Source organism: Amycolatopsis sp. A133 (genome assembly GCF_031082405.1).
GTDB lineage: Bacteria > Actinomycetota > Actinomycetes > Mycobacteriales > Pseudonocardiaceae > Amycolatopsis.
Window position 1 is genome coordinate 114,110 of the sequence record NZ_JAVHJU010000051.1, and the last position, 113,345, is coordinate 227,454.

At 71.1% G+C, this 113,345-nt stretch carries 113 protein-coding genes, 2 tRNA genes and 3 pseudogenes (2 of these 118 running past the window's edge); 60 read left to right on the forward strand and 58 right to left on the reverse strand.

Going from position 1 to position 113,345, the window contains the following annotated elements; all coding sequences use genetic code 11:
• Nucleotides 1-367, reverse strand: the 5' portion of a protein-coding gene (locus Q5425_RS30650) for a TetR family transcriptional regulator (protein ID WP_308675818.1). The gene continues 221 nt to the left of window position 1, outside the view; only the first 367 of its 588 coding nucleotides appear in the window; the start codon lies at nt 365-367; its stop codon lies beyond the left edge, outside the window.
• A gap of 125 nt (nt 368-492) precedes the next feature.
• Here Q5425_RS30650 and Q5425_RS30655 point away from each other — a divergent pair, with 125 nt between their 5' ends.
• The 3 genes and pseudogenes from Q5425_RS30655 to Q5425_RS30665 all read left to right on the forward strand — a co-directional run bounded on the left by Q5425_RS30655 (nt 493) and on the right by Q5425_RS30665 (nt 2,237).
• Nucleotides 493-948 (forward strand): GreA/GreB family elongation factor, encoded by a 456-nt coding sequence (locus Q5425_RS30655; protein WP_308675819.1) that lies wholly within the window; start codon nt 493-495, stop codon nt 946-948.
• A 341-nt stretch (nt 949-1,289) separates the two neighbouring features.
• Nucleotides 1,290-1,487 (forward strand): annotated as a pseudogene (locus Q5425_RS30660) (cold-shock protein); the annotation flags it as partial.
• Nucleotides 1,488-1,517: 30 nt separating this feature from the next.
• The gene (locus Q5425_RS30665) at nt 1,518-2,237 is read left to right on the forward strand and encodes a cold shock domain-containing protein (RefSeq protein WP_308675954.1); all 720 of its coding nucleotides are present in this window, start codon (nt 1,518-1,520) and stop codon (nt 2,235-2,237) included.
• A 276-nt stretch (nt 2,238-2,513) separates the two neighbouring features.
• Here the strand turns inward: Q5425_RS30665 and Q5425_RS30670 are convergent.
• Together Q5425_RS30670 and Q5425_RS30675 are read right to left on the reverse strand one after the other, a co-directional pair.
• Nucleotides 2,514-3,091: pseudogene (locus tag Q5425_RS30670) on the reverse strand (transposase); the annotation flags it as partial.
• A gap of 134 nt (nt 3,092-3,225) precedes the next feature.
• A tRNA-Thr gene (locus Q5425_RS30675) sits at nt 3,226-3,299 on the reverse strand.
• A gap of 133 nt (nt 3,300-3,432) precedes the next feature.
• On the opposite strand from Q5425_RS30675, the gene Q5425_RS30680 reads away from it, so the two are divergent.
• A complete protein-coding gene (locus Q5425_RS30680; protein ID WP_308675820.1) occupies nt 3,433-5,100 on the forward strand; it encodes a hypothetical protein in 1,668 nt (555 codons plus the stop codon).
• Nucleotides 5,101-5,153: 53 nt separating this feature from the next.
• Here the strand turns inward: Q5425_RS30680 and Q5425_RS30685 are convergent, their stop codons facing one another.
• The 9 genes from Q5425_RS30685 to topA all read right to left on the reverse strand — a co-directional run bounded on the left by Q5425_RS30685 (nt 5,154) and on the right by topA (nt 15,071).
• Entirely contained in the window at nt 5,154-6,359 is a 1,206-nt protein-coding gene (locus tag Q5425_RS30685; protein WP_308675821.1) for a DNA polymerase III subunit delta', read from the reverse strand.
• Nucleotides 6,356-8,470 (reverse strand): dTMP kinase, encoded by a 2,115-nt coding sequence (locus Q5425_RS30690; RefSeq protein ID WP_308675822.1) that lies wholly within the window; start codon nt 8,468-8,470, stop codon nt 6,356-6,358. The genes Q5425_RS30685 and Q5425_RS30690 overlap by 4 nt, the downstream gene beginning before the upstream one ends.
• A 148-nt stretch (nt 8,471-8,618) precedes the next feature.
• On the reverse strand, nt 8,619-9,227 hold the full coding sequence (locus tag Q5425_RS30695) for a hypothetical protein (RefSeq protein ID WP_308675823.1): 609 nt from the start codon (nt 9,225-9,227) through the stop codon (nt 8,619-8,621).
• A 193-nt stretch (nt 9,228-9,420) separates the two neighbouring features.
• Complete coding sequence (locus Q5425_RS30700; RefSeq protein ID WP_308675824.1) at nt 9,421-9,588, reverse strand: hypothetical protein; 168 nt, start codon at nt 9,586-9,588, stop codon at nt 9,421-9,423.
• 17 nt (nt 9,589-9,605) lie between these two features.
• Complete coding sequence (locus Q5425_RS30705) at nt 9,606-10,397, reverse strand: hypothetical protein (RefSeq protein WP_308675825.1); 792 nt, start codon at nt 10,395-10,397, stop codon at nt 9,606-9,608.
• Entirely contained in the window at nt 10,390-10,551 is a 162-nt protein-coding gene (locus tag Q5425_RS30710; protein ID WP_308675826.1) for a hypothetical protein, read from the reverse strand. The genes Q5425_RS30705 and Q5425_RS30710 overlap by 8 nt, the downstream gene beginning before the upstream one ends.
• 34 nt (nt 10,552-10,585) lie before the next feature.
• On the reverse strand, nt 10,586-11,383 hold the full coding sequence (locus Q5425_RS30715; protein WP_308675827.1) for an ESX secretion-associated protein EspG: 798 nt from the start codon (nt 11,381-11,383) through the stop codon (nt 10,586-10,588).
• An 86-nt stretch (nt 11,384-11,469) separates the two neighbouring features.
• Nucleotides 11,470-12,078 (reverse strand): hypothetical protein, encoded by a 609-nt coding sequence (locus tag Q5425_RS30720; RefSeq protein ID WP_308675828.1) that lies wholly within the window; start codon nt 12,076-12,078, stop codon nt 11,470-11,472.
• 116 nt (nt 12,079-12,194) lie between these two features.
• On the reverse strand, nt 12,195-15,071 hold the full coding sequence (gene topA, locus Q5425_RS30725; protein ID WP_308675829.1) for a type I DNA topoisomerase: 2,877 nt from the start codon (nt 15,069-15,071) through the stop codon (nt 12,195-12,197).
• Nucleotides 15,072-15,367: 296 nt separating this feature from the next.
• Between topA and Q5425_RS30730 the strand changes: the two genes are divergently transcribed.
• Complete coding sequence (locus Q5425_RS30730) at nt 15,368-16,174, forward strand: serine protease (protein ID WP_308675830.1); 807 nt, start codon at nt 15,368-15,370, stop codon at nt 16,172-16,174.
• 18 nt (nt 16,175-16,192) lie between these two features.
• Here the strand turns inward: Q5425_RS30730 and Q5425_RS30735 are convergent, their stop codons facing one another.
• From Q5425_RS30735 to Q5425_RS30745, 3 genes are all read right to left on the reverse strand, one after another.
• Nucleotides 16,193-16,843, reverse strand: a complete 651-nt coding sequence (locus tag Q5425_RS30735; RefSeq protein WP_308675831.1) for a hypothetical protein — start codon at nt 16,841-16,843, stop codon at nt 16,193-16,195.
• Between the two features lie 51 nt (nt 16,844-16,894).
• A complete protein-coding gene (locus Q5425_RS30740; RefSeq protein ID WP_308675832.1) occupies nt 16,895-17,485 on the reverse strand; it encodes a hypothetical protein in 591 nt (196 codons plus the stop codon).
• 156 nt (nt 17,486-17,641) lie between these two features.
• A complete protein-coding gene (locus tag Q5425_RS30745; protein ID WP_308675833.1) occupies nt 17,642-19,936 on the reverse strand; it encodes a sodium-translocating pyrophosphatase in 2,295 nt (764 codons plus the stop codon).
• A 349-nt stretch (nt 19,937-20,285) separates the two neighbouring features.
• Here Q5425_RS30745 and Q5425_RS30750 point away from each other — a divergent pair, with 349 nt between their 5' ends.
• Entirely contained in the window at nt 20,286-22,766 is a 2,481-nt protein-coding gene (locus tag Q5425_RS30750) for a DEAD/DEAH box helicase (RefSeq protein WP_308675955.1), read from the forward strand.
• Between the two features lie 86 nt (nt 22,767-22,852).
• On the opposite strand, the gene Q5425_RS30755 is transcribed toward Q5425_RS30750, so the two are convergent.
• From Q5425_RS30755 to ssd, 8 genes are all read right to left on the reverse strand, one after another.
• Nucleotides 22,853-23,470, reverse strand: a complete 618-nt coding sequence (locus tag Q5425_RS30755) for a bifunctional DNA primase/polymerase (RefSeq protein ID WP_308675834.1) — start codon at nt 23,468-23,470, stop codon at nt 22,853-22,855.
• A 477-nt stretch (nt 23,471-23,947) separates the two neighbouring features.
• Nucleotides 23,948-24,313 (reverse strand): Rv3654c family TadE-like protein, encoded by a 366-nt coding sequence (locus Q5425_RS30760; protein ID WP_308675835.1) that lies wholly within the window; start codon nt 24,311-24,313, stop codon nt 23,948-23,950.
• Nucleotides 24,300-24,659: a TadE family type IV pilus minor pilin gene (locus tag Q5425_RS30765; RefSeq protein WP_308675836.1), complete on the reverse strand. Its 360-nt coding sequence runs from the start codon at nt 24,657-24,659 to the stop codon at nt 24,300-24,302. Before Q5425_RS30765 ends, Q5425_RS30760 begins: the two co-directional genes overlap by 14 nt.
• Entirely contained in the window at nt 24,656-24,832 is a 177-nt protein-coding gene (locus Q5425_RS30770) for a DUF4244 domain-containing protein (RefSeq protein ID WP_308675837.1), read from the reverse strand. Before Q5425_RS30770 ends, Q5425_RS30765 begins: the two co-directional genes overlap by 4 nt.
• Before the next feature lie 28 nt (nt 24,833-24,860).
• Nucleotides 24,861-25,577, reverse strand: coding sequence for a type II secretion system F family protein (locus Q5425_RS30775; protein WP_308675838.1), 717 nt, complete (start codon nt 25,575-25,577; stop codon nt 24,861-24,863).
• Nucleotides 25,574-26,332, reverse strand: a complete 759-nt coding sequence (locus Q5425_RS30780) for a type II secretion system protein (protein WP_308675839.1) — start codon at nt 26,330-26,332, stop codon at nt 25,574-25,576. The genes Q5425_RS30775 and Q5425_RS30780 overlap by 4 nt, the downstream gene beginning before the upstream one ends.
• 25 nt (nt 26,333-26,357) lie before the next feature.
• On the reverse strand, nt 26,358-27,506 hold the full coding sequence (locus Q5425_RS30785) for a TadA family conjugal transfer-associated ATPase (protein WP_308675840.1): 1,149 nt from the start codon (nt 27,504-27,506) through the stop codon (nt 26,358-26,360).
• 298 nt (nt 27,507-27,804) lie between these two features.
• Nucleotides 27,805-28,872 (reverse strand): septum site-determining protein Ssd, encoded by a 1,068-nt coding sequence (gene ssd / locus Q5425_RS30790; protein WP_308675841.1) that lies wholly within the window; start codon nt 28,870-28,872, stop codon nt 27,805-27,807.
• 623 nt (nt 28,873-29,495) lie between these two features.
• Between ssd and Q5425_RS30795 the strand changes: the two genes are divergently transcribed.
• From Q5425_RS30795 to Q5425_RS30825, 7 genes are all read left to right on the forward strand, one after another.
• The gene (locus Q5425_RS30795; protein ID WP_308675842.1) at nt 29,496-30,326 is read left to right on the forward strand and encodes an HAD family hydrolase; all 831 of its coding nucleotides are present in this window, start codon (nt 29,496-29,498) and stop codon (nt 30,324-30,326) included.
• 794 nt (nt 30,327-31,120) lie between these two features.
• Entirely contained in the window at nt 31,121-32,860 is a 1,740-nt protein-coding gene (locus tag Q5425_RS30800; RefSeq protein WP_308675956.1) for a glycoside hydrolase family 3 protein, read from the forward strand.
• Nucleotides 32,857-34,119, forward strand: coding sequence for a DUF1343 domain-containing protein (locus Q5425_RS30805; protein WP_308675843.1), 1,263 nt, complete (start codon nt 32,857-32,859; stop codon nt 34,117-34,119). The genes Q5425_RS30800 and Q5425_RS30805 overlap by 4 nt, the downstream gene beginning before the upstream one ends.
• Before the next feature lie 47 nt (nt 34,120-34,166).
• Nucleotides 34,167-35,897 (forward strand): serine hydrolase domain-containing protein, encoded by a 1,731-nt coding sequence (locus Q5425_RS30810; protein ID WP_308675957.1) that lies wholly within the window; start codon nt 34,167-34,169, stop codon nt 35,895-35,897.
• Nucleotides 35,898-36,135: 238 nt separating this feature from the next.
• Nucleotides 36,136-37,110, forward strand: a complete 975-nt coding sequence (locus tag Q5425_RS30815) for a MurR/RpiR family transcriptional regulator (RefSeq protein ID WP_308675844.1) — start codon at nt 36,136-36,138, stop codon at nt 37,108-37,110.
• 23 nt (nt 37,111-37,133) lie between these two features.
• Nucleotides 37,134-38,063: an N-acetylmuramic acid 6-phosphate etherase gene (locus tag Q5425_RS30820; RefSeq protein WP_308675845.1), complete on the forward strand. Its 930-nt coding sequence runs from the start codon at nt 37,134-37,136 to the stop codon at nt 38,061-38,063.
• Between the two features lie 53 nt (nt 38,064-38,116).
• Entirely contained in the window at nt 38,117-39,208 is a 1,092-nt protein-coding gene (locus Q5425_RS30825) for a HoxN/HupN/NixA family nickel/cobalt transporter (RefSeq protein ID WP_308675958.1), read from the forward strand.
• Nucleotides 39,209-39,230: 22 nt separating this feature from the next.
• On the opposite strand, the gene Q5425_RS30830 is transcribed toward Q5425_RS30825, so the two are convergent.
• The 3 genes from Q5425_RS30830 to Q5425_RS30840 form a co-directional block, all read right to left on the reverse strand.
• On the reverse strand, nt 39,231-39,761 hold the full coding sequence (locus Q5425_RS30830) for a hypothetical protein (protein WP_308675846.1): 531 nt from the start codon (nt 39,759-39,761) through the stop codon (nt 39,231-39,233).
• A gap of 82 nt (nt 39,762-39,843) precedes the next feature.
• Nucleotides 39,844-40,566 (reverse strand): oxidoreductase, encoded by a 723-nt coding sequence (locus tag Q5425_RS30835; protein WP_308675847.1) that lies wholly within the window; start codon nt 40,564-40,566, stop codon nt 39,844-39,846.
• Nucleotides 40,563-41,060, reverse strand: a complete 498-nt coding sequence (locus Q5425_RS30840; protein ID WP_308675848.1) for a phosphoribosyltransferase — start codon at nt 41,058-41,060, stop codon at nt 40,563-40,565. The genes Q5425_RS30835 and Q5425_RS30840 overlap by 4 nt, the downstream gene beginning before the upstream one ends.
• Nucleotides 41,061-41,172: 112 nt before the next feature.
• Between Q5425_RS30840 and Q5425_RS30845 the strand changes: the two genes are divergently transcribed.
• The 3 genes from Q5425_RS30845 (at nt 41,173) to Q5425_RS30855 (ending at nt 44,470) form a co-directional block, all read left to right on the forward strand.
• Complete coding sequence (locus Q5425_RS30845; protein ID WP_308675849.1) at nt 41,173-41,775, forward strand: GNAT family protein; 603 nt, start codon at nt 41,173-41,175, stop codon at nt 41,773-41,775.
• 100 nt (nt 41,776-41,875) lie between these two features.
• A complete protein-coding gene (gene acs / locus Q5425_RS30850; RefSeq protein ID WP_308675850.1) occupies nt 41,876-43,858 on the forward strand; it encodes an acetate--CoA ligase in 1,983 nt (660 codons plus the stop codon).
• Nucleotides 43,859-43,999: 141 nt separating this feature from the next.
• A complete protein-coding gene (locus tag Q5425_RS30855) occupies nt 44,000-44,470 on the forward strand; it encodes a DUF6319 family protein (RefSeq protein ID WP_308675851.1) in 471 nt (156 codons plus the stop codon).
• Between the two features lie 189 nt (nt 44,471-44,659).
• Here Q5425_RS30855 and Q5425_RS30860 read toward each other — a convergent pair whose 3' ends face one another.
• The gene (locus Q5425_RS30860) at nt 44,660-45,013 is read right to left on the reverse strand and encodes a cupin domain-containing protein (protein ID WP_308675959.1); all 354 of its coding nucleotides are present in this window, start codon (nt 45,011-45,013) and stop codon (nt 44,660-44,662) included.
• Nucleotides 45,014-45,133: 120 nt separating this feature from the next.
• Between Q5425_RS30860 and Q5425_RS30865 the strand changes: the two genes are divergently transcribed.
• Complete coding sequence (locus Q5425_RS30865) at nt 45,134-45,862, forward strand: VIT family protein (RefSeq protein WP_308675852.1); 729 nt, start codon at nt 45,134-45,136, stop codon at nt 45,860-45,862.
• Here Q5425_RS30865 and Q5425_RS30870 read toward each other — a convergent pair.
• Entirely contained in the window at nt 45,859-47,316 is a 1,458-nt protein-coding gene (locus Q5425_RS30870; protein ID WP_308675853.1) for a peptide MFS transporter, read from the reverse strand. The genes Q5425_RS30865 and Q5425_RS30870 overlap by 4 nt on opposite strands.
• Nucleotides 47,317-47,505: 189 nt before the next feature.
• Between Q5425_RS30870 and nhaA the strand changes: the two genes are divergently transcribed.
• From nhaA to Q5425_RS30885, 3 genes are read left to right on the forward strand one after another with little or no spacing between them, the layout of a single operon-like run.
• Nucleotides 47,506-48,693 carry a Na+/H+ antiporter NhaA gene (nhaA, locus tag Q5425_RS30875; protein ID WP_308675854.1) on the forward strand — a complete coding sequence of 396 codons (1,188 nt, stop codon included), beginning with the start codon at nt 47,506-47,508 and terminating at the stop codon, nt 48,691-48,693.
• A gap of 42 nt (nt 48,694-48,735) precedes the next feature.
• A complete protein-coding gene (locus Q5425_RS30880) occupies nt 48,736-49,227 on the forward strand; it encodes a phage holin family protein (RefSeq protein WP_308675855.1) in 492 nt (163 codons plus the stop codon).
• A 5-nt stretch (nt 49,228-49,232) separates the two neighbouring features.
• Complete coding sequence (locus Q5425_RS30885; RefSeq protein WP_308675856.1) at nt 49,233-50,159, forward strand: alpha/beta hydrolase; 927 nt, start codon at nt 49,233-49,235, stop codon at nt 50,157-50,159.
• Here Q5425_RS30885 and Q5425_RS30890 read toward each other — a convergent pair.
• Nucleotides 50,146-51,234 (reverse strand): FAD-dependent monooxygenase, encoded by a 1,089-nt coding sequence (locus tag Q5425_RS30890; protein ID WP_308675857.1) that lies wholly within the window; start codon nt 51,232-51,234, stop codon nt 50,146-50,148. The two genes, Q5425_RS30885 and Q5425_RS30890, sit on opposite strands and share 14 nt — an antisense overlap.
• A gap of 109 nt (nt 51,235-51,343) precedes the next feature.
• On the opposite strand from Q5425_RS30890, the gene Q5425_RS30895 reads away from it, so the two are divergent.
• Nucleotides 51,344-52,225 carry a GntR family transcriptional regulator gene (locus Q5425_RS30895; protein ID WP_308675858.1) on the forward strand — a complete coding sequence of 294 codons (882 nt, stop codon included), beginning with the start codon at nt 51,344-51,346 and terminating at the stop codon, nt 52,223-52,225.
• On the opposite strand, the gene Q5425_RS30900 is transcribed toward Q5425_RS30895, so the two are convergent.
• Genes Q5425_RS30900 through nth form a run of 4 tightly spaced genes read right to left on the reverse strand, consistent with a single transcriptional unit; the run spans nt 52,222 to nt 55,382 of the window.
• Nucleotides 52,222-53,406, reverse strand: coding sequence for a MarP family serine protease (locus Q5425_RS30900; protein ID WP_308675859.1), 1,185 nt, complete (start codon nt 53,404-53,406; stop codon nt 52,222-52,224). The two genes, Q5425_RS30895 and Q5425_RS30900, sit on opposite strands and share 4 nt — an antisense overlap.
• Before the next feature lie 4 nt (nt 53,407-53,410).
• A complete protein-coding gene (locus Q5425_RS30905) occupies nt 53,411-54,106 on the reverse strand; it encodes a CoA pyrophosphatase (protein WP_308675860.1) in 696 nt (231 codons plus the stop codon).
• Nucleotides 54,103-54,702, reverse strand: a complete 600-nt coding sequence (locus Q5425_RS30910; RefSeq protein ID WP_308675861.1) for a TlpA disulfide reductase family protein — start codon at nt 54,700-54,702, stop codon at nt 54,103-54,105. Before Q5425_RS30910 ends, Q5425_RS30905 begins: the two co-directional genes overlap by 4 nt.
• Nucleotides 54,699-55,382: an endonuclease III gene (gene nth, locus Q5425_RS30915; RefSeq protein ID WP_308675862.1), complete on the reverse strand. Its 684-nt coding sequence runs from the start codon at nt 55,380-55,382 to the stop codon at nt 54,699-54,701. Before nth ends, Q5425_RS30910 begins: the two co-directional genes overlap by 4 nt.
• 226 nt (nt 55,383-55,608) lie before the next feature.
• Here nth and Q5425_RS30920 point away from each other — a divergent pair, with 226 nt between their 5' ends.
• From Q5425_RS30920 to Q5425_RS30935, 4 genes are all read left to right on the forward strand, one after another.
• Nucleotides 55,609-55,860 carry a hypothetical protein gene (locus Q5425_RS30920; protein WP_013230551.1) on the forward strand — a complete coding sequence of 84 codons (252 nt, stop codon included), beginning with the start codon at nt 55,609-55,611 and terminating at the stop codon, nt 55,858-55,860.
• Between the two features lie 149 nt (nt 55,861-56,009).
• Nucleotides 56,010-56,684, forward strand: coding sequence for a Crp/Fnr family transcriptional regulator (locus Q5425_RS30925; RefSeq protein WP_003081747.1), 675 nt, complete (start codon nt 56,010-56,012; stop codon nt 56,682-56,684).
• 420 nt (nt 56,685-57,104) lie between these two features.
• Complete coding sequence (locus tag Q5425_RS30930; RefSeq protein WP_308675863.1) at nt 57,105-58,358, forward strand: MFS transporter; 1,254 nt, start codon at nt 57,105-57,107, stop codon at nt 58,356-58,358.
• 40 nt (nt 58,359-58,398) lie between these two features.
• Nucleotides 58,399-59,460: a DNA polymerase III subunit beta gene (locus Q5425_RS30935; RefSeq protein WP_308675864.1), complete on the forward strand. Its 1,062-nt coding sequence runs from the start codon at nt 58,399-58,401 to the stop codon at nt 59,458-59,460.
• Here the strand turns inward: Q5425_RS30935 and Q5425_RS30940 are convergent.
• From Q5425_RS30940 to Q5425_RS30950, 3 genes and pseudogenes are all read right to left on the reverse strand, one after another.
• Nucleotides 59,450-60,361, reverse strand: a complete 912-nt coding sequence (locus tag Q5425_RS30940; RefSeq protein WP_308675865.1) for a hypothetical protein — start codon at nt 60,359-60,361, stop codon at nt 59,450-59,452. The two genes, Q5425_RS30935 and Q5425_RS30940, sit on opposite strands and share 11 nt — an antisense overlap.
• An 82-nt stretch (nt 60,362-60,443) precedes the next feature.
• Entirely contained in the window at nt 60,444-61,190 is a 747-nt protein-coding gene (locus Q5425_RS30945) for an Lrp/AsnC ligand binding domain-containing protein (protein ID WP_308675960.1), read from the reverse strand.
• Between the two features lie 119 nt (nt 61,191-61,309).
• Nucleotides 61,310-61,408, reverse strand: a pseudogene (locus Q5425_RS30950) (AsnC family transcriptional regulator); the annotation flags it as partial.
• An 83-nt stretch (nt 61,409-61,491) separates the two neighbouring features.
• On the opposite strand from Q5425_RS30950, the gene Q5425_RS30955 reads away from it, so the two are divergent.
• Both Q5425_RS30955 and Q5425_RS30960 read left to right on the forward strand, forming a co-directional pair.
• On the forward strand, nt 61,492-62,313 hold the full coding sequence (locus tag Q5425_RS30955; protein WP_308675866.1) for a VOC family protein: 822 nt from the start codon (nt 61,492-61,494) through the stop codon (nt 62,311-62,313).
• Complete coding sequence (locus Q5425_RS30960; protein WP_308675867.1) at nt 62,310-63,458, forward strand: carboxylesterase family protein; 1,149 nt, start codon at nt 62,310-62,312, stop codon at nt 63,456-63,458. Before Q5425_RS30955 ends, Q5425_RS30960 begins: the two co-directional genes overlap by 4 nt.
• On the opposite strand, the gene Q5425_RS30965 is transcribed toward Q5425_RS30960, so the two are convergent.
• The 7 genes from Q5425_RS30965 to Q5425_RS30995 all read right to left on the reverse strand — a co-directional run bounded on the left by Q5425_RS30965 (nt 63,436) and on the right by Q5425_RS30995 (nt 67,807).
• Entirely contained in the window at nt 63,436-63,690 is a 255-nt protein-coding gene (locus Q5425_RS30965; protein WP_308675868.1) for a glutaredoxin domain-containing protein, read from the reverse strand. The genes Q5425_RS30960 and Q5425_RS30965 overlap by 23 nt on opposite strands.
• Entirely contained in the window at nt 63,687-64,454 is a 768-nt protein-coding gene (locus Q5425_RS30970) for an MBL fold metallo-hydrolase (protein WP_308675869.1), read from the reverse strand. The genes Q5425_RS30965 and Q5425_RS30970 overlap by 4 nt, the downstream gene beginning before the upstream one ends.
• Entirely contained in the window at nt 64,451-65,269 is an 819-nt protein-coding gene (locus tag Q5425_RS30975; RefSeq protein ID WP_308675870.1) for an NUDIX domain-containing protein, read from the reverse strand. Before Q5425_RS30975 ends, Q5425_RS30970 begins: the two co-directional genes overlap by 4 nt.
• A gap of 107 nt (nt 65,270-65,376) precedes the next feature.
• Nucleotides 65,377-66,522 (reverse strand): hypothetical protein, encoded by a 1,146-nt coding sequence (locus Q5425_RS30980; protein ID WP_308675871.1) that lies wholly within the window; start codon nt 66,520-66,522, stop codon nt 65,377-65,379.
• Between the two features lie 36 nt (nt 66,523-66,558).
• On the reverse strand, nt 66,559-67,185 hold the full coding sequence (locus Q5425_RS30985) for a hypothetical protein (protein WP_308675872.1): 627 nt from the start codon (nt 67,183-67,185) through the stop codon (nt 66,559-66,561).
• Nucleotides 67,185-67,640 carry a RidA family protein gene (locus Q5425_RS30990; RefSeq protein ID WP_086840822.1) on the reverse strand — a complete coding sequence of 152 codons (456 nt, stop codon included), beginning with the start codon at nt 67,638-67,640 and terminating at the stop codon, nt 67,185-67,187. Before Q5425_RS30990 ends, Q5425_RS30985 begins: the two co-directional genes overlap by 1 nt.
• A 5-nt stretch (nt 67,641-67,645) precedes the next feature.
• On the reverse strand, nt 67,646-67,807 hold the full coding sequence (locus Q5425_RS30995) for a DUF4177 domain-containing protein (protein WP_003068074.1): 162 nt from the start codon (nt 67,805-67,807) through the stop codon (nt 67,646-67,648).
• 115 nt (nt 67,808-67,922) lie between these two features.
• On the opposite strand from Q5425_RS30995, the gene Q5425_RS31000 reads away from it, so the two are divergent.
• Genes Q5425_RS31000 through Q5425_RS31010 form a run of 3 tightly spaced genes read left to right on the forward strand, consistent with a single transcriptional unit; the run spans nt 67,923 to nt 70,318 of the window.
• Entirely contained in the window at nt 67,923-68,171 is a 249-nt protein-coding gene (locus Q5425_RS31000; protein ID WP_308675873.1) for a hypothetical protein, read from the forward strand.
• Between the two features lie 21 nt (nt 68,172-68,192).
• A complete protein-coding gene (locus tag Q5425_RS31005) occupies nt 68,193-69,200 on the forward strand; it encodes an ArsA-related P-loop ATPase (RefSeq protein WP_308675874.1) in 1,008 nt (335 codons plus the stop codon).
• On the forward strand, nt 69,197-70,318 hold the full coding sequence (locus tag Q5425_RS31010) for an ArsA family ATPase (RefSeq protein ID WP_308675875.1): 1,122 nt from the start codon (nt 69,197-69,199) through the stop codon (nt 70,316-70,318). Before Q5425_RS31005 ends, Q5425_RS31010 begins: the two co-directional genes overlap by 4 nt.
• A 148-nt stretch (nt 70,319-70,466) precedes the next feature.
• Here Q5425_RS31010 and Q5425_RS31015 read toward each other — a convergent pair whose 3' ends face one another.
• On the reverse strand, nt 70,467-70,763 hold the full coding sequence (locus tag Q5425_RS31015) for a WhiB family transcriptional regulator (RefSeq protein ID WP_308675876.1): 297 nt from the start codon (nt 70,761-70,763) through the stop codon (nt 70,467-70,469).
• Between the two features lie 344 nt (nt 70,764-71,107).
• Here Q5425_RS31015 and Q5425_RS31020 point away from each other — a divergent pair, with 344 nt between their 5' ends.
• Nucleotides 71,108-73,285: a transglycosylase domain-containing protein gene (locus Q5425_RS31020; RefSeq protein WP_308675877.1), complete on the forward strand. Its 2,178-nt coding sequence runs from the start codon at nt 71,108-71,110 to the stop codon at nt 73,283-73,285.
• A 32-nt stretch (nt 73,286-73,317) separates the two neighbouring features.
• Here Q5425_RS31020 and Q5425_RS31025 read toward each other — a convergent pair whose 3' ends face one another.
• From Q5425_RS31025 to Q5425_RS31035, 3 genes are all read right to left on the reverse strand, one after another.
• A complete protein-coding gene (locus Q5425_RS31025; RefSeq protein WP_308675878.1) occupies nt 73,318-73,728 on the reverse strand; it encodes a hypothetical protein in 411 nt (136 codons plus the stop codon).
• A 4-nt stretch (nt 73,729-73,732) separates the two neighbouring features.
• Entirely contained in the window at nt 73,733-77,671 is a 3,939-nt protein-coding gene (locus Q5425_RS31030; RefSeq protein WP_308675879.1) for a hypothetical protein, read from the reverse strand.
• 221 nt (nt 77,672-77,892) lie between these two features.
• Nucleotides 77,893-79,626 carry a serine/threonine-protein kinase gene (locus Q5425_RS31035; RefSeq protein ID WP_308675880.1) on the reverse strand — a complete coding sequence of 578 codons (1,734 nt, stop codon included), beginning with the start codon at nt 79,624-79,626 and terminating at the stop codon, nt 77,893-77,895.
• Nucleotides 79,627-79,747: 121 nt separating this feature from the next.
• Between Q5425_RS31035 and Q5425_RS31040 the strand changes: the two genes are divergently transcribed.
• Nucleotides 79,748-80,728, forward strand: coding sequence for a metallophosphoesterase (locus Q5425_RS31040; RefSeq protein WP_308675881.1), 981 nt, complete (start codon nt 79,748-79,750; stop codon nt 80,726-80,728).
• Between the two features lie 29 nt (nt 80,729-80,757).
• A tRNA-Pro gene (locus Q5425_RS31045) sits at nt 80,758-80,831 on the forward strand.
• Nucleotides 80,832-80,872: 41 nt separating this feature from the next.
• Here Q5425_RS31045 and Q5425_RS31050 read toward each other — a convergent pair.
• Nucleotides 80,873-81,640 (reverse strand): methyltransferase domain-containing protein, encoded by a 768-nt coding sequence (locus Q5425_RS31050; protein ID WP_308675882.1) that lies wholly within the window; start codon nt 81,638-81,640, stop codon nt 80,873-80,875.
• A 39-nt stretch (nt 81,641-81,679) separates the two neighbouring features.
• On the opposite strand from Q5425_RS31050, the gene Q5425_RS31055 reads away from it, so the two are divergent.
• Nucleotides 81,680-83,530, forward strand: coding sequence for a prolyl oligopeptidase family serine peptidase (locus Q5425_RS31055; RefSeq protein WP_308675883.1), 1,851 nt, complete (start codon nt 81,680-81,682; stop codon nt 83,528-83,530).
• 100 nt (nt 83,531-83,630) lie between these two features.
• On the opposite strand, the gene Q5425_RS31060 is transcribed toward Q5425_RS31055, so the two are convergent.
• The 6 genes from Q5425_RS31060 to Q5425_RS31085 all read right to left on the reverse strand — a co-directional run bounded on the left by Q5425_RS31060 (nt 83,631) and on the right by Q5425_RS31085 (nt 87,608).
• On the reverse strand, nt 83,631-83,816 hold the full coding sequence (locus Q5425_RS31060) for a tautomerase family protein (protein ID WP_013230573.1): 186 nt from the start codon (nt 83,814-83,816) through the stop codon (nt 83,631-83,633).
• 33 nt (nt 83,817-83,849) lie between these two features.
• Entirely contained in the window at nt 83,850-84,476 is a 627-nt protein-coding gene (locus Q5425_RS31065) for a TIGR03085 family metal-binding protein (RefSeq protein ID WP_308675884.1), read from the reverse strand.
• 47 nt (nt 84,477-84,523) lie between these two features.
• Nucleotides 84,524-85,912 carry a glutamate decarboxylase gene (locus tag Q5425_RS31070; protein WP_308675885.1) on the reverse strand — a complete coding sequence of 463 codons (1,389 nt, stop codon included), beginning with the start codon at nt 85,910-85,912 and terminating at the stop codon, nt 84,524-84,526.
• Nucleotides 85,913-85,985: 73 nt separating this feature from the next.
• Nucleotides 85,986-86,462, reverse strand: a complete 477-nt coding sequence (locus Q5425_RS31075) for a DNA starvation/stationary phase protection protein (RefSeq protein WP_308675886.1) — start codon at nt 86,460-86,462, stop codon at nt 85,986-85,988.
• A 38-nt stretch (nt 86,463-86,500) separates the two neighbouring features.
• The gene (locus tag Q5425_RS31080; RefSeq protein WP_308675887.1) at nt 86,501-86,923 is read right to left on the reverse strand and encodes an organic hydroperoxide resistance protein; all 423 of its coding nucleotides are present in this window, start codon (nt 86,921-86,923) and stop codon (nt 86,501-86,503) included.
• 136 nt (nt 86,924-87,059) lie between these two features.
• Entirely contained in the window at nt 87,060-87,608 is a 549-nt protein-coding gene (locus Q5425_RS31085) for an NADPH-dependent FMN reductase (RefSeq protein WP_396135276.1), read from the reverse strand.
• A gap of 151 nt (nt 87,609-87,759) precedes the next feature.
• On the opposite strand from Q5425_RS31085, the gene Q5425_RS31090 reads away from it, so the two are divergent.
• Complete coding sequence (locus Q5425_RS31090) at nt 87,760-88,812, forward strand: alpha/beta hydrolase (protein ID WP_308675889.1); 1,053 nt, start codon at nt 87,760-87,762, stop codon at nt 88,810-88,812.
• A 21-nt stretch (nt 88,813-88,833) separates the two neighbouring features.
• Here the strand turns inward: Q5425_RS31090 and Q5425_RS31095 are convergent, their stop codons facing one another.
• Together Q5425_RS31095 and Q5425_RS31100 are read right to left on the reverse strand one after the other, a co-directional pair.
• Nucleotides 88,834-89,433 (reverse strand): TetR family transcriptional regulator, encoded by a 600-nt coding sequence (locus Q5425_RS31095; RefSeq protein WP_308675890.1) that lies wholly within the window; start codon nt 89,431-89,433, stop codon nt 88,834-88,836.
• Nucleotides 89,414-90,931, reverse strand: coding sequence for a DHA2 family efflux MFS transporter permease subunit (locus Q5425_RS31100; protein ID WP_308675891.1), 1,518 nt, complete (start codon nt 90,929-90,931; stop codon nt 89,414-89,416). Before Q5425_RS31100 ends, Q5425_RS31095 begins: the two co-directional genes overlap by 20 nt.
• A 194-nt stretch (nt 90,932-91,125) precedes the next feature.
• Here Q5425_RS31100 and Q5425_RS31105 point away from each other — a divergent pair, with 194 nt between their 5' ends.
• The 20 genes from Q5425_RS31105 (at nt 91,126) to Q5425_RS31200 (ending at nt 107,688) form a co-directional block, all read left to right on the forward strand.
• Complete coding sequence (locus Q5425_RS31105) at nt 91,126-92,265, forward strand: MFS transporter (protein WP_308675961.1); 1,140 nt, start codon at nt 91,126-91,128, stop codon at nt 92,263-92,265.
• A gap of 190 nt (nt 92,266-92,455) precedes the next feature.
• Nucleotides 92,456-93,481: a heat-inducible transcriptional repressor HrcA gene (gene hrcA / locus Q5425_RS31110; protein ID WP_308675892.1), complete on the forward strand. Its 1,026-nt coding sequence runs from the start codon at nt 92,456-92,458 to the stop codon at nt 93,479-93,481.
• A gap of 31 nt (nt 93,482-93,512) precedes the next feature.
• A complete protein-coding gene (dnaJ, locus tag Q5425_RS31115; protein WP_308675893.1) occupies nt 93,513-94,679 on the forward strand; it encodes a molecular chaperone DnaJ in 1,167 nt (388 codons plus the stop codon).
• Nucleotides 94,680-94,681: 2 nt separating this feature from the next.
• Nucleotides 94,682-95,434, forward strand: coding sequence for a 16S rRNA (uracil(1498)-N(3))-methyltransferase (locus Q5425_RS31120; protein ID WP_308675894.1), 753 nt, complete (start codon nt 94,682-94,684; stop codon nt 95,432-95,434).
• A gap of 412 nt (nt 95,435-95,846) precedes the next feature.
• Nucleotides 95,847-96,215, forward strand: coding sequence for a histidine triad nucleotide-binding protein (locus tag Q5425_RS31125; protein WP_308675895.1), 369 nt, complete (start codon nt 95,847-95,849; stop codon nt 96,213-96,215).
• An 86-nt stretch (nt 96,216-96,301) separates the two neighbouring features.
• A complete protein-coding gene (locus tag Q5425_RS31130) occupies nt 96,302-97,369 on the forward strand; it encodes a PhoH family protein (RefSeq protein WP_308675896.1) in 1,068 nt (355 codons plus the stop codon).
• Nucleotides 97,366-97,929, forward strand: a complete 564-nt coding sequence (ybeY, locus tag Q5425_RS31135; RefSeq protein WP_308675897.1) for an rRNA maturation RNase YbeY — start codon at nt 97,366-97,368, stop codon at nt 97,927-97,929. Before Q5425_RS31130 ends, ybeY begins: the two co-directional genes overlap by 4 nt.
• Before the next feature lie 9 nt (nt 97,930-97,938).
• Nucleotides 97,939-99,282, forward strand: coding sequence for a hemolysin family protein (locus tag Q5425_RS31140; RefSeq protein ID WP_308675898.1), 1,344 nt, complete (start codon nt 97,939-97,941; stop codon nt 99,280-99,282).
• Nucleotides 99,275-99,613 (forward strand): cytidine deaminase, encoded by a 339-nt coding sequence (locus tag Q5425_RS31145; RefSeq protein ID WP_308675899.1) that lies wholly within the window; start codon nt 99,275-99,277, stop codon nt 99,611-99,613. The genes Q5425_RS31140 and Q5425_RS31145 overlap by 8 nt, the downstream gene beginning before the upstream one ends.
• Nucleotides 99,610-100,506, forward strand: coding sequence for a GTPase Era (era, locus tag Q5425_RS31150; protein WP_308675900.1), 897 nt, complete (start codon nt 99,610-99,612; stop codon nt 100,504-100,506). The genes Q5425_RS31145 and era overlap by 4 nt, the downstream gene beginning before the upstream one ends.
• A gap of 188 nt (nt 100,507-100,694) precedes the next feature.
• Nucleotides 100,695-101,063: a CD225/dispanin family protein gene (locus Q5425_RS31155; RefSeq protein ID WP_308675901.1), complete on the forward strand. Its 369-nt coding sequence runs from the start codon at nt 100,695-100,697 to the stop codon at nt 101,061-101,063.
• Nucleotides 101,064-101,089: 26 nt separating this feature from the next.
• Complete coding sequence (locus Q5425_RS31160; protein ID WP_308675902.1) at nt 101,090-101,437, forward strand: CD225/dispanin family protein; 348 nt, start codon at nt 101,090-101,092, stop codon at nt 101,435-101,437.
• Nucleotides 101,434-101,889, forward strand: coding sequence for a DUF2752 domain-containing protein (locus Q5425_RS31165; RefSeq protein ID WP_308675903.1), 456 nt, complete (start codon nt 101,434-101,436; stop codon nt 101,887-101,889). The genes Q5425_RS31160 and Q5425_RS31165 overlap by 4 nt, the downstream gene beginning before the upstream one ends.
• A 184-nt stretch (nt 101,890-102,073) precedes the next feature.
• A complete protein-coding gene (locus Q5425_RS31170; RefSeq protein WP_308675904.1) occupies nt 102,074-103,162 on the forward strand; it encodes an RDD family protein in 1,089 nt (362 codons plus the stop codon).
• A gap of 66 nt (nt 103,163-103,228) precedes the next feature.
• Nucleotides 103,229-103,690: a CD225/dispanin family protein gene (locus Q5425_RS31175; RefSeq protein ID WP_308675905.1), complete on the forward strand. Its 462-nt coding sequence runs from the start codon at nt 103,229-103,231 to the stop codon at nt 103,688-103,690.
• 45 nt (nt 103,691-103,735) lie between these two features.
• Nucleotides 103,736-104,542 (forward strand): DNA repair protein RecO, encoded by an 807-nt coding sequence (recO, locus tag Q5425_RS31180; protein ID WP_308675906.1) that lies wholly within the window; start codon nt 103,736-103,738, stop codon nt 104,540-104,542.
• 59 nt (nt 104,543-104,601) lie between these two features.
• A complete protein-coding gene (locus tag Q5425_RS31185; RefSeq protein ID WP_308675907.1) occupies nt 104,602-105,417 on the forward strand; it encodes an isoprenyl transferase in 816 nt (271 codons plus the stop codon).
• Nucleotides 105,414-105,839, forward strand: coding sequence for a hypothetical protein (locus Q5425_RS31190; RefSeq protein ID WP_308675908.1), 426 nt, complete (start codon nt 105,414-105,416; stop codon nt 105,837-105,839). Before Q5425_RS31185 ends, Q5425_RS31190 begins: the two co-directional genes overlap by 4 nt.
• 125 nt (nt 105,840-105,964) lie before the next feature.
• The gene (locus Q5425_RS31195) at nt 105,965-106,972 is read left to right on the forward strand and encodes a permease (RefSeq protein WP_396135277.1); all 1,008 of its coding nucleotides are present in this window, start codon (nt 105,965-105,967) and stop codon (nt 106,970-106,972) included.
• Nucleotides 106,969-107,688, forward strand: a complete 720-nt coding sequence (locus Q5425_RS31200) for a TIGR03943 family putative permease subunit (RefSeq protein ID WP_308675910.1) — start codon at nt 106,969-106,971, stop codon at nt 107,686-107,688. Before Q5425_RS31195 ends, Q5425_RS31200 begins: the two co-directional genes overlap by 4 nt.
• Before the next feature lie 200 nt (nt 107,689-107,888).
• Here the strand turns inward: Q5425_RS31200 and Q5425_RS31205 are convergent, their stop codons facing one another.
• Together Q5425_RS31205 and Q5425_RS31210 are read right to left on the reverse strand one after the other, a co-directional pair.
• Nucleotides 107,889-108,302: a Fur family transcriptional regulator gene (locus Q5425_RS31205; RefSeq protein WP_160703288.1), complete on the reverse strand. Its 414-nt coding sequence runs from the start codon at nt 108,300-108,302 to the stop codon at nt 107,889-107,891.
• A complete protein-coding gene (locus tag Q5425_RS31210) occupies nt 108,302-108,667 on the reverse strand; it encodes a metalloregulator ArsR/SmtB family transcription factor (protein WP_308675911.1) in 366 nt (121 codons plus the stop codon). Before Q5425_RS31210 ends, Q5425_RS31205 begins: the two co-directional genes overlap by 1 nt.
• A 274-nt stretch (nt 108,668-108,941) precedes the next feature.
• Between Q5425_RS31210 and Q5425_RS31215 the strand changes: the two genes are divergently transcribed.
• From Q5425_RS31215 to Q5425_RS31235, 5 genes are all read left to right on the forward strand, one after another.
• A complete protein-coding gene (locus Q5425_RS31215) occupies nt 108,942-110,030 on the forward strand; it encodes a hypothetical protein (RefSeq protein ID WP_308675912.1) in 1,089 nt (362 codons plus the stop codon).
• Entirely contained in the window at nt 110,031-110,672 is a 642-nt protein-coding gene (locus Q5425_RS31220; RefSeq protein ID WP_308675913.1) for a class F sortase, read from the forward strand.
• Between the two features lie 80 nt (nt 110,673-110,752).
• Entirely contained in the window at nt 110,753-111,406 is a 654-nt protein-coding gene (locus tag Q5425_RS31225) for a class F sortase (RefSeq protein WP_308675962.1), read from the forward strand.
• 89 nt (nt 111,407-111,495) lie between these two features.
• Nucleotides 111,496-112,884, forward strand: coding sequence for a glycine--tRNA ligase (locus Q5425_RS31230; protein ID WP_308675914.1), 1,389 nt, complete (start codon nt 111,496-111,498; stop codon nt 112,882-112,884).
• Between the two features lie 94 nt (nt 112,885-112,978).
• A protein-coding gene (locus Q5425_RS31235) for an ABC transporter ATP-binding protein (RefSeq protein WP_308675915.1) crosses the window boundary here: on the forward strand, nt 112,979-113,345 show its 5' portion. It continues 566 nt past the right edge of the window; 367 of the gene's 933 nt are visible here — the first part of the coding sequence; its start codon is at nt 112,979-112,981; the stop codon falls past the right edge of the window.

Here is a 113,345-nt window from a genome sequence, read left to right on the forward strand (position 1 = left end):
CGGCGGCGATCCAGTACTCGAACCAGAGGAGCGCGGCGTTCGGGTTCGCGGCGAAGACGCTCAGGTACTCCTCGAGGACGGCGAAGAGCCGCTCACGGGGTTCGTCGTGCTTCGCGGCGACCTCGCGCAGGCCCGCGGCGAACGCGGTGATGTGCGCGGCCATGGCCCGGTCGATGAGGACGTCGATGTCGGCGAAGTAGTAGTGGATCGCGCTCTTGGTGAGCGGCCCGGCCTCGGCGATGGCCCGGACGGTGCACCCCGCCAGCCCGTCGCGGGCGAGCACGACCCGGGCGGCTTCGACGATCTGTTCCTGCTTGGCCAGCTGGTTCGGCGAGAGCCGCTCGCTGCGGCCGGGGACTGCGCTCACGGTGATTCTCGTTACCCTCTTCCTGGACGCCCGACCCGAAATCCTATGGGCAGACGTCCTGTCGGCGGCTTTCGGGTGAAAAACCGGATTGGCCACCCCGCTCCGCGCAGCGGACAATGCCCGGCATGGTGATCTCAGGGGACAAGGGGCTCAGCCCGGCTGCGCGCAGCCAGCTGGAGAAGGAAATCGCGAACCTGCGCACGCAGCGGGAAGCCCTCGCGCCGCAACCCGGCGAGCAGGAACGCACCGGCGACGCGGCGGACCAGGCGGACGTGATCGACCGAGCGGAGTCCGCCGCCCGCCTCGACCGCCAGATCGCCGAACTGGCGGCCAAGATGGAACACGGCGGCTACGGCAACAGCCAGCTCCCGGACGGCACGGTGGTCTCCCTCCGCTTCCCCGACGGAGACGAAGAGACGTTCCAGGTGGTAACGGTCCCGGGCGAAGACGCGGACGCGATCACCTCGGACAGCCCCTTGGGCTTGGCCCTGGTCGGAGCCAAGGCCGGCGACGAGATCACCTACCGAACCCCCCGAGGCGACGCCAAGGCCACCGTGGTGAAGGTGACCCCGCCAAAGTAACCCCTTGCCCACCCGAAGGGCCTCCGGCTTGCGGCCGGAGGCCCTTTGCTGTGTCGACTTTGCCCCGGACGGGTGGACCTCGAGGGTGAGTTCGAGGCCCAACCCAGCGACGACGGCGACCGTGGTGAACCGGATCTTCCCCGCGAAGGGTGAACCTCCGGAAGTTTCTTCTCCCACCGACTAGGCGTCTTGGACCTGGTCTCAAAACTCGGCGTGTCGCTAGGTGAACCCACGGCCCGCCCGTGGCTCCGCACCGCCCGCCTGTGGACCCGGCCCGACGGACCGGAGGTCTGTCAGAGAGACTGGGGGCCATTGCCCGCCCTCTCGACCTGGAGCCTTTGATGCCGCAAGGGACCGTCCGTTGGTTCGACGCCGAACGGGGTTTCGGCTTCCTCGCGCCCGAGGACGGCTCGCCGGACGTGTTTGTGCACGCCTCCGAGATCGTCGGGGACGGCGGCGCCAAAGTGCTCCGCGAGGGTCAGGCCGTCGTGTTCGAGGTCGGCGAGAACGACCGCGGGCCCGAGGCGCTGCGCGTTCGCGTCACCGCCGATGCGGCCACCGGCAGCGCCGTGGGCCTGCTCGGCACCATCAACTGGTACGAGCCGGGCAAGGGGTACGGCTTCGCGTCGCCGGACGGCGGCGGCGCCGACATCTTCGTGCACAGCTCCGCCATCGTGACCGGCGGCGTGGTCACCGAGGGGCAGCGGGTGGCCTTCCTGATCGTCGAAGGCGAGCGCGGCCCGCAGGCCGGGCACGTGATCCCGCTGGGAGCAGGGGCCGGCTCACCCGCTGCGGCTGGTATCGCGGACGGTGCCGACGGCACGGTGGCCTGGTACGACGAGGACAAGGGCTTCGGCTTCATCAACCCCGACTCCGGCGCCGGGGACGTCTTCGTTCACGCCCGGGCCCTGGCCGAGGGGCTGACGTGGCTCGCGGAGGGCGACCGCGTCGCCTACGAGGTGGCTAGTGGAGACAAGGGCCCGCAGGCCCGCGACGTGCACCTGGTCCGGGGCGCCGAGCCCCAGACGGCGCCGCAGCGGTCGGCACCTGCCGCGGCCGCAGGGCCGGCGGCGCGGGACGTGCCCGTACGAGGCGGCGAGGGCGTCGTCGCGCGCTACGACGGCGACCGCGGCTTCGGCTTCATCACCCCGGACGCAGGCGGCGACGATCTCTTCGCCCACGCGTCCGTGATCATGGGGTCGGAGCCGCTGCAGAAGGGTGACCGGGTCCGGTACGCGGTGCGTCAGAGCGACCGGGGCCCGCAGGCCGACCGCGTCGAACGCCTCTGAAGAGGCGGCCCCACCGATGGCTGATCACTTCCCGACGAGAGTGCTCGTTCATCCCCGTCGATGGGTGCCGTCAGCAACGCGGCTGCAGCCTCCTCCAGGAGATCGATCTCCCTCGTGGTGACGGGGGCCCCGTGCCGACCCGAGGACCTGCTCCGCGCTCAGAAGCTCACCAGTCACCCCCACCCGACGACACAGAGCTACCGATGTATCCCAAACGAGTGAATGGATGCGTTGGACCTGGTCGCAGAGCTCGATCTTGATGAGCCGGCGGACGTTGATCACGGTGCAGGCCAGCGTGAGTAGCGCCAGCGTGGTGCGTTCGGTCCGGTCGTAGCGCAGCCCGAGGCGGTTGAACCGCAGCAGCCAGGAGATGGTGCGTTCGACGACCCAGCGGAACCGGCCGAGGCGGGACTTGCTCTCAATCCCGCGCCGGGCGATACGGACCTTGATACCGCGGCGGGTCAGGTAGCGTCAGTGGGGCTGCGGCCGGGTCAGCTCGCCCCCCTTTTCGACCGCACCGACACCGCGTCGATGCAGCCTCTGGTCCAGTCGAGCTCGTCGATGTTGGACAGCTCGTCGAGCACGAGCTGGTGCAGCCGGGCCCACACGCCGGCGTCCTGCCACTCACGTAACCGCCGCCACGCGGTGTGCCCGGAACCGCATCCGAGCTGCTCGGGCAGGTCTCGCCAGCGGCAGCCGGTGTCGAGCACGAACAAGATCCCCTCTAGCGCGACACGGTCATCGATCCGGGGCCGCCCACCCGGACCGCGCGGCGCTGGCCGGGACGGGATCAGGGGTTCGATCAGCTCCCAGAGCCGGTCTTCGACCCGCCGCTGCTGCGTCGTCTTCGCCACGACTGCCCACGATCGACGACCAGGACCGGCCGGTTACGCAGTGACACACCCTTAAGTTTTGAGACCAGGTGTTAGTCACCCACCAAACGAGTCAGGCCCCACCCGAAGACTCTCGGATGGGGCCTGACCTGCGGAGCCGCCTAGGGGAATCGAACCCCTGACCTATTCATTACGAGTGAATCGCTCTGGCCGACTGAGCTAAGGCGGCGTGTCTTCGGCTTGCGCCGGCGACGTCGTCAAGTGTAGCGGAGGCTGTCGACGTCACTTTTCGGGGGGACCGTCGTTAGGGCCCTATGACGTCGGTCTCCCACCACCGTCGACCTATCTGGAGGCTCTGGCACATGCGGCGAAGACTGCCCCGTTCGGTGGCCCTGCCGGCGGCCGCGGCGTTGGTCCTGTTCAGCGCGGCTCCGGCGTACGCCGATACGACCTATCCGACTACGCCGATCCCGCAGCCGGCGAATCCGGGGCAGGCGCCGATCTCGGCGCCGATCGGGCCGCAGCCGCTGGGGCACGCCGTTGGGGATGCCGGGACTGCGCTCGGGATCATCCGGCTGCTGCCCAATGCCGTGCCGACCAGCACGATCCTGCCGGGGTTCGGGCAGACGCTGCCGAAGCAGTCCGCGCTCGAGGCCGGGATGGGGCTGTCGAGCGCGTCGGCGAACTCGGATGCCTACCTCAGCTATGAGAAGGCAGTTGCGCAGGCGTCGCCGTTCGGGGTGTCCGTGGGCGGGAACGCGCCGCAGACTCCGGGGAGCGTCGTGCAGACCGCGCTGCCGGACAACCCGCAGCCGATCAGCGGCGGGCTCAACGCACCGTCGAACCCGCTGCTCAACGTGGGTCTGCTCAACGGGAGCGCGCACGCGAGGTGGAGCCAGACGCTCGGCCCGTGCGTCGACACCATCGCCGATGCCAGCACCTCCGTGGCCAGCCTGTCGCTGCTGAACGTCGTGCCGTCGATGCCGAACCTCGGCCTGGACGCGCTGAAGCCGAAGCTCGACCCGGGCTCGCTGGCGAGCGGGTTCGACCTCACCAAGGGCCTGCAGAGCCTCGGTGGCCTGCTGCAGGGCGGCGGGCAGACCGCCGCGGACGGCAACGGATCGCTGCTGAGCCTGCCGAACACGCTGTCGTCGCGGTCGCAGGTGAAGCTGGTCGACATCCCCGGTTCGAAGAACAAGGCCGTGCAGTCGACGTCGACGCTGCAGGCCGCGGACATCGAGATCCTCAAGGGCACGCCGCTCGCGTTGAGCGTCAAGGTGGCCAGCCAGCCGACGCTCAAGGTGACCTCCACCGGCGACGCGAAGACGTCCAAGGTCGAGTACACCGCGCCCGTGCTGACCATCGCGGCGGGCGGCAAGACGCTGTACACGCTCGACGCCGCGCACCCGACCAAGGACATCCCGATCGGGCTGCCCCTGAAGGGGCTGAGCGACCAGTTCGGGCAGCTCAATGACATCCCGGTGGTCGGCGGGCTCGTCTCGACGCTCACCAAGGGCGTCCAGCAGGTCGGGACCACCGCGGGCACCGTGCTCGACCTCGGGGTGCTGCGGCTGAGCATCGCCGGGCTCGACCAGAAGTCGGCGAACATGACCACGCCGTTCAAGGGCTACCAGCTGGGCGCGTCGGCGCGGATGTTCGACCTGCAGCTGCTGCCGACGACGAAGCTCAAGAGCCTGCTGCCGGACGACCAGGCGAAGAACCTGCCGTCGTCGCTGGCCCAGCTGTCCCTCGGCGAGCAGATCGCCCGGGCGTACGCGCCGACCGGCGGCGTGGTCTGCGGGACCGCGGCGACGCCGCCGCCCGCGGGTGGCGAGGCGCCGAAGGGACCGGTGAAGAACCTCGCCTACACCGGTGGCGCCTACGACACGGTGCCGCTGTTCTGGACGGGCACCGCGATGCTGCTGCTCGGTGTGGTCATGGTGGCCGCGATGCCGGGCGGAAGGCGGCGTCCGCTGGCCGTGGCCGTCGAGGAGAAGCCGTTCAAGCCGTCACCCCGGCCGCGCGAGTGACCCGAGGGGTGTGAAGGACCCCGCCGGGAGCTTCTCGGCGGGGTCCTTCGCGTTCAGCCCTGGCGAAGCGTCGTGACCATCGCCTCGACGGCGATGCGCGGCTTCACGTTCAGATCGATCGCCTCACGGCACTCCAGCACCGCTTCGAGGCGGCGCAGCGTCGACTCCGGCGTCCAGGACGACGCCGCTTCGCGGATCTGGTCGGCGTGGTCCGGGTGGTTGAGCGTCGCGCCGGAGCGGGTCGCCGTCACCAGGACGTCGCGGTAGAAGCCCATGAGGTCGACCAGCGCCAGGTCGAGCGTGTCGCGCTGGGTGCGGGTCGCGCGGGACTTCTGCTTCTTCTCGAGCTGCTTGACCGCGGCTTCGGCGGCTCGTTTGGCCCCGGCGACGCCCTTGCCGATGCCGTCGCCGCCCATCGCGGTCCGCAGCTCGTTGCGCTCGTCTTCGTCGCGGCCTTTGCTGGCTTCGCCCGCGTCCGCCTCGGCCGCGCTGATCAGCTGGTCGGCGCAGGTGAAGATGTCGCTCATCCGGCGCAGGCCGAGCGGGATCCGCAGCACGGTGGCCCGGCGCTGCCGGGCGGCCTCGTCGGTGGCGAGCCGGCGCGCGCGGCCGACGTGGCCACCGCAAACCGAAGCGGCCCACTGCGCGCGTTCGGCGTCGACGCCGTCGCGGCGCATCAGCACGTCGGCGATCGCCTCCGGCGGCGGCGTCCGGAGCGTCACCAGCCGGCAGCGCGAACGGATCGTCACCGAGACGTCTTCGGGGTGGTCCGAGGGCGCGCAGAGCAGGAACACCGTGCGGTCCGGCGGTTCTTCCACGGCCTTCAGCAGGGCGTTCGACGCGCCTTCGGTGAGCCTGTCCGCGTCCTCGATGATCACGACCTGCCAGTTGCCGGTCGTCGGGCGGCGCGCGGCGGCCTGCACCAGCGCCCGCATCTCGGCGACCGAGATCGACAGGCCTTCGGGCACCACGAGGCGGACGTCGGCGTGGGTGCCCGCCATCGTCGTGTGGCAGCCAGGACAGGCGTCGCAGCCGGTGCCGGTGCTGCACTGCAGGGCCGCGGCGAAGGTCCGGGCGGCCACCGAACGGCCGGAGCCGGGTGGGCCGGTCAGCAGCCAGGCGTGCGTCATCGCGCCGGGCGGCGCGGGTTCGCCGGCGACGATCTTGGCGGCGGCCGCAGCGGCCGAGCTCAGCGTCTCGACCGCGGGCTCCTGGCCGACCAGCTGGTTCCAGACGCCGATGCGTTCGGTCGTCGTCACTTCGCCTCCACGCGAGGCTCTTCCGGGGTCTCGAGGGTCAGGGTTTCCAGCGGGAGCGTCACCGGCTTCTCCGACGTCGGCGCCAGCGCGGCCAGCCGTCCGACGAACACGGCGCGCAGCGCGGTGCGGATGCGCTCGGCGACCTCGGTGTCCGTGCCGTCGGCGTCGATCACGACGTACCGGTCCGGGTCGGCCGCGGCCATCTCGGTGAGCAGGTGCTGGACGCGCCACTGGTCGTTCATCGAGGCCGTCTTGTCGCGCGGTGCCCCGTTCGGCGCGGCGTCCAGCAGGATCGTCAGGTCGGGACGCAGGCGGCCGGTCGCCCAGTCGGCGAGGCCTTCGAGCTCGTCACTGTCGAGCCCGGCGACGGCGGACAGGTGCGCCAGCGGCGAGTCGACGAACCGCTCCATCACGACCACCGAACCGGCGTCCAGCGCCGGCTGGACGTGCCGCTCCACGATGTCGGCCCGCACCGCGGCGGCGGCCAGGGCCTGGGCCCGCGCCCCGGTGAGCGAGGCGCCGGAGACCAGCGCGGCGAGCCGCTGGTCGTCGAGCGCCGGATCGGCCGCGACGACCACCGGCCGGGTGCCGCCGCGCATCCAGTCGGCGAGGTTGACGGCCTGGATCGCGGTGTTGATCGCGGTGGTGCCCTCGACGGCGACGAGGAAGCCGTTGACGCGCCGCGGCGTGCGGCGCAGCGCGTTGCGCAGGTCGGCGAGGATCGGCTCGGTGCGCTTGTCGTCCATCTGCCGGTAGGCGAAGAGCCCGGCGACCAGTGCGATCACGGCACCGGCGAACATGATCGGCCGGGTGCCGTCGACCGAGACCTTGCCACCCCAGACGTTGAAGGTGCGCGTCCCCAGGACACCGACCAGCACCGGGACGGTGACCGTGGTGCCGAACAGCACGAGCTTCATCATCAGCTGGTAGATCGCGTTGATCCGGCCGCGGATGGCGTCCTCGACCCGCGAGCCGATGATCGTGACACCGGTGAGGAACGCTGTCCCCGCCCAGAAGCCGACCAGGACGACGGTGATGAGCGAAACCGACAGGTGGGGCGACAGCGCCACCAACGCGAGCGAGAGCCCGGCCGCGATGATGGAGACGCCGAACAGCCGGTCGTGCGGGAGCCGCCGGGAGAGCTTGGGCGCGAACGCCATCCCGGCGGCGAGGCCGACGAAGACGGCCAGCACGAGGAGGCTGAACGCCGAGTCACCGGCCCCGAGGCTGGAGGAGTACGGCTTGGCCGAGCCGATCACGGCGCCGCCGGCGGCGAACGCGCCGAACGCCCCGACCAGCAGCCCGCGCACGAGCGGCGTGGTGCGGATGAACCGGAAGCCGTCGGCGATCATCGTGCCGATGCCGAGCTTTTCCTCGTCGGCCTGCTTGACCTTCTGCTCCGGCAGCGCGTGGACGTTGCGCAGCGAAAGCTCGGGAATCCGGGTGGCGATGAGGATCGCGCTGGCCAGGTAGAGCAAGGCGGTGATGACGACGACCAGCTTCGCGATGCGGAGGCTGGTGTCTTCGCCGGGGACGTGGAGGAAGTTCGTGTTGATGCCGGTGAGGATCGCGTTCGCGCCGGCCGCGGTGACGACGGCGAGGCCGTAGGTCATCACCATGCCGAGCTGGTTGGCCGTCTCGACCTGGTCGGGCCGGCGGAGCAGGTTCGGGACCGCCGCCTCTTTCGAGGGGATCCACATGCTCGCCGCGCTGCCGACGAGGAAGTTGCCGGCGAGCAGCCACCACGGCGCGCTGACGAAGGCGATGGACAGCAGGAAACCGCAGCGCAGCAGGTCGGAGACGACCATGACCTTGCGGCGGTCGAACCGGTCCGCGAGCAGCCCGCCCACGGGCGCGAACAACAGTCCCGGCGCCAGGCCGGTGAGCACCACGCCGACGAACGCGAAGTTCTGCGCGAAGTAGTTGTCCGTCAGCTTCGTGGCCAGGCCGGTGAGGGCGAGGATGTTCAGCCAGTCGGCCACGCTGCACAGGTACGTGACGCCCCAGAGCCGCCGGAAAGGTTTGATCGCCAGTACCCGCCGGACCCGGTTGATCGTGGACGCCTCGGCGCCCGACGACGCACCCGGACCGGCCCCGGGTACCGATCGCACGCCCTCGCTGATACGCCCACCCCACTAGTCACCGCGGTGCCGGACGCCCTCGGGAGGGACCCGACCGTGCAGCCAGGGTAGCCCGATCGGAGCCTGGCGCGCGGCACGCCCCCGTGGTGCGAGGCGGGTGGTGAACAGCGAACGGACGCTAGTCGAACAGTGCGGCCACGCTGCTGACCAGGCTGGACACCATCTCGATGGCGACAAAACCGAAGACGATCAGCAGCGCCACGGCGAGCATGACCCCCGCCGCACTCGACGACGGCCGGTTGAACGCCGGCATCGACATCGCCGGCATCCTCGGCAGCCGCCGCCGCTTGACGGGCACGAGATCGACGTCGTCGACGTCGTCTTCGGCGGGCGGAACCGGCCGGAGGGGCCGCATCAGCTGCGGTGGCCGGGTCGGCCAGGTGCGCCGCCGGTTCCGCTGCCGGGGCAGCAGGCCCAGCGGCTGGTCTCCACCCAGGGTGCCCGCCGGCGGGATCGGACCCGGCGCTTTCACACCGGATACCTGGTCCTCGCGGAGCGTCTCCTCGACCATCCGGCGCACGACTTCTTCGTCGGGCTGCACCGGCCCGGCCACCGGCACGGCGGCGAGCTCGTGGCCATTCGGGACCGCGGTGCGCGGCTCGGGCGCCGCGGTGACCAGCCCGGAGACGGGATCCGCGAACATCTCGGCGGGTACTTCGGACAGCGTGCCGTCGCGCTGAGTGAGCTCGGGGCCATTGAAGAAGGGAGCCTCACCGTTCGCGCTCATGGTGACCACCTCACTACTGAATGTCCTCGCCTTTCCAGGGTAGCGACACAGGCGGATAACGCATCCGCCCAATGGCTCTGTCTCCAGTGGAGGATCGGTCACGCAGCGCAAGCGCGCACCCGAACCCCCTGCAGTGTCCAGCCCGCGGGTGGCGGGGTCGACCGCTGATGGTGACAGATCGTGGTGAAACCGGTCACATGGTCGGCTGGGGCACGGTGGCCGGGGGCTGGCCCGGGGTGGCCAGTTTGGCGGTGCGGGCTTGGGGCGCGGATGGGGTGAGCTGGAGGGCCGTGGACGGCTTGGACGGCTTGGTCTTCAAGCCGATCCGGCCGTGCCGCCGGGGTGCACCCAGCCAAGCCACGCGGGCCCTTCTCCCGCTCAGGGCACCTCCTCCTGTCCGAGGTCGATCATCTTCCGGCACCAGTCGCGGAGCATGCCGCGGCTGAAGGGGCTCAGCACCAGCTGGCGGCGGCCTTCGCCTCGGTCGAGCGCCGCCAGGGCGAAGCGGCCCAGGTCCGTGTCGACCAAGACGAAACCGTGGTCCGGGAACTCCGCGCACAGGCCGCCGAAGGCGAGCATGTCCAGGACCGCCGTGCCGGATCTCGGGCGGGCCAGTAGCTCGCGCATTGCGCCCACGTCGTCGTCCTGGCCGTCGTGGACCAGGCCGTCGTCGTCCACCGAGACCCAGATCGCACGGGCCGAATCGCCGTACGGGACCTCGGGGAGCTCGGCCACCAGCATTTCCGGCAGCTCCTCGAAGTCCGCCAGGTGGATCGCCGTGCGGCCGGGCAGCGAGCCCATCATGAACGCCCGCTCGCCGTCGGCGTAGCAGCGGATGTCCGCCACCTCCGGTCCTCCGTCGAACACGCCGCACAGCGCCGCCCGGACCGAACCGCGCAGCATCAGCGACACCACCTCGAAGCCGACCTCGTTGAGCTCGCCGTTCTCGCCGAACGGCGTGCCGTCGATCCAGGCCGCCCACGCCACGTGCCGCTCGACCTCCTCCACCAGGTCCGCCGGGTCGTCCGAGACCGGGCCGTGGACCAGGATCTCGTGGTCGCTGACGTCCGGGTTGTACAGCCGGTCGACCGGCTCGCGGTCCGGCATCGCCGCCAGCACCGGACCCGCGGCCAGTTCGAGCAGCTCCCGGGCCGCCGTGCGCTCAGCCATGGCGTCGCCTCTCGCTCGGACCGGACTCGTCACCCGGGCCGGCCACGGCAGCCGACGGTCGCGGCTCCGGGACGCCGCTGTTCAGCTCCGCCGCCGCGAGGATCGCCTCGCGCACCGTCAGGTCCTTCGAAGCCGCCGCGACCACCCTGTCCACCCCCTCGCCTGTTGTTGTCCGCACCGCCGCTTGCTCAGGCATGCGTCTGCACCGCCTCGACGATCCACTGCTCGGCCGTGCTCCGCGACGCCGGACCCCACGTGACCGTCCAGCGCCCGCTCCGGGCCACCGCGGCGCTGAACTGGTACCGGCCGAGGTCGTTGTCCACCAGCCCGAACGCACCGTGCGGGTACTCGGCCAGGATCGCGTTGCGCACCGCGAGGTCGACCAGCACCGTGCCCAGCCGCGGCCGTGCGGCGCACTCCCGGATCAGCTCGACCGCCCGCTCGCACCGGCGGGGGATCAGCCCGCGCTCGTCGGTCTCGATGCGCAGGTGCTCCCCCGGCCCCGGCGGCCGGTCGGGCAGCCCGTCGAACACCCAGCCCGGCAGCTCGCTGAGGAAGCCCGACCGCAGCCGCGCGCGGTTGCCCAGCTTGTGCAGGACCGTGGTGTAGTCCTCGTCGCCGAAGAACCGGACCTCCCACGGCTTGGCCCGGGCCGGGAAGACTCCGGTGACCACGCCGCGGATGAATCCACCGCGCAGCGCCCGGTACAGCCCGACGGCTTCCGCGGTGACCTCGCCACCCGGCGCCAGGCCGATCGCCGCCATGCCGGCGACGAACCGCGTGTACTGCTCCACCTCGTCCGCGAGGCTCCGCTCGACCGGCGGCGAGGAGCGACGACCCGGCAGCGGTCCGGTGTCCGCCAGCACCGGCGGGATCTCGAACTCGGGGTCGTAGAACTCCATCACCGAGGGCCGCTCCGGCACCTCGGCCGACAGCGGGGCGATGACCTCGTCGATGACGTCGAAGACGGCGACTGAGTTGCTCACCCTTAGATTCAACACCCTGGCACCGACAATTTCTCGCACATGTGTTCGAGCGGGTGAGATCGGGCGTCGAGCGGTCGCCGAGCGGCTCACGCATGCTCCGGCACCCGCCCCTCGACGAACTCCGCGAGCCGCTCCACGCTGCCGGGCAGCCACCAGAGCCGGCGGTGGCCGCCCCGGCGTCTGCCCAGCGCCGCCAGGTGACGCCCACGGTCGTCGTCGACGAACGCCAGCATCTCCCACGGCTGCCTCGAGCCGTCACGCACGATGTCGATCTGGACGGTGCCGAGCCGGGGCCGCCGCAGGTCGTCCAGCACGTCGAGGACGAGACACTCCTGCTCGGGCTCGAACACGCCGTGCTCGTCGGCGTCGAGGTACAGCCCCTCGCCCGGCGCCGGCGGAAGCGGAGCCAGGCGGCCGAACGCCGGACGGAGCAGCTCCGCGACCGAGCCCGGCGAAGGCCCGGACAGGCGCAGGCCGTCCCCGGCGATGCCGAACCTCGTCCGGTCGTCGAAGAACGCCGACGTCCACGGCTCGCCCGCCATCGCGACGGCCACGCCGCAGAGGCCGCCGCTCCCGATGAAGCCGGGCAGCGAATCCATCAGGTCCATGGCGGTGGCACTGCCGGCGGCCGCCGCCCGGACCGGCTTCAGGATCTTCGTGGTCACCGCGTGCACGGTGCGTGGTGTTTTGGTCACGCATCCATGGAACCCGGGACCACCGACAATTTCCCGAACATTCGTTCGAGGTGTCACCTGAAAGTGTGACGTCGGAGGCCTCCCCACCAGCAGGCGGGGAGGCCTTCGACGGGAACCTACTTGGCCTTCGTCGCGGTCGAGCCGGAGCGCTTGGTCGTGGTCGACTTCGCGGCGGCCGCCTTCTTGGTCGTGCCCGCCTTGACCGTCTTGGCCGTCGTCGAAGCCGGCTTGCGCGCCGGCGCCTTCCGCTTCGGCGCCGGGCCCTTGGCCCGCTTCTCCGCCAGCAGCTCGGCCGCCCGCTCCGTGGTCAGCGACTCGATTTCGTCGCCCTTCCGCAGGGTCGCGTTGTACTCGCCGTCGGTGACGTACGGGCCGAACCGGCCGTCCTTGACCACCATCGGCTTCTTCGACACCGGGTCCTCGCCGAGCTCCTTGAGCGGCGGCTTCGCCGTGGCGGACCGGCCGCGTTGCTTCGGCTCCGAGTAGATCTTCAGCGCTTCTTCGAGGGTGATCGAGAAGAGCTGATCCTCGGTCGAGAGCGAACGCGAGTCCGTGCCCTTCTTGAGGTACGGCCCGTAGCGCCCGTTCTGCGCCGTGATCTCGTCCCCGGACTCCGGGTCCTTGCCGACCACTCGCGGCAGCGAAAGCAGCTTCAGCGCGTCTTCCAGCGTGATGGTCTCGATGTCCATCGACTTGAACAGCGAGCCCGTACGCGGCTTCGGCGCCTTCGCCTTCGCGGACTTCTTCTGCGCGGCCGTGGCGTCCTCGGGGATCTCGATCTCGGGCAGCACCTCGGTCACGTACGGCCCGAAGCGGCCTTCCTTCGCCACGATTTCGTGCCCGCTCACCGGGTCGGTGCCCAGCGTGCGGCCCTCCTGCGGGGTCGCGAACAGCTTCTCCGCGATCTCTCGCGTGAGCTCGTCCGGCGGCAGGTCCTCCGGCAGGTTCGCGCGCTGCGAGTTCCCGTCGACCTCGCGCTCCAGGTACGGCCCGTAGCGGCCGACGCGGACCACAACGGTGTGCCCGTTCTCGTCGCTGAACAGCGGGATCGAGTTGATCTCCCGCGCGTCGATGTCCTCGACGCTGCCCTCGACCAGCTTCTTCAGCCCGCCCAGGCGGCCGATCGAGCCGTCGACGCCCATGTCGCCGCCGAAGTAGAACTTCGACAGCCACTGCGCGCGCTGCTCGTCGCCGGCCGCGATGCGGTCGAGCTCGTCTTCCATGCCGGCGGTGAAGTCGTAGTCGACCAGCCGCTCGAAGTGCCGTTCCATCAGGCCGATCACGGCGAACGCGACCCACGACGGAACGAGCGCGGAGCCCTTCTTCCAGACGTAGCCGCGGTCCTGGATCGTCTTGATGATCGACGCGTACGTCGACGGGCGGCCGATGCCCAGCTCTTCCAGCTTGCTGACCAGGCTCGGCTCGGAGTACCGGGCCGGCGGCGACGTCGTGTGGCCGTCCGGGCTCAGCTCGGCCGCCGTCAGCGCCTGGTCCTTCTCCAGCACCGGCAGGCGGCTCTGCTTGTCGTCGGCCTCGCCACCGGTCTCGGTGTCGACCGCCTCGACGTACGCCTTCAGGAAGCCCGCGAAGGTGATCGTGCGGCCCGAAGCGGCGAAGGTGCACTCCTCGCCCGAGGTCGCGTTGCCGACGATGCGCACGGACATCGTGGTGCCCTTGGCGTCCGCCATCTGCGACGCGATCGTGCGCTGCCAGATCATCTCGTAGAGGCGGAACTCGTCGGTGTCCAGCTCGCCCGCGACCTGGCCCGGCGTGCGGAAGACCTCACCCGACGGCCGGATCGCCTCGTGGGCCTCCTGCGCGTTCTTCACCTTGCGCGTGTACTGGCGCGGCGACGGCGAGACGTACTCCTTGCCGTACAGCTGCGTGGCCTGGCTGCGCGCGGCCGAGATCGCCGACTCCGACAGCGTCGTGGAGTCGGTACGCATATAAGTGATGTAACCGTTTTCGTACAGCTTCTGCGCGATCCGCATGGTGCGCTCCGAGGTGAACCGCATCTTGCGGCCCGCCTCCTGCTGCAGCGTCGAGGTCATGAAGGGCGCGTACGGCTTGCGCGTGTACGGCTTCTCTTCGACGCTCGCGACCTTGAAGTCACGCTGCTTGAGCCCCTCGGCGAGGCGCCGCGCGTCGGCTTCCGCCAGCACGCGGATCTCGTGGTTCGAGGACTTGAGCTGCCCGTCCGAACCGAAGTCGCGGCCCGTGGCGAGGCGAGCGCCGTCCACGGCCACCAGGCGAGCCGAGAAGGTGCGCGGCGACGCCTCTTCGCCCGCGTCCATCGTGGCGGAAACGTCCCAGTAGGACGCCGACGTGAAGCGCATCCGCTCGCGTTCGCGCTCGACGACGATCCGGGTCGCCACCGACTGCACGCGGCCCGCCGAAAGTTTCGGCATGACCTTCTTCCACAGCACCGGCGAGACCTCGTAGCCGTAGAGGCGGTCGAGGATGCGGCGGGTCTCCTGGGCGTCGACGAGGTCGGCGTCCAGCTCACGGGTCGAGTCGGCGGCCGCGCGGATGGCCTGCTCGGTGACCTCGTGGAAGACCATCCGGCGGACCGGGACCTTCGGCTTCAGCGTCTCGAGGAGGTGCCACGCGATGGCCTCGCCCTCGCGGTCGGGGTCCGTCGCGAGGTAGAGCTCGTCGACGTCCTTCAGCAGGCTCTTGAGCTCGGTGACCTTCGACTTTTTGTCCGGGGTGACCACGTAGAGGGCCTTGAAGCCGTTGTCGACGTCGACCCCGAGCCGCGCCCACGCCTCGCCCTTGTACTGGGCGGGCACGTCGGCGGCACCACGCGGCAGGTCGCGGATGTGCCCGACGGAGGACTCGACGACATAACCGCCGCCCAGGTAGGGGGCGATCTTGCGGGCCTTGGTCGGCGACTCGACGATCACCAGCCGCCGGTGCCCGGCGCCCTTGTCCGCCGAGTCTCCGGTCTTCTTGGTCCGTGCTCCTGCCACGCTGTCCTGCTCTCCGCTCATCTCGTCCCACCGCCGCGGGACTGCACCACGTCCCTGCCAGGGCCCGTGTCTCGACCTGCCAGTGTGCACGCTGTTCCCCGCCGGACGGCGCGGAGGTGGCCCAACACGCCGCCGGTCCTGTGCCCAGCGCATCGCCGCTGACCTCGACGATGTTTCCCCAACGTACCTGCCAAGTGATTTCGGCCACGTCCCGCGCAGCCTAGCGGGTGACCGTCCGGATACCCTCCGTTCGACGGTGGTGGGCGCGGGGAGGTGACCGCTTCACTGGTTTCCCCGTCCAGCCGAAAGGACCCGCCATGACCCGACGCCTGCTCGGCGCCCTGTTCACCGCCGCGACCGCCACAGTATTACTGGGGGTCACACCGGCGAACGCGGCCGCGGCGAACTTCGCCGGCACCGTGGCCCTGTCCAACTGCTCGGGGTCGGTGGTCAAGCCCGCCGCGACGCCCGACACCGCACCGGCGCTCGTCATGTCCAACGGGCACTGCCTCGAGACCGGTTTCCCGGCGCCGGGCCAGGTGATCACCAACCGCGCGTCCAGCCGGACGTTCACGCTGCTCACCGCCAGCGGCAGCAACAAGGCCACGCTCCGGGCCAAGAAGATCGTCTACGGCACGATGACCGACACCGACGTGTCGCTCTACCAGCTCACCACCACCTACGCGCAGATCAAGGCGAACTACGGGATCGCGCCGCTGGAGCTGTCCAACGCCCACCCGTCGGCCGGGGCGGCGATCGACGTCGTTTCGGGTTACTGGAAGCGCATCTACTCCTGCAACATCGACGGCTTCGTCTACCGGCTGAAGGAGGGCAGCTGGACCTGGAAGGACTCGATCCGCTACACCTCCGCCTGCCAGACCATCGGCGGCACTTCCGGCTCGCCGATCATCTCCGGCGGCAAGGTCGTCGGCGTGAACAACACCGGCAACGAGGACGGCGAACGCTGCACGGACAACAACCCGTGCGAGGTCGACCAGGCCGGCAACGTCACGGTGCGCTACAAGACGAACTACGGCCAGGAGACCTACGGCATCCCGGCCTGCCTCACCGCGGCCAACGAAATCGCGCTAACCCAGGCCGGCTGCACGCTGCCCCGGCCCTGACGCGGCTCCCGCACCCGGTCAAGCCGTGCTCGTCACGGCCTCCGGGTGCGGGACCGGTTGCGGCGCCGCGCCCGGCCACGCCGCTTCGGCGCCGGGTGGCGGCTCCCCGATCAGCTCCAGCAGCGCCTCCAACCGGCGTTTCCCGGTCACCCTGACGGCCGGGACCTCGGCCTTCGGGCCGGTCAGCTTCGCCGCGACGCCCAACGGCGTCAGCGCTTCGACCAGCCGCTCGTGCATGCCCGGCGCGAGCGGATCGACGCCGAGCAGGTAGCCCTGCGTGCCGGGACGGCCGCCGGCCAGCGCCCACATCCGCAGCATCGCCCCGCTCAGCCGGAACCCGTCCGGCAGCGCCTTGCCCGAGTCGTCCTCGACCGGGCCCGCGCAGCCCTCACGCAGCCACCGCACCGCCAGCGGGAGCAGGTCGACCCGGAACGACGTGCGCACCTGCGGACGGCCGCAGTCGGCCTTCGACACCTGGGCGTCCGCGCCACGGCAGCGGAACTCGCGCACCAGGACGTGGGCGCGCCACGGCTCCTCGACGACCACCGAGAGCCGGGCGGCGGTGCGCCCGAAACCGGTGATCTGGCCGTGGCAGCACAACAGGCCGGCCAGGTCGCCCAGGCCCGGCCCGCTGGCCTCGGCGGAGAAGAGCGAGATCGTCCGATCCACCGCGCCATACTAGAACACAAGTTCGAACAACGGCAGGTCTGGCGCGGATCTTCAGCCGGCAGGCTGATCCAGCCGGCGGCAGGCCGGCGCGCGCTGTTCGGCCGCGGCCAGCGCCGGGACGTCCTGGAGGCCCTTGAGGTAGTCGAGCGCGTCGATGCGGTCGAGCGTCGCCCTGGCCGCGCCGAGCGCGTCCTTCGTCGCCGCCGCGTCACCGCGAGCCGCTTCGATGCGCCGGCGCGCGTTCTCGGCCTCCGCGCGGATATCGGTGAACTGGCCGATGACGTCCCTGCGGCCGCCGTCCGCCGACGGCACCGGCGGCGCACCGAGCGCGTTCAGCCCGGCCAGGCTCCGGTCGAGCCCGCCGACCACCGAGGAAAGCAGATCGCCGGAAGTCCGGGACGCCTGCTGCGGCGTGCTGGGATCGACGGCAGGCAGGGCCGCGAGCGCGCGGACCAGGTGCGTCACGGCGTCGCAGTAACCGCCCGCCCACCTCGCCGCGGGATCGGCCTGGGGTACCGAAGTCGTCACCGGCAGCTGCTGCTCCCGCGGCGGCGACGGCACCGGCGACGGCTGACCGCACCCGGCGAGACCGAGGGCGATCGTCGTGGTCAGCGCGGCGAAAACGGTGGACCGCTGCCGCACCCGCGTACCTCCCGCCCGATGACGTCCCGGCAGGCCCGACGGTACCGACTCGGTGCTGCTTCGCAAGTCGCCGGGCCTTTCTGGGATGCCCGGGCAAACCCCGGGCCCGGTACGCGTCACCGCGTACCGGGCCCGGGGTCGCCTGGAGCCGGGAACTCAGGCCTGGATCTCGGCCGGGGTGTCGGAAAGGACCGTCCCCCGCCGCTTCGAGACCACGATCGCCGCCACGATGATGGCGACCGCCACCAGCGAGATGATGATGCGCACCGCGGTGTTCTCGTCCGGGCCGATCGAGAACTGCACGACGGCCGGCGCGATCAGCACGGAGACCAGGTTCATCACCTTGATCAGCGGGTTGATCGCCGGGCCGGCGGTGTCCTTGAACGGGTCACCCACGGTGTCACCGATGATGGTGGCCTCGTGCGCGGACGAGCCCTTGCCGCCGTGGTTGCCGTCTTCGACCAGCTTCTTCGCGTTGTCCCACGCGCCACCGGAGTTGGCGAGGAAGATCGCCATCAGGGTGCCGCAGGCGATCGCGCCGGCCAGGTAGCCGGCGAGCGCGCCGGTGCCCAGGCCGAAACCGACCGCGATCGGGGCGAAGACGGCCAGCAGACCCGGCGTCGTCAGCTCACGCAGCGAGTCGCGCGTGACGATGTCGACGACCTTGCCGTACTCGGGACGGGTGGTGCCCTCCATGATCCCCGGGATGTCGCGGAACTGGCGGCGCACTTCGTAGACGACCGCGCCGGCGGCCCGGGACACCGCGTTGACCGCGAGACCGGAGAACATGAACACGACGGCCGCACCGATGATGACGCCGACCAGCGTGTTCGGGCTGACGATCGAGTTGACGAACGACTTGGTCTCGTCGAGGCCCGTCGCCACCCCGTTGCCCATGCCCGTCAGCGTCTTCTGGATCGCGTCGGAGTAGGAGCCGAACAGCGCCGTCGCCGCGAGGACCGCCGTGGCGATCGCGATGCCCTTGGTGATGGCCTTGGTCGTGTTGCCGACCGCGTCCAGCTCGGTGAGGATCTGCGCGGCCTTCTCGTCGACGTCGCCCGACATCTCGGCGATGCCCTGTGCGTTGTCCGAAACCGGGCCGAAGGTGTCCATCGCGACGATGACGCCGACGGTGGTCAGCAGACCGGTACCGGCCAGCGCCACGGCGAACAGCGCGACACCGCCGCCGAGCAGGTACGCGCCGAACACGGCCGCACCGATCACCAGCGCGGTGTACACCGCGGACTCGAAGCCGACCGAGATGCCGGAGAGGATGACGGTCGCGCCGCCGGTCTCCGACGTCTGCGCGACGTCCTTCACCGGCTTGTACTCGGTGCCGGTGTAGTAGCCGGTCAGCTTCAGGATCACCGCGGCGAGCACGATGCCGATGATCACCGCGATGGTCGCGATGACCGCCGGGTTGCCCGAGTTCTCGTAACCCGCGCCGAAGTCGGCGAAGCTGCTCGGCAAGTACACGAACGCCGCGATCGCCGACAAGACGGCGGAGATGACCGCGGAGATGTAGAACGAGCGGTTGATCGTGACGAGGCCACCTTCGCCCGCGCGCGCCTTCGTGATGTAGACACCGATCACCGCGGTGATCACGCCGATGGCCGGCACGATCAGCGGGAAGATCAGGCCGTGCACGCCGAAGGCGGTGCTGCCGAGGATCAGGGCGGCGACGAGCATGACCGCGTAGGACTCGAAGAGGTCGGCGGCCATGCCGGCACAGTCACCGACGTTGTCGCCCACGTTGTCCGCGATGGTCGCGGCGTTGCGGGGGTCGTCCTCCGGGATGCCCTGCTCGACCTTGCCGACCAGGTCCGCGCCGACGTCGGCGGCCTTGGTGAAGATACCGCCGCCGACACGCATGAACATCGCGATCAGCGCGGCGCCGAAACCGAAGCCCTCCAGCACCTTGGGCGCCTGGCCGGTGTACACCAGCACGACGACCGCGGCGCCGAAGAGGCCGAGACCGACGGTGATCATGCCGACCACACCACCGGTGCGGAACGCCACGCGCATCGCGATCTCGCGGCCGCCTTCCTCGCGCGACGCGGCGGCCACGCGCAGGTTCGCCTGCGTGGCCAGCCACATGCCGAGGTAACCGATCGCGAACGAGAACGCCGCACCGACCAGGAAGAAGATCGAACGGCCGATCTTCTCGTTCCAGTCGTCGGCGGGAAGTGCGAAGAGCAGGAGGAACACGATCACGCCGAAAATGGCGAGGGTGTTCCGTTGCCGCTTGAGGTACGCGGCCGCGCCTTCCTGCACCGCCTTGGCGATGTCCTGCATCTTGGCGGTGCCCTGGCCTGCGGCCAGCACCTCCTTGAGCAAGACGTAGCCGATGACGAGTGCGGCAAGCGCGACCACGGCGACTACACCGACAATCGTGTAGCCACCTCCGGAGAGCGTGATGTTGCCGCCCTCCGCGAGGAACTGCCGTGACATTCGTCCTCCATGAGACGTCGCCGTGCGCCAGCGTCGACGGCAAGCCGAGGGTTCGACACGGCCGGCGCTGGCATGGACCCTGTACCGAGCGACACGCTAGCCGGGCAGCAATGCACGTCTCACATGACGCTCACCACAGAGGGTGTGGATTGCGGGAGTGTATTGGTATCGCAACCTGCGTCTTCACGCCGTCCCGGTCACGGTACATTCCGTTACCTTGTGAGCCTCCTCACTTGATCGATCACTCTTCCGCCGATCCGTTGGCGCAGTTGAGGATGCCGGAACTGTCGGACCCCTGTGCCAAGCTCGGCGGGTGGACGAATCACGTGGGCAGCGGCTGCTGAGGCGGGTGACCGCCGGGATCCCGTCGCGCGAGCACCCGGTCACGCACGTCGCGGACCTGCCGGGCCGCGCCGCGCGCTACGCAGAGTGGCCGCCGTGGGCGGATCCGGCGGTTGTCGCTGCGCTGCGTGACTGCGGCGTCTCGGCTCCCTGGGCGCACCAGGCCGAGGCGGCTTCGCACGCGTACGAGGGCCGTCACGTCGTGATTTCGACCGGGACGGCCTCGGGCAAGTCGCTCGCCTACCAGCTGCCGGTGCTGTCCCGGCTGGCCGCGGGCGAGAAGGCGAACGCGCTGTACCTGTCGCCGACGAAGGCGCTGGGTGCCGACCAGCTGCGCGCGGTGTCCTCTTTGGACGTGCCCGGCGTGCGGGCGGCAGCGTTCGACGGCGACACGCCGATGGCCGAGCGCGACTGGGTGCGCGCGCACGCGAACTGGGTGTTCACCAACCCGGACATGCTGCACCGCGGGATCCTCTCGGCGCACGGGCGGTGGGCGACGTTCTTCCGGCGGCTCGGCTGCGTGGTCGTCGACGAGTGCCACAGCTATCGCGGCGTCTTCGGCTCGCACGTCGCCCTGCTGCTTCGCCGGCTTCGGCGGGTTGCCGAGCACTACGGCGCTTCGCCGGTGTTCGTGCTCGCTTCGGCGACGACGGCTTCGCCTGCTTCGTTCGCTTCGCGGTTGACCGGTGTTCCTTGTGTCGCCGTGACGGACGACGCCTCGCCTCGCGGCGCGCGCACGGTCGCGTTGTGGGAGCCGCCGCTGCTGGAGGAGCTGACCGGGGAGAACGGCGCGCCGGTCCGGCGGTCGGCCGGCGCGGAGACGTCGCGGATCCTCGCCGATCTGGTGCTGGAAGGCGCGCGGTCGCTGGCGTTCATCCGGTCGAGGCGGGGCGCGGAGCTGGCCGCGCTGGGTGCGCGTCGCATCTTGTCCGAAGTGGACCCGGTGTTGGCGGGAACCGTTGCGGCGTACAGGTCCGGTTATCTTCCGGAGGAGCGTCGCGCGTTGGAAGCGGCCTTGCTGTCGGGGCGTCTTTTGGGCGTCGCGACGACCAACGCGCTGGAGCTGGGCGTCGACATCGCGGGGCTGGACGCGGTGGTGCTGGCCGGCTACCCGGGCACGCTCGCGTCGTTCTGGCAGCAGGCCGGCCGGGCGGGCCGCTCCGGCGACTCGGCGCTGGTGGTGTTCGTCGCGCGGGACGACCCGCTCGACACCTACCTGGTGCACCACCCGGCGGCGCTGCTTTCGCGGCCGGTGGAGACGGCGGTCCTCGACCCGGCGAACCCGTACGTGCTGGCGCCGCAGCTCGCGTGCGCCGTGGCCGAGCTGCCGCTGACGCTGGCCGAGCTGGAGGTGTTCGGCGGTTCGGCGGCCCGGGAAGTGCTGGCCGAGCTGGCGGAGCAGAAGCTGGTGCGGCGCCGGTCGAGCGGCTGGTACTGGACTTCGCGGGACCGGCCGCACGCCGAGGTCGGCATCCGCGGCACCGGCGGGGAGCAGATCGCGGTCGTCGAGGCCGACTCCGGCCGGATGCTCGGGACGGTCGACCCGGGCTCGGCCTGCTTCGCCGTCCACCCCGGCGCGGTGTACCTGCACCAGGGGTCGTCGTACGTCGTCGACGAGCTGGATCTGGACCAGGGGCTGGCACTGGTGCACGCGGAGAACCCGGACTGGACGACGACACCGCGCGAGGTCGTCGACATCTCGGTGCTGAGCACCCAGGAAAAGCAGGACTACGGCGGGGTCAGCGTCTGCCTCGGCGAGGTGGCCGTGACCTCGCAGGTGGTTGGCTACCTGCGGCGGCGTCCATCGGGTGAAGTGCTGGACCACACGCCGCTCGACCTGCCGGAGCAGAGTCTGCGCACGCGCGCGGTCTGGTACACGGTGTCCGCCGAGCTGCTCGGGCACGAAGAGCCGCGGCGCGCCGGGGGCGGCGAGCGGGTGGGGGCCCGCTCGGCCGCGGGCGTCCGCGATTCCGGTGGTGATGGCGAGGCGGGGACCGGGGGCCATCGGGTGGGGACCGAATCTGCGGGGCCGGTGGGGACCGGGGAGGAGACCCAGGCGAGCGGTCGGGGGCCCGCTCACGAGGGTGGCAGGGCACCGGGGGGTGCCGGATTGGTTCCGGCACGGGTCCCCGGTGCCCTGCATGCCGCCGAGCACGCGGCGATCGGCCTGCTACCGCTGTTCGCTACGTGCGACCGCTGGGACATCGGCGGGGTGAGTACCGCGTGGCACGAAGACACCGGGGAGGCGACGGTGTTCGTGCATGACGGCCATCCCGGGGGTGCGGGATTTGCCGAACGCGGTTATGCCGCGATTGTCCCGTGGCTGGCCGCAACGCGGGAGGCGATCGTCTCCTGCGAGTGCCCGACGGGATGCCCGTCCTGCGTTCAGTCGCCGAAGTGCGGGAACGGCAACGATCCGCTGGACAAGGCGGGGGCGGTGGCTGTTCTGGGAACCGTGCTCGGGGCGTTGCGTCAACACGGCACCTAGAGCGGCCACCTGGTGGCTCATGGAGTTGTGACCTGCTCCGCCCCCCGTCCGGGCTGGGACCGGCCGGGGGCGGTGGTTCGGGTGGTTCAGGCCGCGGAGGTCTGGACCAGCTGGGGCGAGCGCTCGCCGGCCAGTGCCCGCACGAGGACGTCGTGCACCTCGGCGGCGTCCGGCAGCTGCCAGCCGCAGACCTCGGGCTTGACGCGCCAGTGCACAACACCGTGCTGGAACGGCGACGGCGGCAGCGGGATGTAGCTGTCCTTGCCGTGCCACTGGATGGAGGCGCGGGTCTCGAGCTCGGCCGGAACGTGGTCGGCGACGGTGGTGAGGAAGAGCCAGCGGCCGTTCGGCAGCGCGATGATGGGCGCGGGGTGGCCGATGGCGCGCAGGAGACGGCAGGCGCGCTTGCCGAGTTCGTCGTCGACCTCGATGGCGTCGAGCACGGTGCCGGTGGCGACGAGCAGGCTGTGGGTCCGGTCGGAGAACCAGGTGGCGACCTCGTGGGCGTGGGTGCCGAGCTGCTCGCGCCAGGCGTCACTGGCCGGAACCGGACGGCGCCAGGTGAGGTCGTCGCCGTCGGTGAGCGGAGCGGAGTTGACGCCCGGGAGCACCGGCCAGCCACGCCAGGCGAGACCGATCGCCTCCGCCCGCAGTTCGATGCGGAAGGCGCCGCGCCAGCTGTCCGGCCAATTCGCGTCCAACATTCTGTTTCCTGCCTTCAAGTTCCGGTTCTCAGCGACCCGCTAAACCCGGTCGTGGTGTCGCACATCTCACTTAACGGCAAGTTGCACATTGCCCGGAACCCCCACGCGACAACCGGTGGTTACGGGGCGATGAACGCCCGGTGATTCGTACGGCCCGACCGAACCCCCCGGTGCGGATCGACCGCTGAACGGGGCCCGGACGGACCGTTCATCGCGCAAAACCCCAGGATCCGACGGCTTCCGACCGTCCGCCCGGCGGGGTGAGCGCACCGCTTCGGCCCAGGTGAGCAGCCAGTTCGACCGCTCACCGTGCATCAACGACCGCTGCCCGTGACAATCGGCCGCTCATCGTCCGGCCTGACGGAGCAGCCGGTCGTCGCGGCATACCGACCGGTCGGCGTCCGGCGGGCGGCGGTGTGGAGAAGCGCCTTGGTGAGGGGCGGAGTTGCCAGCCGTCAAGGGCGCCCGGCGTCGTTGTCACGGTGGCTTGCCCGTGGGTCCGGCGCGGGCGTGGGCGGACGGGCGTGGCAAGCCGGCCAGGCTGGGGCCGCGTGCCTCGATCTCGACCAAGGCGTCGAGCTGTTGCCATCGGCAGGTCAGGAGCGTCACGCCCATTCGGTCCGCGATCCACCTCGCGCGTTCGCACGCCTGGGTTGGGCCTTCGCTCGCGTGGGAGGCCGCCGCCAGTGCGCCCAGGTCGGCCGCCGACTCTGCTTGGTGGCGGGCGATGACCGCCGCTCCCAGCCACAAGGCCAGTGTTGTTATGCCCGTCAGTGCCGCTACCGCCATTGCCGTCCAGATCGTGGCCGCTCCTCTGTCCGACCTTCTCTCAGCCTCCGGCACGGGCCACCTCCGAGCCTGGCTCGGCCACCGCGTAGGCCGTTGCGCCCAGGTGGATCGCCGGCAGCAGACCGGCCGCGAGGTGGGCCGTCACCTTCACCGTGATCGTGTCGCCGATGTGCTCGACCGCGAGCTCTGCGCCCGGTGGGGCTATCTCGTGGACCGCGGCCGCCGCTTCGTGGGGCTGGCCCCTCGCCAGCAGCCGGGCGGCCTCGCGGGCTGCGTCCGTGCAGCGCAGCTGGCTCGTCAGCACCATGAGGCCCGCTATCAGCAGCACCGTCACCACGGTCAGGCCGGCCAATCCGAGCGCTGCCTCGACGGTCACCGAGCCCTCGTCCCTGCGTCTCATGACGGCACCGTCAAGGCCTTCATGACCAGGTTCGTCAGCCACGAGACGACCGAGTCTCCGGTGAGCAAGGTGTAGAGGACGGCGGCGAAAGCCGCGACGGCGACGGTGACGATGGCGTACTCGACCGTCGTGGAGCCGTCGTCCGAGCGGGGCCGGCGGTGGAACCTGCGCATGGGGTTTCCCTTCAGTACGTGTCCGTGGTCAGAAGAGCGGGCCGAGCTGCCCGGCGAGGCCGATGACGACCGGCAGCACGCCCAGGCAGAAGAAGGCGGGCAGGAAACACAGCCCGACCGGCAGGGCGAGCGCCACGCCGGCCCGCTCGGCGCGTTCCTCGGCTTCGGTGGCCAGCTCGTCGCGGAAACGTCCGGCGAGGTCGCCGGCCGCCGTGGCGAACGCCGCGCCCGAGCGGGCCGTCCGGATTGCCGCGGCCGCCAGCTCGCCGAGGCCCGGGACGGCCTGCACCGGCGACCACGCCTCGTCCGGCGGGGAGCCGAGGGCGAGCAGACCCGCCGTCGAGCTCAACGCCGTTCGCGCTGCGGCGGGCGCGGTGCCCGCCACGGCGTTCAGCGCCGACGGCACCGGCAGCCCGGCGCGCAAGCAGGCGGCGAGGAGGTCAAGCGTTCCCGCCAGCCGCAGCTTGGCGGCGATGTCCATGACCGGTGGTCGCGGACGGCGGGTGCGGCGGATCGCCCACCACCCCGTCGCCGTCACGATCGCGCCCACCACCACTCCGGTGACCCCGCCGACCAGCAACGCCGTCGAGACGCCGCCCACCGTGACCGCGATGGGTGAGATGGCTCGGTGCCCTCTGCGGACGGGCACCGAGCCGCCGGCCATCCGCTCGAAGCGTCGCTCGATGACGTCGTCGGGCCAGGTCAGCAACGCCCCGGCGAAGAACACGAGTGCGGCCGCGATCACCGGATCCGCACCCGTCCGGTCAGGGCCCGGCACCAGGCCGTGCCGGCCCAAAGCAGGAGGCTTCCGGCCACCAGCAGCACCTGGCCCGGCGTGCTGCCGGTCAGCACGGGCAGCGGGCCCGCGCCCATGACCTGCCCGAGCAGCACGCACAGCACCGGAAGCCCGGTGAGCACCGCCGCGCTCGCCCGCGGCCCGGCCAGTTTGGCGCGCATGCGGCGGGCGAACGCCAGGCCGGCTTCGGCGTCGCGGCGAGCGGCGTCGAGGACGTCGGCCATCGGGAGGCCGTGGCGCTTGCCCAGCGTCCAGGCCGCGGCCAGCTGGGGAAGGGCCGGTGCGCGCAACTCGGTGTCGAGCCGGGCCGCCGTCGCCAACGCATGCAGGTCGCTCGCCACGGCCGGGACCACGTCCGCGGCGGCTTCCGCCGCCGTGACCGGGTGAGCGCCGGAGCGGAGCTCGGCCACCATCGTCCGCAACGCGGTCGCGGTGTGCGCGGCCATCGCCAGCTCCGCGTCGGTTCGGCGGTGGGCACGCCGCTCCTGGCTCCACGCCAGGGTCAGCACGCCGGCGGCGATCGCGCCGCCGGCTCCCGCGAGCAATCCGGCGAGCGTGGCGGGGAGCAGCCAGCGGACCACGCGCCACACCTCGGGGATCCGGACGGTCGCCGGTGGCTCGATCGCAACCTGGAGCCGGGTCGGCGGCGCGGGCCAGCACGCCAGGGCCGCTCCCACGCACAGCAGGAACCAGGGGGCGATCATCGCCGCCTCCCCCGAGCGCGCGGGTTCACGCGATCGCCCCCGATGTCGCGAACAGGTGCCGATCGACCGTCCACCGGCCGGCGCGCCACACCGGCACGACCCGGGCGCGGCCGTGTTCGGCGCGGAGCACGCCGACTTCGGCGAGCCGCCGCCGTCCGCCTGGTTCACGCCGCATGTGCAACACCACGCGGATCGCGGCGACGAGCTGGCTGTGCACGGCATCGCGGCCAAGACCGCCGAGAGCGGCCAGTGCCTCGATGCGGGCGGGCACTTCGGCCGGGGAGTTGGCGTGGACGGTGCAGGCGCCGCCGTCGTGGCCGGTGTTCAGCGCGGTGAGCAGTGCGCCGACCTCCGCGCCGCGGACCTCGCCGACCACCAGGCGGTCGGGACGCATGCGCAGCGCTTGGCGCACCAGCTCGGGCAGGCCGACCGCGCCCGCACCCTCCACATTGGCCGGACGGGCGACGAGGCCGACGAACTGCGGGTGCGCGGGCTGCAGTTCGCCGGCGTCCTCGACGCAGACGATCCGTTCGCCGGGGTCGACCGCGCCGAGCAGCGCGGCCAGGAGCGTGGTCTTGCCCGCGCCCGTGCCACCGGTGACGAGGAAGGCCATCCGCCGCGAGACGACGGTCCGGAGCAGCTTCGCGCCGGCTTCGTCGAACGCGCCGAGTTCGCCGAGGGTGGCGAGGTCGTGCGTCGCCGGGCGCAGGACGCGGAGGGACAGGCAGGTGCCGGCGGCCGCGATCGGCGGGAGGACGGCGTGCACGCGGATCCGGCCGTGGGGGCCGGATCCGGGGAGCCAGCCGTCGACGTAGGGCTGCGCGTCGTCGAGGCGCCGTCCCGCCGCGAGGGCGAGGCGCTGGGCCAAGCGGCGGACGGATTCTTCGCCGGTGAAGGTGATGCCGGTGCGGACGAGGCCGTCGGGGCCGTCGGTCCAGACCTCTTCCGGGCCGGTGACGAGCACGTCGGTGGTCGCCGGATCGTCGAGGAGCGGGGCCAGCGGGCCGGCGCCGACGAACTCGTCGCGGGCTTGGCGGGCGGCGTCGAGGGCAGCGTCGTGGCCGAGGACGCCGCCCGCTTCGGCGCGGACCGCGGTGGCGACGGCGACCGGGTCGGCCTGGCGGCGGTCGCCGGCGAGGCGGTTGCGGACGCGGTCGACGAAGTCGGTGGTCATGGGTTCACCCGCCTTGCTTGATGCGTGGGCCGTGGGTTGCTGCGGAGGGCGGTTACGCGGGTGCCCGGTGATGGGCACGAGCGTGGCTTCGGATGCGGTCGGGCGCCCTCGGAAGCGGTTACGCGGGTGCCCGGTGACCAACACGCGTGCTGCTCTCGCTGTGGTGGCCGGGATGGCAGCACCCTCGAGAAGCTCTCCGCGCTTGCCGGGCCACGCGTCAACAAAAGGACCACCGTGGGCAGCAGGAGCTCCGCCACTCTGGTCGGGGCGCCCGTGGGGCGGACTTCCGCGGGGCCGTTCATCGGGCGGCCGCCCGGGCTTCGGCGCGGGCCGCCTTCAAGACCTCTTCTGCTGCCTTGGCCAAGGGGCCGGTCGCTCTGGCCGGGAACTCGCCGCGCTCCACCGATCGCCACAGGCCGCGCTCCGGGAGCATTGCCGTCAGGATGCGGGGGCCGAGGAGTGCGGCCATCTCGACCACTGGGCTCTTCGACCGTCCACATGTGACCAGGCCGATGCGGGCCGTCCGGTTCGACAAGAGCCTGAGTACCTTCTTCGCCGCCACGCACGCTCGGATCTCCAGTGGCACCACCAGCACCACCAGATCGGCCCTCGTGACCGCTTCCTCGGCCGCTTCGCCGAGCGTGCGCGGGAGGTCGCACACCACCGTGCGGCCCGCTCGGCGACCGGCCGAAAGGATCGCCGACAGCGATTCGACCGTCGGGCCCTCACCCTCGCGCCCGCACGCCAGCACCGGGAGGCTGCCGCCGCCGTGCCTTCGCTGCGGGAGCTTCGCGGCCAGCGACGACACCGACACGCGGCCGCTCAGCTGCACGTCCGGCCAGCGTGCTCCGGGCGTCTTTTCCAAGCCGACCAACACATCCTGGCCGCCGCCCAGCGGATCGCAGTCCAGCAGGAGTGCGCCGCCCGGGTCGCGGTCGGCCACCAGCGCGAGCATCGCGGCGAACACGGATGCGCCACCGCCACCCCGGCCGCCGACCACGCCGAGCACCAGGCCGGGTTGCTCCGCCGGTGTTTCGACGACGTCGGCGAACGCGCCGGCGAGCGCGGTCTCCTCGTCGGGCAACGAGATCACGCGCTCGGCGCCGACGCGGAACGCGTGCTCCCACGTCTCCGGTCCCGGGCTGCCCTTGCAGACCAGGAGGACCCCGCGGCGTCTGGGCCATGCCGGCGGCAGCCGGGCGGCTTCTTCGTCGAGGACCACCAGTGGTGCGCGGGCCCAGTGCCCGCTCGCCGCCGTCAGGTCCGGTGCCCGGTCGAGTTCGCAGCCCGCCACCGCGGCCACGCGCAGAATCTCGTCGAGCACGGTTTCGTCCACGGCGACCACCAGCGGTCGTTCCCCCGTCATGCGTTCCTCCCCCGTCGTCGGTGCGGGCCTTGGGTGGCCCGGCTTCCACCGTCGCGGGCGGGGACGGGGCGGCACAACGGGGTGGGCGGCCGGCTGTGGACAACCGGGGTGTTGTGGACAACTTCCGCTCGGGGCCGGCTCGCGGGCCGGTTCTGCCGGTGGGGCGTGGCAGGATCGCGGCCGCCGTGGCGCATCTGCGGGAGAAATGGGCACGGATATCCGCACGCCAAGATTCCGCTCGCGTCGCGAAGTGCGATTCCCGGCACACCGGAAATCGACGAAGGTAAACGGAAGGCAAGAAGGCGGGAGAGAACCGGGATCCGTTCAGGGCAAAGGGAACCCGGAAGGCAAACGGAAGGTAAGAGGGCGGCCCCCGCCAGGGGGGAGGGACGGGGGCCGCCGTGGGTTCAGCCCCGGGGGGTCGGACTGAACCGGCCCGGTTGGACACCGGGCTCCATCACTGTAACTCCGCCCGGCGCCGGTTCGCGCACCGGGCGAGGCACACAGTTCGGTAACGGCACAGCGCGCCCGAAGTGCCTGCCTGTCATGGATTTTCCGCCCGCCGCGACCCGCTTGTGGTGGATCAACGGGACGCGCCTCGATCAAGCTCCTATCCTGGGCAGGTGGCCGAACCGAGCAGCGCGCCGTCGCGCATCCGGAAGCCGGGCCCGGAGCACGCGGTGGCCGCGTTCTTCGACCTGGACAAGACGATCATCGCTTCGTCGAGCGCGCTGGCGTTCAGCAAGCCCCTCCTGAAAGAAGGACTGATCAACCGTCGCGCCGCGTTGCGCAGTGCTTACGCGCAGCTGGTGTTCTCGCTCTCCGGGGCCGACGAGAACAAAACCGAGCGGCTGCGCGCCGAGGTTTCCGCGCTGTGCGCCGGCTGGGACGTCGCCCAGGTTTCGGCGATCGTGCGCGAGACGCTGCACGACGTCGTCGACCCGCTCGTGTACGCGGAGGCGGCGGAGCTGATCGCGCGCCACCGCGAGGACGGGCACGACGTGATCGTGCTGTCGGCGACCGGCGAAGAGGTCGTCGCGCCGGTCGCCGAGATGCTCGGCGCCACCCGGAGCGTCGCCACGCGGATGCAGATCGTCGACGGCCGCTACTCCGGCGAAGTCGACTTCTACTGCTACGGCGCCAACAAAGCCGTCGCCGCGAAGCAGCTCGCCGCGACCCACGGCTACGACCTCGCCGAGTGCTTCGCCTACACCGACTCGAGCACCGACATCCCGCTGCTCGAGGTCGTCGGGCACCCGCACGCGGTCAACCCGGACAAGCTCCTGCGGCGCGAGGCGCTCGAGCGCGGCTGGCCGATCCTGGCCTTCGACCGGCCGATGTCGCTGCGCACCCGGATCCCGACGCGCTCGGCCGGAATGGTGGCGCTCGGTGTCGGCGCGATGGCCGCCGGTGCGACTTGGTACGGCCTCAGCCGTCGCCGCCGGTCCCGGTGACCACCCACACGGCCGTACGGCCGGTACTTTGCTTGGCCCAGCCTCGAATTGTCCGTCGCGGAGGGTGCCGATGTCACCCGATCCAGCCTCTGTACCGGTGCACCCGTCCGCGCACTTGAAGTGACCGGGCTCACGGCGTAGAAAGTAGGTGCGGACGTTCGGTCGGCCAGGGAACAGGTAGAAGAGAAGCCTGTTCCACCCCGGCAAACCTCCGTGCGCGGACTCCGGGTACCCACGCGCAGCGCGCCGCGGGAGGCTCGTCGTCTAGGGACTGCGTAGTGGGACGCCACACGCCGAGTCCATGTAGGTACGACCAGAGTTGCACGCTTGGTCGCCCGAGAAGTTCGCGCTTGCAGGCGGCGCCCGTGGCTTAGGCCACGGGCGCCGCCTCGTCTATGTGGGGGACGGTCCGCGCCGGCGGACATGCACGAGGTGGAGGATTTGGGGCATCTCGCGTGACTGGCGGGGCATCATGCGTGACTGGCGGGGCATCACACGTGATCGAACTCGGAACTCGCGTGAGCGGGGGCGGAACTCGCGTGAGCGGGGCGGGACTTGTCTACCCGTTTGGACCTGTCTGCAGCTTGCGGACGGGGACTTTCCTACCGATCCGGGTACGACTGGGCCGTTCGTGCGGTCGGTCGATGGACAGCGCCGGATTCGGTGAGTAGCTTCCCGATACTGGCGCCTCCGAGTGGACTTCTCACGTCCCACCGGCGCCCGCGACTTCTGGGAGGCTGGTCTTGACGACCCGAAATCGGAGGTTCCATGCGCTCGCCCTGCCCGTCGCGGGGGTGCTCGCCCTCACCGGTGTGGGTGTCGCGACCGCGGCGAGTGCGCCGCGGGTGAGCGCCGGCGCACAGGCCGAGGCCGCGGCGACGGCGGCCCTGCGCGGGCTGACGCTCGAGCAGAAGGTCGGGCAGCTCTTCGTCACCTGGGTGAACGGCAAGACGGCCGACGAGGTCAACCCCAAGAACCAGACCGACTTCGGCGTCGACACCCCGGCGCAGGTGATCGCGAAGTACCACCTCGGCGGCGTCATCTACTTCAACAACGCCACCCGCGACAACTTCGACGACCCCGTGCAGGTCGCGAAGCTGTCCAACGGCCTCCAGCAGGCCGCCGTCACGAGCGGGGCGCACATCCCGCTGCAGATCGCCGCCGATCAGGAGGGTGGCACCGTCACCCGGATGGGCGCGCCGGCGACCGAGTTCCCGAACGCCATGGCCATCTCCGCCGGGCGGGACACCGGCCGCGCGACGCAGGCCGCGACCATCCTCGGCCGCGAACTGCGGGCCGTCGGCATCAACCAGGACTTCGCGCCCGACGCGGACGTCAACTCCAACCCCGTCAACCCGGTCATCGGCGTCCGGTCGTTCTCCGGACAGCCCGGCCTGGCCAGCGACTTCGTCACGGCCGAGGTCAAGGGCTTCGAGAGGTCCGTGGCGGCGACCGCCAAGCACTTCCCCGGGCACGGCGCCGCGCCGACCGACAGCCACACCGGGCTGCCGCGGATCGACAACACCGAGGCGCAGTGGCGGGCCACCGACGTGCCGCCGTTCAAGGCCGCGATCGCGGCCGGCGTCGACTCGATCATGAGCGCGCACATCCAGTTCCCCAGCCTCGACCCGTCGCTCGAACCCGCGACGCTGTCGAAGCCGATCATCACCGACCGGCTGCGCAACGAACTCGGCTACAACGGCGTTGTGATCACCGACTCCCTCGAGATGGAGGGCGTGCGCAAGCTGCACACCGACGCCGAGATCCCGGTGCTCGCCCTCAAGGCCGGTGTCGACCAGCTGCTCATGCCGGTGCACCTCGACCTGGCGATCAACTCCGTGCTCAGCGCGGTCAAGTCCGGCGACCTCCCGATGCGGCGGATCGACCAGAGCGTGCTGCGCGTGCTGAAGCTGAAGTTCCTGCGCGGCATCCTGTTCTCGCCGTTCGTCGACCCCGGCAAGGTCATGAAGACCGTCGGCACCCCGTCGAGCCTCGCGACCGCGCAGGACATCGCCGACCGGGGCATCACGGCCATCGCGAACGACGCCGGTCTCCTGCCGCTGAAGCAGAAGCCCGCGACGGCGCTCGTCACCGGCTGGGGCGTCGCCACGACGACGGACCTCGCGCAGAAGCTGACCGCGCACGGCACGGCCGCGACGGCCTACCAAACCGGCCAAACCCCGACGGACGCCCAGATCGCGCAGGCGGTCACGAACGCCGGGAGCGCCGACCTCGTTGTCGTGCTGACCAACAACATCGCCACCTACCCCAGGCAAACCAAGCTGCTCGACGCCCTGCAGGCCACCGGGAAACCGGTCGTCGCGGTCGCCGCGCAGATCCCGTACGACGCCGGCTACCCGACGACCGTGCGGACCTGGCTGGCCACCTACGGCTACATCACGCCGACGCTCGAGGCGCTGGCCAAGGTGATCCTCGGCGAGACGAAGCCGGTCGGGAAGCTGCCGGTCGACATCCCGGCGGGGGCCGACACGCAGACCGTGAAGTACCCGTTCGGCCACGGGTTGACCTGGTGAACCTCAACCGGCGTCACTTCCTCGGCGCGAGCGCACTCGCCGTCCCGGCGATGGCGGGCGGCTCCGCCGTCGCCGGGGCCCAACCCGAAACCGCCCACCCGGGCCGCGTCCTCACCGGCGCCGAGCAGCTGGCCGCGCAGGGCTGGCGGGCCTTGAAGGGCCGCAAGCTCGGCGTGCTGTCGAACCCGACCGGCGTCCTGCTGAACGGGGACCACATCGTCGACTCGATGGTCGCGGCCGGGGTGAAACCGGTGGCGGCCTTCGGGCCCGAACACGGCTTCCGCGGCAGCGCACAGGCCGGCGGGTCCGAGGGCGACTACACGGACCCCCGCACCGGCGTACCGGTGTACGACGCGTACGGCGCCGACGCGACGAAGCTCGCTTCGCTGTTCACCAAGGCGGGCGTCGACACGGTCGTCTTCGACATCGCCGACGTCGGCGCACGCTTCTACACCTACATCTGGTCGCTCTACACCGCGATGGTGGCCGCCGCGAAGACGAACGCGGCCCTCGTCGTGCTCGACCGGCCGAACCCGCTCGGCGGCCGGGCGGCCGGGCCGGTGCTCGACCCGAAGTTCGCCTCCGGGATCGGGCGGAAGCCGATCGCGCAGCAGCACGGCATGACCGTCGGCGAGCTCGCGCGCTTCTTCGCCGGGGAGTTCCTGCCCGGCGACGGCGTGCGGCTCGAGCACCTCGACGTCGTCCAGGTGCGGGGCTGGCAGCGCGACACGCTCTTCGCGCGGACCGGGCTGAACTGGGTGCTGCCGAGCCCGAACATGCCGACGCCGGACACGGCGCTCGTCTACCCGGGCACCGGGATGTTCGAGGGCACGGTGTTCTCCGAGGGCCGGGGCACGACCAGGCCGTTCGAGATCATCGGCGCCCCCGGCCTCGACTGGCGCTGGCGCGAGCGGCTCGAGGACCTCGCCCTGCCCGGGGCCCGGTTCCGCGAGGCCTACTTCGTCCCCACCTTCGGCAAGTTCGTCAACCAGCCGTGCGGGGGCGTGCAGCTGAGCGTCGACGACCCGCGGGCCTTCGACGCGATCCGGACCGCGGTCGCCATGCTCGTCTCGGCGAAGGCCCTGCACCCGGACGTCTTCGCCTGGCGCCCCGACAACTACATCGACAAGCTCTCCGGGTCCGACCGGCTCCGGACCACGATCGACGCCGGCGCGGGCGTCGACGACGTCATCGGCGCCTGGCGGGCCGAGCTGGCCGAGTTCGACCGGAGACGCCGCCACTACCTGCTTTATCGCTGAGGGGGAGACTCATGCGTGCTAGGAAGGTCCTCGTCGCGGCCACCGGAATGCTGGTCGCACTGGCCACGTTGACCGTGTCGGACTCGGGAGCCAGCACCATCACCAGCCACGATCCGGCGGCCGGCCGCTTCGACCGGCCGCAGCACGGGTTCGCCCCGGCGTGGACGACCCTGCGTGACGGCCGCCCGGGTGACGTCAACCTCGACCCCGCGCCGATCAAGGCGGCGGAGGACTTCCTGGCGAGCTGGACGAAGCCGGACGCCACCGGGCACCCGCACTTCTCCGGGGCGGTCGGCCTGCTCGCGCACGACGGCGTGGTCGTCGACCGGTACGCGGTCGGCGGCGCGCTGCGGTACGCCGACGCGAAGGGCACCGAGCTGCCCGCGGACCAGCAGGTCCCGATGCGCAACGACACGATCTTCGACATGGCTTCGATCTCGAAGCTGTTCACCTCGATCGCCGTGCTCCAGCTGGTCGAAAGCGGGCAGTTCACCATCGACACCCCGGTGAGCCGGTTCTTCCCGGAGTTCGCCACCGGCGACAAGGCCGCCATCACGGTCAAGATGCTGCTCACGCACACCTCCGGGTTCGACGCCGACCCGATCCCGTCGCTGTGGGCGGGCTACCCGGACGTCCCGTCGCGGCGGCAGGCGGTGCTCGACAGCCCGCTGAAGAACAAGCCGGGGACGACGTACCTCTACTCGGACATCAACCTCCTGACGCTGGGCTTCATCGTCGAGAAGCTGACGGGGCAGTCCCTCGACAAGGTCGTCCACGACCGGATCACCGCGCCGCTCGGCATGGCCGACACCGGTTACAACCCGCCCGCGGCGAAGCTGGACCGGATCGCCGCGACGGAGTTCGAAGCGAACCCGCCGCGCGGGATGGTGCGCGGCAGCGTGCACGACGAGAACGCGTGGTCGCTCGGCGGTGTCGCCGGGCACGCCGGCGTGTTCAGCACCGCGAGCGACATGGCCGCCCTCGCCCAGACGATCCTCAACGGCGGCAGCTACCGCGGTCACCGGATCCTGCGCCCGGACACCGTCCGGCAGATGCTCACGAACTACAACCAGCAGTTCCCGGACGACGCGCACGGCCTCGGCTTCGAGCTCGACCAGCCCTGGTACATGGGCGCGCTGGCGTCGCCGATCAGCGCCGGGCACACCGGCTACACCGGAACGACGCTGGTCATCGACCTCCAGTCGCGGTCGTTCGCGATCCTGCTGACCAACCGCGTGCACCCGACCCGGAACTGGGGCTCGATCAACACCGCCCGCCAGGTGTGGGCGACGTCACTGGCCAGGGCCATGGCCGTGCGGCCGGTCGCCGGGAAGGACGCGTGGACGAGCACGCTGGGTAACGCCGGCGTCGCCACGCTGAGCACCTGCCCGTTCACCACGCATAGTGATCAAGCGCGCGTCTCGTTCTCCGCTTTCGTGGATACCGAAGGCAGCAGTGATCCACTTCAGCTGCAGGCCAGCACCGACGGCGTGAACTGGCAACCGATCGAGCTGTCGGTCTCGGGCCCGGGCGCACCCTCCGGAACCGTGACGTCGCTCTCCGGACACGGACACCGCGCCTGGTGGAAGGCGGTCGGCACGCTGCCGCAGGGCGCCTCGGTCAGCCTGCGCTGGCGTTACAGCACCGACCCGAGTTACACGGGCCGGGGAGTTTCGGTGGACGGTGTGAAAGTCACCGAGCGCGGCCGATCGCTCCTCGACGGTGAACGAAACCCCGCCGTCTTCGTCGCAGAGGGTTGGCAGTTGAGCTCTCGGTGACGAGTCCGTCGCCGACTGTCGACCACCCGGCGGAATTTACCGTCCCCTTGCCGCTTGCACCGCGACACTAAGTTGCCAAGTCGTTAGCTTGACCTCGTTAACAAGGTCGACCCTGTTGGCGACTTTCTGGTCAACGATTAATCGCAAATCGAGATCCGCAGACACGGACGGGTTGCGATCGTACCGAAGGGTGTGAGTAGCCTTGTCGCAAATGCCAACGGTTAGTAACTTTCCGACGATGAGTGATACCGAATCCGTAGTCGGCACGGCACCGTCCGAGCCCGTATCGGTCCAGACGGCCGTGCGAGACGCCGACTCCAGTCCGCTGGTGCGGATCCGGTCCCTGCTCCCCGGCCTGGCCCGCGCCGAGCAGCGCGTGGCCAAGGTGGTGCTGGAAGACCCCGCGCACGTCGCGCGGCGCAGCATCACCGAGGTGGCACTGGCCGCCAACACGAGCGAGACCACGGTGACCCGGTTCTGCAAGGCCGTCGGGGTCGGCGGGTACCCGCAGCTGCGCATCGCGCTGGCCGCGGACACCGCGCGCACCGAGGCGCGGACCACGCGCAACCTCGGCGGCGAGATCGGCCCGGAGGACGACCTGGCCGCCGTGATCGGCAAGGTCAGCTTCGCCGACGCGCGGGCCGTCGAGGAAACGGCGGACCAGCTCGACGTCGCCACGCTGGAGCAGGTGATCCAGGTCGTCGCGAACGCCGGGCGGGTGGACGTCTACGGCGTGGGCGCCAGCGCGTTCGTCGCCGCGGACCTGCAGCAGAAGCTGCACCGCATCGGCCGCGTGTGCTTCGCCTGGTCGGACACGCACATCATGCTCACCTCGGCTGCGGTGCTGAGCCCCGGTGACGTCGCGATCGGCGTCTCGCACACCGGCGCGACCACCGACACCGTCGAGGCACTGCGCGTGGCGCGCGAGCACGGCGCGAGCACCATCGCCGTGACGAACTTCCCGCGCTCCCCGATCACCGAGGTCTCCGACCACGTTTTGACGACCGCGGCCCGGGAAACCACCTTCCGTTCGGGCGCCACGGCCAGCCGCATCGCCCAGCTCACCGTCATCGACTGCCTGTTCATCGGGGTCGCTCAGCGGCACATGGACGCCTCGGTCAACGCACTGGACGCGACGAGGGACGCAGTCGGATCGCACCGCTTGGGGGTCAGGCCGGACGGTCGTCGCCGTCCGCGGGAAACCGGCAAGTAATGACCGGAGAAAATGTGAGGCGCATGATGACCGTCCCCGTGCAGGCGGTGCACGTCGATTCGCCGACCGAGACCCGCAATCTCCGCACCAAGGACATCGACCTGATGTCCACCGCGGGGATCCTGGGCGCGATCAACGCCGAGGACCGCACGGTCCCCGGTGCCGTGGCCGCGGTGCTGCCCCAGGTGGCGCACGCGGTGGACTACGCGGTGGACGCCATCCGGGGCGGAGGCCGGGTGCACTACGTCGGCGCGGGTACGTCCGGGCGGCTGGCCACCCTGGACGCGGCCGAGCTGGTGCCGACGTTCAACGTGCCGGGCGACTGGTTCATCGCGCACCACGCCGGCGGCGAGCGCGCGCTGCGCCAGGCCGTCGAAAACGCGGAGGACGACTCGGCGGCGGGTGCCGCCGAGATGGCCGCGATGGTGCAGCCGGGCGACTTCGTGCTGGGGCTGACGGCGTCGGGCCGGACGCCGTACGTGCTGGGTGCGCTGGCCGCGGCGGCGCGCCAGGGAGCCCGGACCGGGCTGGTCTCGGGCAACGCCAAGGCCGCGAAGCCGGCCGGGGTGGACGTGCTCATCGCCGTCGACACCGGCCCGGAGGTGATCGCCGGCTCGACCCGGATGAAGGCGGGCACGGCGCAGAAGATGATCCTCACGTCGTTCTCCACCGCGACGATGATCAAGCTGGGCCGGACCTACTCGAACCTGATGGTCAGCATGCGGGCCACCAACGCGAAGCTGCGCGGCCGGACGATCCGGATCCTGCAGGAAGCCACCGGCATGACGATGGCGGACTGCTCGGACGCGCTCACCGAGGCCGGGGGCGACCTCAAGGTGGCGCTGGTGCACCTGCTCTCCGGGGAAGACGTCAAGAGCGCGTCGAAGGCGCTGCACGCGTCCGGCGGGCACGTGCGCAAGGCGCTGGACACTTTGAGGGTGCGCGCGAGCTAGACCTTCATCTGTTCATCTGCCTAACCTCTCAGATGAGGGAAGGCGGGTGGGCGATGGCGGGCACGGCAGAGGACTCGCGACGCGGGCTTTCGCGTCGCGAGTGGTGGTCGATCGGCGGGATGACCGGGTTCATCCTGCTGCTGAACGTCGTGGGCTGGGGCGTGCTCACGGCGTTCGTCGCGCCGCACCACTACGCGCTGGGCACGTCCGGCGTGTTCGGGATCGGGCTGGGCGTCACCGCCTTCACGCTCGGCATGCGGCACGCCTTCGACGCCGACCACATCGCCGCGATCGACAACACCACCCGCAAGCTGATGGCGGACGGGCGGCGGCCGCTGTCGGTCGGGTTCTGGTTCTCGCTCGGGCACTCGACGATCGTCTTCGTGCTGTGCCTGCTGCTGTCGGCAGGCGTCCGCGCGCTGGCCGGGCAGGTCGAGAACGACTCGTCGGGGTTGCACCAGGCCACCGGCGTGATCGGGACGTCGGTGTCCGGCGTATTCCTGTACGTGATCGCGATCCTGAACCTGGTCGTGCTCGTCGGGATCCTGCGCGTGTTCCGGCGGATGCGCCGCGGCGACTTCGACGAAGCCGCGCTCGAACGCCAGCTGGACAACCGCGGCGTGCTCAACCGGCTGCTGCGCGGCGCGACGAAGGCCGTGCGCAAGCCGTGGCACATCTACCCGGTCGGGCTGCTGTTCGGGCTGGGCTTCGACACCGCGACCGAAATCGGGCTGCTCGTGCTGGCCGCGGGCGCCGCGACGTTCGCGCTGCCGTGGTACGCGATCCTCGTGCTGCCGGTCCTGTTCGCCGCCGGCATGACCCTGTTCGACACCGTGGACGGCTGTTTCATGAACCTCGCGTACGGCTGGGCGTTCGCGAAGCCGGTGCGCAAGATCTTCTACAACATCACGGTGACCGCGTTGTCGGTCGCGGTGGCGCTGCTCATCGGGACCATCGAGCTGGTGTCGATCCTCGTCGACAAGCTGGACATCACCAGCGGGCCGCTGGCCGCGATCGCTTCGGTCGACCTGGACTACGTCGGCTTCGGGATCGTCGGGCTGTTCGTGCTGACGTGGGTTGTCGCGCTGGCGGTGTGGCGGTTCGGGCGGATCGAAGAGAAGTGGTCGGCGAAGCTGAGCGGTTGAGAAGCTCCGCTCGCTACTGCGCTCATGGCGCGTAAATGGTGAGTGTCGTCGGGCCGGTGAGGCTCCCGACACCCGACCCGGCGCACGCGAGGGCGTTCGGCGTCACGAGCGTGGCCACCTGGACCGCGCTGCCCGGCGTGTACCGCCCAGCCGTGATCACCCCCGTGTTGGTGACCACCACCTGCCCGGCGACCACCGTGGTCGTGAAGTTGTACGTGAAAGTGGTCGGCGCGGCCAGCGGATTGCCCCACACGTACGTGCGGGACGTCGACCCGGCATTCAGCAGCGTTGTGCAGGAAACCACGTCGGTGAACACCTGCGTGTAGGACGCGGTGAAAGCCTGTGGGTCGGTGCAGAGGGGGAAGGTTCCGGTGAGGACACCGGCCACGAGCCGGGGTGTGTTGGTGATGGGTGGGTCGTAGGTGACCGCCCAGGTGCCGGCACAGGTCTGGACGGCCGCCTCGGCGTGCGCCGCTCCCGCGGACGCCGGCACGCTGCCCGCCGCGGCGAGCAGTGTTCCCAGGAACGCACCGCACCTGCGCAGCCGGCTCATGGCAGTCCACCCTCCTACCCGACACTCACGACCTTCGCAATAGACCACGAAGGAGGACGTGCCGACTACCGCCGTTGCGGTATCAGGAAGCCGCGTCCGAAATGCTCTTCGCTTCGCGCGCACCGGATTCGAACGCTTCGCAGCAGAAGAGCAGCCACGCGCGTACGCCCTCCGGTGTCCCGCTCGCGAATCCTTCGGCGGCTTCCAGGTACTTCGGCACCCGGCGGAAGAACGCCACTTCGGGCACGCTCAAGGACTTCGGGTCGAGGCCCGTCGCGACCATCGTGAGCCGGGCGGCCGCGCGTGCGACGACGCCGTCCGCGCTCCCGAACGGCTTGAGCGCCAGCAGTTCGCCGTGCACGACGGCCGTCAGCACCGGGCCCGGCACCGACGTTGCTCCGGTCACCAGCTGGGCCAGCATCTCCAGGCGGCCGCCGCCGGAATGCGGGCGGCCCAGCGCGTCCGCGTCGCCGACGAGATCCGCCGCGGCCAGGACGTGCAGCCGCGCCAACGCCTGCATCGGCGCGCGGCGCCACGTCGGCAGCAGGGATTCCAGCGTCTCCGCGACGCGCAGCGCGCCGGCGAGGACGGGGTCGTCGACCGCGCCGCCGGCGGGCAGCTCGGGGTTCGCGCCCTCGATGCCGGCCGACGCGCGGGCGGCCCGCACGGACGCTTCCGCCGCCGTCGCCGCGCCGCCGCGGAGGTTCGCCGGGAGGCGGTGCACCGCGAAGACGGCGTCCTGCGCGGACTTGGCCGCCGCCGCGACGCCTTCGAGGTCGAGCAGGGGCTTCAGCGGGTCGGTCATGCGTCGAGCACCTGTCCTTCGCGGGTGACCACGGGCGGCAGCACCGACCACGGGAAGTTGATCCACTTGTCGGTGTGCCGCCAGACGTACTCGCACTTCACCGTCGAGTGCGGCTTCTCGTAGACGACGGCCGAGCGCACCTCGGCGACGTGGTCGAGGCAGAAGTCGCGGACGAGCTTGAGCGTGGCACCGGTGTCGGCGACGTCGTCGGCGATCAGCACCTTCTTGCTCGTGAGGTCGACGACGTTGGGCACCGGCGGCAGCATCACCGGCAGGTCGAGGCGCTGGTCGACGCCGGTGTAGAACTCGACGTTCATCACGTGCAGGTTCTTGACGTCGAGCGCGTAGCCGAGCGCGCCGGCGACGAAGAGGCCACCGCGCGCGATCGAGAGGACGAGGTCCGGCGCGAAGCCGTCTTCGGCGATGGTGTGAGCCAGTTCACGGCTCGCCGTGCCGAACAGCTCCCAGCTCAGCTCTTCCCGCTCTTCGGCCATCGAACCCGCCCTTCGTCGTGGTCAGCCGAGCATAGGCAACCGGCAAGTGGCCTCTGAAGATGATCAGAAATTGGCTATCCGAAGCAGCCACTGGCCGAACTACGGTGATCGCGTGAGCGACTGGAACACACGACCGGTCCTGGCCGGCGAGCACGTCCGCCTGGAACCGCTGACCCGCGAGCACGCCAAGGGCCTGTTCGAGGCCGGCACCGACCCGGGCATCTGGGCGTGGCTGAGCACCCGGCAGCCGGCGGACCTCCCCGCCGCCGAGCGGATGGCCGAGCAGGCGCTCGCCGACCCCGACCGCCGTCCCTTCGCGCAGATCGACGCCGCATCCGGGCGCGTCGCCGGGACGACGTCGTACTACCAGGTCGTCGAGAAGCACCGGATCCTGTCGATCGGGCACACGTGGATCGGCGCGGAGTGGCAGCGCACCGGGCTGAACACCGAGTCGAAGCTGCTCCTGCTCACGCACGCCTTCGAAACCCTTGGCGCGCAACGGGTTTCCTGGGAGACGGACATCCGCAACCTCCGCTCGCAACGCGCCATCGAACGACTTGGCGCGCTTCGCGAAGGCATCCTGCGGGCGCACCGGATCCGGCCGGACGGCTCGTCGCGCGACACCGTCACGTACTCGATGCTGGCGCCGGAGTGGCCCGCCGCGAAGGCCCGGCTGAACGAACGCTTAGTCACCGGAGCTCGCCTGCCACGGTGAACCGGCAGGGCATCGTGGGTGCAACCTTTTACAAGGCGGACTAACGTCGCTAGCGTGCCGCTAGCCGTCGTTTCGGCGCACTACAGGAGGCCTTGCAACCATGACCGAGCAGTCCCCCGCCCTGGACAACCTGCTCACCGAGAGCCGCACCTTCCCGCCCAGCGATGATTTCGCTGCTCAGGCCAACGCGAAGGCCGAGATGTACGCCGAGGCGGACGCCGATCGCGAAGCGTTCTGGGCGAAGCAGGCCGAGCGGCTCACGTGGGACACGAAGTGGACCACGGTACTGGACTGGACCAATGCGCCCTTCGCGAAGTGGTTCGTGGGCGGCAAGCTGAACGTCGCCTACAACTGCGTCGACCGGCACGTCGAGTCCGGCCACGGCGACCAGGTCGCGATCCACTGGGTCGGCGAGCCGGGTGACACCCGGGACATCACCTACGCCGAGCTGAAGACCGAGGTTTCCAAGGCCGCCAACGCACTCGCGTCCCTCGGCGTCACCGCCGGCGACGTCGTGGCGATCCAGCTGCAGATGGTCCCCGAGGCCATCTTCGCGATGCTCGCGTGCGCGCGGATCGGCGCGCTGCACAACGTCGTCTTCGGCGGCTTCTCGCCGACGGCGCTGCGGGCCCGCGTCGACGACGCCGCCGCGAAGGTCGTCATCACCTCCGACGGGCAGTTCCGCCGTGGCAAGGCCGCGCCGATGAAGGCCAACGTCGACGAAGCGCTCGAAGGCGCCGAAACCGTCGAGAAGGTCATCGTCGTGAAGCGCACGGGCGACAAGCTCGAAGGCGAAATGCCGTGGACGGACTCTCGCGACGTCTGGTGGCACGAGCTCGTCGACGGACAGTCCGAAGAGCACACTCCGGAGGCTTTCGACAGCGAGCACCCGCTTTTCATCCTCTACACGTCCGGCACGACGGGGAAGCCGAAGGGCATCCTGCACACCTCCGGTGGCTACCTGACGCAGACGGCGTACACCCACCACAACGTCTTCGACCACAAGGCCGGCGAGGACGTCTACTGGTGCACCGCCGACATCGGCTGGATCACCGGCCACAGCTACATCGTCTACGGCCCGCTCGCCAACCGCGTCACGCAGGTCGTCTACGAAGGCACGCCGAACACCCCACACGAGGGGCGGCACTGGGAGATCGTCCAGAAGTACAAGGTCTCCCTCTACTACACGGCCCCGACGCTGATCCGCACCTTCATGAAGTGGGGCGCGGAGATCCCGGAGAAGTACGACCTGTCGTCGCTGCGGGTGCTGGGTTCGGTCGGCGAGCCGATCAACCCCGAGGCGTGGATCTGGTACCGCGAGAACATCGGCGCGGGCACGGCGCCGGTCGTCGACACGTGGTGGCAGACCGAGACCGGCGCGATCATGATCTCGCCGCTGCCGGGCGTCACCTCCGCGAAGCCGGGCTCCGCGCAGAAGGCGCTGCCGGGCATCTCCGCGAAGGTCGTCGACGACCAGGGCGCCGAGGTCGGCCCGGGCGGCGGCGGGTACCTGGTGCTCGACAAGCCGTGGCCGTCGATGCTGCGTGGCGTCTGGGGCGACGAGGAGCGCTTCCGCGACACGTACTGGTCACGGTTCAAGGACCAGGGCTTCTACTTCGCCGGCGACGGCGCGAAGTACGACAACGACGGCGACGTCTGGCTGCTGGGCCGCGTCGACGACGTCATGAACGTCTCCGGCCACCGCATCTCGACGACCGAGGTCGAGTCGGCGCTGGTCTCGCACCCGACGGTGGCCGAGGCCGCGGTGGTCGGCGCGACCGACCCGACGACGGGCCAGGGCATCGTGGCGTTCGTGATCTTGCGCGGCAACGCCGTCGACGGCGGCGAAGAGGCCATCCAGGCGCTGCGCAACCACGTCGCGAAGGAGATCGGGCCGATCGCGAAGCCGCGGCAGATCATGGTCGTGCCGGAGCTGCCGAAGACGCGTTCGGGCAAGATCATGCGCCGCCTGCTGCGGGATGTGGCGGAGAACCGGCAGGTCGGGGACGTCACCACGCTGGCCGACTCGTCGGTGATGGACCTGATCTCGTCGGGCCTGAAGTCGGGCAAGTCGGAGGAGTGAGCTAGCGTTCTCCCGTCAGAGCCCTTCCGGCTTCGCGCCGGGAGGGCTCTGCCATGACACCCCGTGTGGCACGACTCGAACGCATGTTCTACGCTGTGCCGCGAACCACACCCACTTCCCGGGCAAGGAGACGACACGACGATGACCGTGGATGTCCTGACGCACGACGAGGAAACGGCTTCGGCTCCGGCTTCGACTCCGGAGGTTCCCGCCGCCGAAGTGTCCGACACCGAGTCCGCGTCCCCCTCTTCGGAAGGCGAAGCTTCGCCGGTCGACGAGGAAGAGGCCCCCAAGCCCAAGCGCGGCCGCCCCAAGGGTGCGACGGCGTCGACGGCGAAGAAGACCCGCACGGTCGAGCTGATCCTCACGGTCACCGGCACCGCCGACGGCGAGTGGCAGGCCGAGCTGAAGAACGGTTCGAAGTGGGTCGCGAAGGGTCTGGAGATCCCCGCGGCGGCGGTGTCGCGCGCGGCCAAGGAGCTGCACGCGGACCTGTCCGGCCCGATCGACGAGGTGATCAACCAGGCCCGCGAGGCGCAGGCGGCGAAGGTCGCGGCGCTGGAGGCCGAGCTCGAGAAGGCCAAGCAGGCCCTCGCCGAGCTGGACGCCTGAGGCTTCACTCCTGGGAAGCGCCCGATTCCGCACTGGCGGGGCCGGGCGCTTCCGCCTTTCCGCAGGTCCCAAGCGCCCCAATGTGGCGTTGGGTGCGCTCAACGCACCGAACGCCACATTGGGTGCGCTCGACGCACCGAACGCCACATTGGGGCGCCTAGGCGATCGGCGGACGCCACATTGGGGCGCCTAGGCGATCGGCGGACGCTGCGGGAGCGGGGACTTGAACTCGACCCACATCGAGTCCGTCAGCGCCTCGACGTGGTGCGCGACCCCGCGGGGGTGCAACGCCGAGTCACCCGGTTCGAGGACGGCCTCCACGCCGTCCACCGCTCCTCGCAACCGCCCCGACAGGACGTAGACGATCGAGTCGTGGTCGTGCGCGTGGGTCGGTGACGCCACGCCCGCCGGGTAGTGGATGAGGTACGCCAGTCCACTCGCGGCCCGCTCCAGCTGCCGGAACCGGCCTTCGCCGCCGTGCAGCGGGAGGCCCTCCACCGTGCGCAGCGGCTGCCACACCTGTTCTTCCATGCCGCCCATCATGACCCGGGAAAGCTGAGAGTCCACACAGGACCACTTAGGTAAGGCAGTCGTTATTTAGGCCGCCCTGACCGCGAATCCCAGGTCTCGCCACGATTCCGCTTCCGTGTTTCACTGGTTCCCGTGACCGAAACGATCGACGGCGGCGCGGTGGAGCACGCTCACGAACCGCACCAGGGCGTGGGCGGGAAGCTGAACTGGCTGCGAGCCGGGGTACTGGGGGCGAACGACGGGATCGTCTCGGTCGCCGGCATCGTCGTCGGCGTGGCCGGGGCGACCACGGAAAGCACGACGATTCTGACCGCCGGAATCGCCGGGCTCGTCGCCGGCGCCTTTTCCATGGCCGGCGGGGAATACGTCTCGGTGAGCACCCAGCGCGACACCGAACAGGCGTTGCTCCGGCTGGAAAAGCAGGAGCTCAAGACCATGCCGGAGGCCGAAGAGCGCGAGCTCGCCGAAATCTACGAGCAAAAGGGACTGTCGCCCGAGCTGGCGAGCCGGGTCGCCCGCGAACTGACCGAAAAGGACGCCCTGCAGGCGCACGCCGAGGCCGAACTCGGCATCGACCCCGACAACCTGACCAGCCCGTGGCAGGCGGCGTGGGCGTCGCTGATCGCGTTCTCGGTCGGGGCGCTGCTGCCGATCCTGTCCATCGCCTGGGCCGGCGTCTCCCTGCGGGTGTGGGCGTGCGCCGCCGCGGTCGTCGTCGGCCTCACGCTGACCGGGTGGATCAGCGCGAGGCTCGGCGACGCGAACGTGGGGCGCGCGATCCTCCGCAACGTCGGCGTCGGCGCCCTCACCATGGTTGTGACCTACTTCGTCGGGGTGCTCTTCGGCACCACCGTGGGCTAATGGACGCCCTTCATCAGCTTGCGGATGAAGGGGATGCCCAGGAACAGCAGCACGCCGACGCCGATGGCGACCAAGCCGACCGTGCTGAAGTACGGCGCCTCGTCGTCGACGGAGTAGTACTCGGCGAGCTTGCCGGACATCGCGGTGCCGAACGAGATCGACAGGAAGTTCAGCGCCACCATCTGCGTCCGGAACGCCTCCGGCGCGAGCTTCGTCGACAGTGACAGCCCGACCGGCGAGAGGCACAGCTCCGCGATCGTGAACACGAACAGGATGCCGACCATCGCGAGGATCGGGCTCGCGTTCTTGCCGCTGCCCACCATCGGCAGGAACAGCAGGAACGCCGCGCCCATCAGCACCGTGCCGAGGACGAACTTCATCGGCGTCGACGGCTGCCGCTCGCCGAGCTTCGTCCACAGCGCCGCGAGGACCGGGGCGAAGACGATGATGAACACCGGGTTGATCGAGTTGACCCAGGACACCGGCATCTCCCAGCCGAACAGGGTCCGGTTCAGCCGCTGGTCGGTGTAGGCCGCGACGACCGTGAACTGCTGCTGGTACAGCGAGAAGAACACCGCGCTGGCGATGAACATCGGGATGAAGGAGAGCACCCGGCTGCGCTCGACGGCGGTGATCTTGCCGCTGGTCAGGATGACGAGGAAGTAGCTCACCGAGATCGCGCCGACCACCCACACGACGACGTCGGCGAGGTTGCCCGGGTTCACGACGCCGGTCATGACCAGCGCCACGATCGCGGCCACCAGCAGGACGGCGGCGCCGATCGCCAGCACGCGCCGGGACGACGGCAGCGGGTTGGGCACCTCCTTCGCCTTGTCGCCGAGGTTCTTGCGGCCGAACGCGTACTGGGTCAGGCCGAGGGCCATGCCGATCGCCGCGAGGCCGAACCCGAGGTGGAAGCCGACCCGGGTCTGCGCCAGCCCGGTCAGCAGCGGGCCGACGAAGCCACCGAGGTTGACGCCCATGTAGAAGATCGTGAAGCCGGCGTCGCGCCGCTCGTCGCCTTTGGCGTAGAGCGTGCCGACGATCGCCGTCGCGTTGGACTTCAGGCCGCCGCTGCCGACCGCGACGCACACGAGGCCGACGCCGATGCCGGCCAGGCCCGGCAGCAGGGCCAGGCTGATGTGGCCGATCATGATCAGCACGGCGCTGTAGAACAGCGTCCGCTCGGAGCCGAGGAGGCGGTCGGCCACCCACGCGCCGATGACGGCCGACAGGTACACCAGGCCGCCGTACGCGCCGACGATGCCTAGCGCGGACTCCTGCGCGAGGCCCAGCCCGCCCTGTTCCACCTTGTAGTAGAGGTAGATGGGCAGGATGCCGAGCATCCCGTAGTAGGAGAAGCGCTCCCACATCTCGACGCCGAAGAGGTTCGCCAGTCCTCGTGGATGCCCGAAGAACCTCGTGTCCTGCTGGACCTCGGTTGAGGTGCTCACAACTCTCGTCTTCCTTTGGGTAGGGACTTCGTTGTCGATTGGCATGTTAGGAGCCCACCGCGTGGCTCACCACCGGCACGACGTGTGGCGGCGGTCATGACTATCCGTGACAAAGAGCCGGTAAAGTGGCATCAAGGTGCGCCGGGAAGCCTGGTCGGCAACAGTGATCAGCGACCCCTGGAGCCGCCCGTGTCCCGTCCTCTGACCGAGTTCGCCCGCTACCTGCGCACCGAGACCACCGGCGGGCTCATCCTGCTCGGCGCGACCGCGGTCGCGCTGATCTGGGCCAACTCGCCGCTGCAGGAGAGCTACCAGGCGCTGCGCGACTTCCGGCTCGGCCCGGAGTTCCTGCACCTGAACCTGACGCTCGGCGACTGGGCGAAGGACGGCCTCCTCGCCCTGTTCTTCTTCGTCGCCGGGCTGGAGCTCAAACGCGAGCTCGTCATCGGCGAGCTGTCGCGGTTCAAGCAGGCCGTCCTGCCGGTCGTGGCCGCGATCGGCGGCATGGTCGTGCCCGCGCTCGTCGCGTTGGGCGTCGGCTGGGGAACACCGGGGATCGAGCGGGCCTGGGCGATCCCGGTCGCCACGGACATCGCCTTCGCCCTCGGCGTGCTGGCGCTGACGGCGTCGAACCTGCCGTCGAGCGCGCGGATCTTCCTGCTTTCGCTGGCCGTGGTGGACGACCTCGGCGCGATCATCGTCATCGCCCTGCTGTTCACGACGGGCTTCGACCTGGTCGCGGTGGCCGTCGCCGTCGTGGCGCTCGCCCTCTACGCGTTCCTGCAGCACCGCCGGGTCCGGACGCCGTGGCTGTACGTGCCGCTCGCGCTGGTCACGTGGGTCGCGGTGCATTCGTCGGGCATCCACGCGACGGTCGCCGGCGTCGCGCTGGGCCTGCTCACCCGCGTCCGCGCCGACGAGGGCGAGGCGGAGGCGCCCGCGCTGCGGCTCGAGCACCGGCTCCAGCCGTGGTCGGCGGCCGTCGCCGTGCCGTTGTTCGCGCTGTTCGCGGCCGGGATCTCGGTCAACGCCGACGCGCTCGGCGCGGTGTTCACGACGGCGTTGCCGCTCGCCGTGCTCGCCGGGCTCCTCGTCGGCAAGGTCGTCGGCATCCTCGGCGCCAGCCTGCTCGCCGTGAAGGTGGGCGCGGCGGAGAAGCCGCGGGGGATGGGCTGGCGGGACCTGGCCGCGTTGTCCGTGCTCGGCGGGGTCGGGTTCACCGTGAGCCTGCTGATCGCGGAGCTGTCGCTGCCGGAAGGCAGCAGCGAGCTGGCCAAGGCCGCGGTGCTGATCGCGTCGGCGGCGGCGTCCCTGCTGGCGGCGGCCTTGCTACTCCGTCGTAGCAAGGTTCACGCGCGAATCTCCGACACACTGTGACGCCGCCGCGCCCGCGATAAGGACACATGGCACGATGACCCGGTGAGCAGCCCCAAGCACGAACGCACCGGTCCCGACGGCGTGGGGGCCGTGCCTTACCTCCCGCTGTCCTCCGCCGCCGACGTCCCCGGCGACCAGTCGATCGGCCGCCTGGTCGGCGACGCGACCCAGCACATCTCCACCCTGGTCAGGGCCGAGATGGAGCTGGCGAAATCCGAGCTGGTCGGCGAGGTGAAGAAGGGCCTCAAGGGCGCCATCTTCTTCCTGATCGCGCTGACGGTCTTCCTGTACAGCACGTTCTTCCTGTTCTTCTTCGCGGCCGAGGGCCTGGCCGAGTGGGTGCGCTACCGCTGGATCGCCTTCGGCATCGTGTTCTTCCTGATGCTGCTGGTCGCGGGCGCGGTCGGGTTCCTCGGCTACCGCAAGGTGAAGAAGTTCAAGGCACCGGAGCGGACCATCGCCAGCGTCAAGGAGACCGCCGCCGCGCTGAAGCCGCAGCGGGCGCCCGAAGCCGGCTTGACCACGCGCGACTGAGTTCGTTGCACGCGTCCCCCGACCCGTCGATCGTCCGGCTCGACGGCCCGTGGGTCCACCGCGACGTGTCCGCGAACGGCATCCGCCTGCACGTCGCCGAGCTCGGCGACGGGCCGGTCGTGGTGCTGCTGCACGGATTCGCCGAGTTCTGGTGGACCTGGCACCACCAGCTGCGGGCACTGGCCGAAGCCGGATTCCGCGCGGTGGCCGTCGACCTGCGCGGCTACGGCGATTCGGACAAGCCGCCCCGCGGCTACGACGCGTGGACGCTCGCCGGCGACGTCGGCGGGCTGATCAAGTCGCTCGGGGCGCGGCGCGCGCACCTCGTCGGGCACGCCTGGGGCGGCATGCTCGCCTGGACGGTCGCGGCGCTGCACCCGCGGCTGGTGTCCTCGGTGACGGCGATCGGCGCCGCCCATCCGCTCGCCCTGCGCTCGGGAGCGGCTCGTCCGTGGCGCGGCCAGGGCCGCGCGGCCGGGCACCTCTTCCGCTTCCAGGTGCCGATGGCCCCGGAGAAGTGGCTGGTGAAGGACGACGCCCAGGCCGTCGGGGACCTGTTCGGCGGCTGGGCCGGCCCCCGCTGGCGGTCCACGCCGGACTTCGACGGCAGCGTCGAGGCGTTCCGGCAGGCGATGCTCGTGCCCGGAGTCGCGCACAGCGCGCTCGAGTACTACCGGTGGGCGTTCCGCGCCCAGTTCCGCGGGGAGGGGCGCCGGTTCACCGACGCCGTCGACGCCCGGATCGCGGCGCCGACCCTGCAGCTGCACGGCGCCGAGGACACCTGCATCCTGCCCGAGACGGCGACGTCGTCGGTGCGCTGGGCGGGCCCGCACGCCGAGCCGGAGATCTGGCCGGGCGTCGGGCACTTCCCCCACCTCGAAGCGCCGGACCGCACGTCGGCGGCCCTGGTGGACTTCCTCAGCCGAGGCTGATGGCGTTCTTCGCCCGCTCCACCGACTCGTCCGACGCCGGCCCTTCGGGGTTTTCGGTGGCGAGCGCCTGGTTGAGCTCGACGAAGGGCCGCATCCGCCGCTCGTAAGCCGCGAAGGCCTCCTCGTACCCGGCCCGGCCGAGTTCCTGCGCGAGGACGTACGCGCCGACCAGTGCGAGGCTCGTCCCCTGGCCCGACAGCGGCGAAGCGCAGTAGCCGGCGTCGCCGACGAGCACGACCCGGCCCGCCGACCAGCGGTCCAGGTGGATCTGGGCCATGGCGTCGAAGTAGAACACGTCCGCCTCGGCCATCGCCTCCAGCAGCTTGGGCACCTCCCAGCCGACGCCGGCGAGCCGCTCGGCGATCAGCCGCTTCTGCTCCGGGACGGTCAGCCGCGGCAGCGGGTCCGAGCCGAAGCCCAGCGTCACGCGGAGCTCGGTGTTGTCCCGGACCGGGTAGGCCACGCCCCCGGTGTGCTCGTGCCGGAACCAGACCTGCCAGTCCTCCAGGCCGAGGAAGTTGGCCGTGGGGAAGATGGCCAGGTACTGCCCGAGGTGGCGGATGAAGTCCTCCTCCGGGCCGAACACGAGCCGCCGCACGACCGAGTGCAGGCCGTCCGCCCCGACGACCAGGTCGAACGTCCGGAAGCCGCCGTGCTCGAACTCGACGCGCACACCGTGCGCCTCTTCGGTGAGCGCCGTGATCGAGTCGCCGAAGACGTACTCGACGTCAGTGGCCTCGCCGAGGATCGAGACGACGTCGTCGCGCAGGAGCTCGATGTCGTCGCTGTCGAGCCGTCCGCTGCTGAAGGTGTGCTCCTCCGACCGCAAGAGCTCGTGGCCGTCGCCGTCCACCACGGACATCCCGCGCATGCGGGTGCGCACCGCCCGCATCCGGTCGCCGAGGCCCAGCCGGTCGAGGACGTCGAGCGCGACCCCGCGCACGTCGATCGCCTGGCCGCCGGTGCGCGGGCCGGGCGTCCGCTCGACCACGGTCACCGACCAGCCTTCGCGCGCCAGGAACCGGGCCAGGGTGCCACCGGCGACACCGGCGCCGGAGATCAGGACGTTCCGCATGTTTCCTCCAGAGTTGTACGCTTACCGGCACCACCTTGGAGATCACGCAGGAAAATGGCCATTTCTGTACTAGTACAGAAGGCCGTCTGTACTAGGTCAGGAGACCGCCGTGAAGTACGTGGCCATCGCCGACGAGCTGCGCGACCGGATCGCGCGCGGCGAGCTCCCGCCGGGCGCGCGCGTGCCTTCGACCCGGCGGCTCGCGACCGACCACGGCGTCGCCATGGCGACCGCGGCGAAGGCGCTCGCCCTGCTGAGCCAGGAAGGGGTCGTGCTGGCGGAGCCGCGGTCGGGCATGTTCGTAGCGAGCCGGGAACGCCGTGGCGGGCCGCGCGGGCTGACCCGCGAACAGCTCGTGCGGACCGCCATCGCGATCGCCGACGCCGAAGGCCTCGGCGCGCTTTCCATGCGCGGGGTCGCGGCCCGCCTCGGCGTCGCGGCGATGGCGCCGTACCGGTACGTGCGGGGCAAGGACGAGCTGGTGCTGCTCATGGCCGACACCGCGTTCGGCGAGCGCGGCTACCCGGCCACCCCGCGCGGCGACTGGCGGGAGCGCCTGACGCTCGGCGGCCGGACGCTGTGGTCGCTCTACAAGCGGCACCCGTGGCTCGCCCAGCTCGGACCGCTCACCCGGCCGCTGGCCCTGCGCAACCTCGGCATGCACGGCGAGTGGGCACTGGCGGCGCTGGCCGAACTGGACGTCGACGCGGCGACCCTGTGCGACCTGCACGTCCTGTTCTTCAGCTACGTCCAAGGCATCGCGATCCACCTCGAACGCGAGCAGAACGCACTGGCCTCGTCCGGGCTCTCCGAGGAGCAGTGGATCGACCTGCAGACCCCGGCCCTGGAGGCGATGAGCGCCGGCCGGCCGGTGTTCGCCAAGATGCTCCGCGAACTCGGCGGCACCGGCTACGACCTCGTCCTTGACGACCTCTTCGAGTCGGGGATGCGGGCGCTGCTCGACGGCCTGGCGCTGCGGTTCGGGCGTTAGGCCGCGCAGGAGCCGGTCGACACGTTCGCCGTCTGCGACGCCGCCGCCTCGACTTCGGCGCGCACCTGCTCGGACGTGAGCGTGAAGCCCGTCTCCGGGTCCTCCACCGCCGCGCCGAAGACAACGCCGATGACCTTGCCGTCCGGGGTCACCATCGGGCCGCCGGAGTTGCCGCTGCGGATCTCGGCGCGGACCGTGAAGACGTCCCGCTGCACGGTGTTCGCCTCGTAGATGTCCGGGCCGCGCAGGTTGATCCGGCCGCGCACGCGGGCCGGCGTCGCCCGGTACGGGCCGTCGAGCGGGTAGCCGAGCACGACCGCGCTGTCGCCCGCCCGCGCCGTCTCCGGCGCGAACTGCAGCGGCTCGGCCCGCAGCCGCGGCACGGCGAGCACCGCGATGTCGACCTCCGGGTCGAAGTAGACGACGCGGGCCGGGTAGTCGCCCTGGGTCGTCTCGATGCCGACGGTGTCGGTGCCCGCCACGACGTGCGCGTTCGTCATCACCCGCTGCGGCGCGATCACGAACCCGCTGCCTTCGAGCGACCGCGAGCACGAGCTGGCGCTGCCGCGGATCTTGACCACGCTGCCGTGCAGCTGCTGGACGATCCCGCTGCTCTGCAGGGCCGGGTCCGGCGGCGAGGTGTCCGCCATCGGCGTCTTCTGGAACGGGTCCACGATGGACGGGAAGCCGGACGCGTCGAGCAGCTTGCGCAGCTGGCTCGGCAGCCCCTGCGCGGCCTCCGGCATGGCGTCGTTGACCTTGCCGAGCACCACCGAGTTGTTGATCGCCTTGGGCAGCCACGGCAGGCCGGACACCGTCGTCAGCGGCGTCGCGATCAGCCACGCCACCACGAACACGACCATGGCCTGCACGACCGCACCGAGCGTCTTGTCGATGCCGGAGAGCTTGTCCGGGTTGATCTTCTGCCGCAGCCGCCGTCCGACGTAGACGCCGATCGCTTCGCCGAACGCGACCAGGAAGACCACCGTCGCCACCGCGAAGGCGACCTTCCAGACGGCGTCGTCGAAGAACGAGACCACGACCGGCGCGAGCTTGACCCCGGCGACCGCACCGAGCACGACACCGACGAGCGACGGCAGCGCGATGATCACGCCCTGGAACGCGCCGGACACGGCCGCCAGCAGGGCCAGCAGCAGCACCAGCACATCGACCCAGTTCACGGCGTCACTCCCCTGCCAACCGCGCCTCGAACGCGGCCAGCGCCTCGTCGAGGTCCCGGACGTCGCCCGGGTCCCATTCGCGCTCCCAGCCTCCCAGGCTCAGCAGCACCGACAGCAACCCGGCGGTGAACCCCCAGACGAACAGCCCGCCGACCTCGAAGGCCGGGCCCTTCCACGGCGCGCCGGCCTTCTTGACCGTGAACCGGTTGGCCGGGTCGACCAGGTCGGCGATGGCGACGCGCGCGACGGACGCCGTCTCGCCCGGGTCGACCGCGCGCACCGGCGACGGTTCCGCCCAGTGCGCCAGCACCGGCGTCACGGCGAACCGGGACACCGGGACGAACAGCTCCGGCAGGACCGCGATCGGCCGGACGCCGGAGGGGACCACGCCGGTCTCTTCTTCGGCTTCGCGCAGCGCGGTGCCGACCGGGCCGCCGTCGCCCTCCTCGGCGCCGCCGCCGGGGAAGGCGACCTGCCCGGCGTGCGAGCCCAGCGTGTCGGCCCGGCGCTGGAGCAGGACGTCCGGCTCGCCGTCGGCTTCGCGCTCGCCGAAGAGGATGAGCACCGCGGCGGGCCGCGTATAGGCGTCCTCGGGCGGGCTGAACCGCGTGAACGTCTTCGAATCGACCTCGGCACTCACCTTGACCAGCGGCCGGAGCCACTCGGGAACCGACTCCGGTTCGACCAGCGGTCCGATCACGATGCCCCCTCGACTGCCGCGCGCACCTGGTCAGTGTTCACGAACGAGCGGGGATTGGCGATGAACCGCACCTCACCGCCCGCGGTGACCAGGTAGGACGCCGGGAGCGTCGACGGCACCTTCAGCGCGGTCCGGACGGGCCCGCTGCCCCCGTCCCCGTCGAACACCGACGGCAGGCGCACCCCCAGCTTCGCCAGCAGCTCCAGGCCGTCCTTCGCCGGGCTCTGCACCTGGACGCCGAGAACCCGGATCGCGCCCGGCTGCCGCGCGTACTCCTGGAGCACGGGCAGCTCGGTCCGGCACGGCTCGCACCACGACGCCCACACGTTGACCAGCGCCGGAGCGCCGGCGAGGGCCTTGCCGACGTCGACGCGCACGCCGTCGCCGAGGCAGTCCGCCGTGACGCCTTCGAACTGCTTCACCGGCTGCGCCGCGCCCGGCGCCGGGCACGGCTGGAGCGCCGCCGCGGACCGGGCGGGCCCGAGGTCCCCGGACGGCTTCGCGGCGGTGTCGTCACCCCCGCGCGGCAGCAGCGCGACGATCAGCGCCACCGCCAGCACGGCGGCCGCGAGGGCCCACCGGGTGACTCTCGTCACCGGGGCGCCGCCAGCGCCAGGATGTGGTCCTTTTCGACGCCTTTGACCAGCTTCGCGGCTTCCTCGAAGCCGGTCGGGCCGGTGCCGTACGACGGGCAGTCCTTGGCCAGCGGGCAGGCGCCGCAGGCCGGCTTCTTCGCGTGGCAGACGCGGCGGCCGTGGAAGATCACCCGGTGCGAGAGCATCGTCCACTCCTTGCGGGGGATCAGCTCGCCGACCACGTGCTCGACCTTGACCGGGTCCTCCTCCGCCGTCCAGCCCCAGCGCCGGACCAGCCGGCCGAAGTGGGTGTCGACGGTGATGCCCGGGACGTCGAAGGCGTTGCCGAGCACGACGTTGGCCGTCTTGCGGCCGACGCCGGGCAGGGTCACCAGGTCCTCGAGCTTGGCCGGGACCTCGCCGTCGAAGCGCTCGACCAGCGCCGCGCCCAGGCCCATCACGGAGTTCGCCTTGGCCCGGTAGAAGCCGGTGCTGCGGAGGTACTCCTCCAGCTCGGCGCGGTCGGCGCCCGCGTAGTCGGCGGCGGTCCGGTAGCGCTTGAACAGCGCCGGAGTGACGAGGTTCACCCGGACGTCGGTGGTCTGCGCGGACAGCACGACCGCGACCAGCAGTTCCAGTGGTGTGGTGAAGTCGAGCTCGCAGTGGGCGTCCGGATACACGTCGTCCAAGCAACGCTTCATCCGCCTGGCGCGTCTCACCAGAGCTAACCGGCTTTCACCAGCGCCCTCACGGGGGGCGTTCGTGGTGGCAGGTGGCACCCCGATAGCCTACGGGCGCCGTCGGACGAGCCGGTGACTGCACCGGTCGACGACCGACACGCCAGAGCACCACCTCGGCGCGTTTTCCGGCCGCCATGAGCGAGGATCTGGAGTAGATGCTTTTCAACGAGTGTTTCGGGGTCCGGTCATGACCGTCTGGTTCGTCATCCTGGTCCCCCTGGTCATCATGTTCTTCGCGCTCTTCATGGAGCGGGTGGAGAGCAGGCTCAAGCACGTCGCGGTGCAGGAGAACGAGGTCGAAGAGTTCCTCGAGCAGGCGCAGCCCAACGAGGTCAGGGCGCTCTACGGGCACGGCATCGGCCGTGCGCTGGAGCTGTTCCGGCTGCGTAGGCTGGGCGGACGGGCAGCCAGGCTACGCGCGCGTCGCGTGCGGAGTTAGGCTCCACGTTCGAACGAGATCGTTTCCGCCGTACGCGAGTCCGGCGAGCGATCTCGCGAGTACGCCCTAGACTGACGCGCAAGTGATCGGCGTCACGCTCCTCCACACACGGGGGAGCGTGATCGTTTCTCGACGAGGAGGCACCCGAGGTGGACGAAACCCTGGCCCGTGCGGGCATTTTCCAGGGTGTGGAGCCGGCAGCGGCGGAGGCGCTGGCCCAGACCTTGGAATCCGTGGAGTTCCCCCGCGGCCACGTCATCTTCAACGAGGGTGAACCGGGCGACAAGCTGTACATCATCCAGTCCGGCAAGGTGAAGATCGGCCGCAAGTCCCCGGACGGCCGCGAGAACCTGCTGGGCATCTTCGGCCCGTCGGACATGTTCGGCGAGCTGTCCATCTTCGACCCCGGCCCCCGGACGTCGAGCGCGACCACGGTCACCGAGGTCCGCGCGGTCACCATGGACCGCCCGGCCCTGCGCCAGTGGATCTCGACCCGCCCGGAGATCGCCGAGCAGCTGCTGCGCGTGGTCGCGCGCCGCCTGCGCCGGACGAACAACATGGTCGCGGAACTGATCTTCACCGACGTCCCGGGCCGCGTGGCGCGGGCGCTGCTGCAGCTCGCGCAGCGGTTCGGCAGCCAGGAGGCGGGCCTGCTGCGGGTCACGCACGACCTGACGCAGGAAGAGATCGCCCAGTACGTCGGCGCCTCGCGCGAGACCGTCAACAAGGCGCTCGCCGACTTCGCGCACCGCGGCTGGCTGCGGCTCGAGGGCAAGAGCGTGCTGATCCTGGACCCGGAGCGGCTGGCCCGCCGGGCTCGCTGATCTTCTTACGTCGAAGGCCTCCTCACCCCGGCGGGTGAGGAGGCCTTCTTCGTGTCCCATAACAAAGAGCCGGGCGCCACCCCCGACGTGGCGCACCGGCTCTTCGTTGTTGCGCGGACCATCCCCCGACGATCCGCGCTCCCCGCCCTCCGGGCCAGGCCCCGACCCGTGTGCCGGAGGGAGCTGGGTTTTTCTGTGCTGTTGTTCAACCATCACGGCCCATACCCACGAATTCAAGGCCATTCACTCTCAAGGACGCCGTCCGGGCCGTTTCGTTGCAGGAGTCCACGGAGAATATCCTGAGTGTTACCCGATCGAGATCTCTCGCATCGGTCCCAAGATCCACTCCGGTCGGCCGGTGACGCACCTGACCGGCAAATAACTGGTACTGACGTACCACTCTGCGGCATACTCGTACGCGTGTCCCAGTCTGCCTCGAACCACGAAAGCCGCACGTCCCTCGCCGACTACCGCACCGCGCTGACGAACCGCGCCGCGCGACGGCCCGCGGTCGCGGCCGTGCTCGCCCGCCTGCCGATCGCCATGATCGGCATCTCGGCCCTGCTCTACGTCCAGCGCGAAACCGGTTCCTTCGCCGTCGCCGGGCTCGTCTCGGCCAGTTCACTCGTCGGGGTCTCGGTGGGCGCGGTGGTGCAGGGCAGGCTGATCGACCGGTTCGGGCCGACGCGGCCGCTGCTCGTCTTCGCCCTGCTGTCCGCGCTCTCGATGGCCGCGCTGGTGACGGTGATCGAGTCGCACGCCGCGACCGCCGTGATGGTCACCCTCGGCGCCGTCACCGGGCTGTCGGAGCCGATGGTCGGGTCGGCGTCGCGAGCGCTGTGGGCGCGGCTGCTCCCGCCGGGTGGCGCGCGCAACGCCGCGTTCTCGTACGAGGCGATCAGCATGGAGGTCTTTTTCATCCTCGGCCCCGGCGTGGCCGGGCTGCTGGTCATGGCGCCGTGGGCGGGCACCGGCCTGGTGCTGGGCGTCGCGCTGCAGTTCACCGGTGCGCTGCTGTTCGCCCTGAGCCCGGCGGTGCGGGCTTGGGGTCCCTCCGCGGGATCGCAGGGATCGCTGCTGGGCGCGCTGGCGAGCCCGGGCATGCGGACGCTCGCGCTGGCCGCGCTCGGCTTCGGCGTCGTGATCGGGTTCGTCGAGGTCGCCGTGCCGGCGTCGGCCACCGAAGCGGGCCATGCCTCCGTGGGTGGCCTGCTGCTGTCGGCGTGGTCGCTGAGCTCGGTCGCGTTCGGCGTCGCCTACAGCCTGCGGCCGTGGCCGCGGCGGATGGGGCTGCGGCTGCCGGCGCTGCTCGGCGGGTTCGGCGCGCTGGTCGCGCTGCTCGCGTGGCCGTCTTCGCTGTGGGGCCTGGCGCTGATGATGCTGCTGGCGGGCGCGTTGATCACCCCGCAGTCGACGGCCCACTCGGCGGCGATCGAGGTGGTCGCGCCGGCCGGGACCGCGGCGGAGGCGTTCGGCTGGGTGCTCACCGCCGTGACGCTGGGGCTGGCGGCCGGCCAGTCGATCAGCGGGTACGTCGTCGAGCACGCCGGCCCGGGCGCGGCGTTCCTGGCGGCGAGCGCGGCCGGGCTGGCGCTCGCGGTGGTCGTGTGGCTGCTGCGCGGCACGGTCCGGGCGCCCCAGTCCGCTCCGGAGCCTTCGCTGGTCAACGCGTAGCCCGGCCGTTTTTGTCGGTGCCGGCGGCTAGCTTGCCGTCATGGACGTCACCGCGCCTGCCCACCGCCTCTCGGCGGCCGTCTCGGCCGCGTCGCGCCTGCTGCCGTCCCGCGCCGCGCTCCGGCTGCGGGCGGACGCGGCCGGCCTGACGGTCGCCGGCGTCGCACCGGACCTCGCCGTCCGGTTCGGCTGCCCGGCGACCACGCACACCGACGGCTCGGTCGCCGTCCCGGCGGCACCGCTGGCGGAGACGCTGAAGGTGCTCGACGCCGAGCGGGTGCGCCTGGTCGTCGAAGGCACGCGCCTGGCCCTGCGGCTGGACAACGCCCGGTTCGCGCTCCCGCTGCTGCCCGACGCCGGCGTCGCTCCGGAGCCACCGTCCCAGGTGTCCGAAGTGGACGGAGAGGCGTTCGCCTCGGCGTTGCGGATCGTCGCGGGAACGGCGGCGAAGGACGACCCGCTCCCGCTGTTCACGGGCGTCCGGCTGCAGTCCGCCGGCGATCGGTTGACGTTGACGGCGTCGGACCGGTACCGGATGGCGGTGGCCCGCTTGCCCCTGCAGTCGCCGGGAGAGCTGGACGTGCTGGTCCCGGCCTCGTTGCTGTCCGAAGCGGCCCGCCAGGCACGCGGCCGGGTCGGCCTCCACCTCGGCCCGGGCCGGTTCGGGGTGAGCTGGCCGGACGGCCTGGTAGCGACGGCGGTGCTCGACGCGGGCTTCCTGTCGGAGGAGTCGATCCCCTCGGCCGCGGTCGACACCACGGTGTCCCTGGAGGCGGACGCCCTGGCGGCAGCGGTCCGCCGGGTGGGGGTGTACGCCGAGGACCGCCGAGTACTGACCCTGGAGGTCGGCGACGCGCAGGTCCGGTTGGCGAGCGCCCGCCAGGACACGGGCGAAGCCGAGGAGACGCTAAAGGCCGAGGTCAGCGGCGGCCGGACGTCGCCGTCGTTCCAGGCTCGGTACCTGGTGGACGCTCTTGCCGCGTTTGCGGGTGAGCGGGTGGTGCTGGCGATCCAGCCGGGGATGCGGGCGTGTGTCCTGCGGGCTGTGGAGCCCGGGGAGGTGGAACTGACGTACTACCTGATGCCGATGCTCAGCCGATGAGCTCGTTCAGCTCCCGGAGGGCGACTCCGGCCGCCGGTCCGGCGGTGAACTGGCTGACCGTCAGCGCGGCACTCCCGAAGCGCTGCTCGTAGGCGTGCCGGAGGTGCGGTGACGAGCGGACGAGCGCCCATTCCATCGTCGAGCTGCTGCGCTGCAGGAAATCGATGGGCATCCGGCCGAGCACGTACAGCTCCGCGCGGCGATGGTCCCGTTCCAGCACGAGCCCGACCAGATCGGCCACGAGCGTGCGCTTGCGCATCGCGTCGCGCCCCTTCCACTCCGCGGCTTTGAATTCGGCCACGCGGCGGTCGGTCTCCAGGTCGAACTTCCGGCTCCGGTCATTCCCGGAGGCCAGCGACGGGCGTCGGACGATGCGTTCACCCGGTTCGAGGATCTTCGGCAGCGCCCGGACGATCATCGCCGCGTGGATGAGGTCGTTGATCCGGCCGGCGTGCTGCCGAACCAGCAGGGCGCCGCGGATCAGATCATCGGTCATCCCTTCGGGCGCCACCCGCGCGCCGACGGTCTCGCTGTCCGCACCCTCCAGCAGGGCTTCCAGCCGCACGACCCGGCTGGAGAGATCTTCCCGGTCGAAGAACTCGTGCAGGTCGATGAAGGACTTGACCGCCGAACCGAGGTCGCTCCTGGGTGCCGGTGGCTCGGCGGGCAGCTCGGGTTCGGCATGCTCCCCCAGCTCCTGGGGCAGCGGACTGGTCGGGAAGCCGAGCCGGCGGAGCTGCCGGATCGCGTAGTGCGAGATGAACTCCGTCCGCGACACACCCAACGCGCGCTCGAAGAGCTGTCTCGGCGGCCACCGCTGGTCCCCGACGGAGACCCAGTGCGTGCGAATCGGCTCCGGGCCACCCCGTGCCGCCGCGCTCAGCACTTCAGTGCGGCTCAACCGGTGCTGCTCGCCGTTCAGTATGAAGTCGATCGCCCGCTCGTCGTCCATAGGCAGGTAGTCGCCGACGCGCCTTCTCGCGCTACACCGGCTCCAACGTCCCGAAGCGCTTCAGCGTCCGGATCATCGGGGCCGTCTCCACCCGCTGCACCCCCGGCAGCCCGCCCAAGTCCACCGCCAGGTACTCGTACAGCGCCGCGTCGTCGCGGCAGCCGACGTTCGCCACCAGGTTCGCCGGGCCCGTGGTTGCCGCCGCGAAGGCGACCTGCGGATGTGAAGCCAGCGCGCGGCCGGCCGACTCCAGGCCGATGGGGCCACCGTCAGCCACAGCGTCGCCGTCAGCGGGTAGCCCAGCAGGGCCGCGTCCACCTCCACGTCGAAATACAGCGCTCCCGATGCCTGCAGCGCCCCCAGACGGCGGCGGACCGTCGACTCCGACCGACCGCAGGCCGCCGACAATGTCGATATGTCGGCTCGGCCGTCGTGGGCCAGGGCGGCCATGAGCTCCGCGTCGCCCGGCTCCGGTCGGTACAAAACCTCCGAAGGCGGGGGGCGCAACGCGGCGATCTCCGCCGGCGACAACGCGTTCGACCGGCCCGGCCACCCCGCCGGGCCGCCCGCGAATCTGCGCAGCAGCCGGTACGCCGTCATCGACACCACCCGCGGCGTCCGCGGCAACTGGCCGAGGAGCAGGCCGTCCGTCTCCTCGCGCAGCGGCGCCCGGATGAAACACACGATCTCCGTGCCGCCCGACATCAGGCTCACCCACTGCGTGTCGGCCCGGCGGGCCAGGCCCGCGGCGATCGCCGCCGCCGCGTCTGGGACGCACCGCAGCCGGACCAGCCAGTGGACCTGGCCGAGCGGCGCCGCCTCCGGGACGCCGACCACCCGCAGCACCCCGGACGACCGCAGCTTCCGGTATCGGCGCGCCACCGTCTGGTCCGAGACGCCCAGCACCGCGGCGATCCTGCTGAACGACGCCCGGCCGACCAGCTGCAGCGCGTGCGCCAGCCGGCGATCCAGGTCGTCGAGCAAGCCGGATTCCACCAGATCAGCCTAGGTCAAGTCGGATTTTGCGCACGGGTGAGCAATGGGTGGAACAGCGAGCCGGTCCCACCCAGGCTGAAGACATGAACATCGACCACACGGTCTTCCTGACCCGCCGCTACGAGGAAACCTGGCGGCGCTACGAACAACTCGGCTTCACGCTCAGCCCGCCGTCCCGGCACTTCGCGGCCGTCGACGACCGGAGCGAACCGGTGCCCAGCTGCACCGCGAACCGCTGCGCCTACTTCGGTGGCTCCTTCCTCGAGCTCATCGGCATCGTCGACGAAACCGCCGGCGACCCCTGGCGGGTGCTGCCGATCCTGGACGCCCGCGGCGACGGCCTCCACGGCTGCTCCTTCGGCGTCGACGACTCCGCGGAAGCCGAACGCAGACTGCGCGAGGCCGGGCTCTCCAGCTCAGGCGTGCTGAAGCTGCAACGCGACGTCGAACTGCCCGAAGGCACCCGCACCGCGCGCTTCCGCAGTGTCCACATCAGACGGGACCGCACGCCCGAGGGCATCCTGCACACGGCCGAACACCTCACCCCGGAGTACGTCCACCAGCCCCGCTACCTCGAACACCCCAACGGTGCCCGTGGAATCGCCGGGATCACCCTGGTCGTGCCCGACGACGAGGTCGAGAGCTATCGGAAGCGCTACGCCGTGATCACCGGTGGCCGCCGGCTCGTCGACATCTTCGGCGTGAGCGACCTCGACACCGTCCTGCCCGGCGAAACCCCGCGAGAACCGCCGTACTTCGCCGCGCACGGGGTTGTGGTTGCGGATCCGGCGAAAGCGCGGAAGCTGGTCGAGGACCACGTCCCGACCACCACGAACGACCGCGGGTTCTTCGTCCGCGCCGAGGACGCCTTCGGCGCGGCTGTGTACTTCGAGGAGGCACGATGATCGTCGCAACCGGCACCGGCCGGGTCCGCGGAGCAGACGGCGCCTTCTGGGGCATCCCTTACGCCACCGCGAAACGCTTCGAACCGCCCACGCCGCCGAAGCCGTGGACGGGGGTCCGCGACGCGCTGGAAGCCGGGCCCGCGGCGCCGCAGCCGCCGTCACGCCTGGAACACGCCCTGGGGCCCATGCCGCTGCCGCAGAGCGAAGACTGCCTGTTCCTCAACGTCTTCACGCCGTCGACCACCGGGCGCCGGCCGGTGCTCGTGTGGATCCACGGCGGTGGGTTCTCCAGCGGCTCGGGCGGGCAGGTCTGGTACACCGGCACGCGGCTGGCCCGCGACGCCGACGCCGTCGTCGTGACGCTCAACTACCGGCTCGGCGCCCTCGGCTTCGCCGCGCTGGACGGCGTGCCGCCGAACCTCGGGATCGCCGATCAGCTCGCCGCGCTGGCATGGGTGCGGGACAACATCGCCGCGTTCGGCGGGAACCCGGCCGAGCTCACCCTCGGCGGGCAGTCGGCCGGTGCGCAGTCGGCGCTCGCCCTGTGGTCGTCGCCGCGTGCGCGGGGGCTCGTCAAGCGGATCGCCCTGCAGAGCGCGCCCCTCGGGATGCGACCGTCCACTTGGGAGGAAGCGAACCGGACCGCCCGGGCCCTGCAGGACCTCCGGACCGCCCCGGTGGAACAGCTGCTGGCCGCGCAGGTTTCGGTGCCCGGGAAACCCGGCTCGATCGAACCGCCGTTCCAGCTGGTGGCCGACGGCGATCTCGTCGCCGGGGACCTCGTCGAGGCCGCACCGGAGGGCCCCGCGCTCATCAGCTGGACGCGGGAAGAGCTACGCGCCTTCGTCCCCGACGCGCCGCAAGAAGCGATCGACACCGCGAACAGCTTCTTCACCAGCGACAGGCTGGCCGCGAAGCTCGACGCCTTCACCTACCGCTTCGACTGGCAGGCACCCGGCAACCCGTTCGGGGCCTGCCACTGCATCGATCTCCCGTTCCTCTTCGGCACCCACGACGTCTGGGACGCGCCGATGCTCGCCGGCGCTCCGAAGGGTCTCGAAGGGGCTACCGGGCTACGGGAGGTGTGGGCCGCCTTCCTCCACGGAGAGCGACCGAGCGCAATCAGCCCGCCGAAGCTGCCTTGACCGCGGCCGCGACCTCGGCGAAGGAGGGGTTCACCATCGCCTTCGACCCGACGATCACGGTCGGCACCGTCTCGTTGCCGTTGGCGACCTCGCGGACCCGGGCAGCCGCCGCCGGATCCTCCCAGATGTTGATCGCGCGGACGTTGAAGCCGCTCTTCGACAGCGGCCGCTCCAGCGCGGCGCAGAACCCGCACCCCGGGCGCCAGTAGAACTCGACCTCGACGTTGCTCATTTTTCCTCCGACCGCAAGTAGTCCAGCTGCGCCTGCACGCTCCATTCGGCGGGCGCCCACAACGCCCGGTCGACGTCGGCGTAGACGACCTCGACGACCTGGCGCGGCGTGGCGTCCGCCCCGAGCGTCTCCAAGGCCGAACGCACCTGGTCGAGCCGCTGTTCCCGGTGGGAAAGGTACTCGCGCGCGGTCGCGGACAGGTCGGGGAGCTCCGGACCGTGCCCGGGGAGCCCCACCGTGCCCGCCGGCAGCTCGATCAGCTTCCGCAGCGACCGCAGGTAGTCGCCGAGGTCGTGCAGCACCGTCGTGCCGCGCCCGAGGATGGTGTCGCCGGTCAGCACCTGGCCGTCGAGGACCAGCGACACCGAGTCGTCGGTGTGCCCCGGCGTGTGCAGCACGCGGATGTCCAAACCGCCGGCGGAAATCACCTCACCGTCCACAAAGGACGAGGCGTCGAGGCACAGCGCGGGGTCGAAGGCCCGCACCGGCGCGCCGGCGCGCTCGGCGAACCACGGCGCCCCTTCGGCGTGGTCGGGGTGGCAGTGCGTGAGCAGGACCAGCTCCACCGGACCGGTCCCGGCCAGCAGCTCGAGGTGCTCGAGGTCGCGGTAGCCGGGGTCGACGACGACGGCCGGCGCGTCCGGCGCCGCCCGCAGCACCCAGCTGTTGGTGCCTTCGAGCGTCATCGACGACGGGTTGTTCTCCAGCAGCACCGAAGCCGTCTCGGAAACGCGGCGCAGCACGCCGTAGGCCGGGGCGGTCATCGCGGCTCCAGGACGACGCGGACGTGACCGTTCTCGCGGATGAGCGTCGGCGCGATCCGGACGATCTCGCGTGACGCGTTCAGCACGTCGTCGGCGGTGGCGAACTCCGCCAGCTCGCTCAGCGTCAGCCAGGTCGGCGGCATCAGCATCCGGCGGCCCTCGCGCGCGTCGGCGATGGCGTCTTCCGGACGCTGCCAGCCGGAGCTCGACGCCTCCGACGTCGCGCCGTCGGCCTCCTGGCCTTCGGGCAGCTTCGCGACGTAGAACCGGGTGTCGTAGCGGCGCGGCTCCTGTTCGGGCGTGATCCAGTGCGCCCACGGGCGCAGCAGATCGGCCCGCAGCGTCAGTCCCGCGCCGGCGAGGAACCCGGCCAGCGACACTTCGCGTGTTTCCAGGGCCTGGCGGGCCGCCGCGTACGGCGTGACTTCGGTGAGCACCGCGTCCGCGCTGCCCGCGAGCAGCACGCCGGACTCCTCGAACGTCTCGCGCACGGCCGCGCAGGTCAGCGCCCGCGCGAGCGCCTCGTCGCAGCCGAAGCGCGAAGCCCACCACGACGGCCCGGGACCGGCCCACGCCACCGACGCGTCGGCGTCGCGCTGGTCCACCCCACCGCCGGGGAACACGGTCATCCCGCCCGCGAACGGCATGCCCTTGACCCGGTGCTGGAGGAAGACCTCAACGCCGTCGGTGCCGTCCCGGACCAGGATGACGGTGGCCGCGTCCTTCGGCGTCGCCGGCGGGCCGTCGGCGTTGGCCCGCGTGGCGACACCGGCACCGACCGGGATGTCGAAGACAAACTCCGTTGGCTGCTCCACCCGGGCAACATACCTCCGCCCCCCGACGTCCCGTCGCGCAGTTGTGGCACGCCGGACACAGCAAAAGCGGCACTTTCACGTGAAAGCTCCGCTTTGTGCCGCAAACCTCAGGGGGCGGTCCAGCCTCGCTGGTCGCCGCCGGAGCGGGAAGCGCCGTTGAGGCGCATCTTCGCCGCCTCGGCCCGCTCGCGCTCGGCCAGCTCGGCGTGCAGCTCGCGCAGCAACGCCCGGTCGCGCTCGCTCAGGCTCGGGTCGTCCAGGTCCAGCGCCGGCAGCTCGACGACCTCGTGCATCGACGGCTTGCCCGCGGCGATCTCGCGGCCCTTCTCCGGGTCCTCGGCCAGCGCCTGCCGCAGCTGCGCCACCTCGGCCGGGGTCAGGTCGGCGGTGCGCTCCGCCCGCGTCTCGGACCGCTCGGACCGCTCGGAGCGCGCCTTGCGGGGCGGCTCGGGGACGGGCGGGGGCGACGACACGATCGGGACCACCGGGGCGACCGGCTCGGCCGGCGCCGTCGTGGTGGCGGACCGCATGCTGTGCCTGCTGCCCGACTCCGCGACCGGCTCCGACGTCACCGGGGCCGACGGCTTGGCCGGCTCGGGCCGGTACGTCGACGCGGGCGACGACGTCGTCCCGGTCACCCAGGCCGGCGACGCGGCCGCCGAAGCGGCCTGGTGGTACTCGGAGTGCGCGACGCCGGGGCCGCTGACCTCGACGACCGAGTGGATCCCGGCCCGGCGCAACGCCGTGTCGACGCGGAACGCGACGGCCGGCGGGTTGCCATCCGGCCCCAGCTCCACGAGCACCACGCGCTGCGGCAACGCGCCCGGCACGCTGCCGGCCGGGGTGTTGCGCCACACCGCGTGCACCGAGCGGACGTCCGGCAGCACCTGCAGCGTCCGGTCGAGCGCCTCGGCGATGCCGAACTCCGGGGCGTTCTCGCCGCTGAACCGGTGCGTGTTGACCGGTTCGGTCTCGTCGACCAGCAGATCGTTCGCCAGCGTCGCGTCCGACCGGCTCATCTCGAGGACCAGCGCCAGCTCGCGCTGCTCGGCGGAGCTGACCGGGATCCGGCCCGCGATGAGCGTGCCGGTGGTCAGCTCGACCGCCTCGTCGATGTGGGCCCGGGCGATCAGCTCACGCGCTTCGGTGAGCGCGCTGTCGTCGATCCGGCCCGCCAGGGCCAGCAACAGGTTGTGCAGGCGCAGGGGCACCGAGAACCCGTCCATGGGCGGGCCGTCGTGGACCTCCACCATTGCCTTGCTCCCTCCCAGCTCGCTGGCGGGCGAGCGTTATGCGGCTACTAGCCGGGTCCCCGCCACGGCGCCCACGCAGACCAGCTCTGAGTCGGCCAGCGCGGCCCGGTGGTACCCCGGCAGGTCGAAGCGCGGCGGAATGACCTCGACGCTGGGCTCTTCGTCGCCCAGGACCCGCAGCACCCGCTGCAGTTCGCCGGTCAACCTCGGTAGCCCCGTCAGCGCGGTGATCAGCAGGACGCGCTTGGCCGTGCCCTGCCCGACCACACCGACGTGTCGCCAGCTTTGCCGCACTTCCCCCACGTCCGGGCGACCGCGCAACGTTGCGTGGATCAACACGGACACGGAGTCGACCGAGTTAACCCATTCGGGCGCACTCGACGTGAATGTGTACCGGTTCTCGGTGACGTCGTCTACCCCCAGCGTCGAACTGACCTGGTGCCAGTCGGCGCCGTGCGGGATGAGACCGGCCACGAGCAGCCGGTACTCCGTCTGGTCGAGGTCGATCCTGTGCTTAAGCAAAGACCTCGGCAGGGTGCGCGCGAGGGTGCCCATCGCGCCCTCTCCGAGCCAGTCGCGGAACCGCCACAGCAGCTGGTCGGGCAGCCGCCCGGCCAGCCGGATCAGCAGCTCGTGGGTGGACTGCTCGATGTCCGGGTCCATCACTGCACCTCCACGATCAGTTCGACCTCCACCGGCGAGCCGATGGGCAGCTCCGCGACGCCGACGGCCGACCGGGCGTGGATGCCCGCGTCGCCGAAGACCTCGCCGAGCAGTTCGGACGCGCCGTTGACGACCGCGGGCTGACCGGTGAAGCCCTCCGCGGAAGCCACGAAGCCGACAACCTTGACGATCCGCGCGACGTTGTCAATGCCCACCAGCGCGTGCACGGCCGCGAGCGCGTTGAGCGCGGAGGTGCGGGCGTGGCCCTTCGCCTCTTCGGGGCTGATCTCGGCGCCGACCTTGCCGGTCGCGGCGAGCACGCCGTCGACGAAGGGCAGCTGGCCCGAGGTGTAGACGTGCTTGCCGCTCTGGACGGCGGGCACGTAGGCGGCCAGCGGGGCCGCCACGCCGGGCAGCTCGATGCCGAGCTCCTTCAGCCGTTCGCTCCAGCTCACCCCGGTCAGCCCTTCGGACGCTTCAGGTAGGCGACGTGCTGCTCGCCGCTCGGGTTCGGCAGCACGGTGACCAGCTCCCAGCCGTCCTCGCCCCACTGGTCGAGGATCTGCTTCGTGGCGTGGATCAGCAGAGGGACGGTGGCGTACTCCCACTTGGTGGCGCTCATGCCGGGAGCGTAGCCAAGCGGGCAAGTGCCCCGGGGAGCGCCGCCGGAAAACGCGCCGCGACGCGCCGGAGCGTGATCCATCTCACGTCTCCCCAAGCGCCGCTAGCGTGGCGGGGTGGAAACGTGGCGCGTGCTCGCGGCGGTGCTGCTCGCGGCCGCCGGGCTGCCCTTGGTGCTCGTCGTGATGGCGAAGGTGCGGGACCGGACGCAGAGCTCGGGTCAGGTCGCCGTGGCCGGGGTGATCACCTTCACCCTGCTGGTCGTGGTGGGCGTGCTCACCCTCACCGTGCTTCCCGGCCTCGTGAGCTGGGTACTCGTCGCGGGTGCCGCTGCTGCGGCCTTCGTCATGATGCTGGCCGGTTGAGCGCTGAATTAGGGTGAAGAAGTGACCGTTTCCCATGCCGGCTGGACCGACGAGCTTGCCCGCGCCCGGCTGCACTTCGTCACCGGCAAGGGCGGGACCGGCAAGACGACGCTCGCCGCCGCGCTCGGCCTCGCGCTCGCCCGCGAAGGCCGCCGCGTGCTGCTCATCGAGGTCGAGGGCCGCCAGGGCATCGCCCAGCTCTTCGACACCGAGCCGCTGCCCTACGCCGAGCAGCGCATCGCGTCCGTCCCGGGTGGCGGGGAGCTGCGCGCGCTGCACATCGACGTCGAAGCCGCGCTGCTCGAATACTTCGAGATGTTCTACAACCTCGGCTTCGCCGGCCGGACGCTGCGGCGGATGGGCGCGATCGAGTTCGCGACCACGCTCGCGCCGGGCCTGCGTGACGTCCTGCTCACCGGGAAGATCAAGGAGTGCGTCGGCCGGACCGAGTCCGACGGGCGGCACACCTACGACGCCGTCGTCGTCGACTCGCCGCCGACCGGCCGGGTCGTCAAGTTCCTCGACGTCACCAAGGCGCTGACCGACCTCGCGAAGACCGGCCCGATCCGCGGCCAGGCCGATGGCGTCGTCCGCCTGCTGCACTCCGGAGAAACCGCCGTCCACCTGGCCACGCTGCTGGAGGAGATGCCGGTGCGCGAGACCGTCGAGGCCGTGGCCGAGCTGGACGGCGCCGACCTGCGCCCGGGCGCGGTGCTGGTCAACCGGGTCCGGCCGCCGCGGCTGCCCGCCCGCTCCGTGACCGCCGCCGCGGATGGCCGCGTCGACGCCTCCCGCGTCCGCACCGGGCTCGCGTCGGCCGGGCTGAAGCTGCCGCAGGCGACGCTGGACGCGCTGGTCGACGAGACCGTCGAGCACGCCGTGCGGGTCGCCGCCGAGCAGCGGGCCCGCGAGCAGCTCGCCGAGGCCGACCTGCCCACCTTGCAGCTGCCGGACCTGACCGAAGGCGTCGACGTCGCGGCCCTCTACGACCTGGCCGAGGCCCTGACCGACCAGGGGGTGCGGTTGTGACCACCATCGACATCGACGCGCTGCTCGACGACCCGGAGAGCCGCGTGATCGTCTGCTGCGGCTCCGGCGGCGTCGGCAAGACGACCACGGCCGCCGCGCTGGCCCTGCGCGCGGCCGAGCGCGGCCGCCAGACCGTCGTGCTGACCATCGACCCCGCGCGACGGCTGGCGCAGGCGCTCGGCCTGCGCGAACTCGGCAACCACCCGAAGCAGGTGCAGGTCGAGGGGTTCGAGCCGAAGGGCGAGCTGTGGGCGATGATGCTCGACATGCGCCGCACGTTCGACGACATGGTGCGCGTGCACGCCGGCCCGGAACGCGCCGAGCAGCTGCTGCAGAACCCCTTCTACCAGACGATTTCCACGTCGTTCTCCGGCACGCAGGAGTACATGGCGATGGAGAAGCTGGGCCAGCTCGCCGCGACCGGTGAGTGGGACCTGATCATCGTGGACACCCCGCCGAGCCGGTCCGCTCTGGACTTCCTCGACGCGCCGACGCGGCTTTCGTCGGCGTTGGACGGCCGGATGATCCGGCTGCTCACCGCTCCGGCGAAGGCCGGCGGCTGGGGCCTGCGCAAGGTCGTCAACGCCGGGTTCTCGATGTTCGCCAAGGCCGTGTCGACGATCATCGGCGGCCAGCTGCTGACCGACGCGTCGGCGTTCATGCAGGCCTTCGACAGCATGTTCGGCGGCTTCCGGGAGCGCGCCCGCAAGACGGCGGAGCTGCTGCGCTCGTCCGGGACGTCGTTCCTGGTCGTGGCCGCGCCGGAGCCGGACGCGCTGCGCGAGGCGTCCTACTTCGTGGAGCGGCTGTCCTCGGAGTCGATGCCGCTGGGCGGGCTGATCGCGAACCGGACGCACCCGGTGCTCGCGAAGCTGTCGGGCGCGGAGGCGCTGGCGGCGGCCGAGTCGCTGCAGGAGGGCGACGCGAACGCGCCGCTGGCCGAGGCCGTGCTGCGGCTGCACGCCGACCGCGTCACCCTCGCCGACCGTGAGGAGCGGCTGCTGGCGCGGTTCACCCGGGCGCACCCGGAGGTGGCGCTGGCGAAGGTGCCGGCACTGGCCGGCGACGTCCACGACCTCGAGGGCCTGCGCGAGATCGGCGTGAAGCTCGCCGGCTGACCGGAGCTTTCACGTGAAAGCTCCGCCCGCAGGTGGGAGCTTTCACGTGAAAGCTCCGCCGCCGGGGAGGGCGGTGCGTCACTTTCATAGGGAAAGTTGCGCCTCCGAGGGGGCGACGCGGAACTTTCCCTACGAAAGTGACGCTTGATCAGCCGACCGAAACGCGTTCCTCGGCGTCGCGCTTGGCCGCTTCGAGCAGGTCGGCCCAGCTCTCCACGTCGGGACGGCGGCGCAGCAGGGCCCGCCGTTCCCGTTCGGTCATGCCACCCCAGACACCGAAGTTGATCCGGCCGTCGAGTGCTTCGGCGAGGCATTCCGTGCGGACCGGGCAGCCCAAGCAGACGGCTTTCGCCCGGTTCTGCTCCGCACCCCGGACGAACAGGCCGTCCGGATCGGCGTCCCGGCAGGACGCGTTGATTCGCCAGCTCGACTGGTTGGTTTCCATGCCCCCAGCTCCCTACCCTGGTGATCGACGCACCAGCGGGGAAAGGCACTGCGCTCCTTGCCCCCGCGAGCGTGTCTCCCTCTGCTCACGTCGGTTACCCGGGCACCTCCCCGGTGCCGGTGCCGCCGTTCGGACCACGCGAGCTCCCACCCGTGTTGATCCATCCGACGGCTTGTCTTCGTGAGACGTTGACGGACTGTAGGGGCCCTCGGTTCCCCCCGCCAAGACCCAGAATGCCTTCCGTTACCAGTTGTCACCGAAGGGGGGCTGTTTTGTCACTGATTCCACACTCGCGGAGACACGGCGTCACCGGCGCCCGATCCGGTCCGGGTAGCCTGGCCCTCGTGCGAAAAGCGGATGGTTTGTTCAAGCTCATCGGCCTCTGCCTGCTCGCGGGGGTGCTCGTCGCCGGCATGCTCTTCCCCGTCGTCGGGGCCGCCGGTGTCATGTCCAACCAGGCCAGCGAGACGGTCGAGAAGACGTCCTCCGACCTCGCCGACATCCCTCCGCCGCTGGTGACGACGGTCACCGACAGCACCGGCAAGCCGATCGCGACCCTGTACGACCAGTACCGGCTGCCGATCAACGAGAACCAGATCAACGAGGCCATGAAGTGGGCCCTGGTCTCGGTCGAGGACAAGCGGTTCTACGAGCACCACGGCGTCGACTGGCAGGGCACGCTGCGCGCGGCCGTCAGCAACACCACCGGCGCCGACACACAGGGCGCCTCGACGCTGACCCAGCAGTACACCAAGAACTACCTGATCAACGTCGTCTACCGGAACGACCCGATCGGCCAGAAGAAGGCCCAGGAGCAGTCGATCGCCCGCAAGCTCAAGGAAGCGCGGATCGCGATCCAGCTCGAGACGAAGCTGACCAAGCAGCAGATCCTCGCCGGCTACCTCAACATCGTCGAATTCTCCCGGCAGATCTTCGGGATCGGCGCGGCCGCACACGCGTACTTCGACACGACGCCGGAGAAGCTCACCGTGCCCCAGGCCGCACTGCTGGCCGGCCTGGTGAACAATCCGATCAACAACGACCCGTGGCGGCACCCGGACAAGGCCACCACGCGCCGCAACCTGGTGCTCGACCGGATGGTCGACAACAAGAAGCTGGCGCAGGCCGACGCGGACCGGTTCAAGGCCGAGCCGCTCGGCGTGGTCCCGGACACCCCGAAGAAGCCGCCGGCCAACTGCATCGGCGCGGGCCCGGAGGCCGGGTTCTTCTGCCAGTACGTCGAGGACTACCTGCTCAAGGCCAGCGGGATGACCAAGGACCAGCTCTACACCGGCGGCTACACGATCAAGAGCACGCTGGACGAGCGCGCGAACCACGAGGCCAAGGTCTCGGCGGAGGCGCAGGTCAAGAAGACCCAGCCGTACGTGGCGAACACGTTGTCACTGGTGAAACCGGGCAAGGACCGGCACGAAGTGGTGGCGCTGGCCTCGAACCGCGACTACGGCCAGAACCAGGACGCGGGGCAGACGACGTACGCGCTGCCCACCGGCGTGTACAACACCGGTGGTGCGGGGTCGACGTACAAGATCTTCACCACGGCGGCGGCGCTGGACAAGGGGGTCGCCGGGATCTTCACGCCGGTCCAGGTGCCGGAGACCTACGTCTCGCGCGTGTACTCCGGTGGTGGGGAGAACTGCCCGCCGACCGGGCCGCCGCTGCGCTCCCGCTGGTACTGCGTCGGCAACGCCGCCGACTACAGCCGCATCGCCCAGGGCGCGACGGTGCAGACCGCGCTGGCGACGTCGCCGAACACCACGTTCGTCGAGCTCGAAGACCGGCTCGGCAGCACGGCACCGGGCATCGACATGGCCAAGCGGCTCGGCATGCGCGACACGATGGCGAGCAACGTCGGCGGCGGAACGGTCGACCCGAAGGCGGACAAGGCGGAGAAGAGCCAGAGCCAGGCCGAGTACTACGGCCCCCGGGGCGGCTGGCCGGGCTTCGGCGCGTTCACCCTGGGCTTCAGCCCGCTGAGCGGCTTGGAGCTGGGCAACGTCGCGGCGACCATCCTCTCCGGTGGCGTCTGGTGCCCGCCGACGCCGATCGCCGGCGTGACCGACCGCAACGGGAAGCCGGTGCCGGTCAAGGAAGCTCCCTGCGAGCAGGCCGTGCCCGAGGCGCTGGCGAACACCCTGGCCGTGGGCATGAGCAAGGACGACCAGCCGGGCGGCACTTCGTTCGCGGCGGCCAACGGCGTCGGCTGGAACCGCCCGATGATCGGCAAGACGGGCACGACCCAGGGCAACGTCTCGGCGACCTTCGTCGGCGGCACCCCGCAGCTGGCGGGCGCGGCCATGACGTTCAAGTTCGGCGGCGGCCAGGGCGGTATCTGCGACGCCGGCCCCGGCAACGTCCGGGTGTGCCCGAGCGGGAACATCTTCGGTGGCAAGTCCCCGGCCCGCACGTGGTTCGGCGCGATGAAGAACATCCTCGACGGCAGCCAGCCGGTCATGCAGCTGCCACCGCCGGACCCGAAGTACATGGGCGGCGGCGCACGCTAGGCACCGGCTGAAAGCGGTACCGAGCTGCCCGGTCAGGAACCGGGGCAGCTCGGCAGCCGGTCGTACCGCACGGACCCCGGCCCGCCGGCACGCGGGACGGCGAAGGAATAGCAGACGTGGTCCGGGTCCGGTGACACCAGCTGGACGATCACCGTGGTCTCCGCGCCGTCCCGCTCGATCCGGGTGGCCGCGGCGCCGGAGACCGCCGCCGCCTGGCGCAGCGAGGCGTCCTGTGCTCGTTCGGACGGGCTCAGCGCCTCGAACCGGGCGGCGATCTCCGGTGTCTCCGTGCCGACCACGTGCGGCTGCGTGACCTGGTCCTGAACCCGGGCCGGGACGACGGTGAAGAGCAGCAGGACTCCCGCGGCTCCGGCCAGCACCACGCCGATGAGCACCCGGAAGACCACGCTCAGCGGCTTCGCCCGCCGTCCCGGTTCGGTCATCTCGTCAGCTCGGGTAATGGAGCTGGGCCAGCCGCTTTTCCACCACCTGAGCGTAGCCCGTCGTGCCCGCCGTGTTGGGGTGGAACATCTCCCGGCTCAGGCACGCGCCGCCCAGGATGTCCCAGAAGCAGAACGGCGAAGGGTTGTCGCCGTTGTGGAAGTCGCCCTCGCCGTTGGGGCCGATGACGATCTTGTTGATCCACTCCGGGTCGTCGCAGCCGCCGTGGCCGACGAAGTCGCCGATCGGGTCGGCCGCGTCCACCTTGATGCCCTCCCCCTGCAGCTGGGTGACGACCTCGGCTTCCTTGTCACGGGCGTAGTTGGTCAGTTCGGCGATCGCGTGCACCTCGGACAGGTCGAAGTACCAGGAGCTCCCGCACTTCACCGTGCGGCTCAACGGTTCCGGGTACGCCGTCAGCACGATGCGCGCGTTCGGCGCTTCGCCGCGGATGGCACGGATCGTGTCGGCGATCCGGGTCTTCGTGCGGTCGAAGATGGCCTTGTACTTCGGCAGGTACTCGTCGTCGGCGCAGTTGGTCGGGTACGCGCAGTCCATCAGGGCGTTGACGAACGCGTTTTCGTCGTTCCCGCCGATCGTCAAGGTCACCAGGGTCGTCTCCGGCGTGAGCACCCCGGAGGCCACCTGGTTGATCTCGTGGAACTGGCCGTCGCCCTTCTCGTACTGCTCCGGGTGGATCCACGACGTCGGGATCGAGCCCGCACCGTTCCACCGCCCGGACACGTTCCACGTCCACGCGCCGGAACACGCGACGAACCCGAGTTCGTTGTTCGTGTTCCACTGGTCGGACAGCGTGCCCAGCGACCCGCCCGAGCCGGGGAGCACCATCTTGCGCGGCCACGCGTCGGCGCTGCGGCGGCAGGCGTTCCACTCGGAGTTGCCGTGGTTGGCGTCGGATTCGCGCGAATAGTTCCCGGCTCCCTCGCCCGACGAATACGAGTCACCCAGTGCGGCGACGATGTTCACCGGCTTGCCCGGCAGCGGCTGGAACGCGATCGCGTCCCAGGCGACGTCGAGGTCGCCGGTGCCGTCCTCGGTCAGCGAGCTCAGCGAAACGCTCGGCCGCCCGGCGAACGGGTACACCCCGATCGACACCCAGCCGTTGCGCTGGATCTGCTGGTTGAGGTAGCGGTGCCGGCGCTGCCCGTCGCCCAGGTTGATGTCGTAGCGCGCCTGCTGGGTCTGCGCGCCGACGTCCGGCAGGTGCACCATGACCCGCGCCCACGCGGTGAGCGGGCTCGCCAGCGTCCAGGTGCCGGTCACCTTCAGCCTGCCGCCCTCGACGGCGGACGTGCGGGTGTGGCCGAAGTAGAAGTGACCGCCGAAGCCGCCGCCGAGCTGGTGCGTGTCCACCTTGCCCGGGTAGTGCCCGGTGCCGTCGTCGGCGTAGCTCAGCTGGAAGCTGCCCGCGTTGTCCCAGGTCTGGGTGCAGTTGTTCCGGACCGGCGGCGCGCCGTTGGCGTCGTCGACGATCAGCGCCCCCGCGGGCAGCCCGGCCGTTTTGCAGTTCGGCGGGTAGCTGTCGGCGTCCTCCTGGTAGGCGTAGCCGGGGTCGAACCGGAGCAGTTCGTAACCGCACGAGGAATCGCAGTCCGGCTTCCAGGTGTTCGACTGGTGGTACCAGCACTTGAGGTCGAACTTCCCGTCCGTCTTGTGCGCGCACGGACCGGCCGGTTCGCCGACGACGTTGGCCGGGTCGTCGGGGCCCGTGCCCGCGTAGTCCGGCACGTTCTTCTCGCCGGGGTGGCATTCGTTGCCGGCGTCGCAGAACTGGGTCACCGGCGGCTTGACCGCGATCCGGTTGTCCACGGTGTTCCACCACGACGGCCGGAAGCCGGCGACCATGGTGCCCGGGGTCTCGATCAGGTTGACCGGGTGCCCGGCCCAGCCGAGCACCTTCTCCGGGTACGGCCAGTACTGCGGGTGCGCCGCGTCGGCGTACGAATACTCGAGGAACGGCAGCCTGCTGTCGAGGAAGCGCGGGTTCGCGGGGTTGTTGCCCCAGCCGAGCCCCCACGGCGCCGACCCCGACGCGGGGTGGAAACCGGAGTTGTAGGCCCAGATCGCGAAGAACCAGTTCTCGATCCGGGAGACGTCGCCGTTGTTGACGACGAGGTTCGCCGCACGCACCTCGTTCCACTTGTTCGAGATGATCTGGGCGCCGGCGGCCACGTTCGCGGCGAAGTCCAGGGCCACGGCCCGCTGCGTCTGGTACGGCCACGCCGTGTCACCGGGGCCCTTTTCCTTGCCCGCCAAGCGCATGTGGTCGGTCACCTGCGTGACGCCGTACCCGCAATCGGCCTCCGCCCAGTCGATCGTCCAGTCGTCGGCCGCGTTGCCGTTGTAGTAGTCGATGCCGTAGTAGTTGCCGATCAGCGGGTTGCCGGTGGTCCCGGGCACCGAGGACCGCGCGGCCTGCCACATGTTCGACTCCTGCGCGGTGATCCCGAGCATCACCTGCGCGGGCACGAACCCGCCACCGGCCAGCTCCACCTTGGGGAACAGGCCCTGCGGTGTGTAGGCCGGCATGCCGAGGTTCTTCCAGTTCGCCGGGCGCTGGACCGTCAGCGCGCCGCGGACGGCCTGGTCGACCGCCCATTCGACCTGGCGGGGCTTGGGCTGCATCGCCTGGTTGCGCGGGTCGGTGCGCGGCACGCTGCAGTAGCGGTCGGCGGAGTCGGCCGGGTCGGTGGGGTCGCCGTTGGTGGTCGCCCCGGCCGGAGCGCCGCCCGGTGCCGGGCTCGGCACGCGGCCCGCGCCGGACGCGGTGCCCGTTCCGGCGGCGAGCGTGACCCGCTTGCGGGTGGGCAGCACCGTCGCGGTGATGTCGACCGCCTGCGCGCCCGCGGGCGCCACCCGCGGGTCGGGTGCGCCCGGCTTGACCACCTCGGTGACGGCGAGCCGTCCCTCGGTGGAGACCGTCGTGTCCTTCGGCACGTCGAGCAGCGAAACGGCGGCGGGGAGCGCCGCGCCCGAGGTCTTCTTCGCGCCCGTGACGTAGACCCGGCCACCCCGGCCCGACGTCACGCCGAGGTCGGTCCGCACGCCGGAAGCGAGCGTCCTGGTGGTCACCGATCCGTCGCCGGCGATCACGGCCCGGCGGGCCTTGGCGTTGCGCGACCCGTCGTGGTCGAGGTAGACCACCCCGCCGTCGGCGTCGGCGGCGAGCGCGTAGGGCACCCCGGACGCGGGCGCGACCCGTTGCAGGACACCGGTTTCGGTGACCCGGACGAGCGCGTCCTTGGTGGCCCCGATCAGGCCGTGCGCGGTCGGCACCGCCGACGTCAGCTGGCCGGCGACGTCGACGGGCGCGGCGATCTTGCCCGAGGCGGCGTCCAGGCGAAGCAGCCTGGTCTTCCCGAGGTCTTCGTCGCCGGCCTGCGTGAGCACGACGGAGTCGCCGGTGCCGCAGGACGGGTTGAAGTAGGCGAGGCTGGTCCGGACCGGCAGCTTCCGCACCGCACCGGTGTCGAGGTCGACGACGGCGGTGAAGGCGCCGCGGTCGAAGAGCTCGGTCTTGTTGGTGAAGGTACGCGGGGCGTACGCGACGACCGCGCGGTGGGCCGATCCGGTCACGCAGACGTTGCCGATCCACATGTCGGCGTCGAAGCCGGGCTCGGAAAGCGTGGCGGCCGTGCGCCATTCGTACGCTTTCGCCTCGTCGGCGACCAGGAGGTGGAAGCCGTCCGCGTCCCCGCTGGTCGTCCAGGCCCGGTCGGTGGAGCGTTCCCAGCCCGCGGCACGATCTCCGGCCGCAACGCTGCGGACGCCCGTTCGCGGTGCGGTTGCTGCCCGGATGTCCGTTTCCGGGCCCGGAAACTGACCGTTCGGCGCGGCCGAAGCCGGCGCGGAAACAGCTGCGGTGACCGAAATCGCGGCCGCGAACGCGGCCGCCCATCGGAGCCGCGGACGACTGGCTCTCACTGATCCCCCTAGGTGCGCGGGTGCGCGGGTGCACGAATTGCCCACACGGAAACACCGCGCCGGCAACGGACGCGGTCCAGACCACAGCGATGAATGGCCGGCAGCTGGTGCCGGCCCGCCCCCTCTCCAGAGGTATTTAGCCAGCTCGCCAGACGGCGATCAATACGCTGCCCGGGTGATCAGCACCGCGACTACCAGCGACGATGCCGCGGCTGGTGCGCTCAGGAGCGGGCCATCGTCGTGAGGATCTGCTCGTTCCACCAGTAGTAGAGCTTGTCGAGCTTGTCGACGTCGGTGACCTTTGTGGACAGCAGGATGCCGGCCAGCAGGCTCTCGCCGTCCGTCCACACCAGCTGGGCCGGCTCGCCGAGGAAACACGTCAGGAAGTCGCCGGGCAGCGGGTTCGGCGTCTCCGCGCGGTAGTACGTGCCCCAGATCTTCGGCACCTTCTTCGGGCGGCACGCGCCTTGGGCGTCGTTGCGGGTCAAGCCCTGCGTTTTCACGATGTCCTGGAAGAAGGCGTTCATCGAGCCGGCGTCGGCGAACCGCAGGATGCGGGCGCCGGTCGGCTGCTCGAGGATGACGTTGCCGGACCGGACGTCACCGACCGTCGAGTCCGTGCACTCGACGGCGGCCACCGCGCCACCGGACGGCGCTGCGTCGGTGCACGTCCCTCCCTTGTAGACAATGGGCAGGGCGTCGTGGAGCTTGGTGTCGTGCGGCGGCGGCTTCGATTCCGAAGTGGACGGAGGAGCCGAGGTCTCCGTCTCCGGCGACGGTTCCGTTGGCGGCGAAGGGCTCCCGCTGGTGGAGGTGGGGTTCGTCGGTCCCGGTCCGGCCGTCTGCGTCGTCCTGTCCCGCGTCACCACGTACGTGATCACCAGCGCGACCACGACGATCCCCGCCAGCGCGGCGCACAGCGCGATCCAGCGGTTCCGCTGCGACTTCGGCGGCCCGGACGCGGCGGGCGCCACCTTGCCGGACGGCCCGGTGAACCGCACGGGCGGCCGCGGACCCGTCGGCGGACCCGGGTGGTACCCCGTCGGCGGCCCCATCGGGATCGGCCCGGACGACGTGGGCGGTGGCGGCGGCTGTGTCACCGGGCCCGGCAGGGTTTTCTGCCACGTCGGGATCGGCGGTGCCGGCGCGGTCACGGCCGCGCGGACGGCGTCGGCGAACGCCCCCGCCGTCGGGTACCGGTCGGCGGGGTTCTTCGCCATGCCGTGCGCCACCACGGCGTCCAAGGCGGCCGGCAGGCCCGGCCGCAGCCGGGACGGCAGCGGCGGCGGCGCGGTCAGGTGCGCACCCATCTGCGCGGCCGCGCCCTCGGCCGGGAACGGGCGGCGACCCGTGAGGCACTCGAAGAACACGCACGCGAGCGCGTAGACGTCGACGAGCCCGGTGATCGGGGCGTCGCCGAAGCGCTCCGGCGCCATGTAGTCGAGGGTGCCGATCACGTTGCCGGTACCGGTGATCGACGTCCCTTCGGCGGTCATCGACCGCGCGATGCCGAAGTCGACGAGGTACACGAAGTCCGCGTTCGTGACGAGCACGTTCGACGGCTTGACGTCGCGGTGCACCAGGCCGTCCGCATGGGCTGCGTCGAGCGCGCCCGCGACCTGGGCCACGATCGCGGCGGCCCGCGCGGGCTCGAGCGGGCCGTCCTCCAGGAGCTCCTTCAGGTCGCGGCCCTCGACGAGCCGCATGTCGAGGTACAGGCGGCCGTCGATCTCGCCGTAGGCGTGGATCGGGATCACGTGCGGTTCCCGCAGCCGCGCGACGATCTGCGACTCCCGGCGGAAGCGCGCGCGGAAGGCTTCGTCGGTGACGAACGGGTCGGACAGCAGCTTCAGCGCGACGACGCGGTCGTGCGCCGTGTCGTAGGCGCGGTGGACCTCGCCCATGCCACCGCGGCCGAGCAGGCCTTCGATCCGGTACGGCCCGAACTGCTCCATCGTTCTCCCCAAGCCCCCCGGCTCGAAACCCGTGACAACCGGGCCGACGCAGATGCTAAGCGGCAGGTTCCCCGAAACGGCGGTGAAGTCACCCAACCGTTGAGCACGTATCCTGGACCTCGTGAGCACGCTCAGTAACACAAGCACGTCGGGGGCCACGGCGAAGCGCCTCGCCGCGGGGACGCTCGCGCTCGGTGCGGCGACCCTTGGTTACGCCGTCGGCATCGAACGCCGCCACTGGACCCTCCGCACCGCCGAACTGCCGGTGCTGGCGCCCGGATCCCGGCCGTTCACGGTCCTGCACGTCTCGGACCTGCACATGCTGCCGGGCCACCACAGCAAGCAGCGCTGGGTCGCCGCGCTCGACGAGCTGAACCCCGACCTCGTCGTCAACACCGGTGACAACCTCTCGCACCGGACCGCGGTCCCGTCGGTGCTGCGCGCGCTGGGCCCGCTGCTCGACCGGCCCGGGGTGTTCGTCTTCGGCAGCAACGACTACTACGCGCCCAAGCCGAAGAACCCGGCCCGCTACCTGATGCCGCGGGGCAAGAAGAAGCGCATCCACGGCGTCCAGCTGCCGTGGCGCGACCTGCGCGCGGCGTTCGTCGAGCACGGCTGGACCGACCTGACGCACGTCCGCCGCACGATCGACGTCGGCGGCCAGCGGGTGTTCGCGGCCGGCGTCGACGACCCGCACCTGCGCCGCGACCGCTACGCCGACATCGCGGGCCCGGCCGACAGCGGCGCGGCGCTCCGCATCGGCGTCACGCACTCGCCGGAGCCCCGGGTGCTGGACACGTTCGCCACGGACGGTTACGACCTGGTCCTGGCGGGCCACACCCACGGCGGTCAGCTCCGGCTCCCGGGTTACGGCGCGATCGTCACCAACTGTGACCTGGATCGCAGCCGGGCACGCGGGGCCTCGCGGTGGGGCGCGCACATGTGGCTGCACGTGTCGGCCGGGCTGGGGACGTCACCCTGGGCACCCGCCCGGTTCGCGTGCCCACCCGAGGCGAGCCTGTTGACGCTGGTCCCGCGCGGATCGGGGTCGACGGAACCGCATAAGTCGGCCCCCCGGAAAGCCCGCGACACCGTCCGCTAGACTTCTCCACGACCCGTTAAGCAGTACCTCGGGGTGTGGCGCAGCTTGGTAGCGTGCCTCGTTCGGGTCGAGGAGGTCGTGGGTTCGAATCCCGCCACCCCGACGAGTAAGAGCCGGTGTCTTCGGACACCGGCTCTTCTGGTTTCAGGGTCTGGTGGCCGTCACCTCGACCCAGCACTGGCTGAAGTCGCCGTCGCCGCTGCGGGTCCACACCGAGGCCGACCGGGCTGCGCTCGCGAGCTGGTCACGGTCACGGCCCGGCTCCTCGATGGCCGCCTCCAGGCGCGACTCCACGTACTTCGCCAGACCCCGGTACGTCATGTCCTCGCGGTAGCGGGCGCGCGAGACGATCTCGGTGAACCCCGCCGACGCGCAGTGGTCCGCGATCTTGCCGCCCGCGAACGGGTCGCCGCCCGCGCTGCGGCGCAGCAGGTGGTGACCGCGCAGCGCGGCGTCGACGTTTGCCGTCTTCGGCTTCACCCGCGCCTTGCTCCAGTCCGAAGTGGACAGCGCGAGCCTGCCGCCCGGCTTCAAAACCCGGTGCAGCTCCGCCAGCGCGTCCCGCGGGGCGGCCAGGTGCTCGAACAGCGCGTGCGAAAACGCCACGTCCACGCTGCCGTCCGCGAAGGGCAAGTCGTACGCCGACGCCACGACGAAGTCCACTGTGGAGCGTCCGGCGCGGCGGGCGGCTTCCCGGGCCATCGCGACCTGGCCCGCGTCGCGGTCGACGCCCGTCACCCGGGACTCCGCGGCCAGGCCCAGGGTGATCGAGCCGGGGCCGCAGCCCAGGTCGACCACCCACATGCCCGGCCGGAACAGGGGCTGGGCGAACGTCGCGCGTTCCGCCGCCGTGCGCGCGGACATCATCGACACCGCGTCTCGCCCGTAGCCCGGCGCGTAACCCTCCAGCACCCCGCACACAGTACGGCCAGAAGGTGGCAGGATCGAGGGGTGAGCACGCAGTCAGCCAACCAATATCCGCCCGCGGTGGTCCCGGACCGGCTGTTCGACGACGCCGAAGCCGAAGCCCGCTGGCGCGCCCGCTTCCACGCCCCGCGCATCTCGGTGCCCGAATGGGCCCGCGACGCCCCCGAAGCCAACGTGTACGTCTCCAACGCCAGCGGTGTCTGGGAGGTGTACGCCTGGAACCGCGCGACCGACGAGCACCGGCGCGTCACCGACCGGCCCAACGGCACCCTGCACGCCACGCCGTCCCCGGACGGCGCGTGGCTCTGGTGGTTCGACGACACCGACGGCGACGAGTTCGGCTCCTGGGTGCGCGAGCCGTTCGCCGCCACCGAGGGCAGCAAGCCGGAGAAGGCCGTCCCGGACGTCCACGACGGCTACCCGGCCGGCCTCGAGATCGGCACCGGGATCGTCGCGGTCGGCGTCTCGACCGACGACGGCAGCGAGCTGTTCGCCCGCGTCAAGGGCGAAACGCGCCGCTTCTACAGCCACCCGGACGACGCCGGCATCGCGTCCCTTTCCCGCGACGAGAGCCTGATCGTGATCTCGCACTCCGAGCACGGCGATTCGCGGCACCCCGCGCTGCGGATCCTCGCGACCGACGGGTTCGGGACCGTCGCCGAGAAGTGGGACGGCGAAGGCAAGGGCCTGTCCGCGCTCGAATTCTCGCCGCTGCCGGGCGACCAGCGGCTGCTGGTGCTGCACGAACGGCGGGGCCGCGAGGAACTGCTCGTCTGGGACGTCCAGGCCGGCAGCGAGACGGAGATCGAGCTCGACCTGCCCGGCGAGGTCGTCGCGGGCTGGTACCCGGACGCGCGGGCCCTGCTCGTCGTCCACTTCCACGAAGGCCGCAATTCGTTGTACCGCTACGACCTCGACACCGCCGAACTGTCCTCTCTGGACACGCCGGCCGGCCGGATCGGCGGCGCGGGCGTCCGCCCGGACGGCACGGTCGAGTACTCGTGGTCGAGCGCCGCCGAGCCGACCGCGGTGCGGGCGCGGACCACCGACGGCACCGACTCGATCCTGCTGGAACCGCCGGGTGCGCGGGCGCCGGGGTCGGAACCGATGACGGACGCGTTCGTCGAAGGCGTCGGCGGGCGGATCCACGCGCTGGTCTCACGGCCTTCGGGTGCGCCGGAGGGCCCGCTGCCCACGGTGTTCTCCCTGCACGGGGGCCCGCACGCGGCGGACGAGGACCGCTTCTCCGCCTACCGCGCGACGTGGCTCGACGCCGGGTTCGCCGTGGTCGAGGTCAACTACCGCGGCTCGACCGGCTACGGCTCGGCCTGGCGCGACGCCATCGAGGGCCGTCCCGGCCTCACCGAGCTGGAGGACGTCGCCGCGGTACACGACTGGGCCATCCAAAGTGGACTCAGCGACCCCGCGAAGTGCGTCGTGAACGGCGCCTCGTGGGGCGGCTACCTGTCCCTGCTCGCGCTCGGCACGCAGCCGGCGCGGTGGGCGGCGGGCGTCGCCGGGGTGCCGGTGGCGGACTACGTCGCCGCGTACGAGGACGAGATGGAGCAGCTGCGCTCGTTCGACCGCGCGCTCTTCGGCGGTTCGCCGGAGGACGTGCCCGCGGTGTACCGGGAGTGTTCACCGATCACGTACGTCGACGCCGTCTCGGCGCCGGTGCTCGTGCTGGCCGGCGACAACGACCCGCGCTGCCCGATCCGCCAGATCGAAAACTACCTCGACCGGCTCGGCGCCCGCGACCTGCACCACGAGTTCTACCGCTACGACGCGGGCCACGGCTCGCTGGTGATCGCCGAGACGATCAAGCAGACGTCGATCGAGGTCCACTTCGCGCTGCGCGCCCTCGGCCTCCGCTGACCCAACCCCGAGCTTTCACGTGAAAGCTCGGGGGCCTGGACGGAGCTTTCACGTGAAAGCTCGGGGGCGCTGGGCGTCACTTTCGTAGGGAAAGTGACGCTCAGCGCTCGGAGTGCAGGACGCCGCCGGTGGCCCAGTGGTCGGCGCCGACCTCGACGAGGGTCACCTGCACCCCTTCGGGCTTGCCGCCGCAGGTGCGGATGAAGGCGTCGGTCAGCTCGCGGACCAGGGCGCTCTTCTGGGCCGGCGTGCGGCCGGGGAACATGGCAACGCTGATCATCGGCATGGCGGCTCCTGCACTAGGGGGACGCCGCGAAGCCTAGAGCCCCCGGTTCACCGACTGCAGCCGGCCGACGGCGGCCGCGTCGCCCTCGAAGCCGAGCCGGACCGCCTCGCGGCCGAAGACGAACAGCAGCAGGTCCACCGGCTCCCCGACGACGGTGACGGGGTCGGGCCCGGTCTTGACGGCGGCCTCGCGGCCGTCTTTCGTGCGAAGCGTGACGCCGACGGGCGACTTGCGCAGGTTCAGCTTCGCCGCCTGCTTCACCGACCGCCACGCAGCGGCATCCCGGGTGGCGTCCGCGGGCCGCGGCTCCCAGCCGTCCTGCGCCCGCCGGACGTCTTCGTGGTGGACGAGGAACTCGGCGGTGTTGGTGAGTTCGTCGAGCGGGCCGATCGCGGTCGGCCAGAACTTCGCCGGCCCCCGCCGCACCTGCTCGACCAGGCTTGCCCACGGCCGCGCCGCGTACCGGTTCTGCACCTTCCGGGTGTACCCGGCGAGCGCGGGCACAAGAATCCCGGGAGCGGCATCCGGCCGGTGCTCCCGCACGACGAGGTGCGCGGCGAGGTCCCGCGTGGTCCAGCCTTCGCACAACGTCGGCGCGTCCGGCCCGAGTTCATCGAAGAGCGCGCTCAGCGCCCGGCGTTCGTCAGCAGCGACACCCATGGCGTCGACGCTACCCGCCGGTAGAGGTGCTGGCGACGGGATGTGAGCTAGTGGTGGAAGGCCGTCGCCTTCGCGGGATCCTTCGGGCGGCCGCCCAGCTGCTCCAGCTCCGGGAGCACCCGCTTGAAATCCGCCAGCAGCAGGTCCGCCAGGTCGTGCGTGAAGCCGTTGCGGACCACGATCCGCAGCACCGCCAGGTCCGTGCGGTTCTCCGGGAACGTGTACGCCGGCACCAGCCAGCCGCGCTCGCGCAACCGGCGGGACACGTCGAAGACGTCGAACCCGGCGTCCGGGCGGGTCGTGAACGCGAACACCGGCAGCTGATCGCCGCTCGTCAGCAACAAGAACGGCCCGAGCGCCGCGATCCCCGAAGACAGGTGCGTCGCGACGTCACGCGAAGCCTGCTGCACCGCCTGGAACCCGGAGCGGCCGAGCCGCACGAACGTGTAGTACTGGGCCGCGACCTCGGCGCCCGGGCGGGAGAAGTTCAACGCGAACGTCGGCATGTCGCCGCCCAGGTAGTTCACGTTGAACACCAGCTCGGCCGGCAGGGCGGCCTTGTCGCGCCAGATCACCCAGCCCACGCCCGGGTACACCAGCCCGTACTTGTGGCCGGACGTGTTGATCGACGCCACGCGCGGCAGGCGGAAGTCCCATTCCAGGTCCGGGTCGAGGAACGGGGCGATCATCGCGCCCGAAGCGCCGTCCACGTGCACCGGGATGTCCCAACCCGTGCGATCGGCGAAAGCGTCCAGGGCCGCCGCGATCTCCGCGACCGGCTCGTAGCTGCCGTCGAACGTCGAGCCGAGGATCGCGACCACGCCGATCGTGTTCTCGTCGCAGCGCGCCACCGCTTCGGGTGCCGTGAGGTGGTACCGGTCGCCGTCCATCGGGACCAGCCGCGGCTCGACTTCCCAGTACTCGCAGAACTTCTCCCAGCACACCTGGACGTTCGCGCCCATCACCAGGTTCGGCTTGCCGCTGCGGCCGAGGCGGGCCCAGCGCCGCTTCAGCGCCATCCCGGCGAGCATGCACGCTTCCGACGAACCGGTCGTCGAGCAGCCCATGATGTCGGCCGGGTCCGGCGCGTGCCACAGGTCCGCGAGGATGTTCACGCAGCGCCGCTCGAGCTCGGCCGTCTGCGGGTACTCGTCCTTGTCGATCATGTTCTTGTCGACGCACTCGGCCATCAGCTCGCGCGCCTGCGGTTCCATCCACGTCGTGACGAAGGTGGCGAGGTTGAGCCGCGCGTTTCCGTCCAGCATCAGTTCGTCGCGCACCAGCTGCAGCGCGGTGTCCGGCGGCAGCGAATCCTCGCGCAGCTTGTCGTGCGGCATGGCAAAACCCGCCGCGAGGGCCGGGTTCGCCCCGGCGTAGAGCGGGTTCGTCCCGGCCACGCGGTCCGGGCGATCGGCGTTCCCCTGATGCAAGACCATGCCACCGAACGTACTGGGCGCACGCACGCGAAAAGGGCCGCTCCATCCGGAACGGCCCTTTTGGTGGGAAAAATCAAGCCTGCTGGGCCTGCCACATCCAGTGCGCCTCTTCCAGCGCCCGGGTGATCTCGATCAGCAGGTCCTGCGTGACGAGGTCGCTCTTGTCGGTCTCGTCGATGCGCTGGCGCAGCCGCTCGATGAGCGCCGAGAGGATGTCGACGATCGCGGCGACCGTGGACTCGACCGACTGCCAGTTGTCCGGGTACTCGGGCACGCCCGAGCTCTCGACGACGGTCTTGGCCTTGCCGTTCGGCGAGATGCCGATGGCGTTGGCGCGCTCGGCCACCTCGTCGACGTACTGGCGCGCGGTGTTCACGAGCTCGTCGAGCTGCAGGTGCGCGCTGCGGAAGTTCGACCCGACGACGTTCCAGTGCGCCTGCTTGGCGATGAGGGACAGGTCGACCAGGTCGACCAGCGTCGCCTGGAGGGCGTTGCCGGTGATCTCCTTGTCGGCCTCGGAAAGCGAGCTCTTGATCGGAGACTTGCTCATCTGGGGGTGATCCTTTCCTCGTACTGGTTCGGACCGGGTCACACGGTCGCGGAGAGCGCGACCTCGATGTTGCCGCGGGTCGCGTTGGAGTAGGGGCACACCTGGTGCGCCTGCTCGACCAGCTGGTCGGCCTGCGCCTGCTCGAGGCCCGGCAGCGAGACGTTCAGCGCGACGCCGAGGCCGAACCCGACCTCCTGCTTGAGCACGCTGACCTCCGCGGTCACCGTCGAGCCGGTCAGCGGCACCTTCGCCTGGCGGGCGACGAGCTGCAGGGCGCTGTGGAAGCAGGCCGAGTAGCCGGCGGCGAACAGCTGCTCGGGGTTGGTCTTGTCCCCACCGGGGCCACCCATCTCCTTCGGGATGGCCAGCGACTCGTCGATGACGCCGTCGGACGACGTCACTTCACCGTTGCGGCCGTCGCCGCGCGCCGTTGCCACCGCCGTGTAGATCGCCTGACCCATGCTCAGCCTGCCTTCGGTCCCGGACACCCTGCCGCGGGCGTCTCTCGCTTGGCACAACATCCCGCACCCGCGGAATGGTGCCCCCACATGGCAGGCATCACGTGGATTGCGTACCCGGCCGCCACCGGGCGAAACGTCATGCGGCCCGCGTCACCGCGAATTCGGCGACCTGTCGCCCGATCAGGCGAAGGGTGCGGACGCTCTTCTCGTCCGACGCGCCGCCGGCCTCGTCGAACTTGGTCTCGGCCGTGTTGATCGAGCCGCCCAGCGGGGTGGCCCAGCCGCGCAGGGCGTGCGTGATCGTGCGGAGCTGCTCGAGCGTGGTCACCGCGGCCTGCCAGCCGTACGCGACGGCGGCGAGGCCGACCGCGCGGCCGTCGAGGTAGGGGCGGCGGTCCTCGCGCAGGTCCTCGACGTAGTCCAGGGCGTTCTTGACCAGGCCGGACAGCGCGCCGTGGTAGCCGGGCGAGACGACGATGAGCCCGTCCGCCTCCCGGATGGCCTCCACCAGCCGCGTCGCACGCTCGTCGCGCTCCGGGACGCCGGCGTCGTAGAACGGCAGCACGAGCTCCGGGCCGGTGATCAGCCGGGTGTGGACGCCCGCTTCGGCCGCGCCGTCGAGCGCGATCTGCAGCGCGCGTTCGGACTGGGAGCCCTCGCGCAGAGAGCCGCCGATCCCGAGCACGTTGATCGTCCTGGCTGAAGTCACGTTTCTCAGGCTAACCCCTCCAGTTAACTGGAGGACCAGACTCTGGGACCGAGGTCCTGGTCACAGCTGGACCAGATACCTACTGACAAGTAACCTCGCACGCAGTCCCGACGCTTGTGGAGGAACCATGGCGATCCCGCTCCTCGTCCGTGCTCAGGCGGCCGCGTCGCAGCTCGCGTTCTGGCTGCCCACGCCGGTCCGGCGGGCGGCCGCCGGCCGGACCGTCCGCATCGACGGCCAGGACCTCGCGCTCGACGCCCAGCTTCTCCTCCGGCTCCAGAAGATCGCTCGAGCCGAGCTCGTGCGCGGCTCGGTCGAGCAGTCACGCGCACTGCTCGACGCGGGCAGGCACCTGGTCAGCGGCAAGCCGATCGAGCCCGTCTCGGTGCGGGAGATCGCCGTACCGACGCCGGACGGCGATCTCTCAGCGACGCTGTACACGCCGGCCGGGCTGCCCGAGAAGTCGCCGCTGCTGGTGTTCTTCCACGGCGGCGGCTGGGTGATCGGCACCCGTTCGAGCCACGACAACGCCGTCCGGTTCCTGGCCAAGCACGCCGGGGTGCGGGTGCTGTCGATCGAGTACCGGCTGGCCCCGGAGTTCCCGTTCCCGGCGGCGACGGAGGACGCGCTGGCGGCGTTCGAGTACGCGGTGGCGAAGGCGGGCGACCTCGGCGCGGACCCGGCGCGGATCGCCGTCGGCGGCGACAGCGCGGGCGGCAACCTCGCCGCCGTCACCGCCCAGCAGGCCGTCCGCCGCGGCGGCCCGGTTCCGGCGTTCCAGCTGCTGATCTACCCGGCGACGGACTTCGCGCGGCGCTACCGCTCGCAGGACCTGTTCGCCGAGGACCTGTTCCTGACCGACGTGCACATGAAGTGGTTCGAAGGCCACTACGTGCCCGAAGGCACCGACCTGACCGACCCGCGGCTCTCCCCGCTGCGCGCGGACGACCTGAGCGGCCTGCCGCCCGCCCTGATCGTCACGGCGGGCTTCGACCCGCTGCGCGACGAAGGCGAGGCGTACGCGGAGAAGCTCGCCGAAGCCGGGGTCGACGTCGCGCTCCGCCGCCACGAGGACCTGATCCACGGGTTCATCAACTTCACCGGCGTCGGGACCCGCTTCCGCGAGGCGCTGGCGGAAACGGCGGGTGCCCTGCGGCAGGGATTGTCCAAAGTGCACTGAGGACGACCCGGCCGCGCCCGATCAGAGCGGCAGCCCCGCATCCAGGTGGGCGACGGCTTCGTCCACGACCACCAAGGTGTCGGCCTCCGGGTCCGCCGCCGCACCGACGAGCGCCGCCATCACCACGCCGACCACCGCGCCCGCCCAGTTGCGGACCTCGAAGTCGGCCGCCGACCGGCCGGTGCGCTGCGCCGCCAGCCCGGCCAGCAGGTCGATGCCCTCGGCGAACTTGTCCATCACCGCGCTGCGCAGCTCCGGCTCGCGGAACACCAGCTGCTGCCGCTGGCGTTCGCGCGCCCACTCGTCGGCGGGGACCTGCTCGCGGATGGTGTCCATGGTCGCCCGCAGCGCGCCGATCGGGCTCAGCTCGGGTGGCTGCGCGAGCGCGGCCGCGATGAGCAGCGGGTCGAACGGGTCGTAGAGCACCGTCGCTTCCTTCGTCGGGAAGTACCGGAAGAAGGTGCTGGGCGAGATCTCCGCCGCGGCCGCGATCTGGTCCACCGTCGTGGCGCTGTAGCCCTGCTCTTGGAACAGCCGCAACGCGTGCCGCTGGATCGCGGCGCGCGTCCGGGCCTTCTTCCGTTCCCTCAGTCCCGTGGGCTCAGCCGGCGACGACGTCATGCTCCGATTCTCGCGGCAACGCCCCCGTGGCCGTCCGGCCGGGCAGGAACACCAGCGCGAGCAGCGCTCCGGCGAGGCCGAGGCCGGCGCACACCCACAGCGTCGCGGCCATGCCGCCGGTGAACGCGGCCCGCGCGGACTCCGCGAGCGCGGGCAGGTGGAGCTGCCCGGCGACGGCGACCGCGCCGGAGGCGCTGCCCCGCACCGCGTCGGCGACCGGGGCGGGCAGGCCGCGGACGTCGACGCCGTCGCGGTACCCGCCGTTGAGCACCGTGCCCAGCACCGCGACGCCGATGGTGCCGCCGACCTGGCGCAGCACCTGGATCAGCGCCGATCCGGCTCCCGACCGGCCTTCGGTGAGCGCGCCCATCGCCATCGTCATCAGCGGCGGCAGCGTGGCGCCCGTACCCAGGCCGATGACGACCTCCCAGCCGACGGTGGCGCCGTAACCACCCGCTGGCGTCGTCGTCGAACCCCACGCCAGGCCGGCCGCGAGCAGCACGAACCCGCCCGTGACGACTCCGCGCACGCCCAGCGCGGCGACCAGCCGCTCGGCGAGTTTCGCCGACACCAGCATCCCGCCGATCAGCGGCAGCAGCCGCACCCCGGTCTGCAGCGCGTCGGCTCCCTGCACCGCCTGGAACAGCTGCGGCAGCACGAACAACAGGCCCATCAGCGCGAAGGACGCCAGCGTGGCCAGCACCGCACCCCAGACGAACCGCGGCTCGCGGAACAACGCGAGGTCGGTGAGGGGCGCGGCCACCCGCGTCTGCGTCCAGCAGAACACCGCCACCAGCGCGGCACCCAGCGCGATCAGGCCGTACGTCACCGGATCGGTCCAGCCGTGCTCGCCGGCGTGGACGAAGCCGTAGGTGAGCGCGACCAGCCCGGCCGCCGAGAGCGCGATACCCGTGAAGTCGATCCGGCTCCCGCCGGTGCCCGGCGTGAGCGGCAGGAGGAACAGCACGGCCACGACGCCGACCGCGGTCAGCGGGACGTTGATGAGGAACACCGAGCCCCACGCGAAGTGGTCGAGCAGCCAGCCGCCGAGCAGCGGCCCGAGCGGGATGCCGGCGAACATCGCCATCACCCAGGTCGTCAGCGCCTTCGCCCGCTCTTCCGGCGGGAACAGGATGTTCAGCAGCGAGAGCGAGAGCGGGATGAGGAACGCGGCGCCGACGCCGAGGACGACCCGGGCGGCGATCAGCTCGCCCGGCGAACCGGCGTAGGCGCACCACAGCGACGCCAGCCCGAACACCGCGAGTGCGCCGAGCAGCAGTCTCTTCGGGCCGAACCGGTCGCCGAGCAGGCCCGCGGGCAGCAGCAGGGCGGCCAGCGCCAGCGTGTAGGCGTTGCCGAACCATTGCAGCTGCGTGGTCGTCGCGCCGAGGTCGACGGCCAGCGTCGGCACGGCGACGTTCAGGACGGTCAAGTCGAGGCCGATGGTCAGCAGGCTCACCGCGAGCGCACCGAGCGCCCACCACCTGCGTGGATGCACTTGAGTCATAGTGACCCCCAAGTAGTAGTGACTACCAAATGAGAGTAGCTCCCATAATTTTCGGGCGCCAGGGGGCCACCGCCGCGGAAATATGTTGCACGCGCGTACCACCTTGGGTTCTCATCGAGGACGTGCCGCTGCAGCCCTACCGACGGGTGCTCTCCGTCCCCCACGTCCGCTCGACGATGGCGTTGATGTTCCTGGCGCGCCTGCCGATGACCATGAGCGGCGTGCTCTTGACGCTGTACGTCGTCACCGGGCTCGGCCGTGGTTACGGCGCCGCCGGCCTGGTCGGCGGTGGCGTCACCCTCGGGATGGCGCTCGGCGCGCCGCTGCTGGGCCGCTGCTTCGACCGGTACGGGCTGCGGCCGGTCGTCGCGGTCTGCGGGATCGGCACGACGGCGTTCTGGGTTGCCGCGCCGCACCTGCCGTTCGAGGCGCTCGCCGTGGTCGCGGTGCCGGCCGGGGTGCTTTCGGTGCCGGCGGGCTCACTGGCCCGGCAGGTGCTGGCCACGCTCGTGCCGCCCGAGGAGCGCCGTGCGGCCTACTCGCTCGACACCATCTCGATCGAAGCGACGTTCATGATCGGCCCGGCGGCCGGGATCGCGGCCATCACGGCGTTCTCCCCGACGTGGACGCTGACCGCGCTCGGCGCGCTGTTCGGCGGCACGGCGTTCCTGATCTGGCTGGTCGACCCGCCGATCCGGGACGGAGCTGCCGAAGCGGTGGAGCTCGGCCCCCGGCCGCCGCTGCGGAGCTGGCTCACCGGCCGGCTGGTGGGAACGCTGCTGATCGCGGGCGGCACGTTGTTCGTGCTCGTCGGCACCGAACTGGCGACGCTGGCGGCCCTGCGCGCGAACGGCGAGCTCGGCGTGACCGGGCTGGTCATCGCGGTGATGTGCGTGGCGTCGATCGTCGGCGGCGTTGTGCACGGCGCGGTGAAGCGGTCGCTGCCGCAGGGCGTGCTGATGCTGCTGCTCGCGCTGCTGGTGATGCCGGTGGGCCTGGTGGACCACCCGTGGTGGCTGCTGATGCTGGCCCTGATCCCGACCAACCTGCTGTGCGCGCCGACGCTGGCGGCCACGACCGAGACGGTCACCCGGATCGCCCCGCCGCGGGTCCGCGGCGAGGCGATGGGCCTGCAGGACTCGTTCACCCGGCTCGGCTTGGCCGTGGGCAGCCCGGTGGTCGGCTTCGCGATCGACCACTCGAGCCCGGCGTGGGGTTTCGCCGCGGCCGGCCTCGGCGGTTTGGTGATCGCCTCGGCCGGCTTGCTGCGCAACCGGGCCCCGGAACCGGCTCCGGAACCGGTCCCGGCACTGGCCGAACGCTGACGCCGGCCGCCCCCTAGCGCCTCTGCCGCGGCTTGTCGTGAGTGGTAACGCGGGTTAGAACCCGCGTTACCACTCACGACCCCGGCGGCAGGGTGCTCAGGCGGGGAGGACTTGATGCCCGCGTTGAGCGCGACCGGCTCAGGCTTACGTAAACTCGGGTCGAGCAGCGAGCGAGGTAGGTGAGGAACCGGTGGCCAACGCGGAGGAACGCCGCTTCGACGTGCTGCGCGCGATCGTGGCCGACTACGTGTCCAACCAGGAACCCGTCGGGTCCAAGGCGATCGTCGAGCGGCACAACCTGGGTGTGTCGAGCGCCACGGTGCGCAACGACATGGCGACGCTCGAAGAAGAGGGGTACATCACCCAGCCGCACACCAGTGCCGGCCGGGTGCCGACCGACAAGGGCTACCGCCTCTTCGTCGACCGGCTGTCGGAGATCAAGCCGCTGAGCGCCGCCGAGCGCCGGGCCATCACCACGTTCCTCGACAGCGGCACCGACCTCGACGACGTCCTCAAGCGCTCGGTCCGGTTGCTCGCGCAGCTGACCCGACAGGTCGCCGTCGTCCAGTACCCGATGCTGACCAACGCCAAGGTGCGCCACCTCGAAGTGGTGCCGCTCACCCCGGCGCGGCTGATGCTGGTGCTGATCACCGACAACGGGCGCGTCGACCAGCGCACGGTCGACATCGGCGACGTCGTCACCGAAGAGGATGTCGCCCGGCTCCGCACCGTGCTCAACACGGCCATGTCCGGCCGGCGGCTCAACGAGGCCGCCGCGCGCGTCGCCGAGCTGCCCGACAAGTCGCCCGGCGAGCTGCGGGACGCCCTCATCCGGATCACCACGGTGCTGGTCGAGTCGCTGGCCGAACACCCGGAGGAACGCCTGGTGCTCGGGGGCACCGCCAACCTCACGCGCAACGTCGCCGACTTCCCCGGCTCGCTGCGCCAGGTCCTCGAAGCGCTCGAGGAACAGGTCGTCGTGCTCAAGCTCCTGGCCGCCGCGCGCAACCCCGGTGCGATCACCGTGCGCATCGGTGAGGAAAATGAAGACGAGCAGATGCGCAGCACCTCGGTCGTCTCGATCGGCTACGGCCGCGACGACGTGGTGCTCGGCGGCATGGGGGTGGTCGGCCCGACCCGGATGGACTACCCCGGCACGATCGCCGCGGTGCGGACGGTCGCCAACTACGTGGGGCAGATCCTGGCCGGCCGCTGAGCCGGGCAGAGCAGAAGGAGAAGCAGAGACGGTGGCGAGGGACTACTACGGCATCCTCGGGGTGGCCAAGAACGCGAGCGATCAGGAGATCAAGCGCGCGTACCGGAAGCTGGCCCGGGAGCTGCACCCCGACGTCAACCCGTCGGACGACGCCCAGCACAAGTTCGCCGAGGTCACAACGGCGTACGAGGTGCTTTCGGACCCGCAGAAGCGCAAGATCGTCGACCTCGGCGGCGACCCGATGGACGGCGGCGCGCGCGGCGGTGGCGGCGGCGACCCGTTCGCCGGCTTCGGCGGCCTCGGCGACATCATGGACGCCTTCTTCGGCGGGGCCGGTGGCGGCGGCGGCCGGGGGCGCGGCCCCCGCAGCCGCGTCCAGCCCGGCTCCGACGCGCTCATCCGCCTCGGCCTCACCCTCGAGGAGTGCGCGACCGGCGTCGACAAGGAAATCGCCGTCGACACGGCCATCGTCTGCGATCTCTGCCGCGGTGCGGGCACCAGCGAGGGCACCTCGGTCAAGACCTGCGACACCTGCGGCGGGGCCGGCGAGGTCCAGTCCGTCCAGCGGTCGTTCCTCGGCCAGGTCGTCACCGCCCGGCCCTGCCCGGTCTGCCGCGGCTTCGGCGAGGTCATCCCCGACCCCTGCCGCCAGTGCGGCGGCGACGGCCGCATCCGCGCCCGCCGCAACGTCACCGCGAAGATCCCGCCGGGCGTCGGCGACGGCATGCGCATCCGGCTGTCCGGCCAGGGCGAGGTCGGCCCCGGCGGCGGCCCGGCGGGCGACCTGTACGTCGAGATCGACGAGACCCCGCACGAGGTCTTCGTCCGGCAGGGCCACGACCTGCACTGCAACTTCCGCATCCCGATGACCACCGCCGCACTCGGCGCCACGGTGCCGATCTCGACGCTGGTCGACGGCGACTACGAACTCGACGTCGAACCGGGCACCCAGCCCAACGCCGAGCTCGTCCTCACCGGCAAGGGCATGCCGCGGCTGCGGTCCTCCGGCCGCGTCGACGGCCGCGGCGACCTGCACGTCCACATCGACGTCGTGGTCCCGACCAAGCTCGACGACGCCCAGCGCGAGCTGCTCGTCGAGCTGGCCCAGCAGCGCGGCGAAGAGGTCCCGACGCTGGCGTCCAACGGCACCAAGCACGGCGGGCTGTTCTCGAAGCTCCGCGCCAAGAACCACCGCTGACCGTGCCCGACACCACCCTGCCGGTCTTCCTCGCCGCCTCGGTCCCGGCTTCGGGCCGCACGGTCCTCGACGGGGAGGAAGCCCGGCACGCGGCCACCGTCCGCCGCCTGCGCACGGGCGAGCGGCTGGTCCTGTCCGACGGCGCCGGTGCGATGGCCCGGTGTGTCGTCGAAGGCGTCCAGGCCGGCCGGGACGCGTTGGTGACGCTGTCGGTCGAGTCGTATTGGACCGAGGAGCCGCCGGCCCTGCGGGTCCTGGTCGCGCAGGCGCTGGCCAAGGGCGACCGCGGGGAACTCGCGGTGGAGCTCGCCACCGAGGCCGGGGTCGACGCGATCGTTCCGTGGCGGGCGGCCCGGAGCGTCGCGAAGTGGGAAGACGGGGGCCGCGGGGAGAAGGCGCTCGGGCGGTGGCGCGCCACGGCGCGGGCAGCGGCCAAGCAGGCGCGACGGGCGCACGTTCCCGAGGTCACCGAGCCCGTCACCACGGGCGAGCTCGCCGGGCTCGTGGCGACAATGTCGCTGGCCGTCGTGCTGGAGTCGGATGTTCCGGACCGGCTCACCGACCTGCGGCTGCCCGATACCGGGGATGTTCTCCTGGTCGTGGGGCCGGAGGGCGGGGTCACCGACGAGGAACTTCGCGCGCTTCGCGACGCAGGGGCGCGAGCCGTCCGGCTCGGGACGACGGTTCTGCGGACCTCAACCGCCGCGGCGGTTGCGTTGGGCGCGCTTGGTGCGCTCACCACCCGTTGGCAGTAGAGCACCCAAAAAACCGGGCGAATTTTGCGCCCAGTTATGGCGCGATCACGCTCCGACCCGTTACTCTCGTTTATTAACGCGCCACTCAAAGTTTCAGACGCGCCACTGGGAAGACACAGACTCCGCCGGGCACCTCCCCCCTCGGTCCGGCGGCCGCCGCGGTCGCGGTGAGGCGACCCCCAGGCTTCACCGCCACCGCGGCATCTCTCAGCTCGCTTCGCTCGCTGGCGATGCGCGGTTTGGTTTCGTCCTTGTCTTCTGGGGGTCAAACCCCCAGACCCCCAGCCGGGGCGAGCCCCGGACCCCCGCGACGTTCGCTTCTCTGCCGGTTGTGACAGCGTGTTGCGGGCTTTGGCCTTCGGCCTTCGCCGTTGGGTGGGAGTGGATGCAGTTGGGTCGATAGGGTGCTCTTATGAGCGAAACCGATGCCGATACCCTCTTCGAACGGATCGTCGGTGGGGAGATTCCTGCCGACGTTGTTTATCAGGATGACAGCACCTTTGCCTTCCGGGATGTTCGGCCGCAGGCTCGGGTGCACGTCCTTGTTGTGCCCCGGAAGCGGTACCGGAACGTCGGGGAGCTCGCTGCCGCCGATCCGCAGCTGCTCAGTGATGTTGTTCGCACCTGCCGCAAGGTTGCCGAGCTCGAGGGGATCGTCGAGAGCGGGTACCGGGTGGTCTTCAACACCGATGGGGATGCCGGGCAGACCGTCTTCCACGTCCACGCCCACGTTCTCGGCGGGGAGCCGCTGGGGTTGTTCGGGGCTCCGGAGCAGGACTAGGGAAACCTGCCTGCGTCCGGCCGGGGTGTGCCAGTAGCATCGGTGGGGTCCGTAGTCCCTCACCGAGAAAGCAGGGCCGAGGCCACGTGGCCGGAACCGTACCGGGTGGAGCCGCCCGACCCGACGTCCCCGGGGACGTCCCCAAGACCGAGGACGCCGCCGCCCAGGCGGCCCAGTCCCGGTTCCCCATCCCCGACGCCGCCGCCCTCAGCCTGCTCGGCTCCCGCGACGAGAACCTGCGCGTCGCCGAGGAACTCCTCGCCGCCGACGTGCACGTGCGCGGCAACGAGGTCACCCTGACCGGCACCCCCGCCGACGTCGCGTTCGCCGAACGCGTCTTCGCCGAGCTCGTGCAGCTCGCCACCGGCGGCCAGCAGGTCGGACCCGACACCGTCCGCCGCACCGTCGGCATGCTCTCCACCGGCGACGCTTCCCCGGCCGAAGTCCTCAGCCTCAACATCGTCTCCCGCCGCGGCAAGACCATCCGGCCCAAGACGCTGAACCAGAAGCGCTACGTCGACGCCATCGACAAGCACACCGTCGTCTTCGGCATCGGCCCCGCCGGCACGGGCAAGACGTACCTGGCCATGGCGAAGGCCGTCCAGGCGCTGCAGGCCAAGCAGGTCACGCGGATCGTGCTCACCCGCCCGGCCGTCGAGGCCGGCGAGCGGCTCGGGTACCTCCCGGGCACGCTCAACGAGAAGATCGACCCCTACCTGCGGCCCCTGTACGACGCGCTGCACGACATGGTCGAGCCGGAGTCGATTCCGCGGCTCATGCAGGCCGGCACCATCGAGATCGCGCCGCTCGCCTACATGCGCGGCCGGACGTTGAATGACGCCTTCATCATCCTCGACGAGGCCCAGAACACCACGCCCGAGCAGATGAAGATGTTCCTCACCCGGCTCGGCTTCGGGTCCAAGATCGTCGTCACCGGCGACATCACCCAGGTCGACCTGCCCAGCGGGCAGCGCAGCGGCCTGCGTGTCGTCCGGGACATCCTCACCGGCGTCGAAGACCTGCACTTCGCCGAGCTGACCAGCCAGGACGTCGTCCGGCACCGGCTCGTCGCGAACATCGTCGACGCCTACGAGAAGTGGCAGGCCGTGCAGGACGCCCAGCAGAACGACGGCTGGAAGGGCAACCGGCGTTGAGCATCGAGATCGCCAACGAGTCCGGCGTCGACGTCGACGAGACGTCCATCGTCTCGGCCGCCCGCTACGCCCTCGACAAGATGGAGGTCAGCCCGCTCGCCGAGCTGTCCATCCTCCTCGTCACCCTCGACGTCATGGAAGACCTCCACGAACGCTGGATGGACCTCCCGGGCCCCACCGACGTCATGGCCTTCCCCATGGACGAGCTCGACTCCTCCCGCCGCCCCGACGCGCCCGACGCGTCGCCGGCGCTGCTCGGGGACATCGTGCTCTGCCCGGCGTTCGCCAAGGACCAGGCCAAGACCGCGGGCCACGCCCTGATCGACGAGCTGCACCTGCTCACCGTGCACGGCGTGCTCCACCTCCTCGGCTACGACCACGCCGAACCCGCCGAGGAACGCGAGATGTTCGCCCTCCAGAAGCGCATCCTCGGCGAGTACCAGGACGCCGTCGCCGCACTGGAGAAGCGGGACGCCCAGCGCAACACCGACGACCGCGTCCTCGGCATCGCGGGGCTCGACGCCCCCGCCGCCGAACCACCCGCCGGGGAAACGCCCTAGGCGCCAGCCATGGAACAGCTCCTCTTCGCGATCGCGCTCGTCCTCCTGGCGGGCGTGTTCGCGGCGGCCGACGCCGCGATCAGCACCGTGTCACAAGCCCGGGCCGACGGTCTCGCCCGGCTCGGGCTGCCCGGCGCCCGCCACCTCGCCGCCGTCGTCGCCGAGCGCCGCCGGCACATCAACCTGCTGCTCCTGCTCCGCCTCGGCTGCGAGCTCACCGCCACCGTGCTCGTCACGGTGTTCGTGGGCACCCGCCTGGCGCCGCTGGGCCTCGCCGTGCTGGTCGCCGCGGTCGTCATGGTCGTCGTCAGCTACGTCCTCATCGGCGTCGGCCCGCGCACCCTCGGCCGCCAGCACCCCTACCGCATCGGCCGCTACGTCGCCGGGCCCGTCCGCGTCCTCGGCTCGGTCCTCGGCCCGCTGTCCCGGCTGCTCATCCTCATCGGTAACGCCATCACCCCCGGCCAGGGCTTCCGCGAAGGCCCGTTCACCTCCGAGGTCGAGCTGCGCGAGCTCGTCGACATGGCGCAGGAACGCGGCGTCGTCGAGGACTCCGAACGCGAGATGATCCACTCGGTGTTCGAGCTCGGTGACACCGTCGCCCGCGAGGTCATGGTGCCGCGCACCGAGATCGTCTGGATCGAGCGCACCAAGACCGTCCGGCAGGCACTGGCGCTGGCCCTGCGCACCGGGTTCACCCGGCTGCCGGTGATCGACGAGTCCGTCGACGACATCGTCGGCGTCGTCAACATCAAGGACCTCATGACCGGCTACCTCGACCCCGGCGGGCCGAGCACCGTCGTCGAAACCGTGATGAACCCGGCCTCCTTCGTCCCCGACTCGAAGCGGCTGGACGAGCTGCTCAAGGAAATGCAGCGCTCGCACAACCACATGGCGATCGCCGTCGACGAGTACGGCGGTACCGCCGGCCTGCTCACCATCGAAGACGTCCTCGAAGAGATCGTCGGCGAGATCACCGACGAGTCCGACGCCGACGAGCGCCCCGAGGTCGAGGAGCTCGACGACGGCGCCGTCCGCGTCTCGTCCCGGATGAGCGTCGACGACCTGGGCGACCTGTTCGGCATCGACCTCGAAGACCACGACGTGGAGACCGTGGGCGGACTGCTCGCGGAACGACTGGGTAGGGTCCCGCTGCCGGGGGCCGAAGCCGAGGTCGCCGGCCTTCGGCTGTTCGCCGAAGGGGGCAAGGACCGGCGCGGCCGCATGCGGATCACCTCCGTGGTCGTGCACCCGGCCGACGCCGAAGCGATGACGGACCCCGTCGACCGGACGCGCCGCCGCACGCGCCTGCCCCACCCCGACGAACGCGACAGGAGCGTCGAACATGCCTGACCTCGAGGCGGAGGACCAGAAGCTGGTCGTCCTCGCCCGGTCCTCGCGCGCCCGCATCCAGGCCCCCGAAGGCGCCGCGGTCCGCGACAGCGACGGCCGCACCTACGCGGCGGGCACGGTCGACCAGCCGTCGTTCAAGCTCACCGCGTTGCAGGCCGCGGTCGCCGCGGCGCTGTCCAGCGGCGCCGAAGGCATCGAAGCCGCCGCCGTCGTCAGCGAAGAGGGACTGCTCAAGGGCGCGTCCGTGCAGGCCGTGCGCGACATCGCGAAGTACGCGCCGATCATCCTCGCCGCTCCCGACGGCACGGTGCTCGAGGTGCGCAAGCGATGACCGAGCACCGTTCCGGCTTCGCCTGCTTCGTCGGCCGCCCCAACGCCGGCAAGTCCACGCTGACCAACGCCCTCGTCGGCACCAAGGTCGCGATCACCTCCAGCAAGCCGCAGACCACCCGGCACGCGATCCGCGGGATCGTCCACCGCGAGGACGCCCAGCTCGTCCTCATCGACACACCCGGCCTGCACCGCCCGCGCACCCTGCTCGGCGAGCGGCTCAACGACATCGTGCACACCACGTGGTCCGAAGTGGACGTCGTCGGCTTCTGCGTGCCGGCGAACGAGAAGATCGGGCCCGGCGACAAGTTCATCGCCGCCGAACTCGAAAAGATCGCCAAGCGGACGCCGGTCATCGGCATCGTCACCAAAACCGACCTCGTCCAGCCCCAGCAGGTCGCCGAGCAGCTGCTCGCGCTGCAGGAAGTGATGGGCTTCGCCGAGCTCGTCCCGGTGTCCGCGGTGGACGGGTTCCAGGTCGGCACCCTCACCGACCTGCTGGTCCAGCGGCTGCCCGAGGGCCCGCAGCTCTACCCCGGCGGCGAGCTCACCGACGAGCCCGAGCAGACGCTGGTCGCCGAGCTGATCCGCGAGGCGGCGCTCGAGGGCGTCCGCGACGAGCTGCCGCACTCGATCGCCGTCACCGTCGAGGAAATGCTGCCCCGCGAAGGCCGCGACGACCTCATCGACGTGCACGCGTTCCTGTTCGTGGAACGGCCCAGCCAGAAGGGGATCATCCTGGGGCACAAGGGCGAACGGCTGCGGGAGGTCGGCGCCACCGCTCGCAAGAACATCGAGGCGCTGCTCGGCTCGAAGGTCTACCTCGACCTGCACATCAAGGTGGCCAAGGAGTGGCAGCGCGACCCCCGTCAGTTACGGCGGCTCGGTTTCTGACCTGCGTCTTCGCCGCCAGGGGAGCGGCGGCGGAATTCCTGGTCTCGATTCGGTCGCGGCGGGACGAAACGCGGGGCGCGCGATGATCTCGCCCCCTACAGTCGCGGCTTCGACCACACCGCAGCCGGTCGGGGCGGCAGCGGATCCGGTGGTCGTCCGTGGAGCACGACGAAGGGGAACAACCGATCATGAGCGACAGCCAGGGCATGCCCAACTACCCCGGCGACCAGCCGAACCAGCCCGGCGGGCAGTCCAACTACCCCGGCGGGCAGCCGGGTGGCTACCAGCCGGGCCCGCCCCCGAGCAACAACCTCGTGTGGGCCATCCTGACCACGATCCTGTGCTGCCTCCCGTTCGGCGTCGTGTCGATCGTGCAGGCTGCGAAGGTGAACGGCCTGTGGGCGCAGGGCCAGACGGCTGCCGCGCAGGAGGCCGCCAACTCGGCCAAGAAGTGGGCAATCATCTCGGCGGTCGTCGGCGTCGTGTGGATCGTGCTGTGGATCATCCTGATGATCGCGGGTGTTTTCACGTTCGGCACGACCACGCCGCAAAACTGACGTAGCGCAGCAGCAGGAGGATCCCGGTGACCGACCAGTACCCGCCGCCGTACCCGCCCCCGGGCGGGCCGGGTTACGGCTACGGCTACCCGCCGCCGAACTACGGGCCGCCACCGGAAAACAACCTCGTGTGGGCCATCCTGAGCACCGTGCTGTGCTGCCTGCCCCTGGGCATCGTCGCGATCGTCAAGGCCAACCAGGTGCACACGCTGTGGTTCCAGGGCTTCCACGCCGAGGCGCAGAAGGCCGCGGCCGACGCCCGCAAGTGGGCGATGTGGTCGGCCATCTCGGTCGGGATCCTCCTGCTGCTCTACGTGCTCTTCTTCGTCGTGCTGGCGGGGATCGGCGTCTTCTCGACGGGATGGCGGCCGTGACCGCGCCGACCGTCTACACGGGAATTCCCGCCCGCGGCGCCCGGGAGAAGCTGCGGGCGCTCGCCCCGCCGCTCGCGGTCGTCGCCGGGCTCGGCGCGTGCTGCGTGGCCGTCTGGGTCGGCGACCCGACCACCCCGGGCGGGTTCCTGCCCATCTGCCCGACGAAGGCACTGCTCGGCATCGACTGCCCGGGCTGCGGCGGCATGCGGATGGCGTACAGCCTGATGCACGGCGACATCCCCGCGGCCCTGCACTACAACGCCGTGTCGTTCGTCGTCGTGCTGCTGATGGTGTGGAGCACCGTCGCGTGGACCCTCGGGCGGCTGCGCGGCCGGGCGATGAACAGCTGGCTCCACTGGCGGTGGACACCCCTGCTGTTTTCGATCGTGTTCGTCGTCTGGTTCGTCGTCCGCAACCTGCCGTTCGCCCCGTTCACGGGACTGCGGGTCTGATTTCCGGCGGACCGGAACCGGGTCGTCACACCCCGCGTCGGACCGGCGTGCGGTTCACCCGGACAGCTGAAGCCTGGGCGGCGTGGCCGAAGGTGAACCGAGTACGCTCCCGCGGACCGCGCCGTACACCTGGGACGGTTCCGCACGGGGCGTGCGGTGGAGTGACCAGCGAGGGGGAGACCCAATGACCGATCCCTACGGGCAGCCGTCCTTCGGGCAGCAGCCCGGTGGCCAGCAGCCGTTCGGGCAGCCGCAGCCGGGGCAGGCGCCGTTCGGGCAGCCCGCGCCCTACGGGCAGCAGGCGCCGTTCGGGCAGCCGGCGCCGTTCGGCCAGCAGGGCAACCCCTTCGGCCCGCCGCGGAACTACGCGAGCTGGGGCCAGCGCGCCCTCGGCTGGCTCGTCGACTTCGGACCCATCGTCCTGCTGTACGCGATCGTCATCCCCGTCTCGGTGAACGAAGGCGAAGCCGGCGGGGTGCTGGCCTTGATCGGCGGGCTCGCCTGGATCGGCTGGTGCGTCTACAACCGGTGGATCCTGCAGGGCAACACCGGGCAGTCGATCGGCAAGCGCGTCGCGAAGATCAAGCTCGTCCGCGAGGAAACCGGGCAGCCGGTCGGCCCCGGCATGGCGTTCGTGCGCGATCTCGCCCACTTCGTCGACAACGTCATCTGCTACGTCGGCTGGCTGTGGCCGCTGTGGGACGACAAGAACCAGACGCTGTCCGACAAGATCATCGGCACCGTCGTCGTCAACGCCGACGACGCGGCCGCGCCGTTCGGCCAGCAGGGCATGGGGCAGCCCGGTGCGCAGCCGTTCGCCGGCGGCTTCCCGCCGCCGGGACAGCAGCCGGGCCAGCCGGGTCCGTTCGGCCAGCCGTCCGGTGGTTTCCCGCAGCAGCCCGCGTCCGGTGGCTTCCCCCAGCAGCCGCAGTCGGGCGGTTTCGAGCAGCAGCCCGCGCCGGGTGGCTTCGGCCAGCCGCAGCCGGGCGCGTTCGGCCAGCCGCCGTCCTCCGGCGGTTTCGCGCAGCCCCCGCAGCCGGGTGGCTTCGGGCAGCAGCCGGGCCAGCCGCTCGCCCCGCCGCCGGGTGGCGGCGCCTTCGACGAGCAGGCGGAGCGCACGCAGATGCTCCGCCCGGGCTCGGAAGGCGGGAACGCCTTCGACGAGCAGGCCGAGCGCACGCAGATGCTGCGTCCGGACGCCCAGGGCGAGCCCGAGGCGACCCAGAAGATCCAGCCGGGCCAGTTCGGGCAGCCGCCGAACGACCAGCGCTGACCCGCTCCGTCCGCACACCGCCGGAGTCGCCCGGCGGAAGTTCACTCATAGTTGGGGTAGAAGTTCATGACCAATCCCTACGGGCAGCAGCAGCCCTACGGCCAGCAGCCGCAGCAGCCCGGCTACGGCCCGCCGTCCGGCGGCATGCCCGCGCCCTACGGTCAGCCGGCGCCGTACGGCCAGCCCGCGCCGTACGGTCAGCCCGCGCCCTACGGCCAGCCGCCCACCGGCGGCTTCGGCGCCCCCGGCTACGGCATGCCCGGTAGTGGCGACATCCACCAGATCAAGGACTACAAGGGCTGGGCGATCGCTTCGCTCTTCCTCGGCGGCCTCATCCTCGGGATCTTCGCGATCATGAAGTCCAACGAGGTCGGCACGTACAAGATGCAGGGCAACTACATGATGGCGGAGCAGGCGTCGCGGACGACCAAGACGCTCTGCCTCGTCTCCACCATCCTGGGCGGCTTCTTCTGCGTCCTTTCGCTGTTCCTGTTCATCGTTCCGCTGCTGGTCTACAGCGCCTCCTGAGGCCCGGTCCACCCCGGCGTCGCCCCGAAGTGGGACGATGTCGGGGTGGTGAACCTCTACCGCGACACCGGGGTGGTGTTGCGCACGCACAAGCTGGGCGAAGCCGACCGGATCATCACCCTGCTGAGCCGGCGGCACGGCAAGATCCGCGCCGTCGCGAAAGGCGTGCGGCGGACGTCGTCCCGCTTCGGAGCCCGGCTGGAGCCGTTCGGCCACGTCGACGTGCAGTTCTACACCGGACGGACGCTCGACGTCATCACCCAGGTCGAGACCGTGGACGCGTTCCAGCTGCCGCTGGTCGCCGACTACCAGCGCTACACCGCGGCCAGCGCGATCGCCGAAACCGCGGACCGGCTCTCGGCCGAAGAGGGCGAGCCGGTGCTCAAGCTGTACCTCCTCGTCGTGGGCGCGCTGCGGTCCCTCGCCGCCGGGGAGCGGGACGCGTCGCTCGTGCTCGACGCGTTCTTCCTCCGCGCGATGTCCTACGCCGGCTGGGCGCCCGCGCTCACCGAGTGCGCCCGCTGCGGCCTGCCCGGCCCGCACGTCGCGTTCAGCGTCCCCGCCGGCGGCTCGATGTGCCAGGACTGCCGCGTCCCGGGTTCCGTGCACCCCGCGCCCGAGGTCCTGGATCTGCTCACGGCCTTGCTGCACGGCGAGTGGACGATGGCCGAGTCGACCCTGCCCGGCACCCGCCGCGACGCGAGCGGCCTGGTCGCGGCGCACCTGCAGTGGCACCTGGAGCGCCAGCTCCGGTCCCTGCCCCTGGTCGAGCGACGTGCCCGGGAGTCGGCGGTGATATCCGGGGCTCCGCCCCGGGCCGGGGGCTCCGCCACCCGAACCCCCGAAAGATAGGTGGTGTCCGGGCAGTAGGGTCGGGCCTGACCGGTTTCACCCATCCAGGGAGGCTCGCAGTGCTGCGCAGGGGACGCGAGAACAAGGCGTCGCGATCCGAGCTGCGGGCCCCGGATCCGCACCCGTCGGGCGCGAAGCCGCCGGAGATCCCGCGCGAGCTGGTCCCGAAGCACGTTGCGCTGGTCATGGACGGCAACGGCCGCTGGGCCAACCAGCGCGGCCTGCCGCGGATCGAAGGCCACAAGCGCGGTGAAGCGGTGATGATCGACGTCGCCAGCGGGGCGGTCGAGCTGGGGGTCAAGTGGCTCTCGGTGTACGCGTTCTCGACCGAGAACTGGAAGCGCAGCCCCGAAGAGGTGCGGTTCCTGATGGGCTTCAACCGCGACACCATCCGCCGCCAGGTCGACTACCTCGGCTCGATCGGCGTCCGCATCCGCTGGGCGGGGCGGCGGCCGAAGCTGTGGGCGTCGGTGATCAAGGAGCTGCAGGCGGCCGAGGAGAAGACCAAGCACAACACGGCGCTGAACATGACCATGTGCGTCAACTACGGCGGCCGCGCCGAGCTGGGTGACGCGATGCAGAGGATCGCCCGCGACGTCGCCGACGGCAAGCTCAACCCCGACAAGGTCAACGAGAAGACCATCGGCAAGTACCTGTACCAGCCGGACATGCCGGACGTGGACCTGTTCCTGCGTCCCTCCGGCGAGCAGCGGACGTCGAACTTCCTGCTGTGGCAGTCGGCTTACGCCGAGATGGTCTACCAGGACACGCTGTTCCCGGACTTCGACCGCACCCACCTGTGGCGGGCCTGCCTGGAATTCGCGAAGCGCGATCGCCGCTTCGGCGCCGCTGTCGACCAGGCGGCTTCTTCGTGAGCGCCACCGAAGCGGTCGAGACGGCGGAGCTGCTGACGCGGGCTCGGGAGGCCCTGGAGCGGTACCTCGAGGTCCACGTCGACGACGACGGTGCGCTGACGTTCTCCCACGGCGGCGTCCCGTGCGTGATCCAGGCGACCCGGCTCGGTGAGGGCCTCACGGTGCTCACCTTGACGTGCGTGGTCGGCTGGGACCTGGCGGACGCGCCGGAACTGTCGATCGCCGTGGCCGAGCGGGCGGGACAGGGGCTGTTCGGGACGCTCGGGATCGGGCACTCGGACAACGGGGCGGACGTCACGCTGCGGTACGCGTTCCCGGCGGCCGGCCTGGACGCCCCGGCGCTCGGAACGTTGCTGATGCTGGTCGTGTCGACGGCTTCGCAGCTGCGGACCGATCTGCCCGGAATCGTGCCCGGCGACTGACCCGTCCGGGGTGGATTTCCGCCGCGAACGGAGGATAAGGGCCCGAAACGGACCGTGATCCTCCGTTCGCGGCCCGTGCGGGTGCCGTCGTGCCGGACGGTCCTGGCATCATCGCCGTCGTGAACATCGTTTCCGACACCGAGGCCGAGCCCGGCCGGCGCACGCGCCGGTTCCGGATCAGCTCGGTCGAAGTGCTGTGCGCGATCCTGCTGATCGCGATCCTCGCCCAAGGCCGGCTGCAGCAGGTGTTCGACGTGCCCGCGTTGCGCACCGGCTCGACCGTGTTCGTCGCCGTCTGCGTGCAGGCCCTGCCGTTCCTCGTGCTGGGCGTGCTGATCAGCGGGGCCATCGCCGCGTTCGTGCCCGCGCGTGTGCTGGAGAAGGTGCTGCCGCGGCGGGCCGGTGCGGCCGTCGGCGTCGCCGGGCTGGCCGGGGTCGCGCTGCCGGGGTGCGAATGCGCATCGGTGCCGGTGGCGCGGCGGCTGATGGGGCAGGGCGTGGCCCCGGCCGCGGCGCTGACGTTCCTGCTCGCGGCGCCGGCGGTGAACCCCGTGGTGCTGGTGGCAACCGCGGTCGCGTTCCCCGGCAAGCCGGAGATGGTGCTGGCGCGGTTTGCCGGTTCGCTCGCCACGGCGATGGTGATGGGCTGGCTGTGGGCCCGCTGGGGCAAGCTCGAGTGGATCGCTTCGCGTGCGCTCCGGCGTCTCCCGGACGTGGCGGGCGGGCAGCGGTGGCGGGTGTTCGCCGAGACCGCCCGGACGGACCTGGTCGAGGCGGGCGGTTTCCTGGTGCTGGGGGCGCTGATCTCCTCGGCGCTCAACGTGCTCGTGCCGGCGAAGTGGTTCGGGGTGCTGGGCGACCAGCTCGTGCTCGGCGTGGTGGTCATGGCGGTGCTCGCGGTGGTGCTGGCGCTGTGCAGCGAGGCGGACGCGTTCGTCGCGGCGTCGCTGACGGCGTTGCCGCTGCTGCCGAAACTGGTGTTCCTGGTCGTCGGCCCGGCGATCGACGTCAAGCTGTTCGCGTTGCAGGCGGGCACGTTCGGGAAGTCGTTCGCGGTGCGGTTCGCGCCGGTGACGTTCGTGGTGGCGGTGGCCTGCGCGATCGGGGCCGGATTCCTGGTGGGGGTCGTATGAAACGGGAAACCCAGAACATCCTGCTGATCCTGCTCGGCGGTGCGCTGATCAAGATCGCGGTCAACGGCGACTACCTGCGGTACGTCAAACCGGCGCAGCAGCCGTGGATCATCGCGGGCGGCGTGGTGATGGTGCTGCTGGGCGGGGTCGCGATCGTCCGCGACCTCGTGGCGGCGCGGGCCGCCGCGTCGCTCGACCACGACGGCCACTCGCACTCGGCCCGGCCGGCGTGGCTGCTGCTGGTGCCGGTGCTGGCGGTGTTCCTGGTCGCCCCGCCGGCACTGGGCGCGGACTCGGTGATCCGCACGGAGGCCCGGGTCCCGGCGAGCGCGGCGGCGGCCAACGCGGCGGCGTTCCCGCCGCTGCCGGCGGGGACGGTGGTGCCGTTGACGGTGAACGAGTTCGTCAGCCGCGCGGGCTGGGACGCGGCGGGCACGCTCGACGGGCGCACGGTTTCCCTGACGGGTTTCGTGGTGCACACCGAAGGCAGCACCCTGCTGGCCCGCCTGGTGATCAGCTGCTGCGCGGCGGACGCGTTCCCGGTGACGGTCCGCCTCCGCGGCGGCGAAGCCGACCACCTGGCGAGCGACGCCTGGATCCAGGTGACGGGCCAGGTGGTCCCCGGCACGGCGACGAAGGACAACAGCTTCACCCCGGACTTCACCCCGGCCTCGGTGACGACGGTCCCGGCCCCGAAGGACCCGTACGAGTACTGAACGACTCTTTCCTGACGTCCGGCGACAGGTCCCGGCAACCTCGTCGGCCCTGCCCGCTCGGCTGTCGGCTGACGGGGTGGGCCGCACGGTCGAGGTCGCGAATGACTCATTCGGGACCTCCAAGGTCGCGAATGAGTCATTCGCGACACACGGCGGGCGACTCTTTCATGACGTCGCGGAGGCCGGGTGACGGCGGAGGGTCAGTGCTCGGCGCAGGTGCCGGTGATCTCGACCGTGTGGGAGATCTCCGAAAAGCCGTGCTCGGCCGCGATCTTCTCGGCCCAGCGCTCGACCGCCGGGCCCTCGACCTCGACCGTGCGGCCGCACAGGCGGCACACCAGGTGATGGTGGTGGTGCGCCGAGCACCGCCGGTAGATCGCCTCGCCGGAATCGGTGCGCAGCACGTCGATCTCGCCGGCCTCCGACAGGGACTGCAGCGTGCGGTACACCGTCGTCAGGCCGATGCCGTCGCCGCGTTTGCGCAGCTCGTCGTGCAGTTCCTGGGCGGAGCGGAAGTCGTCGACGGTGCTCAGCAGCTCGACGACCGCGGCTCGCTGCCGGGTGGACCGGCGCCCGGGCACCGGGGCCTGGCTGCGCGACGCGGCGGGGTTCATCACTTTCCTTCCTGCACGTGGGCGACGGCGTCGACGACGATGTGCGCCAGGTGGTCGTCGGCGAGCCGGTAGACGACCTCGCGGCCGCGGCGCTCGCCCTGCACCACCCCGGCCGTCTTCAGCACCCGCAGGTGCTGGCTGATCAGCGGCTGCGCGACGTCGAGGGCGTCCACCAGCTCGTGCACGCACCGGTCGGCCGCGCGCAGCTGCAGCACGATCGCGATCCGGACCGGCGCCGCCAGCGCGCGCAGCAGGTCGCCCGCGTCGGTCAGCACCTGCGGGGCGGGGTGGGCCGGCGCCGTCGCGGGCGCCGGCGTGCACTCCGCGAGCCCCGGCTGGGCGCCACTCCCGGTCACCGTCGCCATTCCCGCCTCCACGCTGCTCGTCACACCGCCTGCGACCATGAATCCCGTAGTCATTGCCGATAACGGCTCCGCCCATCCTAGTGTTCCCCCGTCCGGGACCCCGGCTCGGCGCCGAGCTGCGGGGTACGGCCGGTCGTATTACCCCGTTCGGGTGAGTTCGTGGGATATTGGCTCTGCGGCTTCGCATGGCGTGGCCGACGGTGCAAGGTTGTCGCGGAGCGTTTCGCCGCTTTCCGTGCGCCGGCGAGCCGCCCGAGCAGAGCAGTGGGGAGACATGAGGCGTTTCGTGACGACAGCGGCCGCGCTGACGGTCGTGGTGTTCCCGCTGGTCGGAGCCGGTGTCGCGGGAGCGCAGACGCAGGCGGTCGACGAGAAGACGGGCCCGGTTTCGTTCGCGAACATCGCGTCGGTGCGGATCGGCGACGAGGGCCAGCGTGGCGGGGCCTTGATCACCGAAACGCAACGATCGCCGCTGCTGCCCGGCCAGTCGAAGCTGGGCGCGGACCGCGTCTCGGTCCCCAAGGACGACGGTGAACGCGCCACCTTCGGCGGGCACTACCAGATCGACCTGGGCCGCTACAGCGCGTCACAGAACCCGTACCCGCCGGGCATCGCGAGCCGGGACCACAACGTCTTCGCCGCCTTGCAGGCCACCACCGTGCCCACCGCCGTCGCGGAGACGAACTACGCGCTGCGGGACAACTGGCAGGGCGGCGCCAAGCCGTCCGACAACACCGTGCTCGTGCTGGAAGGCGCCAGGACGTCGGTGGACTGCACCGGCCCCTCGAAGCTCTCCGCCACCTCGTCGATGGCCCGGCTGTGGGTGCGCCAGGCCGGTGGCGCGCTCGCGATCGTCCCGGTGCCCGGTGGCAACGCCGGCCTCCAGCTGCAGAACCTGCGGCTCGGCCCGCCCGGGGACATCACGAACGCCGACCGGGCGACCACGGTCTCCGACCTCAAGCTGACCCGCGTGGCCGCCTTCGACCAGCTGATCCGCCAGGACGGCTGGCGAGGAGGCGACTACACCGCCGTCGCCGGCTGGCGGGCCGAGATCACCACCCACGTCAAGGACGCGCAAGGTGCCGCGCTGCAGGACGTGCGGACGACCATCGTCCTCGGCGGGGTCAGCTGCTCGGTGCCGAAGGGGTTCGTCGCGAAGGCCGGCGCTCCCGCCGGCGGCACGACCGCCACGCAGGCCGCCGTGCCGACGCAGGTCCCAGCCGGCTACCTGGGCGCGGCCGCGCCCGCCACGGGCCGTGACGGCTCACGCGTCCCGCTCGGCATCGGCCTGCTCTTCGGCGGGGTCTTCTTCGCCGCGGTCGCCCTGCTGCTGGGCAGGCGGCGCAAGACCGGGACGGACTAGGTGCTGCGCACCGCGCTGGCCGCCGTCTCGGCGGCGCTGGCCGTGGCCGCCTTCGCGGCCGGGATCGTCCTGCTGACGTGGCTCCCGCCGGCCGCCACGCCGGTCGCGGCGGCACCCCCGCCCGGCGCGCTGCCGGGGGAGGACGCGGCCCCGGCGGTGCTCCCCGCGGACAGCGAATCCGCCGCGCAGCAGCGGCCCGGCACGGTCCGGCTGCCCGGCGGCGCCACCGTCCGCCTGGTCCGCACGGAACTCACCGGCACCGGCGTGCTGCCGATCCCGCGTGGCCTCGGCGACGCCGCCTGGTGGGGCGCCAAGCTGGGCGCGGCCCAGGGCGCGGCGCTGCTGTCCGGGCACGTGAACTGGGAGGGGCGGCGCGGGCCGTTCGACGAACTGTGGCGCATGCGCGACGGCGACGAGGTCAGCGTCGTCGACGCGCGCGGCGGGCGGTGGGTCTACCGCGTCGACGACGTCGTCACGCTGCCGAAGGAGACGTTGCCGTCCCAGGCCGCCCGGTGGTTCGGGCAGGACGGGCCGCACCGGCTGGTGCTGGTCACCTGCGGGGGCGACTACGTCGGCGGCACCGAGGGCTACGACGAGAACCGCCTGGTCACGGCCCGGCTGGTGACGCGCCCAACCGGCTGATCGAGTTCGCTGCAACCTTCCGCGCCCTTCGCGGCATGCCTGTCCGTGCACTGGTCACGGCAGCGAAGGAGCACAAGCACATGCAGGAGCGGAACCCGGCGGAGCCGAAAAAGGGCTCCGGCCGCTGGTGGATCGTCGGCGTCGCCGGGGCGTTCGTGGTCGCGGCACTGGTCGCGACCCTGCTCGTCTTCACCGCAAAGGATGAAACCGCGGTCGCGAACAGCGCCGGCACGCCCGTCGCGGCCGCGAACCAGCCGGCGCCGCAGGGCGCCCCGCAGGACACCGGCCGGGACCCGGCGCAGCTGTCCCTGCCCGGGGGCGGCACCGCGAAGCTGATCCAGGAGGACCTGGACGCCGCGGGCGCGCTGAAGATCCCGGAGGGGCTCGACGAGGCCGCCTGGTGGGGCTCGAAGCTGGGCGCGGCCCAGGGCGTCGCCCTGCTGTCCGGGCACGTGAACTGGAAGGGCAAGAAGGGCCCGTTCACCGAGCTTTGGCAGGTCAAGCCGGGGCAGGAGGTCAAGCTGACCGACACCGCGGGCGGCGCGTGGGTCTACCGGATCGACGTCACGGAGACGATCCACAAGACGGAGCTCGCCGGCCGGTCCGAGCAGCTGTTCAACCCCGACGGCCCGCACCAGCTGCTGCTGATCACCTGCGGCGGTGAGTACGTCGGCGGCAGCGAGGGGTATGAGGACAACCGCGTCGTGACGGCTTCGCTGGTGTCGCGGCCGTAGGCTCACCTGCGCGAAAAGCGGTGGGCCCCGGCGGATACCCTGGACGTTCCAGTCCGATGACCGTCCCCGCAAGCTTTCCGGAGCGTGGAGTGCCCACGAACACCATTGAAACCGTAGTCAGCCTGTGCAAACGCCGTGGTTTTGTCTTCGCCAGCGGAGAAATCTACGGCGGTACCCGCTCGGCGTGGGATTACGGACCGCTCGGGGTCGAGCTCAAGGACAACATCAAGCGCCAGTGGTGGAAGACCGTCGTGCAGGGCCGCGACGACGTCGTCGGCCTCGACTCTTCGGTGATCCTGCCCCGTGAAGTCTGGGTCGCGTCCGGGCACGTCAACGTGTTCACCGACCCGCTGGTCGAGTGCCTGTCGTGCCACAAGCGGTTCCGCGCCGACCAGCTCGCCGAGGAATTCGCGGCGCGCACCGGCAAGGAGACCGGCGAGGACGACCTGTCCGAGGTGCCGTGCCCGAACTGCGGCACGCGCGGCAAGTACACCGCGCCGCGGGACTTCAACATGATGCTGAAGACCTACCTCGGCCCGGTGGAGTCCGAAGAGGGCCTGCACTACCTCCGTCCGGAGACCGCGCAGGGCATCTTCGTGAACTTCTCCAACGTCCAGACGACGTCGCGGAAGAAGCCGCCGTTCGGCATCGGCCAGATCGGCAAGTCCTTCCGCAACGAGATCACGCCGGGCAACTTCATCTTCCGGACGCGCGAGTTCGAGCAGATGGAGATGGAGTTCTTCGTCGAGCCGGGCGAGGACGAGACCTGGCACCAGTACTGGATCGACGAGCGCACGAAGTGGTACACCGACCTCGGCATCAAGGCCGACAACCTGCGCCACTACGAGCACCCGAAGGAAAAGCTCTCGCACTACGCGAAGCGGACCGTCGACATCGAGTACCGGTTCGCGTTCAACGCGGGCCAGGAGTGGGGTGAGCTCGAGGGCATCGCCAACCGCACCGACTTCGACCTGACCACGCACTCGAACCACTCGGGTCAGGACCTGTCGTTCTTCGACCAGGCGTCGGGCCAGCGGTACCGGCCGTTCGTCATCGAGCCGGCCGCCGGTGTCGGCCGGTCGATGATGGCGTTCATGGTCGACGCCTACCACGAGGAACAGGTGCCCAACGCCAAGGGCGGCACCGACACCCGCGTGGTGCTCAAGCTCGACCCGCGGCTGTCGCCGTTCAAGGTCGCGGTGCTGCCGCTGTCGCGCAACGCCGACCTGACCCCGAAGGCGAAGGACGTCGCCGCGACGCTCCGCAAGCACTGGAACGTCGACTTCGACGACGCCCAGGCGATCGGCCGCCGCTACCGCCGCCAGGACGAGATCGGCACGCCGTACTGCGTCACGGTCGACTTCGACTCGCTCGAGGACCAGGCGGTGACGGTCCGCGAGCGCGACACGATGTCGCAGGAGCGCATCGCGATCGACCAGCTCGAGTCCTACCTGGCGGCCCGCCTCATCGGCTGCTGACCCACCCGGGGCCCGGGTACCCCTGACACCTGTCACGGTCAGGTCGTGACGCTCGATCTGGGGTCCCGGGCCTTCCGGGCGGCAGCCTGGGGGCATGCGAGAAACAGACAGCCAGGCGGTGGCGGCGGGGGCCGCGATCCACCTCACCGGCCTGCGGAAGCACTACGGCGACGTCCACGCGGTCGACGGCGTCGACCTGACCATCGCGCCGGGCGAGGTCGTCGCCCTGCTCGGCCCCAACGGCGCCGGCAAGTCCACGACCGTCGACATGATCCTCGGGCTGACCAGCCCCGGCGACGGCGACGTGCGCGTGTTCGGGCGCACGCCGATCGACGCCGTCCGCGCCGGCCTGATCGGCGCGATGCTGCAGGGCGGCGCCCTGATGGACGACCTGACCGTCGGCGAGACCGTCGGCATGGTCGCAGGCCTGCACCGCCGGCCGATGCCGGTGGCCGACGCCT

Excerpts from the sequence above, each read along its gene's own strand:
- Q5425_RS30655 (WP_308675819.1), top strand. The coding sequence starts at position 493 with ATGGTGATCTCAGGGGACAAGGGGCTCAGCCCGGCTGCGCGCAGCCAG.
- Q5425_RS30680 (WP_308675820.1), top strand. The coding sequence starts at position 3,433 with ATGCGGCGAAGACTGCCCCGTTCGGTGGCCCTGCCGGCGGCCGCGGCG.
- Q5425_RS30695 (WP_308675823.1), bottom strand. The coding sequence starts at position 9,227 with ATGAGCGCGAACGGTGAGGCTCCCTTCTTCAATGGCCCCGAGCTCACT.
- Q5425_RS30705 (WP_308675825.1), bottom strand. The coding sequence starts at position 10,397 with ATGGCTGAGCGCACGGCGGCCCGGGAGCTGCTCGAACTGGCCGCGGGT.
- topA (WP_308675829.1), bottom strand. The coding sequence starts at position 15,071 with ATGAGCGGAGAGCAGGACAGCGTGGCAGGAGCACGGACCAAGAAGACC.
- Q5425_RS30730 (WP_308675830.1), top strand. The coding sequence starts at position 15,368 with ATGACCCGACGCCTGCTCGGCGCCCTGTTCACCGCCGCGACCGCCACA.
- Q5425_RS30745 (WP_308675833.1), bottom strand. The coding sequence starts at position 19,936 with ATGTCACGGCAGTTCCTCGCGGAGGGCGGCAACATCACGCTCTCCGGA.
- Q5425_RS30755 (WP_308675834.1), bottom strand. The coding sequence starts at position 23,470 with ATGTTGGACGCGAATTGGCCGGACAGCTGGCGCGGCGCCTTCCGCATC.
- Q5425_RS30765 (WP_308675836.1), bottom strand. The coding sequence starts at position 24,659 with ATGAGACGCAGGGACGAGGGCTCGGTGACCGTCGAGGCAGCGCTCGGA.
- Q5425_RS30770 (WP_308675837.1), bottom strand. The coding sequence starts at position 24,832 with ATGCGCAGGTTCCACCGCCGGCCCCGCTCGGACGACGGCTCCACGACG.
- Q5425_RS30780 (WP_308675839.1), bottom strand. The coding sequence starts at position 26,332 with ATGATCGCCCCCTGGTTCCTGCTGTGCGTGGGAGCGGCCCTGGCGTGC.
- Q5425_RS30785 (WP_308675840.1), bottom strand. The coding sequence starts at position 27,506 with ATGACCACCGACTTCGTCGACCGCGTCCGCAACCGCCTCGCCGGCGAC.
- ssd (WP_308675841.1), bottom strand. The coding sequence starts at position 28,872 with ATGACGGGGGAACGACCGCTGGTGGTCGCCGTGGACGAAACCGTGCTC.
- Q5425_RS30810 (WP_308675957.1), top strand. The coding sequence starts at position 34,167 with ATGCTGGTCGCACTGGCCACGTTGACCGTGTCGGACTCGGGAGCCAGC.
- Q5425_RS30815 (WP_308675844.1), top strand. The coding sequence starts at position 36,136 with ATGAGTGATACCGAATCCGTAGTCGGCACGGCACCGTCCGAGCCCGTA.
- Q5425_RS30820 (WP_308675845.1), top strand. The coding sequence starts at position 37,134 with ATGATGACCGTCCCCGTGCAGGCGGTGCACGTCGATTCGCCGACCGAG.
- Q5425_RS30825 (WP_308675958.1), top strand. The coding sequence starts at position 38,117 with ATGGCGGGCACGGCAGAGGACTCGCGACGCGGGCTTTCGCGTCGCGAG.
- Q5425_RS30830 (WP_308675846.1), bottom strand. The coding sequence starts at position 39,761 with ATGAGCCGGCTGCGCAGGTGCGGTGCGTTCCTGGGAACACTGCTCGCC.
- Q5425_RS30835 (WP_308675847.1), bottom strand. The coding sequence starts at position 40,566 with ATGACCGACCCGCTGAAGCCCCTGCTCGACCTCGAAGGCGTCGCGGCG.
- Q5425_RS30840 (WP_308675848.1), bottom strand. The coding sequence starts at position 41,060 with ATGGCCGAAGAGCGGGAAGAGCTGAGCTGGGAGCTGTTCGGCACGGCG.
- acs (WP_308675850.1), top strand. The coding sequence starts at position 41,876 with ATGACCGAGCAGTCCCCCGCCCTGGACAACCTGCTCACCGAGAGCCGC.
- Q5425_RS30855 (WP_308675851.1), top strand. The coding sequence starts at position 44,000 with ATGACCGTGGATGTCCTGACGCACGACGAGGAAACGGCTTCGGCTCCG.
- Q5425_RS30860 (WP_308675959.1), bottom strand. The coding sequence starts at position 45,013 with ATGATGGGCGGCATGGAAGAACAGGTGTGGCAGCCGCTGCGCACGGTG.
- Q5425_RS30890 (WP_308675857.1), bottom strand. The coding sequence starts at position 51,234 with ATGCGGAACGTCCTGATCTCCGGCGCCGGTGTCGCCGGTGGCACCCTG.
- nth (WP_308675862.1), bottom strand. The coding sequence starts at position 55,382 with ATGAAGCGTTGCTTGGACGACGTGTATCCGGACGCCCACTGCGAGCTC.
- Q5425_RS30920 (WP_013230551.1), top strand. The coding sequence starts at position 55,609 with ATGACCGTCTGGTTCGTCATCCTGGTCCCCCTGGTCATCATGTTCTTC.
- Q5425_RS30935 (WP_308675864.1), top strand. The coding sequence starts at position 58,399 with ATGGACGTCACCGCGCCTGCCCACCGCCTCTCGGCGGCCGTCTCGGCC.
- Q5425_RS30955 (WP_308675866.1), top strand. The coding sequence starts at position 61,492 with ATGAACATCGACCACACGGTCTTCCTGACCCGCCGCTACGAGGAAACC.
- Q5425_RS30960 (WP_308675867.1), top strand. The coding sequence starts at position 62,310 with ATGATCGTCGCAACCGGCACCGGCCGGGTCCGCGGAGCAGACGGCGCC.
- Q5425_RS30965 (WP_308675868.1), bottom strand. The coding sequence starts at position 63,690 with ATGAGCAACGTCGAGGTCGAGTTCTACTGGCGCCCGGGGTGCGGGTTC.
- Q5425_RS30970 (WP_308675869.1), bottom strand. The coding sequence starts at position 64,454 with ATGACCGCCCCGGCCTACGGCGTGCTGCGCCGCGTTTCCGAGACGGCT.
- Q5425_RS30980 (WP_308675871.1), bottom strand. The coding sequence starts at position 66,522 with ATGGTGGAGGTCCACGACGGCCCGCCCATGGACGGGTTCTCGGTGCCC.
- Q5425_RS30985 (WP_308675872.1), bottom strand. The coding sequence starts at position 67,185 with ATGGACCCGGACATCGAGCAGTCCACCCACGAGCTGCTGATCCGGCTG.
- Q5425_RS30995 (WP_003068074.1), bottom strand. The coding sequence starts at position 67,807 with ATGAGCGCCACCAAGTGGGAGTACGCCACCGTCCCTCTGCTGATCCAC.
- Q5425_RS31015 (WP_308675876.1), bottom strand. The coding sequence starts at position 70,763 with ATGGAAACCAACCAGTCGAGCTGGCGAATCAACGCGTCCTGCCGGGAC.
- Q5425_RS31025 (WP_308675878.1), bottom strand. The coding sequence starts at position 73,728 with ATGACCGAACCGGGACGGCGGGCGAAGCCGCTGAGCGTGGTCTTCCGG.
- Q5425_RS31035 (WP_308675880.1), bottom strand. The coding sequence starts at position 79,626 with ATGGAGCAGTTCGGGCCGTACCGGATCGAAGGCCTGCTCGGCCGCGGT.
- Q5425_RS31060 (WP_013230573.1), bottom strand. The coding sequence starts at position 83,816 with ATGCCGATGATCAGCGTTGCCATGTTCCCCGGCCGCACGCCGGCCCAG.
- Q5425_RS31065 (WP_308675884.1), bottom strand. The coding sequence starts at position 84,476 with ATGGGTGTCGCTGCTGACGAACGCCGGGCGCTGAGCGCGCTCTTCGAT.
- Q5425_RS31070 (WP_308675885.1), bottom strand. The coding sequence starts at position 85,912 with ATGGTCTTGCATCAGGGGAACGCCGATCGCCCGGACCGCGTGGCCGGG.
- Q5425_RS31075 (WP_308675886.1), bottom strand. The coding sequence starts at position 86,462 with ATGAGCAAGTCTCCGATCAAGAGCTCGCTTTCCGAGGCCGACAAGGAG.
- Q5425_RS31080 (WP_308675887.1), bottom strand. The coding sequence starts at position 86,923 with ATGGGTCAGGCGATCTACACGGCGGTGGCAACGGCGCGCGGCGACGGC.
- Q5425_RS31090 (WP_308675889.1), top strand. The coding sequence starts at position 87,760 with ATGGCGATCCCGCTCCTCGTCCGTGCTCAGGCGGCCGCGTCGCAGCTC.
- Q5425_RS31095 (WP_308675890.1), bottom strand. The coding sequence starts at position 89,433 with ATGACGTCGTCGCCGGCTGAGCCCACGGGACTGAGGGAACGGAAGAAG.
- Q5425_RS31105 (WP_308675961.1), top strand. The coding sequence starts at position 91,126 with ATGTTCCTGGCGCGCCTGCCGATGACCATGAGCGGCGTGCTCTTGACG.
- Q5425_RS31125 (WP_308675895.1), top strand. The coding sequence starts at position 95,847 with ATGAGCGAAACCGATGCCGATACCCTCTTCGAACGGATCGTCGGTGGG.
- Q5425_RS31140 (WP_308675898.1), top strand. The coding sequence starts at position 97,939 with ATGGAACAGCTCCTCTTCGCGATCGCGCTCGTCCTCCTGGCGGGCGTG.
- Q5425_RS31145 (WP_308675899.1), top strand. The coding sequence starts at position 99,275 with ATGCCTGACCTCGAGGCGGAGGACCAGAAGCTGGTCGTCCTCGCCCGG.
- era (WP_308675900.1), top strand. The coding sequence starts at position 99,610 with ATGACCGAGCACCGTTCCGGCTTCGCCTGCTTCGTCGGCCGCCCCAAC.
- Q5425_RS31155 (WP_308675901.1), top strand. The coding sequence starts at position 100,695 with ATGAGCGACAGCCAGGGCATGCCCAACTACCCCGGCGACCAGCCGAAC.
- Q5425_RS31170 (WP_308675904.1), top strand. The coding sequence starts at position 102,074 with ATGACCGATCCCTACGGGCAGCCGTCCTTCGGGCAGCAGCCCGGTGGC.
- Q5425_RS31175 (WP_308675905.1), top strand. The coding sequence starts at position 103,229 with ATGACCAATCCCTACGGGCAGCAGCAGCCCTACGGCCAGCAGCCGCAG.
- Q5425_RS31200 (WP_308675910.1), top strand. The coding sequence starts at position 106,969 with ATGAAACGGGAAACCCAGAACATCCTGCTGATCCTGCTCGGCGGTGCG.
- Q5425_RS31205 (WP_160703288.1), bottom strand. The coding sequence starts at position 108,302 with ATGAACCCCGCCGCGTCGCGCAGCCAGGCCCCGGTGCCCGGGCGCCGG.
- Q5425_RS31210 (WP_308675911.1), bottom strand. The coding sequence starts at position 108,667 with ATGGCGACGGTGACCGGGAGTGGCGCCCAGCCGGGGCTCGCGGAGTGC.
- Q5425_RS31215 (WP_308675912.1), top strand. The coding sequence starts at position 108,942 with ATGAGGCGTTTCGTGACGACAGCGGCCGCGCTGACGGTCGTGGTGTTC.
- Q5425_RS31225 (WP_308675962.1), top strand. The coding sequence starts at position 110,753 with ATGCAGGAGCGGAACCCGGCGGAGCCGAAAAAGGGCTCCGGCCGCTGG.